At 65.2% G+C, this 114,476-nt stretch carries 99 protein-coding genes (1 of these 99 cut by a window edge); 46 read left to right on the top strand and 53 right to left on the bottom strand.

Annotation, left to right across the window (positions count from 1 at the left end; genetic code table 11):
* Positions 1-512 precede the first annotated feature (512 nt).
* Positions 513-1,469, bottom strand: a complete 957-nt coding sequence (locus tag Q9R31_RS11895; RefSeq protein WP_311262933.1) for an SMEK domain-containing protein — start codon at positions 1,467-1,469, stop codon at positions 513-515.
* A gap of 1,275 nt (positions 1,470-2,744) precedes the next feature.
* On the opposite strand from Q9R31_RS11895, the gene Q9R31_RS11890 reads away from it, so the two are divergent.
* Entirely contained in the window at positions 2,745-3,434 is a 690-nt protein-coding gene (locus Q9R31_RS11890; RefSeq protein WP_311262932.1) for a DUF6994 family protein, read from the top strand.
* Between the two features lie 280 nt (positions 3,435-3,714).
* Positions 3,715-10,179: a DUF3320 domain-containing protein gene (locus Q9R31_RS11885; RefSeq protein ID WP_311262931.1), complete on the top strand. Its 6,465-nt coding sequence runs from the start codon at positions 3,715-3,717 to the stop codon at positions 10,177-10,179.
* Positions 10,180-10,379: 200 nt separating this feature from the next.
* Here the strand turns inward: Q9R31_RS11885 and Q9R31_RS11880 are convergent, their stop codons facing one another.
* Both Q9R31_RS11880 and Q9R31_RS11875 read right to left on the bottom strand, forming a co-directional pair.
* Complete coding sequence (locus tag Q9R31_RS11880) at positions 10,380-10,607, bottom strand: hypothetical protein (protein WP_311262930.1); 228 nt, start codon at positions 10,605-10,607, stop codon at positions 10,380-10,382.
* An 80-nt stretch (positions 10,608-10,687) separates the two neighbouring features.
* Positions 10,688-11,947, bottom strand: a complete 1,260-nt coding sequence (locus Q9R31_RS11875; protein ID WP_311262929.1) for a hypothetical protein — start codon at positions 11,945-11,947, stop codon at positions 10,688-10,690.
* A gap of 234 nt (positions 11,948-12,181) precedes the next feature.
* Here Q9R31_RS11875 and Q9R31_RS11870 point away from each other — a divergent pair, with 234 nt between their 5' ends.
* The 5 genes from Q9R31_RS11870 to Q9R31_RS11850 all read left to right on the top strand — a co-directional run bounded on the left by Q9R31_RS11870 (position 12,182) and on the right by Q9R31_RS11850 (position 20,067).
* Positions 12,182-12,886 carry a DUF4230 domain-containing protein gene (locus tag Q9R31_RS11870; protein ID WP_311262928.1) on the top strand — a complete coding sequence of 235 codons (705 nt, stop codon included), beginning with the start codon at positions 12,182-12,184 and terminating at the stop codon, positions 12,884-12,886.
* A gap of 488 nt (positions 12,887-13,374) precedes the next feature.
* Entirely contained in the window at positions 13,375-14,835 is a 1,461-nt protein-coding gene (locus Q9R31_RS11865) for a DUF3375 domain-containing protein (RefSeq protein WP_311262927.1), read from the top strand.
* Entirely contained in the window at positions 14,832-15,506 is a 675-nt protein-coding gene (locus Q9R31_RS11860; RefSeq protein WP_311262926.1) for a DUF4194 domain-containing protein, read from the top strand. The genes Q9R31_RS11865 and Q9R31_RS11860 overlap by 4 nt, the downstream gene beginning before the upstream one ends.
* On the top strand, positions 15,503-18,937 hold the full coding sequence (locus tag Q9R31_RS11855; RefSeq protein WP_311262925.1) for an SbcC/MukB-like Walker B domain-containing protein: 3,435 nt from the start codon (positions 15,503-15,505) through the stop codon (positions 18,935-18,937). Before Q9R31_RS11860 ends, Q9R31_RS11855 begins: the two co-directional genes overlap by 4 nt.
* 11 nt (positions 18,938-18,948) lie before the next feature.
* A complete protein-coding gene (locus Q9R31_RS11850; protein WP_311263031.1) occupies positions 18,949-20,067 on the top strand; it encodes a Wadjet anti-phage system protein JetD domain-containing protein in 1,119 nt (372 codons plus the stop codon).
* Between the two features lie 139 nt (positions 20,068-20,206).
* Here the strand turns inward: Q9R31_RS11850 and Q9R31_RS11845 are convergent, their stop codons facing one another.
* Positions 20,207-20,392, bottom strand: coding sequence for a hypothetical protein (locus Q9R31_RS11845; RefSeq protein ID WP_311262924.1), 186 nt, complete (start codon positions 20,390-20,392; stop codon positions 20,207-20,209).
* A 641-nt stretch (positions 20,393-21,033) separates the two neighbouring features.
* Here Q9R31_RS11845 and Q9R31_RS11840 point away from each other — a divergent pair.
* Both Q9R31_RS11840 and Q9R31_RS11835 read left to right on the top strand, forming a co-directional pair.
* Complete coding sequence (locus Q9R31_RS11840; RefSeq protein ID WP_311262923.1) at positions 21,034-24,402, top strand: helicase-related protein; 3,369 nt, start codon at positions 21,034-21,036, stop codon at positions 24,400-24,402.
* Positions 24,399-26,333, top strand: a complete 1,935-nt coding sequence (locus Q9R31_RS11835; protein ID WP_311262922.1) for a UvrD-helicase domain-containing protein — start codon at positions 24,399-24,401, stop codon at positions 26,331-26,333. Before Q9R31_RS11840 ends, Q9R31_RS11835 begins: the two co-directional genes overlap by 4 nt.
* A gap of 306 nt (positions 26,334-26,639) precedes the next feature.
* On the opposite strand, the gene Q9R31_RS20175 is transcribed toward Q9R31_RS11835, so the two are convergent.
* The 6 genes from Q9R31_RS20175 to Q9R31_RS11810 all read right to left on the bottom strand — a co-directional run bounded on the left by Q9R31_RS20175 (position 26,640) and on the right by Q9R31_RS11810 (position 30,447).
* Complete coding sequence (locus Q9R31_RS20175) at positions 26,640-26,861, bottom strand: hypothetical protein (protein ID WP_397428238.1); 222 nt, start codon at positions 26,859-26,861, stop codon at positions 26,640-26,642.
* Between the two features lie 91 nt (positions 26,862-26,952).
* Positions 26,953-27,021: a hypothetical protein gene (locus Q9R31_RS20170; protein ID WP_397428240.1), complete on the bottom strand. Its 69-nt coding sequence runs from the start codon at positions 27,019-27,021 to the stop codon at positions 26,953-26,955.
* Positions 27,022-27,190: 169 nt separating this feature from the next.
* The gene (locus Q9R31_RS11825; RefSeq protein ID WP_311262921.1) at positions 27,191-27,508 is read right to left on the bottom strand and encodes a putative quinol monooxygenase; all 318 of its coding nucleotides are present in this window, start codon (positions 27,506-27,508) and stop codon (positions 27,191-27,193) included.
* Positions 27,509-27,557: 49 nt separating this feature from the next.
* Complete coding sequence (locus Q9R31_RS11820) at positions 27,558-28,592, bottom strand: NAD(P)-dependent alcohol dehydrogenase (protein WP_311262920.1); 1,035 nt, start codon at positions 28,590-28,592, stop codon at positions 27,558-27,560.
* Complete coding sequence (locus tag Q9R31_RS11815) at positions 28,589-29,368, bottom strand: iron-sulfur cluster assembly protein (RefSeq protein ID WP_311263030.1); 780 nt, start codon at positions 29,366-29,368, stop codon at positions 28,589-28,591. The genes Q9R31_RS11820 and Q9R31_RS11815 overlap by 4 nt, the downstream gene beginning before the upstream one ends.
* 32 nt (positions 29,369-29,400) lie before the next feature.
* Positions 29,401-30,447 carry an amidohydrolase family protein gene (locus Q9R31_RS11810; RefSeq protein ID WP_311262919.1) on the bottom strand — a complete coding sequence of 349 codons (1,047 nt, stop codon included), beginning with the start codon at positions 30,445-30,447 and terminating at the stop codon, positions 29,401-29,403.
* 161 nt (positions 30,448-30,608) lie between these two features.
* Here Q9R31_RS11810 and Q9R31_RS11805 point away from each other — a divergent pair, with 161 nt between their 5' ends.
* From Q9R31_RS11805 to Q9R31_RS11795, 3 genes are all read left to right on the top strand, one after another.
* On the top strand, positions 30,609-32,111 hold the full coding sequence (locus Q9R31_RS11805) for a GAF domain-containing protein (RefSeq protein ID WP_311262918.1): 1,503 nt from the start codon (positions 30,609-30,611) through the stop codon (positions 32,109-32,111).
* Positions 32,112-32,554: 443 nt separating this feature from the next.
* Positions 32,555-33,871, top strand: a complete 1,317-nt coding sequence (locus tag Q9R31_RS11800) for a beta-propeller fold lactonase family protein (RefSeq protein ID WP_311262917.1) — start codon at positions 32,555-32,557, stop codon at positions 33,869-33,871.
* Positions 33,872-33,873: 2 nt separating this feature from the next.
* Complete coding sequence (locus Q9R31_RS11795) at positions 33,874-34,743, top strand: class I SAM-dependent methyltransferase (protein ID WP_311262916.1); 870 nt, start codon at positions 33,874-33,876, stop codon at positions 34,741-34,743.
* Positions 34,744-34,752: 9 nt separating this feature from the next.
* Here Q9R31_RS11795 and Q9R31_RS11790 read toward each other — a convergent pair whose 3' ends face one another.
* The 6 genes from Q9R31_RS11790 to Q9R31_RS11765 form a co-directional block, all read right to left on the bottom strand.
* Positions 34,753-35,328, bottom strand: a complete 576-nt coding sequence (locus Q9R31_RS11790) for an HNH endonuclease (RefSeq protein ID WP_311262915.1) — start codon at positions 35,326-35,328, stop codon at positions 34,753-34,755.
* A 154-nt stretch (positions 35,329-35,482) separates the two neighbouring features.
* Complete coding sequence (locus Q9R31_RS11785) at positions 35,483-35,785, bottom strand: YciI-like protein (RefSeq protein ID WP_311262914.1); 303 nt, start codon at positions 35,783-35,785, stop codon at positions 35,483-35,485.
* Positions 35,786-35,844: 59 nt separating this feature from the next.
* On the bottom strand, positions 35,845-36,618 hold the full coding sequence (locus Q9R31_RS11780; RefSeq protein ID WP_311262913.1) for a DeoR/GlpR family DNA-binding transcription regulator: 774 nt from the start codon (positions 36,616-36,618) through the stop codon (positions 35,845-35,847).
* 213 nt (positions 36,619-36,831) lie between these two features.
* A complete protein-coding gene (pdxA, locus tag Q9R31_RS11775; protein WP_311262912.1) occupies positions 36,832-37,836 on the bottom strand; it encodes a 4-hydroxythreonine-4-phosphate dehydrogenase PdxA in 1,005 nt (334 codons plus the stop codon).
* On the bottom strand, positions 37,836-39,038 hold the full coding sequence (locus tag Q9R31_RS11770; RefSeq protein WP_311262911.1) for a four-carbon acid sugar kinase family protein: 1,203 nt from the start codon (positions 39,036-39,038) through the stop codon (positions 37,836-37,838). The genes pdxA and Q9R31_RS11770 overlap by 1 nt, the downstream gene beginning before the upstream one ends.
* Entirely contained in the window at positions 39,035-40,024 is a 990-nt protein-coding gene (locus tag Q9R31_RS11765) for a 2-keto-3-deoxygluconate permease (RefSeq protein WP_311262910.1), read from the bottom strand. Before Q9R31_RS11765 ends, Q9R31_RS11770 begins: the two co-directional genes overlap by 4 nt.
* A 171-nt stretch (positions 40,025-40,195) precedes the next feature.
* Between Q9R31_RS11765 and Q9R31_RS11760 the strand changes: the two genes are divergently transcribed.
* The 3 genes from Q9R31_RS11760 (at position 40,196) to Q9R31_RS11750 (ending at position 42,355) form a co-directional block, all read left to right on the top strand.
* Complete coding sequence (locus Q9R31_RS11760) at positions 40,196-40,696, top strand: SRPBCC family protein (protein WP_311262909.1); 501 nt, start codon at positions 40,196-40,198, stop codon at positions 40,694-40,696.
* Between the two features lie 147 nt (positions 40,697-40,843).
* Positions 40,844-41,263: a hypothetical protein gene (locus tag Q9R31_RS11755; RefSeq protein ID WP_311262908.1), complete on the top strand. Its 420-nt coding sequence runs from the start codon at positions 40,844-40,846 to the stop codon at positions 41,261-41,263.
* Positions 41,264-41,398: 135 nt separating this feature from the next.
* The gene (locus tag Q9R31_RS11750) at positions 41,399-42,355 is read left to right on the top strand and encodes a hypothetical protein (protein WP_311262907.1); all 957 of its coding nucleotides are present in this window, start codon (positions 41,399-41,401) and stop codon (positions 42,353-42,355) included.
* An 81-nt stretch (positions 42,356-42,436) separates the two neighbouring features.
* Here the strand turns inward: Q9R31_RS11750 and Q9R31_RS11745 are convergent, their stop codons facing one another.
* Positions 42,437-43,078 (bottom strand): helix-turn-helix domain-containing protein, encoded by a 642-nt coding sequence (locus tag Q9R31_RS11745; protein WP_311262906.1) that lies wholly within the window; start codon positions 43,076-43,078, stop codon positions 42,437-42,439.
* 51 nt (positions 43,079-43,129) lie between these two features.
* Between Q9R31_RS11745 and Q9R31_RS11740 the strand changes: the two genes are divergently transcribed.
* Both Q9R31_RS11740 and Q9R31_RS11735 read left to right on the top strand, forming a co-directional pair.
* Positions 43,130-43,576 carry a nuclear transport factor 2 family protein gene (locus tag Q9R31_RS11740; protein ID WP_311262905.1) on the top strand — a complete coding sequence of 149 codons (447 nt, stop codon included), beginning with the start codon at positions 43,130-43,132 and terminating at the stop codon, positions 43,574-43,576.
* Positions 43,577-43,588: 12 nt separating this feature from the next.
* Complete coding sequence (locus Q9R31_RS11735) at positions 43,589-44,023, top strand: nuclear transport factor 2 family protein (protein ID WP_311262904.1); 435 nt, start codon at positions 43,589-43,591, stop codon at positions 44,021-44,023.
* A gap of 45 nt (positions 44,024-44,068) precedes the next feature.
* Here Q9R31_RS11735 and Q9R31_RS11730 read toward each other — a convergent pair whose 3' ends face one another.
* Together Q9R31_RS11730 and Q9R31_RS11725 are read right to left on the bottom strand one after the other, a co-directional pair.
* Positions 44,069-44,563 (bottom strand): GNAT family N-acetyltransferase, encoded by a 495-nt coding sequence (locus Q9R31_RS11730; RefSeq protein WP_311262903.1) that lies wholly within the window; start codon positions 44,561-44,563, stop codon positions 44,069-44,071.
* Entirely contained in the window at positions 44,560-45,426 is an 867-nt protein-coding gene (locus Q9R31_RS11725) for a ribokinase (RefSeq protein ID WP_311262902.1), read from the bottom strand. The genes Q9R31_RS11730 and Q9R31_RS11725 overlap by 4 nt, the downstream gene beginning before the upstream one ends.
* A 157-nt stretch (positions 45,427-45,583) precedes the next feature.
* Between Q9R31_RS11725 and Q9R31_RS11720 the strand changes: the two genes are divergently transcribed.
* The 3 genes from Q9R31_RS11720 to Q9R31_RS11710 all read left to right on the top strand — a co-directional run bounded on the left by Q9R31_RS11720 (position 45,584) and on the right by Q9R31_RS11710 (position 49,443).
* Positions 45,584-47,026 (top strand): MFS transporter, encoded by a 1,443-nt coding sequence (locus Q9R31_RS11720; protein ID WP_311262901.1) that lies wholly within the window; start codon positions 45,584-45,586, stop codon positions 47,024-47,026.
* A 29-nt stretch (positions 47,027-47,055) separates the two neighbouring features.
* Positions 47,056-48,093 carry a nucleoside hydrolase gene (locus Q9R31_RS11715; protein ID WP_311262900.1) on the top strand — a complete coding sequence of 346 codons (1,038 nt, stop codon included), beginning with the start codon at positions 47,056-47,058 and terminating at the stop codon, positions 48,091-48,093.
* A gap of 69 nt (positions 48,094-48,162) precedes the next feature.
* On the top strand, positions 48,163-49,443 hold the full coding sequence (locus tag Q9R31_RS11710) for a S8 family serine peptidase (RefSeq protein WP_311262899.1): 1,281 nt from the start codon (positions 48,163-48,165) through the stop codon (positions 49,441-49,443).
* A gap of 12 nt (positions 49,444-49,455) precedes the next feature.
* Here Q9R31_RS11710 and Q9R31_RS11705 read toward each other — a convergent pair whose 3' ends face one another.
* The 3 genes from Q9R31_RS11705 to Q9R31_RS11695 form a co-directional block, all read right to left on the bottom strand.
* Positions 49,456-50,238: a GntR family transcriptional regulator gene (locus Q9R31_RS11705; RefSeq protein ID WP_311262898.1), complete on the bottom strand. Its 783-nt coding sequence runs from the start codon at positions 50,236-50,238 to the stop codon at positions 49,456-49,458.
* 91 nt (positions 50,239-50,329) lie between these two features.
* On the bottom strand, positions 50,330-51,055 hold the full coding sequence (locus tag Q9R31_RS11700) for a hemerythrin domain-containing protein (RefSeq protein WP_311262897.1): 726 nt from the start codon (positions 51,053-51,055) through the stop codon (positions 50,330-50,332).
* 134 nt (positions 51,056-51,189) lie between these two features.
* Positions 51,190-52,779 (bottom strand): alkaline phosphatase D family protein, encoded by a 1,590-nt coding sequence (locus Q9R31_RS11695; RefSeq protein ID WP_311262896.1) that lies wholly within the window; start codon positions 52,777-52,779, stop codon positions 51,190-51,192.
* Positions 52,780-52,976: 197 nt separating this feature from the next.
* Here Q9R31_RS11695 and Q9R31_RS11690 point away from each other — a divergent pair, with 197 nt between their 5' ends.
* The 5 genes from Q9R31_RS11690 to Q9R31_RS11670 all read left to right on the top strand — a co-directional run bounded on the left by Q9R31_RS11690 (position 52,977) and on the right by Q9R31_RS11670 (position 58,868).
* The gene (locus Q9R31_RS11690) at positions 52,977-53,687 is read left to right on the top strand and encodes a GerMN domain-containing protein (RefSeq protein ID WP_311262895.1); all 711 of its coding nucleotides are present in this window, start codon (positions 52,977-52,979) and stop codon (positions 53,685-53,687) included.
* A gap of 48 nt (positions 53,688-53,735) precedes the next feature.
* Positions 53,736-54,998 (top strand): S8 family serine peptidase, encoded by a 1,263-nt coding sequence (locus Q9R31_RS11685; protein WP_311262894.1) that lies wholly within the window; start codon positions 53,736-53,738, stop codon positions 54,996-54,998.
* Positions 54,999-55,360: 362 nt separating this feature from the next.
* Positions 55,361-56,209 carry an alpha/beta fold hydrolase gene (locus tag Q9R31_RS11680; RefSeq protein ID WP_311262893.1) on the top strand — a complete coding sequence of 283 codons (849 nt, stop codon included), beginning with the start codon at positions 55,361-55,363 and terminating at the stop codon, positions 56,207-56,209.
* A 105-nt stretch (positions 56,210-56,314) separates the two neighbouring features.
* On the top strand, positions 56,315-56,995 hold the full coding sequence (locus tag Q9R31_RS11675) for a class I SAM-dependent methyltransferase (RefSeq protein WP_311262892.1): 681 nt from the start codon (positions 56,315-56,317) through the stop codon (positions 56,993-56,995).
* 193 nt (positions 56,996-57,188) lie between these two features.
* Positions 57,189-58,868, top strand: a complete 1,680-nt coding sequence (locus Q9R31_RS11670) for a GAF domain-containing sensor histidine kinase (RefSeq protein ID WP_311262891.1) — start codon at positions 57,189-57,191, stop codon at positions 58,866-58,868.
* Between the two features lie 38 nt (positions 58,869-58,906).
* On the opposite strand, the gene Q9R31_RS11665 is transcribed toward Q9R31_RS11670, so the two are convergent.
* The 4 genes from Q9R31_RS11665 to Q9R31_RS11650 form a co-directional block, all read right to left on the bottom strand.
* Positions 58,907-59,593, bottom strand: coding sequence for a response regulator transcription factor (locus Q9R31_RS11665; protein WP_311262890.1), 687 nt, complete (start codon positions 59,591-59,593; stop codon positions 58,907-58,909).
* A gap of 137 nt (positions 59,594-59,730) precedes the next feature.
* On the bottom strand, positions 59,731-60,504 hold the full coding sequence (locus Q9R31_RS11660; RefSeq protein ID WP_311262889.1) for an alpha/beta hydrolase: 774 nt from the start codon (positions 60,502-60,504) through the stop codon (positions 59,731-59,733).
* 22 nt (positions 60,505-60,526) lie between these two features.
* Positions 60,527-61,810 carry an NAD(P)/FAD-dependent oxidoreductase gene (locus Q9R31_RS11655; RefSeq protein WP_311262888.1) on the bottom strand — a complete coding sequence of 428 codons (1,284 nt, stop codon included), beginning with the start codon at positions 61,808-61,810 and terminating at the stop codon, positions 60,527-60,529.
* Between the two features lie 2 nt (positions 61,811-61,812).
* Positions 61,813-62,214 carry a TfoX/Sxy family protein gene (locus Q9R31_RS11650; RefSeq protein WP_311262887.1) on the bottom strand — a complete coding sequence of 134 codons (402 nt, stop codon included), beginning with the start codon at positions 62,212-62,214 and terminating at the stop codon, positions 61,813-61,815.
* Between the two features lie 228 nt (positions 62,215-62,442).
* Between Q9R31_RS11650 and Q9R31_RS11645 the strand changes: the two genes are divergently transcribed.
* The 6 genes from Q9R31_RS11645 to Q9R31_RS11620 all read left to right on the top strand — a co-directional run bounded on the left by Q9R31_RS11645 (position 62,443) and on the right by Q9R31_RS11620 (position 66,718).
* On the top strand, positions 62,443-62,949 hold the full coding sequence (locus Q9R31_RS11645; RefSeq protein WP_311262886.1) for a hypothetical protein: 507 nt from the start codon (positions 62,443-62,445) through the stop codon (positions 62,947-62,949).
* Positions 62,946-64,172 carry an Nramp family divalent metal transporter gene (locus Q9R31_RS11640; protein ID WP_311262885.1) on the top strand — a complete coding sequence of 409 codons (1,227 nt, stop codon included), beginning with the start codon at positions 62,946-62,948 and terminating at the stop codon, positions 64,170-64,172. Before Q9R31_RS11645 ends, Q9R31_RS11640 begins: the two co-directional genes overlap by 4 nt.
* Positions 64,169-64,579: a hypothetical protein gene (locus tag Q9R31_RS11635; protein WP_311262884.1), complete on the top strand. Its 411-nt coding sequence runs from the start codon at positions 64,169-64,171 to the stop codon at positions 64,577-64,579. The genes Q9R31_RS11640 and Q9R31_RS11635 overlap by 4 nt, the downstream gene beginning before the upstream one ends.
* Positions 64,566-64,913 (top strand): PRC-barrel domain containing protein, encoded by a 348-nt coding sequence (locus Q9R31_RS11630; protein WP_311262883.1) that lies wholly within the window; start codon positions 64,566-64,568, stop codon positions 64,911-64,913. Before Q9R31_RS11635 ends, Q9R31_RS11630 begins: the two co-directional genes overlap by 14 nt.
* A 201-nt stretch (positions 64,914-65,114) precedes the next feature.
* Entirely contained in the window at positions 65,115-65,318 is a 204-nt protein-coding gene (locus tag Q9R31_RS11625) for a cold-shock protein (RefSeq protein WP_015936345.1), read from the top strand.
* A 446-nt stretch (positions 65,319-65,764) separates the two neighbouring features.
* Positions 65,765-66,718: a plastocyanin/azurin family copper-binding protein gene (locus tag Q9R31_RS11620; protein ID WP_311262882.1), complete on the top strand. Its 954-nt coding sequence runs from the start codon at positions 65,765-65,767 to the stop codon at positions 66,716-66,718.
* Between the two features lie 66 nt (positions 66,719-66,784).
* Here Q9R31_RS11620 and Q9R31_RS11615 read toward each other — a convergent pair whose 3' ends face one another.
* Complete coding sequence (locus Q9R31_RS11615) at positions 66,785-67,519, bottom strand: FCD domain-containing protein (protein WP_311262881.1); 735 nt, start codon at positions 67,517-67,519, stop codon at positions 66,785-66,787.
* Between the two features lie 191 nt (positions 67,520-67,710).
* Between Q9R31_RS11615 and Q9R31_RS11610 the strand changes: the two genes are divergently transcribed.
* The 3 genes from Q9R31_RS11610 to Q9R31_RS11600 all read left to right on the top strand — a co-directional run bounded on the left by Q9R31_RS11610 (position 67,711) and on the right by Q9R31_RS11600 (position 70,633).
* On the top strand, positions 67,711-68,256 hold the full coding sequence (locus Q9R31_RS11610) for a gluconokinase (RefSeq protein WP_311262880.1): 546 nt from the start codon (positions 67,711-67,713) through the stop codon (positions 68,254-68,256).
* A gap of 35 nt (positions 68,257-68,291) precedes the next feature.
* The gene (locus Q9R31_RS11605; protein ID WP_311262879.1) at positions 68,292-69,695 is read left to right on the top strand and encodes a GntP family permease; all 1,404 of its coding nucleotides are present in this window, start codon (positions 68,292-68,294) and stop codon (positions 69,693-69,695) included.
* Between the two features lie 113 nt (positions 69,696-69,808).
* The gene (locus Q9R31_RS11600; protein WP_311262878.1) at positions 69,809-70,633 is read left to right on the top strand and encodes an SDR family NAD(P)-dependent oxidoreductase; all 825 of its coding nucleotides are present in this window, start codon (positions 69,809-69,811) and stop codon (positions 70,631-70,633) included.
* Between the two features lie 14 nt (positions 70,634-70,647).
* On the opposite strand, the gene Q9R31_RS11595 is transcribed toward Q9R31_RS11600, so the two are convergent.
* Together Q9R31_RS11595 and Q9R31_RS11590 are read right to left on the bottom strand one after the other, a co-directional pair.
* On the bottom strand, positions 70,648-71,454 hold the full coding sequence (locus Q9R31_RS11595; protein ID WP_311262877.1) for a hypothetical protein: 807 nt from the start codon (positions 71,452-71,454) through the stop codon (positions 70,648-70,650).
* A gap of 131 nt (positions 71,455-71,585) precedes the next feature.
* Positions 71,586-72,995 (bottom strand): PLP-dependent aminotransferase family protein, encoded by a 1,410-nt coding sequence (locus tag Q9R31_RS11590; RefSeq protein ID WP_311262876.1) that lies wholly within the window; start codon positions 72,993-72,995, stop codon positions 71,586-71,588.
* Here Q9R31_RS11590 and Q9R31_RS11585 point away from each other — a divergent pair.
* Both Q9R31_RS11585 and Q9R31_RS11580 read left to right on the top strand, forming a co-directional pair.
* Positions 72,994-73,920, top strand: coding sequence for a DMT family transporter (locus Q9R31_RS11585; RefSeq protein WP_311262875.1), 927 nt, complete (start codon positions 72,994-72,996; stop codon positions 73,918-73,920). The two genes, Q9R31_RS11590 and Q9R31_RS11585, sit on opposite strands and share 2 nt — an antisense overlap.
* Before the next feature lie 19 nt (positions 73,921-73,939).
* The gene (locus Q9R31_RS11580; RefSeq protein ID WP_311262874.1) at positions 73,940-74,563 is read left to right on the top strand and encodes an FMN-binding negative transcriptional regulator; all 624 of its coding nucleotides are present in this window, start codon (positions 73,940-73,942) and stop codon (positions 74,561-74,563) included.
* A gap of 9 nt (positions 74,564-74,572) precedes the next feature.
* Here Q9R31_RS11580 and rlmC read toward each other — a convergent pair whose 3' ends face one another.
* Complete coding sequence (rlmC, locus tag Q9R31_RS11575; protein ID WP_311262873.1) at positions 74,573-75,700, bottom strand: 23S rRNA (uracil(747)-C(5))-methyltransferase RlmC; 1,128 nt, start codon at positions 75,698-75,700, stop codon at positions 74,573-74,575.
* 180 nt (positions 75,701-75,880) lie between these two features.
* On the opposite strand from rlmC, the gene mmuM reads away from it, so the two are divergent.
* Complete coding sequence (gene mmuM / locus Q9R31_RS11570) at positions 75,881-76,831, top strand: homocysteine S-methyltransferase (RefSeq protein WP_311262872.1); 951 nt, start codon at positions 75,881-75,883, stop codon at positions 76,829-76,831.
* A 72-nt stretch (positions 76,832-76,903) separates the two neighbouring features.
* Entirely contained in the window at positions 76,904-77,254 is a 351-nt protein-coding gene (locus tag Q9R31_RS11565; protein WP_311262871.1) for a hypothetical protein, read from the top strand.
* Positions 77,255-77,256: 2 nt separating this feature from the next.
* On the opposite strand, the gene Q9R31_RS11560 is transcribed toward Q9R31_RS11565, so the two are convergent.
* The gene (locus tag Q9R31_RS11560) at positions 77,257-77,808 is read right to left on the bottom strand and encodes a dihydrofolate reductase family protein (protein ID WP_311262870.1); all 552 of its coding nucleotides are present in this window, start codon (positions 77,806-77,808) and stop codon (positions 77,257-77,259) included.
* 225 nt (positions 77,809-78,033) lie between these two features.
* On the opposite strand from Q9R31_RS11560, the gene Q9R31_RS11555 reads away from it, so the two are divergent.
* Complete coding sequence (locus tag Q9R31_RS11555) at positions 78,034-78,465, top strand: hypothetical protein (RefSeq protein WP_311262869.1); 432 nt, start codon at positions 78,034-78,036, stop codon at positions 78,463-78,465.
* A gap of 3 nt (positions 78,466-78,468) precedes the next feature.
* On the opposite strand, the gene Q9R31_RS11550 is transcribed toward Q9R31_RS11555, so the two are convergent.
* The 4 genes from Q9R31_RS11550 to Q9R31_RS11535 form a co-directional block, all read right to left on the bottom strand.
* Positions 78,469-79,377 (bottom strand): diguanylate cyclase, encoded by a 909-nt coding sequence (locus Q9R31_RS11550; protein WP_311262868.1) that lies wholly within the window; start codon positions 79,375-79,377, stop codon positions 78,469-78,471.
* Positions 79,374-82,379 carry a response regulator gene (locus tag Q9R31_RS11545; protein ID WP_311262867.1) on the bottom strand — a complete coding sequence of 1,002 codons (3,006 nt, stop codon included), beginning with the start codon at positions 82,377-82,379 and terminating at the stop codon, positions 79,374-79,376. Before Q9R31_RS11545 ends, Q9R31_RS11550 begins: the two co-directional genes overlap by 4 nt.
* A gap of 133 nt (positions 82,380-82,512) precedes the next feature.
* Positions 82,513-84,651, bottom strand: coding sequence for a putative bifunctional diguanylate cyclase/phosphodiesterase (locus Q9R31_RS11540; RefSeq protein WP_397428236.1), 2,139 nt, complete (start codon positions 84,649-84,651; stop codon positions 82,513-82,515).
* A gap of 145 nt (positions 84,652-84,796) precedes the next feature.
* Positions 84,797-85,066: a GlsB/YeaQ/YmgE family stress response membrane protein gene (locus Q9R31_RS11535; protein ID WP_056332502.1), complete on the bottom strand. Its 270-nt coding sequence runs from the start codon at positions 85,064-85,066 to the stop codon at positions 84,797-84,799.
* 269 nt (positions 85,067-85,335) lie between these two features.
* On the opposite strand from Q9R31_RS11535, the gene Q9R31_RS11530 reads away from it, so the two are divergent.
* A complete protein-coding gene (locus tag Q9R31_RS11530; protein WP_311262866.1) occupies positions 85,336-86,199 on the top strand; it encodes an HAD family hydrolase in 864 nt (287 codons plus the stop codon).
* 30 nt (positions 86,200-86,229) lie between these two features.
* On the opposite strand, the gene Q9R31_RS11525 is transcribed toward Q9R31_RS11530, so the two are convergent.
* Both Q9R31_RS11525 and Q9R31_RS11520 read right to left on the bottom strand, forming a co-directional pair.
* Entirely contained in the window at positions 86,230-87,600 is a 1,371-nt protein-coding gene (locus Q9R31_RS11525) for a UDP-glucose/GDP-mannose dehydrogenase family protein (RefSeq protein WP_311262865.1), read from the bottom strand.
* Entirely contained in the window at positions 87,597-88,754 is a 1,158-nt protein-coding gene (locus Q9R31_RS11520) for a glycosyltransferase family 1 protein (protein WP_311262864.1), read from the bottom strand. The genes Q9R31_RS11525 and Q9R31_RS11520 overlap by 4 nt, the downstream gene beginning before the upstream one ends.
* A gap of 258 nt (positions 88,755-89,012) precedes the next feature.
* On the opposite strand from Q9R31_RS11520, the gene Q9R31_RS11515 reads away from it, so the two are divergent.
* On the top strand, positions 89,013-89,870 hold the full coding sequence (locus tag Q9R31_RS11515) for a PRC and DUF2382 domain-containing protein (RefSeq protein WP_311262863.1): 858 nt from the start codon (positions 89,013-89,015) through the stop codon (positions 89,868-89,870).
* A 434-nt stretch (positions 89,871-90,304) separates the two neighbouring features.
* Complete coding sequence (locus Q9R31_RS11510) at positions 90,305-91,621, top strand: DUF6350 family protein (RefSeq protein WP_311262862.1); 1,317 nt, start codon at positions 90,305-90,307, stop codon at positions 91,619-91,621.
* A 14-nt stretch (positions 91,622-91,635) separates the two neighbouring features.
* Here Q9R31_RS11510 and Q9R31_RS11505 read toward each other — a convergent pair whose 3' ends face one another.
* Complete coding sequence (locus Q9R31_RS11505; RefSeq protein ID WP_311262861.1) at positions 91,636-92,067, bottom strand: hypothetical protein; 432 nt, start codon at positions 92,065-92,067, stop codon at positions 91,636-91,638.
* A gap of 39 nt (positions 92,068-92,106) precedes the next feature.
* Here Q9R31_RS11505 and purN point away from each other — a divergent pair, with 39 nt between their 5' ends.
* A complete protein-coding gene (gene purN / locus Q9R31_RS11500) occupies positions 92,107-92,688 on the top strand; it encodes a phosphoribosylglycinamide formyltransferase (RefSeq protein WP_311262860.1) in 582 nt (193 codons plus the stop codon).
* Positions 92,689-92,740: 52 nt separating this feature from the next.
* Here purN and Q9R31_RS11495 read toward each other — a convergent pair whose 3' ends face one another.
* A complete protein-coding gene (locus Q9R31_RS11495) occupies positions 92,741-94,093 on the bottom strand; it encodes an MFS transporter (RefSeq protein ID WP_311262859.1) in 1,353 nt (450 codons plus the stop codon).
* Between the two features lie 144 nt (positions 94,094-94,237).
* Here Q9R31_RS11495 and purH point away from each other — a divergent pair, with 144 nt between their 5' ends.
* Positions 94,238-95,923 carry a bifunctional phosphoribosylaminoimidazolecarboxamide formyltransferase/IMP cyclohydrolase gene (purH, locus tag Q9R31_RS11490; RefSeq protein ID WP_311262858.1) on the top strand — a complete coding sequence of 562 codons (1,686 nt, stop codon included), beginning with the start codon at positions 94,238-94,240 and terminating at the stop codon, positions 95,921-95,923.
* A 60-nt stretch (positions 95,924-95,983) separates the two neighbouring features.
* Here the strand turns inward: purH and Q9R31_RS11485 are convergent, their stop codons facing one another.
* On the bottom strand, positions 95,984-96,157 hold the full coding sequence (locus Q9R31_RS11485; RefSeq protein WP_311262857.1) for a hypothetical protein: 174 nt from the start codon (positions 96,155-96,157) through the stop codon (positions 95,984-95,986).
* Positions 96,141-97,127 carry a hypothetical protein gene (locus tag Q9R31_RS11480; protein ID WP_311262856.1) on the bottom strand — a complete coding sequence of 329 codons (987 nt, stop codon included), beginning with the start codon at positions 97,125-97,127 and terminating at the stop codon, positions 96,141-96,143. The genes Q9R31_RS11485 and Q9R31_RS11480 overlap by 17 nt, the downstream gene beginning before the upstream one ends.
* A gap of 329 nt (positions 97,128-97,456) precedes the next feature.
* Here Q9R31_RS11480 and Q9R31_RS11475 point away from each other — a divergent pair, with 329 nt between their 5' ends.
* Entirely contained in the window at positions 97,457-99,676 is a 2,220-nt protein-coding gene (locus tag Q9R31_RS11475; protein ID WP_311262855.1) for an NADP-dependent isocitrate dehydrogenase, read from the top strand.
* A 91-nt stretch (positions 99,677-99,767) separates the two neighbouring features.
* Here the strand turns inward: Q9R31_RS11475 and Q9R31_RS11470 are convergent, their stop codons facing one another.
* The 11 genes from Q9R31_RS11470 to Q9R31_RS11420 form a co-directional block, all read right to left on the bottom strand.
* A complete protein-coding gene (locus Q9R31_RS11470) occupies positions 99,768-100,283 on the bottom strand; it encodes a hypothetical protein (RefSeq protein WP_311262854.1) in 516 nt (171 codons plus the stop codon).
* Positions 100,280-101,548: a protein kinase domain-containing protein gene (locus Q9R31_RS11465; RefSeq protein WP_311262853.1), complete on the bottom strand. Its 1,269-nt coding sequence runs from the start codon at positions 101,546-101,548 to the stop codon at positions 100,280-100,282. Before Q9R31_RS11465 ends, Q9R31_RS11470 begins: the two co-directional genes overlap by 4 nt.
* Before the next feature lie 285 nt (positions 101,549-101,833).
* Positions 101,834-103,102, bottom strand: coding sequence for a hypothetical protein (locus Q9R31_RS11460; protein ID WP_311262852.1), 1,269 nt, complete (start codon positions 103,100-103,102; stop codon positions 101,834-101,836).
* A gap of 91 nt (positions 103,103-103,193) precedes the next feature.
* Complete coding sequence (locus tag Q9R31_RS11455; protein WP_311262851.1) at positions 103,194-104,156, bottom strand: hypothetical protein; 963 nt, start codon at positions 104,154-104,156, stop codon at positions 103,194-103,196.
* 190 nt (positions 104,157-104,346) lie between these two features.
* Positions 104,347-105,435, bottom strand: coding sequence for a Gfo/Idh/MocA family oxidoreductase (locus Q9R31_RS11450; protein ID WP_311262850.1), 1,089 nt, complete (start codon positions 105,433-105,435; stop codon positions 104,347-104,349).
* 116 nt (positions 105,436-105,551) lie between these two features.
* Complete coding sequence (locus Q9R31_RS11445; protein ID WP_311262849.1) at positions 105,552-106,259, bottom strand: ABC transporter ATP-binding protein; 708 nt, start codon at positions 106,257-106,259, stop codon at positions 105,552-105,554.
* 2 nt (positions 106,260-106,261) lie between these two features.
* Entirely contained in the window at positions 106,262-107,710 is a 1,449-nt protein-coding gene (locus Q9R31_RS11440; RefSeq protein WP_311262848.1) for an FtsX-like permease family protein, read from the bottom strand.
* A gap of 198 nt (positions 107,711-107,908) precedes the next feature.
* Positions 107,909-109,006, bottom strand: a complete 1,098-nt coding sequence (locus Q9R31_RS11435; RefSeq protein ID WP_311262847.1) for a substrate-binding domain-containing protein — start codon at positions 109,004-109,006, stop codon at positions 107,909-107,911.
* A gap of 49 nt (positions 109,007-109,055) precedes the next feature.
* Positions 109,056-110,342, bottom strand: a complete 1,287-nt coding sequence (mmsB, locus tag Q9R31_RS11430; protein ID WP_311262846.1) for a multiple monosaccharide ABC transporter permease — start codon at positions 110,340-110,342, stop codon at positions 109,056-109,058.
* A gap of 45 nt (positions 110,343-110,387) precedes the next feature.
* Positions 110,388-111,947, bottom strand: a complete 1,560-nt coding sequence (gene mmsA / locus Q9R31_RS11425) for a multiple monosaccharide ABC transporter ATP-binding protein (protein WP_311262845.1) — start codon at positions 111,945-111,947, stop codon at positions 110,388-110,390.
* 132 nt (positions 111,948-112,079) lie between these two features.
* On the bottom strand, positions 112,080-113,270 hold the full coding sequence (locus Q9R31_RS11420) for an ROK family transcriptional regulator (protein WP_311262844.1): 1,191 nt from the start codon (positions 113,268-113,270) through the stop codon (positions 112,080-112,082).
* Positions 113,271-113,506: 236 nt separating this feature from the next.
* On the opposite strand from Q9R31_RS11420, the gene Q9R31_RS11415 reads away from it, so the two are divergent.
* Positions 113,507-114,376, top strand: coding sequence for a nitrilase-related carbon-nitrogen hydrolase (locus Q9R31_RS11415; RefSeq protein WP_311262843.1), 870 nt, complete (start codon positions 113,507-113,509; stop codon positions 114,374-114,376).
* A 22-nt stretch (positions 114,377-114,398) separates the two neighbouring features.
* Here the strand turns inward: Q9R31_RS11415 and Q9R31_RS11410 are convergent, their stop codons facing one another.
* Positions 114,399-114,476, bottom strand: partial view of a PucR family transcriptional regulator gene (locus Q9R31_RS11410; RefSeq protein ID WP_311263028.1) — the 3' portion only. The gene runs 1,530 nt beyond the window's last position; the window shows 78 of its 1,608 coding nt (coding positions 1,531-1,608); its start codon lies off the right edge, out of view; its stop codon occupies positions 114,399-114,401.

Genomic DNA, 114,476 nt, shown 5'->3' with positions numbered 1-114,476 from the left:
CCGGTCCTGGCTTTCTATTCGAGAGGCTGCGAATGCTTCGCGAATCGCAACGACCTGATGGTCTTGGATCGGCGGCTCAACTGCTCGGGTTGTCGCTTCAGGTGACTCGAGGTTGAAAAGAGCGTCATTCACAACGACGAGCGTACAGGCCCAGACTGAGTGAGTGGCGCCTTTCAGGACAAAACTCCCGGGTCGACGGCCGAAATCCGTCGATCAGAAGGACTTATGCACTGGGCTCCTAGAGGACCATGTTACCTCGCGCGAGTCGTCGCTCAATGCGGCAGGCTTTGCGGTTCCAATTACAGAGAGACCTCACTGCTAAAGGTCGCTCTTCTTCCATTCTGCATACGAGAAAGGGCCCGTTCGAGATGCAACTGGAAATGGCTCCGTTTCTGCATGCCATGATCGTCCGGAACATGGCGCGGGTTATGCTATTCGCGGCCGTGTGCGACTGGTCCTCACCCGTTTGGCCGGCCTGTTCTACCTCGAACGTGGGTGCTTACGTGATCTCGCTACCCAACAAATTGGGTCGGAGGAAAAGGCGGCGAAATTTTGTGCGTCTTGGCAAAATCATTTACCAACAATCGCAATTTGGATCGTTCGGAGTCAATCAGCTGTGATTGATTCTCATCGAGAATTGCAGCTTTAGGATCAGCTTTGCTTATGGCGACTTGAACGGCATTCAACTGCTTTAGAATATCCTTCAAATCCCGCCTGGTCGGCGGGTCAAAGCTTGGCAACGGTATAGTCCAACCCAGCACCGGTGGGATGCTTGCATCATCTTCGCGCTTCACGCCCGAGTTGATCAGCAGCGCTACAGCGTCCAGCGCGGACATGCACCTCGTCCAGCTGATCTCGTGGCGGGAGTACTGGTAGATCGCTGGGCGGTCCATGAACTCTACAATTCGCTCTAGACTTTCCCTTACGTCGGGCGCAGAAGTGATTTTGCATCCGGTAATTTCAAGCAGACTACGTTCAATTCGTTCAAGCCTTGCGGCATCTAAGTTCTCGAGCGTCAGGTGACTACGAAATGACCCGATGACGACGTCTGAGTCGACGTTTTTCCAAGTGGGGGGATCAGTTCGGGAACTCAGCCGAAGACCAAGGATCCATAACTCCCTGGTTCCCTCAAGTAAGCCGCCCTTTTTTGTCAGCTCGCGAAATTTTTTAATCGTTTTTTTCACTTTGGCCGCGTTTAGATCCAAGGTGATTTGAACTCCCAGACTGCGGTCGACCGTCAGCAGATCCACGGCTGGTGCGTTGGTATTAAAACAGTTCTCGTTTCTGAGATCCAAGCCTCGGGATACGTTGAACAAGCCGCAACCCAAGCGCTCGAGCTCGGACGAGACGTAGGCCGACTCCCTAGCTTGGGCGGACATCTGATCACCCGCGAGGCTAAGCAGCCGAAGAATAGAGCGGTGGTAGTCACCGGAAGTAGGGGCGCCGGAGGAAACGAGTTGTTGAGTCACGGCTTGAGAGTACGCGCACACCATCAGGAAAGCTGGCTCAACACGGCGGGACATTTCTGGTTGAGCAAATTTTGTGGCTAGTCGTATATGAGTAATGTTCTGCTGTCTCACTCTGTGGAGATTGTCTGGCCCATCTTCAAGCCAACTCGGAGCCGGTGACCATGGACCACCACGTCGTCCGGGGAGTAGCAGCGTCCTTCCGTAGGACGCCATGGCGCCGCCGTAGATGCGGGCCAGGCTCAAGCCCCGGAGGACGCCCGGAACGCCAAGTACCGCGGATCCCTGCTGCCGACGAAGCGGGGTGTTTCCACGGTCTCAACATCCCCGGCCACAATATCCGTGGACAGCCAGCGCGTGATCAACTTGGCCTCCCCGCTGGCGCGCGCGGCCGACCCAAAGCCAGGTCCAGCTGGTTCCGCAGCAGCTGCACGGCCAGTGCATTGGGGCTCAAGAAAATCCATGAGAAACAACTGTTTGAAGGAGTACGGAAGGACCGCGGGCCGCCACGATCTGCTGAAGCGGCGGTGGCTCACCTACGAGGTGGACCCGCAGTTGCAGTTCGACTATCCCGCGATGGCAGATACGTCCCTTCCGGCTACTTTGGCTATGCTCAGGGCCATGCGCGCCGCCGACCACGAGAGAACAGCAGGTAACCCGCGCGAGTACAAGCTCGCGGTGGACAGGTTTTTCCCAGGCTTTGGCGGCGGCGGAAGCAGCAGCGGGAGTGCCCTGACCCCGGGGCCGTATATGGGGTGTACCTGGCGAGCGGCGTGGGAGGCTAAGCGAGAAGTTTGCGGTGAACGCGCATCACGGGCCGGATCCCGCTGGAGGACCTAGTGGAGCAGGACTTCAACACCTTCATCAACTTTAGGGATACGGCGGTGAAGGTGCTGGTGCAGCCGTTGGTTCTAGTGTGCGGGCGTCAGGAAGGACGACGGCGGGACGCGAGTACCGCCGTCGCGTCTTCCGTGCCTGCGTGCTGGGGGAAATCAGTCCAAGGTTTACACGGGCCGGGTTACTTCTCAGCATTGGCGCAGGAAGACGGAAGCATTGGATCAAGACCGGTTTGCCGGTGGGTTCACGTGAGACGATTCACGCACTAGGCGCACAATGCACCATTTGGGGATCTCCAACAGTGAAGTACAAGAGGTTATTGCCGGCGCTTGCTCTCGCAGCGCCTACTGAAGTGGCCACCAGGCGCGCCTCGCAACCACGACACGCTCAGACTTGTGAAAGTCACAGCCGTGGAATCCGCATCAAACTCCAGGGACACTGATGAGCTTCGACTTCCACTCAGATACTCCGGCCGGCAAAGACCCTGACTCCTTCAGCCCTACTCTGCGGAAGTACCACCAGCTCCTGTGGAGCAAGGAGTTGCCCACCGGCCAGCAGTTCGACCTGGCTATGGAACCCCGTAGGTACCTCGTGCACCGATCCTCGTCCGGTGTTTTCTTCCTCGCCAGCGACACAATCACCACCAGGCTGCGCAAGAAGGCTTGGAACGTCGTCCGTAACATACCGGAGGACGACCTACCCGAGTACATCGGCTACACGGCCGGAAGCACGCTCGTGTTTCCAGGCAACAGGATCGGCCGAAAACCGACGATCAATGGTGCACGCGGGCTCCATCCCAGGATCGCCGATCGCTTCGATTTGACCCTGGAGTGCATCCGCCGCCACTATCTTGATGAGTCAAGCCCTCTCGCAGCGGTCCTGCTCAGGTATGCGGACTTCTTCGCACTGTTCGGGGATTTCGCGGGGTACGTCAAATTCTTCTTACTCGACGACCTTGTGGAGGAGGACGGCAAGACAATCCGGTTCTTCCACCCGTTCGCCGACTTCAGCACACCGGCTGTTCCGAAGAACTGCGATGAATACCTCGAGTACTTAAGACTCAGCAATGCTTTCATTTCCGCACGCAATCGAAGGATCGACGAAGAACTTCAAGGGCGGATCGCACGGTAAGCGTGAAATCCACAGCCCCACCGGCCCTGCGGAACGGCGTCGTCGGCGGTCAAAGCTCGCTGGGCAGTTCGCAAAGCTTCTTCGTGTCCTTAGCCTCGGCAGGGCCGACAGGGCCTCAACCGACGGGCTCAATTGGCCCCAGCCGTAACTTACCGGTCTTCCGGATCGCTGAGCGGCGTCAGAACCAGCAGACACGCAATATTGTCAGCGCCGGATGCCATGATTGGTTGCATTGATTGAATAACGGTACTGATGCCGGTGCCGTAGATGGGGGAATTTGATGAGTCTGTCCAACCGCGAGTATGTGGGCCGGGCCCTTGAGGCATTGGCGGTTGGCCTTGAGCCCTACATCGCAGCAGTGCTCTCTGAGGTAGCCCCCGGCGTGGCTTGGACCAAGATCATTCAGCACAAGGATGAGAACGCTGGCCGCGCTGCGCAATCCTACGCACCCACGGATCTCAGCCTGCAGCTGCGCATCATGACTGAATCCATGGGCTCACTTGGCTACCCTTTCAACCTCCCGCATGACGCACGCAGCCACACCTCCGAGCTGCGCCAGGCACGGAACCGCTGGGCCCACAATGAGACCTTCGACGACGCCGATACCTTCCGTGCCCTGGACACCGCAGGTCGGCTGGCCAAAGTGATCGGGCTGGACCAAACTCAGAGCGAGCTGGCTGCGCTTCTCACCGAGTACCAGAACCGGTCCTCGCCGAAGGAACAACTGGAAGAAGAAGACCAGCAGGCTCTGCCGGCCGCCGTCGCGCAGTCCGACCACCCGGAGGAAAGCCTTCCGGGTGAGCCCGCAGTCCACGGACCGGCTGCATCCGCTGCCCACGTTGTGGTCGAGGTGACAACAGCAGATGCCCTGAGCTACGCGATGGCGCACAACGGCTTCCGCTTCGTCAGGCAGGTCAAGATCACCAACAACGGCGCGGAAATCCGCGGTGCAGTGGTCCAGGTGGAGGCCTCCGCGCAGTCAGGCCGGATCTCCGGCGACTTCCAGCAGTACGTGGACCTGGCCGCGGGCCAGACCATCACGCTCGATGACCTCAACGTCCCAGTTCAGGCCGCCACCATGTATGAACTGGCTGACCGGCAGATGGGAAAGGTGCTGGTGACCGTGCAATCGGCGGGCGCCGATGCCACCGCGACGGAGCTGGGCCGCGCAGAAGCAGACCTGACGCTCCTGCCCGCCCAACTGTGGATCGCCGGACGGGGACTCGTCTCCTACGAGTTCCTTGCCGCGTACGTGCAACCGCACCATCCCAGCATTGCCAAGCTCATGTCCGAGGCCGCCGACATCCTCATGCAAACAACGGGCAGCGGCAGCTTCGACGGGTACCTGGAAGACGGGGACCGGGTTGACCAGATCGTGTTCGCCATCGCCCAGACCATGAGCGCCCGCGACATCCGCTACAGCATGCCACCGGCCAGCTGGGGACTGGAAGGCCAGCAGGTCCGCACGCCGGCGCAGGTCCTTGACGACCGTCTGGGCACGTGCCTCGACACCACGCTGGTCCTCGCCGCCGCATTGGAATTCTGCGGCATCCGGCCTTTGCTCTGGCTAGTGGACGGCCACGCCTTCCTCGGCTACTGGCGCGAGGAAGGCAGCCTCACCACTGCGGCATCCGACGACGTGCCCGAGCTGGTCAGCCTTGTCCAGCGAGGCTTCATTGGCCTCGTGGAAACCACACTCCTGACCGGCAGCCAGCCGATCTCGGCGGCCTCACTCCGCAACAGCCCGCTGAACCGCTATGTGGAAAGCGGCAACGACGAGATCAACGCGGTGACTGACATCAGGCGCGCCCGCCTCGATGGCATCTACCCGCTGCCTGCCCGCACCACCTCCGACGCCGGAACCCACACCGTGGTCAACTACGTCCCGGAAACCAAGACTGCGCCAGCGCTGCCAGAGAAGGCAGCTTCCACCGGAGGAACCGCCCGGACAGTATCCGACGTTCCACCCCGCGTGGTCCAGTGGAAGAACGCGCTGCTGGACCTGAGCCTGCGGAACAGGCTCATCAACTTCACCGATACGGCCCGGTTCCCACTTGCAGTGCCTACCGCCTGGATGGGCGCCTTCGAGGACCTCATCAGCAAAGGCACGTCTGTCAGCCTGCTTCCGTCCAACCAGATCAGCGCCATCCACCAGGAGCGCGGCGTCCGCTTCGGCAAGGACCTTCCCCAAGACGAACTCGCCGACCTGCTCAGCTCCAAAAAAGCCGTGTTCGCCGAGGTCAGCGAAGACGGCTACAACGCCAAGATGCGCGGGCTCGCCTACAAGGCGAAGACCCAGCTGGAGGAAACCGGAGCCAACAACCTCTACCTGGCCATTGGCAGCCTGATGTGGGAGCTGGACGGCCGGGCGCTTCGTTCGCCGCTGGTTCTGGTCCCGGTGAAGCTGACGTCTGCAGGGAAAAACGGTCTGTACCGCGTCACACTCGATGAGACCGGCCAGTCCACGCCGAACTATTGCCTCCTCGAGAAGCTGGCGCAGTCCCATGACTTGCGCATTCCGGGCCTGGCCGAGCCGGAGGAAGATGGATCCGGAATCGATCTGGACGCCGCGTTCGCTGCTGTCCGGGCCGCCATTTCGGCCAAGGGCCTGGCCTTCCGGGTGGAAAACACCGTGGACCTGTCCATGCTGCAGTTCGCCAAGTTCCGCTTATGGAAGGACCTTGATGAGAACTGGAAGGAATTCACCGCCAACAGCCTGGTCAATCACCTGATCAGCACCCCCACGGAACTGTATTCAGACAGCGTTCCCGTCACCCCCGACGTCGACCTGGACGCCCTGGCGGCACAATGTCCAATACCAGCGGACTCGTCGCAGCTGGAAGCAGTCGCGTCCGCGGTCGCCGGCCAGACGTTTGTCCTGGAAGGCCCTCCGGGCACCGGCAAGTCACAGACCATCACCAACCTCCTGACCCGGGCCATTGTCGACGGCAAACGGGTCCTGTTCGTCGCCGAGAAGCGGGCAGCGCTCGACGTTGTCCAGAAGCGGCTCGACGACGTCGGGATGGGGCCGTTCTCCCTGGACCTGCACGACAAGGGCAGTAAGCCGGCAGTGGTGCGGGCGCAGATCAAACATGCCCTGGAACTGAGCCTGTCTGCGAACCAGCAGCAGCTTGAGACTGCCTCCACTGATCTTGCCTCAGCCCGGCGTGGACTGGTCCGCTACGCCACCAACGTCCATGAGGAGAATGGCGCGCAGCTGTCCCTCTACAGCGCGCGGACCAAGGCGTTGACCTATGAACCTGACCATGCCACGGTTCCACTCACCCCGGAGCTGACCGCGTCCTTGAATAATTCCGCCTTGGAGTCGATCCGGCAGGTGTTCCGGGAACTTCCTGAGTTCACGGACCCCGTCCGTCCTGGACCTGATCACGCATGGCGGTTTGTCTCTGCCGCCGGTGGCGAGCAGCAGGAGCAGCAACTGCTGGCTCTGGGACGTCGCCTCAACGAGGCGCTGAACGCGTTGCGGCCAACGCCCGGACTGCCGCCTGTTCTGGACGCAGCGCAGACGCCCGCCGACGTCGCAACGCTCGCCACACTGCTGCAGGACCGGGACGTCCCGTTGGGGACCCTGGATGTGGTCCGCTCCAGCGACTGGTCGGTTAATGCAGAACAGCTGGAGAAAGTGGTTACGGCCTTTGCGTCCGTCCAGCATCCGGGCCTTGAACAGGTAGCGCCCACGGCTATGGACCTTCCCCTGCCAGAAATCCTCGGCCGCGCACAGCAGGCAGCAGCTTCCGGCTTCTGGGGACGCAAAAAGCGGTTGTTGGCAGTAGCGGCCGAACTGTCCTCAGTGCTTGTTCCTGGAGCTGAGATCCGCCACAAGGAGCTGGTACCGCTGCTGGAGAAATTGGTGGCCGTCCAGTACGAGGTCTCCGGCCTGCGGGCAACGCGGGGCTCTTTGCCTGGGCTGCCTGTAAACCAGCAATGGAACCCTCTGACGCCGGAGGCGCAAGCCGACCTGCGACACCGCATTTCCTGGCTGCGCTGGGCCGCGCAGGCGGTGCAGCCGGCTTCGGAGCCCGCCGTTGCGAGCTTCCAGAGCGAGCTCCGTACGTTCCTGAAGGATGCCCCGGACGTCCACCAGAACGTTGTCGGCTGGCTGCGGGAGCTGTCCCATGCCTGGGAAGAATTCCTGAAGATCCAAGGTGTGGGTAGCGCTGACCTGCATGCGTGGACTGGTGAGCGGGGCTTCCTGGCCCGATGGTGGGAGACGTCCTTGGCGCGGCGACTGGACGCGGCGGGGTCGGTACCGCTGACGCGGTGGCTTGAGCTGATCCGTCATGTCGAACCGCTGCGTGCCGCAGGGCTGGTGGATGCCCGTATTGCCATCCTCGACGGCGAGCTGGAAGCCGATGACGCCGCAGCAGCCTTTGAACGGGGCTTGGCTGAAGGGTCGCTGGCCGAACGCCGCATCGCTACCGGGTTGGCCGACTTTGATCCCACAGTGCACGAGCGCACCATCGAGCGGTTCACCACGCGCGCAGAAACCGTACGCGAGCTGCTCAAAACCAGCCTCGCCGCCGGGGTTCTGCGCTCCCGGACGGTCTCCTCGTCGTCGACCTCCGGGCGCATGGGAGAGCTGCAACGGCAGCTCACCAGGCAACGAGGTGGCTTCTCCGTCCGAAAACTGATGGAACACTATGCAGACCTCATCACCGGGATCATGCCCTGCACACTGGTCAGCCCGGATTCGGTGGCGCGGTTTTTCCCTGCCAAGGCCGGTCTTTTTGACATCGTGGTGTTCGATGAAGCCTCACAGATCCGGGTTGCCGACGCTGTGGGTGCCATGGGCCGCGGCGCGTCTGTAGTGGTGGTGGGTGACAGCAAGCAGATGCCGCCCACGTCGTTCGCCGAGACTTCCTCCGACGCTGGCAGCGAGGGTGACGCCGAGATCTCCGTCGTGGAGGATATGGAGTCGATCCTGTCCGAATGCGTGGAAGCGCGGGTGCCGCGGCAGTGGCTGTCCTGGCACTACCGGAGCCAGGACGAATCGTTGATTGCTTTCAGTAACCAGCAGTACTACGACAGCAAGCTTTCCTCGTTCCCTGGCCCGTCCCACGGCGCTGCGAATGCGGGTGTCCGCGGGCACGGGGTGAACTTTGTCCGTGTTGATGGCCAGTTCCACCGCTCGGGACCGTCCAAGGTCCTTCGCACGAACCCTATGGAGGCTGCTGCAGTGGTGGCCGAGATCCGCAAAAGGTTTGATGCTGATCCAGCGGGGACTCCCTCCATAGGTGTGGTGACCTTCAACCTGCAGCAACGTGCCCTGATCGAAGGGCTGCTGCGCGACACCGAGGATCCGCGTATTGTCGCTGCCCTCGACGAGGATTCAGAGGGGCTTTTCGTCAAGAACCTCGAGAACGTGCAGGGCGATGAGCGGGACGTCATCCTGTTCTCCACGGGCTTCAGCAAGAATGACAAGGGATACCTGCCGCTGAACTTTGGTCCCTTGAACCGGTCTGGTGGGGAACGGCGCCTCAACGTTGCCGTCACCCGTGCACGTCGGCAAGTTATTGTCTTCTCCAGCTTCAACCCGTCCGATCTTCGCTCCGAGGAAACTAGCTCCGTTGGCATCAAGCACCTGCGGTCCTACCTTGATCTGGCCGAGCAGGGGACCGGTGCGCTGCCTTATGACGGGCGCCGCGCCGCCAGCGTTGACCTGCACCGGGAAGAGATAGCCGACGCGCTGCGGGACCGCGGATTCGTAGTTTCTTCAGATGTGGGGTTGTCCGATTTCAAGGTCGACCTGAGTGTTGCATTGGCCGAAGATCCTTCCCGCCAGCTTATGGCCGTTCTGTTGGACGGTCCTGCTTGGGCAGCACGCCGGACAGCGGGGGACCGGGATGGACTGCCCCGGGATGTCCTGACACGGATGATGCGCTGGCCCTCAGTGGAGCGTGTATGGCTGCCGGCATGGCTTTCAGACAGTGAAGCCGTACTCGATCGGCTGGAACTGTCTCTCCGGGAAGCTGCCGATGGCGTTTCGGTAGAGGCTGTCGCTGAGCGTGACACGCGGATGATCGCCGGCCCGGGAATCCTTGACGAATCTCATTCCGCTGAGCCGAATGAAAGCTTCACGGACATCTCCGGGACATTGCCACTTTTCGAGGAGATCCGGAAACCCGTTGCCTCGCTGTCGTCCGAACGTGTTGGCGCCGGAGTTCAGACTTACGAGCCGTGGACTGTCCAGAAATTGGGAGGTACCGACATCCTCGACAGCCTGCACTCACGCCGTTCCGTTGCTGCCGTCCGGGATGCCATCGGTGTTGTTGTCGCGGCTGAGGGCCCCGTGCACAAGGATCGTCTGGCCAAACTTGTCTGTGCTGCCTTTGGCCTCAACAAGGTCAACGGTTCCCGTGCGGACTCCGTGCTTCGTCTGGTCGAACCGTCGGTTCACGTTATTGACGACGATGGCTTTGTCTGGGATGTCGCGGTGGATCGGCGCGCTTGGAAGGTTTTCCGGCCGAACGGCGCTGAGATCATCCGCAAACCGGAGCACATCAGCGTTGTGGAGTTACGGAATGCCATGGTGAACATCGTGAGTGCGACTGGGGGCATTGCGGTTGATGAGCTGCATCGAGAAACGATTCAGACGTTCGGCGGGAAGCGCAGGACTGCTGGCATTACGGCTCGACTGAATGAGGGGCTGCAGCACGGAGTAGAGACGGGGCATCTGGAACTGCGCGGTGACACAGTGCGGCTGGCCGCATGGTTTCAACCCTAGATAAGAGGCTCTGACCCCTTTCCATCCGCACTACGCCGCACTGAAACGGCGGAGGCCGTGCTAAGGGGTCTCAGCCAGCCCTAACCATGCTTATTTGCGAAGAGCCGCTTTTCTGGATCAACCATGCCAAGGACCTCTTCGAAGTGCTGGCCCAGCGCGACGCCATCGGCTTGGTGACCTGGCGGAAATCCAGCCCTCGGCTATTTCTTCCGCATCTTGTTTATTACTTCCGCTGCCTTGCGGTAGACCTCTTTGGCTTCGGGGCTTGTTGCTGCACGATACATCTTCTTGCCGTCCTCGAGCAGTTTCCCTGCCTTGGCCTGCGTCCCGGGGTCCTTTGCGAGAGCGTAAAGCTTGGCAGCGGCAATTTTTGCCTTCTGCCCGCCGTCCTTCATAACAGCAGCGGCTTTGTCTGCTTTTCCGGCCATGGTTGCTCCGTTAAATCGTAGGCGGGTTGTCTTAGCGAGCTGCGTCAGATGGTAGTAAGCGCTTTGCCCACCCGAGTTGATTAGGCTGCGACTCCAGGGAATACGAGGAGGGATCCGTCACGCTTTCGTTCAATCTCAATTGCAACGTCATCCCGGTGGCCAGCTACCTGTAGACCGTCTCCCAAAGCACGAAGACGGTATGCGGCTTGCAGCAGATGGTCTACTTCGCCCGGGGTGAACGCGGGAAGGCGGAAACCGCCGTCGCGCTTCACTTCGAGAGCGGACAGCCGAATTAGAACCTGGTTGATGCCTGACTCCAACTCGTCGGTGCTGCGCCCATCGTCGTGGAGCGTCCCGATAAAACTCTTGAAGGAATTGCTAGTGTCCTGCTGGGCATGCTCGACTGCCTGAAGGACGAGCACCCGCCTTTTGAGAGCAATGGCCAGTCGTGCAATCTCCAGGTGCGCCCGAAAGGTTCCGCCTTCTTCTGTGATGCCGGGAAACGGCTTTTTCAATTCGCTTACTTCGACGGCGCCGTCGGGCAGCGCATCCAGCGCCGCTTCCCACTTCTTCAGCCGCCGCCGGGTGGCAGCGATAGCGGTGTTGATGCCGTGCACGGATGAATCCAGGCCGAGCGAGAAGCCGATCCGCCCCTGGTCCAAGAGGATGGACGTCGCCTTGTCGATCGCTTCACGGCAACCGTCAAGCTCGTTGCGTTCCTTATCGAGACTGTCCTCGTGCAACTGCTCCAAAAGGTCAGTGATCCGCTCAATTGCTTCCTGACGCTGGTGCTCCGCATACGCGCTGACGCTGACGGCTACGGCCATCAGCACAAGTGGCGCGGCCACTGTCAAAGCTCCAGCGCTGGCAACCGCAACGCCAGCTGTAGCTGCTGAACCAGTTGCAGCGCCGGCAGTGCCCGCAGCTGCGGCTCCACCAGCGACAGGTACGAACTTGGCCTGCCCGACAATTCCGGTCGAGTTCCTCAGTGCGCCATAGATAGCTCCTGAATGTCCTTTGACTGCCATGGGCCTGACAAGTCCTTCGCCCACTTGGGCGGCGACCTTGGAGGGTACCACCATCCGGTACAGCACGTCGCCCGCGTCGGCCACGTTCAGCTGCGGGGGAGCGGACTTCGAAGTCTGGGTCACGAGCTGCGCCAATTGCTTTGCCAGCGGGCTTGCTGCGTCAAGCGGAAGCCCGCCCTTGCGATCTCGAGTCGATGGCATGGAATGCATTTCGAGTGTTGCTATGGGGGAATCGGCAAGTGCCGCCAGAACCGTTCTAAGCTCTGCAAGACGAGCTGGCGTGAGACCCTCGGTGCCCAGCACGTCAGACACACTTACCGCCTCTGTGGCTAGTGTCCATACCGGCACGAGTGCCTTGCTGTCTATGGTCACCTTTTGTCCCCCTCATGAAAGTGAATCCCGCCTTGCGCGGTGATGCGGCGCCGCTCGAGGACCCGAGGATGTAGTCCTTGCTCAATTGTCACCGGTGGTTATCGTCCCACATTGAGGTCAGGATTCATGAAAGTGTCGCCAGCATACCGTTGAACGAGTCCCGCTACACTGATCGTGAATCAGCCGGACAGCAGTTTCTGGAAGGCAACCAACAGGAACGGAACCCAAGCCGTTTCAAGGCAAAAGGGGCCAGTGTCCGAAGCTAAATCATTCAAGCCCGTCGCGCTCATTGCATCTGCGGTGGCGGTGTTACTGGCCGCACTGCTCGTAGCGTCCATGCTGGGGTTTGGCCCGTTTTCGAGCAAGAGCCAGCGGAACCAAACCGTTCTTCTGAAGTCCGTCAAGAACGTAAGCCAGTATCACGCTGCGGTCGGTAATTTTGAGCTTTTGTTGGACGAGAAAGAAAGCACCGGGGGGCTTCCCGATTTCATAGCAGGACGACGGACGCTCTTTGTGGCCGCTGGCACCGTCAATGCCTATGTCGACCTTGCAGGTCTCGCCCAAGAGGACCTTACAGTGTCAGCGGACGGCAAATCGGTGACGCTGCGGCTTCCCGAGCCGCAGCTCGACAAGCCCAATATCGACCATGACCGGTCCTATGTGTACAGCCAGGATCGGGGTATCGCTGACCGAGTCGTAGATGCGTTCACGGCGCCTCAGCAGGCCGAGCTCTACCTCCTCGCCGAATCCGACATGGCGGAAGCTGCTGAGAACTCCGAGCTGCGGCAGCGGGCGGGTGAAAATACCAAGAGCATGCTGACTAGTCTGCTCGGGTCGCTTGGATACGAGGTTACCTTTGACGGCGGCGCATCTAGTTAGGTAATGCTGATCGACCAGACGGGTTCAGGCTTCGGCGCAATCAGCTACTTCATATTATTGAGCAGGACGCCCGAGTGGCCTCCATAATTCAGACCCTACAAAGGACGGCGGTACGGGCACCCCGGGAGGGCCGGATGGGCAATCATTCTTCCAGTAGGCCCCGGTGTGTTGAAACGACTGTCTCAAGTCGCAGCCACCGGAGTTGCCTGGATGTGGCTGCCCCTGGTCCCGCAGACCCTAGCCACCTCAACAGCAGCCCCCGCATCCGGAACTTCTGCACCTGATCGCGGTCGGCGCCGGCGTCCGCATCTGGGCCCACGGCAGTGCCAGCCGTGCCCAGGTGTGGAAGGGCCGCAGCCCAAGCTTGAACGAGTCGGCCAGCACTCAGATTGCCGGCCTGGATGCCCTCCGCATCGACGCTTACCCTTGAGGACTTCGAGCTACCGGACAAGGAATCATTGTCAGCGCCATTGGCTAGTGTGAGACCCATGACTGTTCTCCGCGCCGCACTCACGGCTTCTCGCTTGTTGAGCGAGGACCCAGCGTGGCGTCTGCTCCGGACAAATAATGCAGCGATTGCAGTAGCTGTGCTGAGCAAGCATCTAGGCGGCGAGCAACGCCGGTTGGCGGCGCCGGCGCTCTTTGAGCACGTTGAGGAGGATCTGGAGGAGCTGCGGGGCAACGGGTTCGATCTGCCGCAGACGGCTCAGGCCTATTGCACAGCGTGGCGCAATGAGGGCGTCCTGATCCGTCGCACTGCAGAGGGATCCCGCGAGGAGACCTTTGAATTGTCACTGGGAGCCTTGCAGGCCATTCGCTTTGTCACCGAGCTGTCCCAGCCGCGGCAGGCCGTTACCGAATCGCGTCTTGCCACCATCCTGGACAGGGTGCGCGTGCTGGCCCGCGAAACAGACCCGGACAGTACGTCGCGGCTGCGGGCTCTCCATGAGGAACGCGCCCGCATCGATGCCCAGATCGAGCGGGCCGCTGGCGGGGACGTCGACGTGCTGTCCGCCGAGCAGGCCGCTGAACGGCTGCGCGACGTACTATCGCTCATCGAAGAAATACCCAGTGATTTTGCCCGGGTCCGGTCCGAGCTTGAGCAACTCAACAGGGACCTGCGGGAACGGCTGATCGAACAGGATGGGCCGCGCGGCAGCGTCTTGGATGACATCTTCCGCGGTGTTGATCTCTTGGCGGAGTCCGAGGCTGGACGGAGCTTTTCCGGCTTCTATGCTCTACTGCTTGACCCGGAACAAGGACGTGATTTCGAGGACAGCATCGACACCATCATGGACAGGCAATTCACGTCCCGGCTCTCCGCGGCGCAAGTGAGGATTCTGCGCCGGATTCTGCCCACGCTCCAAGACCGTAGCTCCGAAATCCATGCCGTCATGACTGCGTTCAGCCGCAGCCTGCGCCGCTTCGTCCAGTCCCAGGAACTCGAACAGGACCGGTTGATCAACCAGCGGCTGCGTTCTGCATTACGGCAAGCTTTAGAGACCTCGCAGTCGGTGAAGCCCTATGCTAAGACGGAATTGTCACTGGACCTGACCAGTGTTCCGCTCAATTCAGTGGCCGCTCTTAATCTGCACAATCCGGCCGACTTCGAAGCCGCTGGCGAGATCACGGAGCATGCCGCTGAGACAGTGGACATTGAGGAACTCCGGGCTCTGGCCCGCGCCTCCGAGATCGACATGATCGAATTGACCGGCAATATAAATGCCGTGCTGAGCCGTCAAAGCTCTGCAACCATTGCCGACGTTTTGGCTGATCGTCCGGCCACCCAAGGTGTGGCGAGCGTCGTGGGACTCCTAGTTCTAGCCGAAGAGCACGCCATCGCGCTGAGCGGCCGTGAAGACGTCACCTGGCGGCCCCCCGGAGGCTCCGGCACCACGCGCCGCGGCACTGTGGGCCGCTATCTCTTCACCGAAAGGATTCACCCGTGAGCGAATCAGGCGTACCCGGACCGGTCGGAGGCGAGGGGCCGTTGTCCGACGTCGCGCTGTGGGAGGGCGACACGGGCACCCTGCGGGAGCCCTCCCGCCGGGTCCTCGTCCAGCTTCTACGCGGCCCCTATCTCTCCGCCTCCCGGCACGGCAATCTATGGACGGCTCTCTTGTCCGACGAGGACGCCGTCCGGTCCAGCTTGGCAGACCTGTTCCTGGACCTAGTCACCGATCACGCCGCACAGGTCGCCTTCGTCCGCAACACCTCCGCGGACGTTGACGCGCCAAAGGTGATGCGCACTGCCACATTGACGTTCCTGGACACGGCGCTGCTGCTCCACCTGCGGCAGACGCTACTGCAGGAAAGTGGCGGTCGGAAAACCATCGTTGGCGCGGACGAGGTGGCCGATCAACTGCAGGTTTACCGAGGGAAAGACAATGCCGACATCGCGGGATTCTCCAAACGCATCAACTCGTCCTGGCAAAAAATGGTCAAATACGGGCTGTTGGCTGCAACCAGCACGGAGGGCCGCTTCGAGGTTTCGCCCGTCTTGAGGCTCGTCTTCGGTGCGGAGGAGATTGCAGCCGTGCAGGCGGAGTACCGGCGGCTGGCTGCGGAGGTAGAGCGCGGCTCCGCAGAACTGCCCGACACCGATGAGGAGACAGTATGAGCATGACGATGGCGGCCACGGCACCAGGCACCCGGACCGGTCAGTGGCGGCTGGAACGGGTAGAGCTGCTCAACTGGGGGACGTTTCAAGGCCACCACGGCCTGGACATTGCACGAAAGGGCTTCCTGTTGACTGGACATTCCGGCTCGGGAAAGTCCTCGCTGGTCGACGCCATCTCAGCCGTGCTGACGCCTCGCGGAAAGCTGCATTTCAACGCGGCCGCCCAGGACACCTCCGCCCGGGGGGAAGACCGGACGATTGTGAGCTACATCCGCGGCGCGTGGCGGCGCAGCGCCGATGACGAAACGGGCGAAGTGCGTGCGGAATATCTGCGTACCGGCGCCACGTTTAGCGGCATCCTGCTGCGCTACAACGACAACACAGGGGCTAAGCCCGTGCTGTTGCTCAAGCTGTACCACCTGCGCCGAGGCTCCAACACGCCCGCTGAAGTCAGCGAATTGAGTATCCTCCTGCAGGAGAATACGACGCTCACCGATTTTGTCGACTACCTTCGCAACGGCATCGAGACCCGGCGCATCAAGAGCACTTGGCCGGCCGCATACGTCACCGACAAGCATTCGGCCTTTGCCAGCCGCTTCTGCCGCCTGATGGGCATCTCCGGCGAGAATGCCGTCCTTTTGCTGCACAAGACGCAATCGGCCAAGTCGCTGGGCAGCCTTGATGACCTATTCCGCCAATTCATGCTGGACAAGCCGAAGACGTTCGACATCGCCACTACCGCAGTGGCGCAGTTTGGCGAATTGTCCGAGGCCCACCGGCTGGTGGTGGAGGCGCGCGAGCAGGTGGAACACCTGCGGAGTATGGAGGAACCGGCCCGCAGCTTTAGGCTCAGCAGTGCCCGTGCGGCCGAGGCCGCCGCACTTGCCGTGGCGCTGCCAAGCTTCAAAGATGAATGGAAGCTCAAGCTGGCCATGGACGCCAAAACGGCGGCCGAGTCCGCTGCGCTGACCGCACAGTACGACGTCGATATGACGACCTCCACCACAGCAGAATTGGACCAGGCTCACTCGGCCGCCCGGCGACTGGTGGACGACCATGGCGGCCAGGCCCTGCGCGACCAACAGGGTCAGTTGGACCTCGCGCAGGAACGCAATCGCGTTGTCCTGGGGCGGCGGGCCGAGCTGGCCTCGAAGCTTGAGGCGGTGGGTATCACCTTCCCCGCCAGCTTTGAAGAGTATGAGGAACTTCGGGCTGCGGCCCGCACTGAACGCAGCGCCTTCCATGACGCCCAACTGGCCAGCCGACGGGCGATCAATGAGCTCCATGAGGCCCGCGCCGCCGCCAAAGCCGAAGTCCGGGACCTGGAACGAGAGCTTCAATCCCTTCGCGGTCGACGGTCCAATCTTGGCGACAGGCTCGTCAGCGCGAGGTCCGTCGTAGCCGAGGTAGCCGGCATGCCAGCGTCAGCCTTTCCATTCGCTGGTGAGCTGTTGGAGGTCCGGAAGGAATTCGCCGACTGGACCGGAGCCATCGAGCGGGTGCTGCGCCCCCTGGCCACCGTCATGCTCGTCCCGGAGACGCACATTGACCGAGTGCGCGACGCCGTCGACGGGCTATTTCTGGGTACGCGGCTTGTCTTTGAATCAGTCCCGAGCCGGGCGGAACCGCCGCGGCCAGCAAGGACCGAGCGGTCCCTAGTCTCGCGGGTGCAAGTGGCGGACGGTCCTATGGCCGGGTGGCTGCACTCGGTCTTGTCCGTCAACTATGACTACGAATGCGTGGATGCACCCGCGGAGCTTGGCGGCGCGGAGAAAGCCGTAACCCGTGCCGGGCAGGTCAAACGTTCCCGCACCCGTCATGAAAAAGACGATCGGTCACGAGTGGATGATCGCTCTACATGGGTGCTTGGATTCGACAACGTTGACAAACTGGAGCACCTGAGTTCGCTCCTCCAGGCCGCCCGCGTCAAGGCTGACCAACTGGCCGCCGAAGTCGACGCTGCGGAGAATCGCCGTGAGACCGAACGCCTGCGCGCTGAGGCACTGGCACTGACTGAAACCCACAACTGGGACCAACTGGATTCTGCCCGGGCCAGCAGCAGGGTGGAGCGCCACAAGGAACGGCTGGAAGAGATCCTGGCGGCAAGCGGCGACCTTCGAGCAGCGGAAGCTGCCGCGATGGAGGCGGGGGCACGATGGGAGGCCGCGCAGAAGGCCCAGCAAGCCGCCATGGAGACACTGGCTGAAGTGAAAACCCAACTAGCGGGATTAAACCGTATTGTCTTGGGGCTTGAGCCTCGCGTTGCCGGGGCAACAGAGGTGCCTGAGGAGCTTGGCAACCTTCTCCGGGAACGGTTCCTGGGGCAGCGCCGCAGCATCGTCCACGAGGTGATCGACGAAGTCGCACTGACAGTGGCCACTGGGTTGGGCGCGGAGGAAAAGCTGGCCACGTCACAGGCCGCAGCCGCCCGAACTGCCTTCGCCTCGCTGGCGGGAGAGTTCCGGCGTCTTTGGGCCGCCAAAGCCGGGGACTTGACCGACCAGGTGGAGGATGCTGGCGGATATCTTGCTCTGTTGGAGCAGCTTGTCGCGGACCGCCTGCCGGACTTTGAGACCCGGTTCTTCGAACTCATGGAACGCCAGTCGCAGCAAAATGTGGCGACATTGGCCAATGAGATCCGCCGCGCGCCGTTGGAAGTGCGCGACAGGGTGGCCCCCATCAACGGCTCCCTTAAACGGTCTGCCTTCGACGCCGGGCGGTTCCTGAAGATCGTCGTCAAGGAGAACCGGGGCGAGCTGGGTAGGAAGTTCCTTAGCGACCTGCAGGACATCAGTACGGGATCATGGGTCGCCCAGAACCGCGACGAGGCCGAAGCCAAGTTCGAAGTCATGCGGCGCCTCATGGAGAGACTCGCCTCGAGCGAACCCGGCGATACCTCCTGGCGGAACCAATGCCTGGACACCCGACTGCACGTGCGCTTCACCGCCACGGAGGTGGACTTCGCTGGCAGGCAGCTCAATGTATACGATTCCAGCGCGGGTCTCTCGGGCGGTCAGCGGCAAAAGCTTGTCACGTTTTGCCTGGCCGCGGCCCTGCGCTACCAGCTGGCCGGCGATGACGAGGACGTGCCGCGCTACGGAACTGTCATCATGGACGAGGCGTTCGATAAGGCGGATAGCAACTTCACCCGCATCGCCATGGATGTCTTCACTGAATTCGGTTTCCACATGGTGCTCGCAACCCCGCTGAAACTCCTGCAAACGCTGGAGGACTACATCGGGGGCATGGCCGTGGTCACCTGCCGGGAGTTCCAGGACTCCCGCATCGGGGCCCTGTCCATGGACGACGACGGCAGTCCACACTCTACGCCACCGGCTGCCGCGGTGCCGGGCCGCGAGCGGTCAGCCGGTGCAGGAGTGTTGGCAACCGGGGACGCTGAAGAACCGGCGGAGACGGGTGCGCTGTTTTGAGCCCCACGCCTGTGACACCTGCCGGGGCGGCCGCGCAGGCGCTCAAGAAATATAGCCGCCACGTTGGCTCGTGGTCCGTGGGCGATGGCGCGTCTCTTCCCTTGAGGATTCCCTTGCATTCGCCCACAGAAGCGCAAGCATTAGCCTCCGTGCCGGCCGCCGTCGCGTGGGCCAAGTCATGGGAAGGGACAGCAGACGTGTTGTGGACGGAACGCCGCTGGGCCAGCCTGGGCCAGCAGAGGATTCCCGACCGTGTGCAACTCGATACCCCCGCGGCTGTCGCGGCATTTGCCGGCAAAACCACCCACTGGCAGCGGGCGTCCCTCAGGGCCCAGACGCTGCTCGACTCGGTGCCTCTTCCTCACCGGGATGGGTTTGCGACCGCGGTGGGCCGCAGCGCCGTCGAACTTGCCGCTTTGGCGCCCGAAGACTTCACCCGGCTTGGCGGGGTCCTGGAATGGATCAGGGATCACCCGGCATCGGGACTGTACATCCGCCAATTGCCCATCCGCGGGGTCGACACCAAATGGGTCCAGAAGTACAGATCCCTCGTCACGCGGCTGCATGAAGCGGCCACCGGTAGAAGTGGGTTGGGACTGGCGGATAAACCCGACCTGGTCCGCCTGCGTTTCCTGGACCCCGCTCTGGCGCCGGGCGGCCTGTCGGATCTGGCTGCAGCGGTCACTGAGTTGGCCGCCATGGACCTAGCCCCTCAGGTGGTCTACGTGTTTGAGAATTTGGAGTCTGTATTGGCCATGCCGCCTCTGAAGGGTGCTGTGGTGGTCCATGGCTCCGGCTACGCCGTGGACCGGTTGGCTCGCATCCCCTGGATCCGCGAACTTGGCGTGGTCTACTGGGGCGACCTGGACAGCCACGGTTTTGGCATTTTAAACCGGTTGCGGGCCCAAGGCGTTCCTGTGAGTACTGTTTTGATGGACCTGTACACATTGGAGGCGTTCAAAGACCTTTGGGGGCACGAGCCCAAGCCGGCAGTTGGGACCATGCAGCATCTTATGCCGGAGGAGCTTGCCGTGGTGGAGCAGCTTGCGGTACTCGGCAACGTACGGCTGGAACAGGAACGGATCGACTGGGTGACCGCCATGGCTGAGCTCATTTCGAAACGGCGCTGATCGACTGCGCTTGGTCTACTTCCCTTAAGTGGTCCCGGCCATCCTTTGCGCGGCCAGCTGCATCGAGTCGCCGTCGGCGCGGACTGGGTGGCCTCAATCAGGGGCCTCAACCCCGGTCTAGAGCTGCCCGCTGCACGGATTAGGGCCGCGGACCAGCGGGCAATGGTGTGATTCTGTTTGAACGTCGCTGCCGCAGCCACGCTTCGAGGTGGGAGCCGAGGGGCATGTCGCTGCCGTAGGTGCGGGCCAGGACGCGACGGAGGGTGGACGCTGTCACCTCGAACCGGGCCGACAGCTCCGCCTTGGGCGCCAGGGCGGTTGTCACGGCAAGGTGGTGAATCTGCTCGCATCGAGTAGCGCGGTCGACAACCGCGGAGCCGACATCTGGTGTCCAGATGGAACCTAAAGGGCCGGCTCATACTTAACGCGGAGTTCCAATTGCCCCCCTTATGTTCGCCGCTAAACGGTCGCGGAGTGAACGCGAGTTTTCGTTTCCTTGACCTGCAAAAGACCTATCCAAGTAGTTACAGTGAATGTGCCAGCCACAATTAGAGTACCGGTACTTATGGCATCCCGCACTGCGGACCTGCAAAGCTCTGCATAAAGAATGTGACTGCAACATTTTTCTGAGGGAGCAGAATGGAACCAAATGAATCGCGAGCATGGCTAAATGACCCTAATGCCGTAGGTGCCAGGGTAGCCCATTGAGTGCTGTGCAGCTCCGTGCCGAACGTGGACTGGAGGGAAGGGCATTTACTTGCGAAGTCCGTGGCACGAGGGTGGCTACCAACTTTGCGCTGCCTAATGCTGTCGTAGTACCGCTCTCTATAGGGTCGGCTAGGAGTTGTGAAGTCCTATTCTTCGGAGTTCGCCCCATCAGTCGCTGCACTTCGCCATCCCACGTCCAAGCTTCGATCCGAACGAATGTTCGGCTGGGCTGGGAATGGCAGGACGAGGACGCCAAGCATGACTAACGTGCAGAATTTGAACGAGCTTCGGGAGCAGTTTTTCGGCTATCACCCGGACTATGAAAACGTACACGTCGCACTCCACCACGGAACATTCGCTCGGGCATTGGTGATTGAGACGCCCGTGAAGTCACTTGTCGACGGTGCGGCGAACTGCAGGATCCTCTGGAACCCAGAGGTGGCGCTGCCTGAGGGATTGTACTGGTTCTGTGGCATCCCCGAAGGCCCGATGCTGCTTCAGGTCGGGCTAGGCGATGCGCCGGCCGATGCGATGTTGACCCCGGTCGACACTCTCACGGACGACCATCCATTGATGAACGCCTGGAGATGGGCGGAGATCTTGTGGGAGTCAGCAATCCACGTGCCACACCCTCAGTTCGCCGTCCAGGAAAGCGTCTTGACGCGGCAGACCGGCATGGACGCCGTGGTACGCGATCGGAAGTTCGCCGGCAATCGCTGGTCGTACACCGTGTGGGTTGACGGACGGGTCCAGGATGTCGTTGAGACCGGCCTCGTGCATCGCCCGGAACAAGACGGACCGCGCTCTTGGGTCGCAACCGAGCCAACACCTGCCGCGCGGTTCAGCGCGACGCTAACGCGAGCGAAGCTCAAGGGGAAATTTTCTAATACCCTATTCTCATTTCGGGCGACTAGGACTACCTTCCGCCCGTATCAATTCAAACCCGTCCTGAAGTTGCTGCAGACGGGTAAAGCACACCTTCTCATAGCCGATGAGGTCGGCCTGGGAAAGACGATCGAAGCTGGCCTTATATGGACAGAATTAGAGGCTCGACATGAAGCTAACAGCGTGCTCATTGTTTGCCCCTCCAGCTTAGTCGGCAAGTGGAAGGAGGAGATGGAAGATCGTTTTGAATTCAGCCTCACTGAGTTGGATGGGACAGAGCTGCAAAAGTTTCTCGAGCGACACCGCGCTAATCGTCTCCCCGAACGGCATGCGTACATCTGCAGCCTAGAGAGACTGCGTGCGTGGCCGGGTATTGACGCCCTAAAGGACTCTCCACCAACTTTCGACCTTGTCATCGTCGATGAAGCTCATTCGATGAGAAATTCGGACACTAAGAGCTACGCCCTTGGTACGGAAGTCACGGGATGGGCCGACAGTGTTGTCTTCCTCACGGCGACTCCAATGAATTTGAGGCAGGAAGATCTCCTCAATTTGCTCGAGCTGCTGGCTCCAGGCGACTTCGGTGACATCAATGACCTTGAACTCCGACTTGAACCCAACAAGGTGATAAATGCCGTCGGACGACACCTGATTGAAAATGGCACTGCTCCAGCCGATCTATTGAAAAGCCTCCAAGGGCTACGGTCGAGCCGGATCGGTGCAACACTGATGGACCGTCCGGAGTTCGCGTTACTAACCGACACGCTCTCCAAGGATGTGCTTAGCCCGCGCGACGTGGTCGACGCCAAGAGGTACTTGGCGGACCTGAATACCCTGTCGACGGTCATTACACGGACAAAAAAGGTCGAAGTTGACGACCGGAAAGCAAAACGAACGGAAGAGCGGCGACAAGTTCACTGGACCCATCCTGAACAAACCTTTTACAAAGAGTACCTGGCATGGTGCCGACAACGAGCAGCCGAGGTAGGGCGTCCCCTGCACTTCGCCATGCAGATGCCATTGCGCCTGGCGAGCGCGTGCCTCCCAATGGCACGCCGGGCAGTGTTAGATCCATACTCTTTCGGGGCATTCACTGATGCAGATTCTGGCGAATCTCTCCTGCGTGTGGAACCTCATGACGAGCTTATCGATGCCGCTCTTCAGCTTCCGGAGGGACTGGACACCAAGTTAGATCAGCTCCGCGCGGTTCTATATTCACTCCATCAACAGAAGCGACAAGCGCTTCTGTTCACCCACTCTCGTCCGACTCTGGCATATCTGTCGTCCAAGCTGTCTGATGACTACCGGATCGCCCTTTTGCACGGAGATGTCCCGCGCAAGAGACGACGGGAGATCATGGCTGAGTTTAGGAACGGAAACTTCGATTTTGTCTTTGCTAACAGGGTGGCCAGCGAGGGTCTGGATTTTGAGTTTTGCTCTGCAGTCATTAACTATGACCTTCCCTGGAACCCGATGGAGATCGAGCAACGTATAGGTCGCATAGACCGCATAGGCCAGAAAGAAGAAGCGATTCTCGTCGTAAATTTCGTCAACGAGGAGACGATAGACGAACGAATAATCTCACGCCTTCTGGACCGTATTGAAATTTTTGAATCCTCGATTGGGCCGCTCGAACCCATCATTGCGGCCAATGCGCCCAGAGCGCTGAAAGCCGGGTTTGATTTCACTCTTTCTGCCAAGCAGAGGGAGCAAAAAATTATAGAGGTTCTCACGGCACTGGAGGAACAGAAGGCTGGGCTCCAAGATGTCGCTGACTCGTCGAGCTCCTTGCTGATCAGCAACGACGTGGACGTTGCAGGCCTGGAAGACGAGCTGGTCCGGACTGGCCGATACATCGGTCAGCGGGAACTTGCACTTCTCCTTGCTGATTGGACTCAGATCGATCAAGCGCCCGTCATCAAGATATCGCCCGACGGCCAATCCCTCGAACTCCGAGGTAATGCTCGCATGGCCTCGCGCGTGGATGCCCTGAATCAAAGCGCTCGAAGGACGCGGGCTGAAACGGGCAGCCTTTCCGCGCAACTTCGGAGCGAGCTGCCCATCCATCTCGTTCTGGATCAGGAGCTGGCGCGCACGGGTGGCGGCGCACTCCTGACGGCTACAAGCCCTCTGGTAATGGCCGCCGTAAATGTTCCAGGCCACCAACAGGCCCGGTTCGCATCGCTTCAGTTGCTCACTGCTGATCCTGGGGTCGAATCGGGGACCTATGTGATTGTGCTCGCCAAAGCCGTCTCGGCGTCACGTGGAGGTGACGAGATATGGGGAGCAGCTGTATCAGACACTGGTCGTCACGGCGGGGACGGGCCTGTGAATGCAGTGCTGGCCGCACTTGCAGACGGGACGCTCGAAGATGCTCCTCTTCCGGATATCGAAAGGCTTCCTCAACTTGCGGACCGGGCTCTCAATGAGCTGCATCGACGCCACGACCGCGAACAGGACAGGCGAGACCGGGAATTTAGTGCCTTGCAAGAAACGCGCCTTGTGACTCAGTCGGAACAGCACAAACGACGGCTAGTCGCCATTCGCAAACGCGTGGCGACCGCTGAAGCGAGGGGCCGTGACCCTCGGATGATCGCTCTCTTCCAAAGCCAAATCACAAAGGCTGAGGAACGCTTCTCGCACCTCTCCCAGCAAATTGCAGATGAGACTCAGCCTGAAATCCGGCTTGAAGCGCTTGCTGCCTGCGTCATAACTATCGCTCGTCCGAAGGAGGAGAAATGAGGACACGTCGAGAACTTGAACTGGAGAATGAACGCGCTGCCCAAAAACGGTACGCGCAGAAACTCGAAGAGGGGCGCCAGTATTTCAGCAGCGTTTCGGGGCCGCGCAACAGTCTATGGACCGGGACTGGTGTTCGTCCCCAGCCTCCAGTCTTTGACGGTCAGTTGGTTGGACGTATCGCCCTGGCACAGCCAAACCAGATAATCGACGGCAACTCCGAGTTTTACATTGGTGAGCGTCATTGCAGCGACCTAAATGGGGTGGAGGTTTTCGGTTGGGCTGCACCCGTGGCTTGCACTTTCTTCCGCGGAAGGGAGCACCACGCATTGTGCGATGAGGTCGCAGTGGTGAGAGCTTTTGTGCATCGCATAGGCGAAATCGTGGACTTCGACGACGAAAAGCTCCGCGACGACGCTCCCGCTGAACCATTCCTTATACGTGGGCTGTCCGTGCCGCTCGCGCCAAAGAGGCCAGGTTCCGAACACTCCGAACTTTCCGTCAGCAACTTGCCAGCCCCTTCCAGTCTCACCACAGCTCCGGTGATGCGGGGGGAACTAGATGCGGAAGGCCGTGACAGGAACAGCAGGGGTATCCGAGTCGAGTCCCTCCTCATGGGACAGCTTCATTCTCCTCGTACTGAGCGCCTTGTTCCCGTACTCAGTACGCTGCAACCGGACCAATACGAACTTGTAAGCCTTGCTGCCGGAGAGAACACCATCGTGGAGGGGAAGCCGGGAACAGGCAAGACAATTATCGCTTCACACCGGGCCGCCTATTTGGTCAATGAAGAGACCCCACCGGGTAGCGCGCTTGACGACGACGTCCTCATCGTCGGACCAACACGGGAGTACAGCAACCATGTAAGAGAAGCCATTCATCGTTTGTCGAGAAACTCTTCCCGTATAAAGATCCTCTCCATGCCTGAGCTGACGCAGCACATCCTCGGGTTACGGCAGGACCTTCAAGGACGGGTGTCGCGTACCTGGCACGAAGTGGATAAGCAACTGGCTAAGTATGCCTGGTCTGCAATTGATCAGCTGATCGGAGACGCAGGAGGTCAGCCTACGGTGCAGGACGTCTATGAGCACCTTCGCATGAACGGGACACCGAAGAAAAGGATCACTCACGATGAAGAGTGGTCTTCTTATCTAAAATCGATTCCTGCCTATAGCGAGGCGATCAAATACCGGGCACAGAATGCGTTGCTGGCCTATATTCAGTGGAAACTCCACGCGGCCAAGGACTTGGTCAACATCCGGCACATCATCGTGGACGAAGCCCAGGATGTCACCCCGCTCGAGTGGTATTTGCTTGCTGCGATAAATAGCCACGGCTCCTGGACCATCATGGGAGACCTTAATCAGAGGAGGTCCGACCACACTTGGTCGAGCTGGAATCAAGTCATCGACGTGATCGAAAAAGACCCCAGCGAAGTCCCGGTACGAACCCTTGACCGCGGCTACCGCAGCACGAGACCAATCCTCGCCTTCGCTAATCGTCTCTTGCCACGATCCGACCGAACGCTGCTCGTACTTCAGCAGGAAGGCCCACTACCGTCACTGCACAAAGTACGTGCTGGAGATATCGGCATGTCGTGCATTGCCGAATGCGAGCAGCTGCTTGCCGATCATCCTCATGGAACGGTCGCTGTTATCGACTGCGACCCGAGGCGCGTGCCGGATGGTTTCAGAAAGGCAGGGTGGGTACTGTCCCGGAAAAGCCCTTGCGTCTGGGAATTCGGTGAGAGACGCGTTACCGTCCTCCAGCCCGACGCCAGTCGGGGCCTCGAATTCGACGGCGTCGTAGTCGTCGAACCCGCCGACTTTCCCGAGAATTTTGGCCGGCATGGGCTCCTTTATACCGCGCTCACACGGGCAAACCGAGCACTTAGCGTGGTGCATACCAAACCGCTACCTCGCCCTCTTCGTTGAAGCCCGACCAATCACGGTGTGCGCGACTCAGAAGCGACGGCAGCCGCCTCGACATCACTCCCCGCGTCCCGGACTTCTGCACCTGCTCGGGGTCGGCGCCGTCGTCCGTCACAAGAGTCCAGGGGGTGCCAAGCGCGCCCAGGCATGGAATGGCCGGAGGCCGGGATTGGAGGAATCGGCCAGCACGTAGACCTCCCGGCCGCGCCGGGCCCGTCAGCTCTTTGAGCCGGGTCTGCGCGTGGTCGGCTTCGCCGATGGCGTCCTTGGCGGTGACGGCATCGGCGCCGAGGAACCCCCGGTCCAAGCTCATCCGCTCCAGCCGCGCCTCAGCCAGCGGCCCCACGAAACTCTGTGCAGCCGGCCTCCCAGGGAATCCACCTCGATGCCCTCAAACTCTGTGAGTTCCGGCAAGGTGTTGATGCCCGGCATAGTCACGGACAGCTTCTCGAACCCGCGCAGCTCATGCGCCAGGGCACCGACTGTGGAGCCAGCGTCGAGCAGCCGGTTCGGATCACGGACGCTGCCCACCGGGCAATTGCGTGTTTCTGCTCGAACGCCTCGCCCGTGCGCTGCTTGCAGCGACGCCTCCGGGTGCGCGCCCAAAGCCATCGCCCCGCCATTAGGTGCGTGGCAACCGGCCCTGCCCGTTTAGCAGCGCCAGGTCGCGCCTGATGGTGGACGCGGTCACCTCGAAGCGGGCGGACAGTTCCTCCACGGACGCCAGATGGTCACAGCAAGATGGTAGATGTCCTCGCGTAGTGCGAGGTAAGCCGCACGGCTGGAAGGACGACGGCGCGAGGCAAGCGCCGCCGTCGTCCTTCCAGCCCAGCAACCTGAACCGCCGACGGGGCAACCTCTTATTCCACCGCGAGCTCCCCGAGCTTTGACCACCCCTCCACCTTGACGTTGACGATGTCCGGAGTCCGGGCCAGGTACGCCGGCAGTTCGGCCGTCGCCTTCTTGAAGTGGTCCGACTGCACGTGCTCGCCGCCGGCGTCGTCATCGCGGAAAGCCTCGATCAGGATGTAGGTGTTGGGGTCGGCCAGGGAGCGGGCCCACTCGAAGAACAGGCAGCCCTCCTCGGCGTTCGTTTTCTCGGTGAACTCCCGTGCAATCTCCGGCCACGCGTCGGCGTGCTCCGGCTTCACCGGGAATTTTGCGGTAATGAAGATCATCGGTTTTCCTTCACATCAAACATATTGCTGCCAGGGTCATGCCTGGGCATCAGGGAACCAGGATGGCGCGGCCGCGGACCTTGCCGGCGTCGAGGTCGCTGATGGCCTGCTGGAAATCGTCGAGCGCGTACTTCTGGGTGTGCAGCGTGACGGCCCCGCGGGCAGCGAGTGCCATGAGGTCCTGCAGGTCGTTGTAGGACCCGACGAGGTTGCCGATGATGTTGATCTCGGAGGAAACGATGTCGATGGTGGGCACGCTGATGTCCTCGCCGTAGCCCACCACGAAGTAGTCGCCGGCCTGCCGCAGCATCGCAATGCCTTCAGACGTCGCCCCGCCTTCGCCCACGAAGTCGATCAACACCTCGGCGCCCCTGCCTTCGGTCAGTTCCCGCACCTGCTCCACCTGTGTGCCGTCCGCGAGGACCCCTTCATCGGCCCCGATCGACTTCGCCAACTCAAGCGCAGCCGGGTTGCGGTCCACCACGATGATCCGGCTCGGAGTGAGGGCCTTCAGCACCTGGATCCCGATGTGGCCCAGCCCTCCCGCGCCGATCACCACGCAGGTGTCCCGCGGGGTCAGCCTCTTGGCCGCCTTCGCTGCGGCGTGGTAGGCCGTCAGACCGGCGTCAGCCAGGGCCGCCACGTCCGCAGGTTCCAAAGAGTCGTCGATCTTCACCACGGACCGGGCGGAGGTGAGGAGGTATTCGGCGTACCCGCCGTGGGTGTCGATGCCTGGAAACCTGCTGGTCTCGCAGTGCACGTCGTCGCCGGAGCGGCAGGCGCGGCACAGGCCGCAGGTGATCAGCGGGTGCAGGATCACCTTGTCGCCCTCCTTGACGTTGGTGACGGCGCTGCCGACGGCGTGCACCCACCCCGCGTTCTCATGCCCGATCGTGTAGGGCAGGTCCACCTGGGACTTTTCCGCCCACTGGCCCTCGAGGATGTGCAGGTCCGTCCGGCACACGCCGGCTCCGCCGATCTTGACCACGACGTCCCAGGCCCCGGCCACTTCCGGAATGGGCGCCTCGGTCATCTTCAGGCCTTCGTGGTAGCCGACCACCTGGACGGCTCGCATGGTGTTCATGGGTGGATCTCCTTGACTGTGAACGGAAGCAGATGGTGATGGTCGGCAGGCTCGGCTCCCTCGGGCCGGTCTATCTGGTCCGCGTCCGAGCCCGCGTAGCGGGTACGCAGCAGGCCGCGGCAGAAGTGGGCATTGCCGTCAATGGAAATGCGGGTGGAACGGGCCCGCCGAAGCGCCATCGGCACTTGCTCGGGCGGGTAGGGGTGGCCGTCATGGTCAACGAGGACGACGGCGGCAGGTTCCGCAGGCAGCCCCAGCGCCATCCGCCGTCGTACTAAAGCGTCTTTGGTCCGGCCGCCCGGCAGGTCACCCAGCCGCACTGTCCCGACGCTTTCTTCCGCCCGCGCGGGGTCCGCCCGCAGCAGTTCGGTCAGGCAGCGCTCCATCGCGGCGGTGTGCGCTTTGCGGCGGAACGTCCACCGCAGCTCCTCCAGGCTGTCCTCGGCTTCGTGCCGGAAGGTGCCCCGGTAACCGGCGTCCTCCGCGAGGCCGGCGTTGATCAAGGCGGAGTCGTGGTGGTCATCGAGCTCCACCACCACCTTCGCCACCCCGGGCAGTGCCGAGACGGCGTCCTTGCTGTCCGACGCCATCAGGTAGGCGAAGTTCGGCGAGCAGAATGACGTGGGCAGCCGCAGGTGCAGCACCACTTCCGCGCCGGCCGGTGAGTTGCTGACCTCGAGGGAGCGGACGAAGCCCAGATCCGTGATGGGCTCGTCCAGCTCGGGATCCAGCACGGCCCCCAATGCCTGGCGGACGTCCTCTGCTGTCACCTTCATTTCCTGGGCGGTGCGCTCCGTCAATGCCGCCGTCATACCGCACCCGCCAGGTCCGCCCGTTCCGGCTGGCGGGGACCGGTGGCCGTTTCACCCGCGTCCGGAAGTTGGAGCTCTGCCGGCACCGGGATGCCGTACATCTTCGCCGCGTTGAGTCCGAGGATCTTTTTCTTCTGGTCCACGGTGAGCGGGGCGTACTCGGTCATGTCTTCCGGGATCTGGAAGTCCACGAACCGCTCGATCAGCCAGCGCGGCGTCCAGAGGGCGTAGTCGCTGGAGAACTGGATGCGGTCCTCGCCGATCCAGTAGATGAGCTCCCCGATGATCTGGGCAAAGTAGCGCGGCCGGGTGTGCATAAAGGGCATGGCGACGGCGAGGCCGCCGTGGACGTTGGGTTCCTGGGTGGCGATCCAGCAGAAATCCTCAAGCCGCGGCAGGCCGACGTGCTCGACGACGAAGTTCAGGTCGGTGAAGTCGGAGGCGGCGTGGTCCACGTCGGACACATCGAAGGCGTCCCGGTCCAGGGGCCGGATGGTGGGGCCCTTGTGGATGTGGATGTTCTTAATCCCGAGCTTCCGGCACTCCTCGAAGTACCGGTAGGTCCAGGGATCCGAGAGCTTGTAGCCGCGGGACTCTCCATGCCATTCAGCCGTGTAGAGCTTCACCCCCTGGAACTGCATCTTCTCGTGGTCGGCGCGGAGCCGGTCCAGGCCCGCCTCACCCTGCCGCGGATCAAAGTAGTGGTTGTAGGTGAGCTTGTCCGGGTGCGCGGCTGCAAGGCCGAACGCCTCCTCGACCTGCGCGAAGCCGTTTTTGTAGAACTCCCCGAGGTAGGCCGGCTGGAAAATCGCGTGGTCCACGTAGCCGTCAACGAACAGATCCTTCATGAGGCGCTCGCCGCCCTGGTAGAGGTATTCCTCGTAGGTCCACAGCTCCTCTTCGGGGGAGAGGTTGCGGTGGTAGTCGTAGAAGCAATCGATGAACTGCTTGCCATGGACGTTGCGCTGGTTCTCCGGCCGGGCGTCCCACAATGCGATGTGGGCGTCGACGATGAAGTAGTTCTCGCCGTCTTTGCTGTACATATCGTTCTCCTCTCCGCGACTGCCGTAGTCGCGACAGAGATGACGTTAGGGCGAAAAGGTACCTGTCAACCTGTGACCGGTGTCTCATTTTGAGACACGATGGCATCGCCTTTGGGCGCACGGCGCCGTAATCTCGAATGACCAGGACAAGGAAGGCGGCGATGGTGCCGAATCAGAACGTTCCCGTCCCGCGGCCACAGGGCGGCGGGCAGGAAGGCATGCTGACAACTGTCTCCAGACGCCTTCTTGCCTCATGGCAGCGCAGTGAAGAGTATGGCGTCTCGGCCGAGATCATCGACCCCGTGTGGGCCGGCTCGGTGGCAGGGGACTCGCTGTTTTACCAGTGCGGGCAGGAGGTGCTCACGGGCCTGCACCAGACGCTGGCCAACGAGCCACTCAGCCTGATGCTCACCGACGCCGACGGGCTGGTCCTCAACCGCTTCAGCGGTGATACGTCACTGCTCCGGGCACTCGACAAGGTCCATCTGGCCCCCGGTTTTGCCTTTTCCGAGCGGGAAGCGGGAACCAACGGGTTGGGTATGGCGCTGGCCGACCGGACGCCGAGCCTGGTTCGTGCCGAGGAGCACTACAGCGCAAGCCTCCGGACGTACACCTGCGCTGCCGTCCCGGTGGTGGATCCCCTCAGCGGACGCCTCGAGGGCAGCGTGAACATCACCACCTGGTCCAAGTCTTCACCGGAGCTGCTGCTGGCACTGGCCCAATCAGCCGCGAGCAACACGGCCACCCTCATGCTCGCCAAGTCGGGCGGCCACAGGGCGAAAGCGGGACCCAAGGGCGGTGTCTTCCGGGTGCAGCGGGGCCGGCTTGAGCCGGGAGCGGGAACGCTGCGCGCCATGTCCCCGGCCTGGACAGAGGCCCTGGACCGCGCGGCCCTGGCGCTTGCCGCCAACCGGGTGGTGGCCGCCGTCGGAGAACCTGGCACCGGGCGCGCCACCCTGGTGGGCCAGGCAATCCGCCAGGCCCGCCCCGGAAGCCGCATTCTGTGCGCAGCAGCTCCGGCGCCCGAGGACGTGGAGGCGTGGCTGTCGCTCTGGACCCCCGAGTTGTCCAAGCCCGATACCGCTGTGATCGTGGAAAACGTTGACCTCCTGCCCGCTTGGGCGGCGCAGGAGTTAAAAGCCCGGGCTGCCGCCGCGGTTCAATCGTTGCCGGTATCCGGCGGCAGCCCTCCCACGATCACCTGGGCCATGACGGCGGAGGAGCTGGCCGCCATCCCGCAGCCACTGGCCGCCATGGTCGAGACCGTGGTGCCGGTGCCTGCCTTGCGTGAGCGCGCCGCTGATGTGATGCCCTTGGCGAGGTACGCCGCACGCCAGACCCGTATGCGTGAAGTGGATTTCACGGCTGCCGCCGAACATGCACTAACCGGTTATGGGTGGCCGGGCAATGTGGACGAACTTTTCAGCCTGGTCCATGACGCGGCCCTGCGCACGGAAATCATCGATGTGCGGCATCTGCCCTCCCGGCTGGTGGGACGCGCCGGGCCGCATCTCACCAGAATCGAGGCTATGGAGAGGGACGAGATCATCCGGTGCCTTTCCCGGCCGGGCATCACTGTTGCGGCGGCCGCCACTGAACTGGGAATGAGCAGGGCCACGATTTACCGCCGGATGGCGCGGCTGGGAATTACCGCGCCGAAGTAAGCCTCCTGCCGGGCATGGCCTGTCGGCGGAGGCTTCCCGCAGGTGCCCCCGGTAAAGGTGCTGGTGCACCCGTAGGGTCCGGTGGGCGGACGCGCGGCAGCGAAGGAAGGACGACGGCGGGACGCCCGTGCCGTCGTCGTGCCGCCTACCCTGCCTGCTGGCCACTGCCCGGGTAGCCGGAAATTTATCAAGGGATATTTCCCCCTATCTGGCCGGGCCTCGTCTGCGGAAGATTACCCCCATGAAAATGCTGGTGCTCGCCAGTCCCGCCGCAATTCAAAACAGGTAGTGCCGGTCCAAAAGACAGGTACGGGCCAACGGTGACCCTCGTTTTACCTGATTTATAGACTCCGCTCACGCCGTATTTTCGGCCAGCCTTCAGAGGGTGGCTTCCGAAGTCCGCACGCTCCACAACAGAATTCGCTCTTCAAGCAGGGGGAAACATGATGCAGCTACTCAGTACAGGGTCCGGGCGCTACCAAGGTCCACGTTCGTCAGCTGTCCGCCCTCGCGGCCGGCGCGCGGGCATCCTGGGTACGATCCTGGCGGGCCTCATGCTGGTGGGCAATATCCCTGCAACCGCTGCAGCCACGGTGACGTCCACGATCCCGGTCGGTGCAAGCCCCAGGAATGTTGCGTTCACCCCGGACGGGTCGAAAGCCTACGTCACCAACTGGGAATCCAGCACAGTGTCCGTCATCGACGTAGCCTCGGGCACGGTGGCGTCCACGATCCGGGTCGGAGCTGGTCCGCTCGGAGTGGCATTCGCTCCGAATGGGTTGAAGGCCTACGTCACCAGCGCCGGGCCCAACACGGTGTCGGTTATTGATGTGGCGTCCGGCACGGTGACTTCCACGATCCCCGCAGGGGAGACGCCGATGGCCGTTGCGTTCGCCCCGGACGGGTTGAAGGCCTACGTCACCAGCGGCGGCAGCAATTCTGGCACGGTATCGGTCATCAATGTCGCGTCCGGCGCGGTGACCTCCACGATCCCGGTCGGGCCGCTTCCGAACGCCGTGGCGTTCGCGCCGGACGGGGCGAAGGCCTACGTCACCAACGGGCAGGATTCCAACCAGGTGTCTGTCATCGATGTGGCCTTGGGCAGGATGACTTCCACGATCCCGGTCGGGTCGTCGCCGACGGGCGTTGCGTTCACCCCGGATGGGTCAGCGGCCTACGTCGCCAACAACGAGGGCGACACGGTGTCGGTCATCGATGTGGCCTCGGGTACGGTGACCTCCACCATCCCGGTCGGGTGGGCCCCGGACAGTGTTGCGATCGCCCCGGACGGGTCGACAGCGTACGTCACCAACTCCGGTGCCGACACGGTGTCAGTCATCGATGTGGCGTCGGGCGCCGTGACCTCCACGATCCCGGTCGGGACGCCTCCGACCGGTGTTGCGGTCGCCCCCGACGGGTCGACTGTCTACGTCGTCAACACCTCTTCCAACACCGTGTCGGTCATCACCGTGGACGCAGCACCGCTGGTGTTCACCGCAGCCACACCGCCCACAAAGGCGAACACGCGTGCAGCCTACAACTACACGTTCGCCGCCACGGGCGCCCCGGCCCCCACCTTCCGTGTTTCCTCCGGTGCACTGCCCGCAGGCCTCAACCTGGACGGCGCCACGGGCGTCCTGTCCGGAACGCCCACCAAGGCCGGCAAGTTCACGTTCAAGGTGACCGCCGCCAACGGAGTCAGCCCCCACGCGGTCACGGACCGCATCACCATCACCGTGACCAAGGCGAAGGTCCGCTGAGCGTGATCGTCCCCGATATATCCCAGACTGCCGTGGCGGTAGCGGATCATTACGACGAGCTCGATCCCATCTACCGCCGGGTGTGGGGCGAGCATGTCCATCACGGGCTGTGGGAGACGGGCCGCGAGACACCCGGCGAGGCCGTCGAGGCGCTGGTGGACACGGTCGGGGACAGGCTGGGCCTCTTGCCAGGCGAGGCGTGCATCGACATCGGCTGCGGCTACGGCTCCACCGCACGGCGGCTCGCGGTGAGGCGCAGGGTCCGTGTCACCGGCTTCACGCTTTCGGCTGAGCAGGCCCGCTACGCCGCCGAGCATCGCGTAGCTGGCGTGGACATCCAGGTCCGCGACTGGCTCGACAACGGGCTGGCCGAAGCATCAGCCGATGCCGCCTGGGCGCTTGAGTCGAGTGAGCACATGGTGGATAAGCCCAGGTTCTTCGCCGAAGCGCACCGCGTGTTGGCGCCCGGCGGCCGCTTCGTCATCTGCGCGTGGCTCGCCGAGACCGGTGCCAGCGGCTGGAAGGTTTGCCACCTGCTCGAGCCGATCTGCCGCGAAGGGCGCCTGCCCTCGCTGGGAACGCGCGAGGAATACGAGGCGATGGCTGCGGCGGTCGGCTTCACAATCACCGGTTATGAAGATGTCAGCCGCCGCGTATGGCGCACATGGCCCATCTGCGCCGGACGGCTCCTGAAGGCCCTGCTCGTCGACCGCGAGACCCGCCGCCTCGCGGTTGGCGCGCGCAGTCGAAACTCCTTTTTGAGCATTCCCCGCATGATTCTGGCGTACCGCACTGGTGCCATGCGCTACGGGATATTCACGCTCACAAAGGGTGGAGCGGACGGGCCGGTCTGGTCGGAAGCACCCGCTTGACGCACTGCCTCAGGGCAGCGGCTGCCGTTCGCCGACGCTGACGGAGGCCGACGGCGGAAGGTAGTCACGCCGTCGTCGTTCCATCCGTTGCTGCTTGCCGGGAGACGGGATGTTGGCGCGCTTGGCGCGGTTGCACCTGGCGCAGGCCGCGACGAAGTTCTGCAGGCTGGTGGATCCGCCCTTGGACCAGGGGTAGAAGTGGTCGCCGTGCTCGGCGGGGCGGCCACAGCGCCGCCCGAAGCCGGCTTCCAATTCGCACAAGCCGCCGGCGCGGGCCATCCCTTCGCGGCGCTGCTGGCGGGTGAAGCGTCGCACCGGATCCCGGCGCCGGACATCCCGGCTGGTGATGACGGCGGCGACAATGCCCAGCACGACCACGAACACAACGGGGAGCGCAGCTGAGGAGACGACGCGGTCGATCATGCCCCGCAACACTTCAGCCGCGACGGATGGCCCCGAACCGGAAACCGGTGTTCCCTTCGCCATGAGAGCCGTCATCACCGAGGCGGCGAGCCAAAACAGCACCGCCGAGTACGCCAAACGAAGGCCTTGTCGGGTCCAGTAGATGCGGCCGAGTTCCGGCATTGATTCCCCCATTTTTTGTTCGCCGAGCGTCCGTGGTCCGGGATGCCCAGGAAATCCTATAGTCCGGGCGCAGGCCGCTGTCCCAGATTTAGCTCAGTTTTGGCTGAGGTTCTGGGCCCACTGATAGCCGGGTGCGGCTGTGGGATTGCGGGACTTAGGGGCGAACGGGTGTGGCCGCTTCTTTTCCCAGCACCGTGGTCCATGGGCTGGCAGTCCACGACGTCACGACGCCATTGATGACGTAGGGGTCTGCGGCGGCAAAAGTTTTGGCGGCCTCGAGTGCGTTCTCGCCCGTGAAGATCAGCAACCCTTTGAAGGGGACTTCGCCGACAGCCCCGCCCAGCAGAAGCTCGCCACGTTCAACTGCCTCCCACCCTGCCCGGAGGTGGTCTGCACGGTAATTCTCACGGGTTTCAAGGTAGTTGTCCTCGTAGGTGTATTCGAGCACGGCGTGCATGAGTGTCTCCGATTCGTTCAGGGTTTCAATCGTTGTAGCAGCAGCGTACCCACCGGGACTTAGGCGGAAACAGCAGCCACCTCAACCTGTACCCCCGCGTCTCGGAACTTCTGCACCTGGGCGGGGTCGGCGCCGTCGTCCGTCACCAGGGTCCAGGGGAGGGCCAGCCGTGCCCAGGCGTGGAACGGCCGCAGGCCGAGCTTGGACGAATCGGCCAGGACGTAGACCTCCCGCCCGCGGCGGGCCATGAGCTCCTTGAGCCTGGTCTGGGCGTGGTCGGCTTCGCAGATGCCGTCCTCAGCGGTGACGGCGTCGGCGCCTAGGAACACCCGGTCGAAGCTCATCCGCTCCAGGGCCGCCTCGGCGAGCGGCCCCACGAAACTCTGCGAAACGGTGCGCAGCCGGCCGCCCAGGCAGTCCACCTCGATGCCCTCGGACTCGGCGAGTTCCTGCATGGTGTTGATGCCCGGCGTCGTCACGGACAGCTTCTCGAACCCGCGCAGTTCGTGGGCCAGGGCACCGACGGTGGAGCCGGCGTCGAGCAGGATGTTCTCCCCGGGCCGGATCACTCCCGCCGCCCAGCGCGCGATGGCGTGCTTCTGCTCGAACGCCTCACCCGTGCGCTGCCGCAGCGACGCCTCCGGGTGCGCGCCCAGCGCCATGGCGCCGCCGTAGGTGCGGGCCAGCCGGCCCTGCCCGTTCAGGAGTGCCAGGTCGCGGCGGATGGTGGACGCGGTCACCTCGAACCGGGCGGAGAGTTCCTCCACGGAGGCCAGGCCGGTGGTCACGGCAAGGTGGTAGATCTCCTCGCGCCTCGCGTTTGCGCTCAGCATTCCCGGTCTCCTTCCCGTGGGCATGGCGGTGGCAGTGGTACCCATGCTAGTTCCGGCCCAGGTTTCGCTCCCCACCCGCCCCCTAACCTCGCAAGCTCGGCCAGGGAACCCTGCGGGCGTGGGCCCAGGTTTCGACAGGCTCAACCACCGGCCCGGAGCCAGCAAAACGGCCGGTCAGCAATCCTACGCTGACCGGCCGTTTCTTCTGTGAGGCTAGAGAGCCTCGTCGCGTGCCGGCGCCAGGTCCACTGCCTGCCGCAGTGCCTCCAGCAGCGACTCGTGGTCCGCGATGTTCTTGCCGGCGATGTCGAACGCGGTGCCGTGGTCAACGGAGGTGCGCACCACGGGCAGGCCCACGGTGATGTTCACGCCGTTCTCCAGGCCCAGGACCTTCACCGGGCCGTGGCCCTGGTCGTGGTACTGGGCCACCACCAGGTCGAAGTCGCCGCGGCCTGCCAGGAAGAACAGGGTGTCCGCCGGGAGCGGGCCAAAGGCGTCAATGCCGTCCGCCTGGGCCTTTTCGATGCCCGGCTGGATCTTCTCCGCCTCCTCGCCATAGCCGAACAGGCCGTTCTCGCCCGCGTGCGGGTTGATGGCGCACACGGCGATCCGCGGGTTCCCGATGCCGGAGGCACGCAGCAGCTCATAGCCGCGCTTGATGGTCCGGTACACCAAGTCCCCGTTGATCTTGGCGATCGCATCGATCAGGCCGATGTGGGTGGTCACGTGGATGACGCGCATCTTCGGCGCGGTCAGCATCATGGACACTTCCTCGGTGCCGGTCAGCTCGGCCAGGAGCTCCGTGTGGCCGGGGTACTTGTGGCCGGCGGCGTGCAGGGCGGCCTTGTTCAGCGGTCCGGTGCAGATGGCGTCCACCTGCTTGTCCATGGCCAGCTGGACGGCCTTCTCGATGAAGAGGTAGGAGCCGTGGCCGGCTGCGGCGGAGAGCTCGCCCCAGGCGAGGTCCTCCGGGATGCAGTCGATGTCCAGCACGTCGATGGTGCCCTCGTCGAACAGGGCCTCCGACGGTGCCGAGACCTTGCGCAACGTCAGCGGGCTGGCGACGATGTCCGCGGCGAGCTGCAGCCGGCGGAGGTCGCCGATGACCAGCATGCGTGCCTTTGACCGGAGTTCGTTGTCGGCCAGGGCCTTGACGATGATCTCCGGGCCAATGCCGGCCGCATCGCCCATGGTGATGGCAACTATCGGGCGTCCCATTATTTGATACTCATTTCAGTCGTGGTTCCAGTAAGAAATCGTGTGGTGCGGGCCAGCGTGCCCGCGTCCCCGAACGCGCCGGCCTTGGTGACCAGCAGGGGGAGGGGCTCGGGCAGCAGGCTCACGACCACGCCGGGTTCAATCTCCCCGAGGACCGTGAAGCTGCCGGCGCCGAGGGCTTTCAGGACAGCAGTTGCCGTCTCACCTCCCGTCATGACGAGGGCGTCGCAGTGGCCGATGCCCGCGGCGGTGGCGCGGGCCAGTGCCTCCGCTACCACAAGCGCCTGCGACTTGTCGATGGTTCCCATCGGATCGGGCGTCAGCACCACATCGTTCCGGGTCATCGCCTCGGCCACCTTGCGGGCAACCGCGGGATCCTCCAGGGCGTCGTGGTCCAGCGTGATGTGCTCCGCGCCGGCGGCGACAAGCGCCTCGGTTTGCTGGCGGGCCAGGCTGGAGTAGCTGCCGATCACCGTCAGGGTCCTGCTGACGCGCCGCACCTGCGCATTCCGCGCAGCTTTTTCGTTTTCACGTGCAGCGATGTGCCCTGCGAGGCCGCCGGATCCGACCAAGAGCGCCGGAAAGTCGAGCAGTTCAGCGGCAGCCGCGATGCGCTCAAGGTCAGCGTCGGAAACGGCGTCCAGGACGACGGCGTCAATCCCGCGGTCCTGCACGTCCCGCAGGTGCCGGGCCAGTTCCTCAGGGGTGCGTCCGCTGGTTCCGGCCACTTCGGCGGTGAGGCCGCCGGCGGCAAGCGCCGCCGCGACGTCGCCGTCGTAGTTTCCTTTGGAGTGGGGAGCACCGTTGACGTGCACGATGCCGCCGAGGGTGGTCCGTCCCGTGCCCGGGAACGCCGGAGCCACCACCGCCAGGCCCTTGCTGCGGCCCTGCGTCAGCCGCGCCAAGGTTGCCGCGACTTCCGCGCCTACGTTGCCTCGCAGCAGCGAATCAATCTTCTTGAAGACCCGCCGGTGCTGACCCAGGGCCCGGTCGGCCGCCGTCGTGACGGCCCTGGCTGCTTCCGCGGGCGCCAGGTAGCGGCTCTCCGTGTTGATCGAAAGGATCTCCGCGTCGGGCCACGTGCTGTCGACGTCGAGGATGACGGAACTGCTGTGCGTGGGCCCGTAGGCTGCGGCCGCATCCGCCGCTCCCGTCAGGTCATCGGCGATGATCGCCCAGCGCATGGCTGCGTTGGTGTTCATACTGCTCGGGACACCTCAGGAGTTTCCACGGTCTGCTTGGCTTTCAGGCGCTTAGCGTACCAAGCAACCATGAGGGGGCAGCCGATGGCGGTGACCACCACGGACGCGGCGACCAGCACGGTGGCCGGGCCGGCTGCGGGGGCGTAGGCCGGGTTGGCTGCCGCCACCAGCATGGGAACGGTGGCTGCGTTGCCGGCGGTGGTGGCTGCCGCCAGGCCGGCAATGCCGGAGCCTCCGGTCAGCTTGTCGGCGAAGAAGAGCACGGCGCCGCCGGCGATCAGCACGAACAGGCCAAGTCCCACTCCGAGCAGGCCGGCGTTGACGACCTGTCCCAGGTTCAGGCCGAAGCCAAGCGCGAGAGCGAAGAACGGAATCAGGACGGGGGCCGCGGAGGACAGGAACTTGCGCATGGCCGGATCCAGGGCGCCCAGGATGGCTCCAAGGAGCAGGGGGATGATGGCGCCCACCAGGGCCTGCCACGGGAAGGCGGACAGGCCGGCGACGCCGAGGGTCACCATGGTCAGGAAGGGGCCGGATTCCAGCGTCATGACGGAGTAGGCCGCCACGTCCTTCGGCTTGCCGTACTGGCCCATGAGGGCCATGTACATGCCGCCGTTGGTGTCATTCAGGGCCGCCAGGATGGCCAGGACGGAGAGGCCCGACAGGATTCCGCCGTCAATGGGAAGTTCGCCCAGGAACCGGCCGGCGACGACGCCGATGATGATCGCGAACAGAACCTTGCTGCCGAAGAGGACACCGCCCTTTTTCAGGATGTACGGGGTGGCCTTGATATCAATGCTCGCGCCCATGCAGACGTAGAAGACCGCGAGGATCGTGGTGCCGCCGGTGAAGAGTGCGCCGGTAAAGGAGCCGAAGAACTTGGCGGAATCCGGTGCGAAGGTGCCGAGAATGGCGCCGATGAGCAGGGGGATGAGCATCATGCCGCCGGGAACTTTTTCCATGGTGGCCTTGATGGGGACAGACATGTTGCAACCTCATTGTTGTTGGGGGAGAGGGGCCGAGCGCTTGGCTCGAAGCATGATGTAGATCATATCCGGAACTGCGCGTTTGGCGCAACCCTTCTTGCGCGAAGTGCGCATGCCGAATTTGTCGCAGGGCCGGCGGCAGAAGAAGTGACGGTCTGTAAGGATGGACCAATGAACCAGGTCAGCATCCGCCAGTACCAGGAATCCGTCACCGTCCAGGCATCAGCCGAGACACTCTATGACCTGGTCTCCGGCATCACCCGCACCGGTGAATGGAGCCCGGTGTGCACGTCGTGTTGGTGGGACGACGAGGATGGCGCCGGCCAAGTCGGCGCCTGGTTCACCGGGCGCAACGAGCTCCCGCACAGGACCTGGGAAACCCGGTCCCAGGTGGTGGCGGCCGAGCGCGGCCGCGAGTTCGCCTGGGTGGTGGGCGGCAAGTTTGTCCGCTGGGGCTTCACCCTCACCCCGTCAGGCTCGGGCACCATCCTCAGCGAGTCCTGGGCATTCCTGCCGCACGGAATCGCCATGTTCGGGGAGAAATACGGTGCTGAGGCGGACGCGCAGATCGCCGACCGCACCCAGCAGGCGCTCGACGGCATCCCGAAAACGCTCGCCGCGATCAAGAGGATTGCCGAGTCCGTCGATGCAAATCAGGAAGCCAGGTCCTAAGACTGTGTCATACCCTTCCCGCGAGTAGCATTGCTGCCACTTGACCAGCGTCGGAAGGAAGCAGCGCCATGCAGTACGTCGTCATGCAGGTGATCCTCAAGGAGAAACTGTGGGGAATCGGCTGCCACCCCTGAACCGGCCGCCGCAATGAGTCAGTATGCCGTCCTGGAGGCCCGCCGACGATGGACAAGAACCATCGCCTGGATCCTGCTCGTCGTCGCGTCGATGGTCCTGATCGGCTATGGGATCGTGCGCGCCGATTTCTTTATCTGGCTGCCCACTCCGGCTGAGCAGGAAGAGTCCGTGATCGGGAGCCGCTACATCTACGCCGGCTGCCTGCTGTCCGTCGCGGCAGCCATCTGGTCGCATGCTCGGGGCAACCCCGTCTGGGTGACCGTTTGCGTGGGGCTGCCGGGAGTCCTCGTAGGCTGGGCGGCACTGGTGAATCCCTACAACCTGATGCGCTTCCTGGCCGCCGTCGTTGCGTTCCCGCTGGCCCTGAGCGGGGTCGCTGAGGTTATCTGGGCCCGGGGCCGCCGGCAAAGATTCACAGCGCCCGGCCCTTGACAGCCGGTCCGGCCCGTAAGGAGGATCAAGGTGCCGGTGCGCGTGACTGTGTCACGCACGCCGGCCTGCGGTTCGCTGCTGGAAAGGGGGTATGGGATGCGGCCAGCACTCCCTCGTGAAAAACCCTTCCGGCGCGTGGCCGCAGTTTCCGCAGCCCTGCTGGTGCTCCTTGCCACGGCCTGCACGCCCAAACCGCCGGAGCCCCCTCCGAACGTGCCGGATGTACATATCGCCGCCGTGGGGGACATGAACCCCGCCGACAACCTTGACCCCGACAGTCCGTCCGGCCGCAACGGCGCGGCGATTGCCAAGCTCGTGGAGAACAACGAGATTGACGCGTTCCTGGGGCTGGGGGATTTTCAGTACGAAACCGGCTACTGCGACGGCTACGTGAACACGTGGACGAAGTTGTGGGGCGGCACCATTCCCAAGCTGTACTGGGTGTCCGGCCCCAACCACGACTGGGAGCCGGGCCGCAACGAAGACCTGGCGAAGTTCATGAACGGCCAATGCAAAGGCTCGACGGAGAAAGCTGCGATCAACCAGGAGCGTGGGTCCATCGGGAACGGGGAACCGTATTCGAAGGACTTCGGAAACTGGCACTTCGCGTTCCTGTCGTCCGCGCTGTGGCGGTACGACCAAAAGAAGGCCTCGGATGCCACCAAGTGGCTGGACAAGGACCTCGCCGCTGCCCAGAAGGCCGGCAAGCACCTGGCCGTCGTCTACCACGAGCCGTACTTCACATCGGACACCGACGAGCACGGGCGGGCTGGAGACCAGAAGCCGTGGATCGACGTAATGTGGAAGTACCGGGTCCGCCTCACGCTGTCCGGGTCGCAGCACAACTACGAACGGTCCTGCCCGGTGAACAACGCGGACAAGTGCGTCAAAGACGGAATGACGGCGTTCCAGGTATCCACGGGTGGCATTGATTTGCGCCCGTTCACCAGCAAGCCGCGCTACATCGAGAAGCGGTTCAGCGACACCCGCGGGTTCCTCCGGCTGACCTTGCACGGCAACGGGTCCTTCGACTGGAACTTCGTTCCCACCACGGGGTCCAGCACGGACTCGGGCACACGCTCCGCGAATTAGCCCAGCGCGATCCCTGTCGCAGCAATGAAACGACGACGGCGAACACGGCTTGGGAGCGTCACCGCCTGGAAACGCGGTCCGCTACCTCCTACGGACGAGAGCGCCGATCCAGGTGGCGGCGAGCCAGTCCGAGAACCTCTCGTCGCTCCAGCCCCGTTGCCCCACGAGCTGGGCCCACAGGGTGCCGTCCATGGTCGCGTACATGACGTCCCTGCATTCCTCTTCGCTGACGGCGAGCTGGCCGGTCCCGGCAGCTGCGTGGGCGTAGCGGGTGGCCACGTCCAGCCGCCGGTCCGCCCACTCGGCCAGCATCGCGGCGGCGTCGGGCTCGCTTGCAGCGGCTCCAGCGAGGGCATCGAGGAGCGGATAGATACGGCGGTTGCTCGCCGTCACGAACACGGCGTGCCGGCGGATCCTGTTCGGCAGGTCCGGCTCGGCCAGGATCGACTGCATCTCCGCACGGTCATACAGGGTTACGTCCGCATCATCACCACGGAAGTCCACATACCAAACGTGCCTCAGCAGCCCCGCTTTGGTGCGGAACGCGGAGTACACGGTCTCCGCGGCGACTCCGGCCCGCTCGGCCACCTGCTTGATGGTGGTCTGGCCGTACCCCTGTGCAATGAAGAGCTCGTTCGCCGCAGCGATGATGGTCCGCCGTGTTTCTGCAGCCTGCTCCTGGCGGCGGCGGGAGTCATACTGCCTCTTGATTTTCCGTTCCATTGGATGCATTATAACTGTATTCAAAACAGTCTGACTGTAATGGAGTTGATCATGTCAACTGAAACGGATGCATTCCTGGCCGAAATGATTCCCAAGCAGCGAGCGGCGGACGGTGCAATCCACGATGGCGACGTAGCTCCCCGCCTCGCGCTGTGGTCGCGGAACGATCCTGTGACCCTCTTCGGCGCGCAGCTCAGCGGCTCCGGTTGGCCCGAGCTGGAGCCGATGTTCCAGAGCGTGGCCTCGTGGTTCACTCATTCCGATTCCTTCGACCTCGAGATCATCTCTGCCGGCGCAAGCGGAGACCTCGCCTACACCGTGGGCTACGAGCACACTTCCGCCAACGTCGAGGGGACACCGCGCCGGTATACCTTGCGCGTGACCCACGTCTACCGCCGCGAAGACGGTAAGTGGCGGATTGTGCATCGTCACGCGGATTTCCCGCCGGGGGAGGCCTCTGTCCCGTTGCCCGGCGTACCGACGGGCGTGAGTGGTTGAGGGTGGGCGGCCATGCAAGAGGAGACAGCAGCCTTCCTGGCTGAGATCCTGCCGCAGCAGCGGGACATGACCTTGGCGCTGCATAAGGGCGACGTGGCACCCCGCATAGCCCTGTGGTCGCACCGGGACCCCGTGACGTTGTTCGGAGCGCATATTTCCGGCGCGGGCTGGGCGGGCCTTGAGCCCAAGTTCCGCCAGGAGGCTCTCCGGTTCACGGGCTCGGACGGGTTTGAGTTCGAGGTTGTCGCGGCAGGTGCCAGCGGCAGCCTTGCCTACACGGCCGGATTAGAGCACAGCAGCGCGGTTGTCGATGGCCTTCCGGCCGTCTATACGATGCGCACAACACACCTCTATCGCCGAGAAGAGGGCATCTGGCGGATCATCCACCGGCACTCCGATCTCCTCGCAGACCAGGGCCTCGGGGGCCGAACCCCCGGATCGCGCTGAGAATCGTCCGGAAGAATGGGCAAAGTGTGGGCAGCGGCCAAGGCGTTAGAGCTCCAGCCGGAACACCCACAGCAGCACATCCTCGCCCGGAACATACCAGTCCCGCTCCGGCGCGCGGCGGAACCCCAGTGATCGGTACAGGGCGTGCGCCCGCTCCATGAACGTGGCACTGGTGATGCTGATCGCCCCGATCCCGGGCAGTTGCCGGGCGTGCTCCACAATCGCGCGCACGACCGCCCGGCCCACACCGCCGCCCTGGTGGGACGGATCCACCGCCAGCATCCGGAACTCCAGCTCCCCGTCCCGGGCGATCTCGCTGTACGGCTGGCCGGCGAACGTCAGCGTCACCGCCGCCACCACCGTCCCGGCGGCCTCCGCCACCCACACCTCCGCATTGGCGGCGCGGTGCTCCACGTCCTCCAGCACGCTCATGTAGGGATGATCGGCAGCGAAGTGCCCGGCGCGCAGGTAGGCGTCCCGGGTGATGCGCCCGACCTCGGGAAAGTCCGACGGCGCCGCCCGCCGCAGTGCCACGCTCACCGGAGGTCCAGGGCCGGGGCAGTCCGCTCCACGTAGTGTCCCAGCCGTGCCAAATCGGGCTGGGAGGAAGGATCGCCGACGGCAGCGCCACCCACGGCATTGGCAACAGCAAGCGCCGAGGCGGAGTCCATCCCCGTCCGCAGTGCCAGGACCAGGGCGGCGCAGAACGCGTCACCCGCGCCGATGGTGTTCACCACACTGACGGCAGGCGCCGATACCTCCGCCACCTTCCGGCCGTGCTCGAAGAGGGCGGAGCCCTCGCCGCCATACGTCACCGCCACGAGCTTGGCGGATGCGAGGGCCGGGATCAGGGCGTACTCGCTCTCGTTGACGATGACCAGGTCGCAGCGCTCCAGCAGTTCCGCCGGCAAGTCCATGGCCGGCGCCGCGTTCACGACAAAGAAGCCCTGCGCCTTCCGGGCGGCTTCCAGCACCACGGGCAGGCCCACCTCCAGCTGGCACAGCACCGTCTCGTCCGGGCCGAACACCACCCCGTCGAGGGAAAGGCGTGAGTTGGCACCCGGGCACACCACGATCTGGTTCTCGCCCTCGGCGTCCACCACGATCAGCGCCGTCCCGGTGGCCTCCGGCAGCACCGCGACGTCGGCAGTATCGACGCCGGCCGAAGCCAGGGCGTCCAGCATCCCCTGGCCGTGCGCGTCGCTGCCCACCGCCCCCACCATGCGGACCCGGCCGCCCAGCCGCGCCGCGGCCGCAGCCTGGTTGGCACCTTTTCCGCCCGGCTGCCGCGACAGGAGGGCGCCGCCGATGGTTTCGCCGGCGGTGGGAAGCCGCTCTGCGGTGGCGATCAGGTCCAGATTGATGCTGCCGACCACGGTGACGGCAGGAAGTCGATTGCTCATGGGAAGACTCTCTGAAGGGGGAGGCCCGGAAGCGGCCGGGATTGGGAAATAGTGTAACTCATGGTTGTACTTGTGAGTCATACATGGTTGTATAACAACTCGAATCGCCGTTCCGAAGACCGGGATTCCCCACCCTGCTCGAACAAAGGAGTTTGATGTGAACGCCCCAACCCCCGCCACGGCCGCACCTCCCACCCAAGGCGGTGCCGGCGTCGTCCTCGCTGACGACGCCGCCAAGCTCTCCGGCAGCCGCGCCGCCCTGCTGATTTCCACGCTGCTGCTGGGTGTGCTGTCCTTCCAGCTCAACGCCAGCATGGTCACCCCGGCGCTGCCGCAGATCGCGGCCGACTTCGGCCGCGGCGCCGAAAGCACGGCCCCCGTCCAGTCCATGTTCTTCCTGGCCGGCGCCATCGCCGGGCCCGTGATCGGCCGGTGGAGCGACTTCATTGGCCGCCGCGCCGCCCTGCTGCTGGTCCTGGGCATCATGGGCGCCGGCACCATCCTCTGCATCACCGCACCCACGCTGGAACTGCTCATCGCCGGCCGGTTCCTGCAGGGCGTCTCCAGCGCGGTCTTCGCGCTCGCCTACATCGTCCTCAGCGAGAACCTTCAGGCCAAGGTGTTCGGCACCTCCGTGGGCATCATCGCCGCCATCAACGGCGGCATCGGGGGAGTGGATGGCTGGGTGGGCGGACTTATGGCCGAGACCCGGGGCTTCCGGTCCATCTTCGTGGCGGTACTCGTCCTGACCGTGGTCGCTGCCGGCTGCATCCTCCGCATTGTGCCCGCCGGACGGCCCCAGGGAGTCCGCGGCGCCATGGACTGGTGGGGTGCCGGCTCCCTCTCGCTGTTCCTGGTCTTCATCACCTACTTCGTCTCCGACGGATCCGCCGCCGGCTGGACCTCGCCCACCGCCCTGGCCCTGCTGGCCGGCACCATCGCCTCTTTCACCGCGTTCTGGCTGATCGAGAAGCGGCGCAGCCACCCGCTCATCGCCGTGCACCACCTCCGCTCCCGCCAGGTGTGGCCGGTCATCGCCACCACCGTCCTCACGCTCGCCGGCATCTTCGCCATCATCAACTTCACCGTGGTGCTGCTCAGCCAGGACCACGACGGCGGCTTCGGGCTTTCCGCGTCCGTCTCGGCGTTGCTGTTCCTTACCCCCGCCGCGCTCATTGGCGTCTTTGCCGCACCTCTGGCGGGCTGGCTGGCCGACCGCCGGGGCTGGATCAAGACCCTCCGCGCCGGCACCGGCATGAGCCTGGCCTGCGCCATCGCCGCCGCCTCGTTCTCCACCAGCCAGCTTGCCGTGCTGATCGCCGTCGCGGCGCTGGGCATCTTCTACAACGGCCTGTTCCTCACCGCCATCAACGGGCTCTCGGTGCTGCTGTCACCGAAGGAAGCTCCGGCTGCCCTGCCCGGCATCAACGGCGCCTCCTTCGGCATCGGGGCGAGCCTCGGCGTCGTCCTCGTGGCGCCCTTCGCCGCCCAGGCCACCGCCGCCGGCTACGCCACGGCCCTTTGGATCTCCGTGGGCATCACCGCCGCCGCGTTCATCGTCAGCCTCTTCGTCGCCGCCCCCAAGGGCGAGACCCTCTAACCCCTTCCCCCAACGAAAGAAGCACCGCCATGACCACGCCCTCCCCGATCTACCTGGACTGCGACACCGGGATCGACGACGCCCTCGCCCTGGCCTACCTGCTGGCCGCCCCCGCCGCCGACGTGGTGGGAATCGGGACCGTCAGTGGCAACGTCAGTGCCGCCGTCGGCGCCCGCAACACCCTGGACCTGCTGGAACTTGCCGGCTCCGCACACATTCCCGTGGCGCTGGGGGCGCACCATCCGCTGGCGGGTTCCTTTGGCGGCGGGGCGCCGTGGGTGCACGGCGAGAACGGGATCGGCGAAGTTTCCCTCGCCCCCGCTGCGGCGTCACTGGCCGGGGAGTCCGCGGCGGAGATGCTGGTGCGGCTCGCGCGGCTGTACCCGGGGACGCTGCGCGTGGTGGCCATCGGGCCACTGACCAACATCGCGGAGGCGCTCCGGCTGGAGCCGGCACTGCCGTCCCTGGTGGACACCGTCACCGTGATGGGCGGGGCGGCACTGGCACCCGGCAACATCACGCCGGTGGCGGAGGCCAACATCCACAACGACCCCGAGGCCGCCGCCCTGGTGCTGGCCGCGGACTGGGATGTGACCCTGGTGCCGCTGGACGTGACCATGGCTTCGGTACTGGAGGAGCACCACCGGCAGGAGTTGCTGGCGTCCTCCTCGCCGGTGGCGCAGGCGCTGGGGGAGATGCTGGGCTATTACTTCCGCTTCTACGAGGGCATCTACGGCCGGCCGTGCTCCGCGATGCACGATCCCCTGGCCGCGGCGCTCGCCGTGGGTGCCGTGGCGCCCGCCGTCGCGCCGGTGGTGCGTGCCGCCGTCGACACCTCCGACGGCCCGGGCCGCGGGCAGACGGTGTGCGATATGCGCGGGCGGTACGCGGGCTACCCGCCCGTGAAGGGTGCCCGGTGCCGCGTGGTGCTGTCGCTGGAACAGGACTTCGCCCCGCACCTGGTGGAGACGCTGCTCGCCTTCTTTGAAGGCGCGGGTTCAACGGAAGGCGCCGGTTCCTTGGAACGCACGACGGCGGCACTCGCCTCAGCGGGTTCGCCCGCCTGACGCCCGTGTCATTCGGATACTGCCTTTGGCCCCTATTCAAGTGTTACTGGTGGGGCGCAAGATAACGCCATGAAAAGAACACTTCTGGCGGGTCTCGCATCGGTCGTGATGGCGCTTGGCGCCATCACGATCGTCGTTCCAGGCAACGCTGCCGCACCGTCCTCGCCCGCAGGTTCGTCTCCGGTATCCGGACAGATTATGGTCAAATTCCGGGACAACGGTGCGGCCCCCGCTGTCCTCGGCCAACATGACCTTCGGGAAGGCCCTGCCATCGGCAGCACCGGAGCGCACCTGATCACAGTGCCAGCCGGCCAGGAGCGCCAGCTCATTGAGGCGTTGAGCCGCAATCCGGCGGTGGAGTACGCCGAACCGGACGAACTGGTTACGGCTACCTCAAATGACGAGTTCTTCCCCCGCCAATACGCCCTGCAGAACGTGGGCCAGGAATTTATGAACACCGCTGGCACCAAAACTGTGGCCGGAGGCGCCAAGGACGCTGACGTGGACGCCGTCGAAGCCTGGACCGTGACCACCGGCGCCGGGAAACGGGTTGCCATCATCGATTCCGGCGTCGCCATCAACCACCCGGACATCTCGTCGAAGGTTGTTGAACGGGCCAACTTCAGCGATAAGACCATCGTTGGCGATGAGGACTACGACAAGTACGGCCACGGCACCCACGTGGCAGGCATCGTAGCCGCCACCCGGGACAATGCGATGGGCGTTGCAGGTGTATGCCCGGACTGCGCCATCCTGGACGCCAAAGTGCTCAACGACAGCGGGTCCGGCTCCAGCTCGGGCATTGCCAAGGGCATCGACTGGGCGGCGAGCCACGGCGCCAAGGTCATCAACATGAGCCTGGGGCAGCGCGTTTCGTCACGGACACTCGAAGCTGCCGTCAACAACGCCTGGAATGCGGGGGTGGTCATCGTAGCCGCTGCCGGCAACGCCGGTACGCAGGCCCAGGTCTATCCCGGCGCATACCCCAACGTCATTGCCGTCGCCGCCACTGACAACAGGGACGTGAAGGCATCCTTCTCCACCTACGGCAAGTGGGTGGATGTCGCTGCCCCAGGCGTCAGTGTCTACTCGACCTTTCCCACCTACCCGTCCACCCTGGGTGTCCAGAACGGCCGGTCGGTGGGCTACGACATAGAGAGCGGTACTTCGATGGCATCACCGATCGTCGCCGCGACCGCCGCGCTTGTGTGGAGCACGGCGGCCGGGACGTCCAACACAGCCGTCCGCGCGAAGGTCGAATCCACCGCAAAGGCAGTCAACGGCACGGGTACCTACTGGAAGTACGGCCGGGTGGACGCCTGCAAGGCGGTGGGGTGCACCAAGCCCTAGGCCCGCCCTCACCTAGGACTGCAGGGACTGCATCACGGACAGGTGCCCGGCGCGGGCCGAGACCAGGCACTTTGCCAGGTAGAACGGCCGGTTGGTATGCCGGACGAACTGCGTCAGCACTAGGACCGGGTCCGACGGGCGCAGATCCAGCAGCTTCGCGCGGCTGGGACCCACCTGGCTGAGGCTGATCTGGCACTCGCCCGGCCCAGCTAACCTGCCCAGCTGGTTGTTGAGCGTGGCAAGCAGGGTGGCGCCGCCGTCGTCCTTGATCTCAAGGGGCGCGGCGGCGCCCTTGCCGATGCTGACCGGCTGGGCGCTGACGTTTTCCTGCAGGTGGGCGATGGCCTCGCCGTCACGGATCAGGACGGATTCCCACAGCCAGCAGTCGCTGCCCGGCTCGATGCCGATGCCCGGGGCGACGAACTCGGAGGCGGCCTGCCGCACCACCTGGGTGCGCTTGACCTCCAGCGTCTGGCCGGGGCCACCGAGCACCTCTTCGAAGGGGCGGATCCGTTCGATGCCGATGCGGGGGAGCGTGTCCGAGACGAACCGCCCCACGCCGCGCCGCGCCCGGATGAGCCCGTCTTCCTCAAGGAGCATGAGGGCTTCACGGACCACGGTGCGGCTGACCTTCATGTCGGCACCGAGCTCGGTCTCGGTGGGGATCATGGAGCCGGGCGTCAGGAGGCCGTTGCGGATGGCCGCTGCGATCCGGGAGTACACGGCCACCCGCAATGGCGAGCCGGGCTGGGCGGCCACCGGCTGGGACAGGAACCGGGCGGCGTCCTGGTGCACGTTATGCCTCGCTCTATGGTTGGTCTCTCGGGGATTCCAGCCTAGAACAAGTTGCACGCGTTTGTTGGACAAGCAGCCTCTAATTGATTCCCTACAACGTCTCGGGAATCGGGCGTCCCGGGAAGAGCGCTGCGTACTGTTTCCGGTACATCCGCCGCCCCACCAGGCGATAGGCGAGCCGGACCGGGGGAGGGATCTCCTTGAACATCTCCTTCCGGTCCGCCGGGGGATTCGTAGCCAGCACCATGCCGAGGTACCCCACCAGGAACTTCTTGTCGAGCTCCTGGATCCCGTGCTGTCCGGCCGCCTTCATCTCCTTCTCCGTCATCACCCTGTCCGCAACCGGCATCATCTCTGTGACCTCGCGGCGCAGATGGGTGCTGAGGACACGGGACAGGTCTTCGTAGCGGGCAGCAAGTTCGGCCGCCGACTCTTCGTCCCCCGTCCGCATCCAGCGCAGCCGGACCGGTTCGATGGCCTCGAGCCTGGAGGTGACCTGCCGGTGCTGTTCGAGCATCTGCCCTATGTGCAGGGCGCACGCCGGTGCCCGCTCGGTCAGCTGCGGGTACATCAGCAGGTCCTCGCCTTCGTGGTGGATGTGGAGCACCTTGTCGAAGTTCCCCAGCACTTCCCCCACGTAGGCGGCGCGGGCGGTGTCACCCGCCGCGGCGGAGCGCACCAGTCCCGGCGCTTCCCCGTAGGCCCAGAGGAAGAAGCGGTGGATGCGCCGCATGCCCGCCGTCCCACCGCACAGGATGGGTCCTGCCGGCAGGGGAGGGGCAGTCTCGCCGGGCTGCATGGTGAAGAAGTCGGTCATTGCCTGGCCCCTGTCGTCAATCAGTGAGACGAAGGCCCTCTCCCCGCGAGCATCGTAGCCCCGGGCCCGGAGGCGCACAATGCCCGGGAGGAAGGTCGACGGCGGGACCCGCCGTCGACCTTCATCCGGAAGTATCAGGCCCGCGGCTGCAGCCCCGGCACGCCGTCACGGATCTCGAAGGAGGCCTTCGTTGCCACCGGTGCGCCCGGCGTCGTGACGTGGTCCAGCACCCGGAAGTCCGCGGTCATGGCGTCCCTGGTGATGCGGGTGTTCACGTAGCCGCGGTTGTCGTTGTAGAACTTCAGGTGCGGGTTCCAGGCCATGGTGGCGTCCGTGGTGGAGCCCGTGCCGTCGCCGGTGGAGGTGATGGACGTGCACACCAGCTCCGAGCCCACCACGGGGGAGGCGGTGTCCTTGTAGTCCACCTTCACGTCGTTGGCCCAGTGCCGGTGCACATCGCCGGTGAGGACGACGGCGTTGCGCACCTTCGCGTCGATCCACCCCTGGGTGATGCGGCGGCGGGATGCCGCGTACCCGTCCCAGCCGTCCATGGAGACGTCGTCGATCTCCGGCGCCTGGTCCCGGTCGCGCTCCGCGAAGAACACCTGCTGGCCCAGGATGTCCCACCGCTGGGTGGAGTTCCGGAACCCGTCCAGCAGCCACTTCTCCTGCTCGGCGCCCGTGATGGTCCGGTCCTCCGCGAGCCGCCCGGCCACGTTCTTCCTCCAGCCGTCGCCCGCGAGCTGGTCGTCGCGGTACTGCCGCGTATCCATCATGTGGAAGTTGGCCAGCTGGCCCCACTGGATCCTCCGGTAGATCTTCATGTCGGGGCCGGCAGGCAGGGACGACGGCCGCAGCGGCATGTTCTCGTAGTACGCCTGGAACGCGGCTGCCCGGCGCCGCCGGAAGTGCTCCACGCTGTCGTTCAACTGCCCGGCGTCGTTGTTCTCCGGCACGTCGTCCGCCCAGTTGTTGTCCACCTCGTGGTCATCCCAGACCACCGCCCAGGGTGCGATCGCATGCGCAGCCTGCAGGTCGCCGTCGGCCTTGTACTGCGCGTGCCGCTGCCGGTAGGTCTCCAGCGTGACGGTCTCGGGACCCTCGTGGTCGCGCGGGTTGCCGCCGCCGATCACGTAGCTGCCCTTCTTGTACTCGTAGAGGTAGTCGCCCAGATGCAGCACCAGGTCCGGGTGGTCCTCCGCCAGGCGCCGGTAGGCGGTGAAGTAGCCGTGCTCGTACTGCGCGCAGCTGGCGAATGCCATGGCCAGTACGGCCGGCGTCTCGTGCAGCGCCGGGCTGGTGAGGGTGCGGCCCACCGGGCTGACGTACTTTCCGGTGCGGAACCGGTAGAAGTACTCACGGCCCGGCTTCAGCCCGCGCAACTCCACGTGCACCGAGTGCGCGGTCTCGGTCCGCGCCTGCTCCACACCACGCGCCACCACCGTCCGCATGCCGTCATCCTCGGCCACCTCCCACTGCACGGCCACCGGGCGCGACGGCATGCCGCCCAGCCCGTCCTCGGCCACCGGGTTTACGGCCAGGCGGGTCCAGAGGACGAAACCGTCCGGCCACGGCTCGCCCGACGCGATGCCGAGCATGAAGGGATCGGTGCGGAGACCGGCGTCGTCAGCGGTGGAAACGGCGACGGCGGTACCCGGTAATGCGGCGACGATGCCGGCTCCGAGGCCGGCGGAGATGAGGGTTCTGCGGGAGATGTTGTCCATGGCGCCCACGCTATTTCCAGCTCTTGTACAGCTTTCGAGGAGGATATGAACGGCCGGTTAACGGCATGACAAGAACTGTTGATTGATGCACCCCTGCCGGTGCTCGGACCCGGACTTTAGTCCCTGTTCTGGACTAACCCTCAGGCGTAACGTGAAAGCGGATTCCGCAACCGCGGGACCGCATCCAAGGGGGCATCATGAGCGGGCCCAGGCTTTCGGCGTTCAGCGTTCTCGGGCTCAGCAGCCTGCTGGTCCTCACGGGATGTTTCGGCCCGCCCGCACCGGCCCCCTCCAGCAGTTCCGCGGCCCCGGCCCCCACCACCAGCGCGTCCCCCGGCAGCGCCAGCCCAAGCACGACAGCGGCCCCCACCACATCGGCGAACCCCACCACGACGCCCGGCAGCTCAGCCGCGCCCACCACCTCGGCCGCCGCGCCGCCGTCGTCCGCTCCTGCCAGCCCGCCGCCCACGATGGAACCAACGCCCACCGGCCTGCCCGAACAGGTGGCGCCGCTGACCGTCTACTACGTGGCCGTCGGTGACAACGGCGGGTCAGGTCCCGCGATCGGCTGCGGCGACAGCCTGGTGGCCACCACCACAGCCCCCGTCCGCTTCACCGACCAGGTGCGGCCCAGTATCGAGGCTTTGCTTGCAAATAAGAGCCGCGACGTCGGCCAGTCCGGGCTCATCAACGTCCTCTACCAGTCGACCCTGACGTATCTGGGCGGCGAACTGAACGGCAGCACCATCACCATCTCGCTCTCCGGGCAGTTCATGCTTGGTGGCGTCTGTGACGTCCCCCGCGCCAAGGGGCAGCTGGAATACACGGCCATGGCGGCGTCCGGGGCCACGAGCGCGCAGGTGTTCGTCAACGGCCGCCCCATCGACGAGGTGCTGAGCCTTAAGTAGGGACTTTGCCCCTATCCGGTGCTGTGTGCGGTGCCGCACCATAACCCCATGAAGAAAGTCGTCATCGCCGGCCTCACCGCGGCTGTCCTCTCGTTCGGGGCACTCACCGCCGCACCCGCCGTCAGCGCGGCGCAGCCCACGTTCCCGGCCGCAGTCGGGCACATCCTGGTCAAAACGTACGACGACGGCGCGGCCTCCGGCGTGCTGCACCAGTACGGTCTTTCGGCCGGCTCCGCCGTGGGCGGCACGGGTGCGCGCCTGGTCCAGGTGCCCTCCGGCCAGGAACCCCGGCTGATCGAGGCCCTCAGCCGGAACCCGTCCGTTGAATACGCCGAGCCGGACGAACCCGCCCGCCCGGCAACCAGCGACACGTACTTCCCCCGCCAATACGCCCTGCAGAACACCGGGCAGTCCTTCACCAACACGCGCGGCGACATCAAGGTACCCGCAGGCACGGCAGACGCCGACGTCGACGCCGTCGAAGCCTGGAACGCAACCACTGGCACCGGCATCAAGGTGGCCGTCCTGGACTCGGGCGTGGCCAGCGACAACCCGGACATCGCCCCCAAGGTGGTGGCACGCGCCAACTTCAGTGACGCGGCCACCAAAACCGGCGACCCAGTGGCGGAGGACTATTACGGCCACGGAACCCATGTGGCCGGCATCGTCGCCGCCACCGCGAACAACTCGGCCGGCGTGGCCGGCGTATGCCCGGGCTGCACCATCCTGGCCGGGAAAGTCCTGAACGACAGCGGGGTAGGGTCCAGCTCAAGTGTTGCCGACGGCATCAACTGGGCCGTCAGCAACGGCGCCAAGGTAATCAACATGAGCATCGGAGTGCGCGCCTCGCGGACCCTCGAGGCTGCCGTCAACAACGCGTGGACCAAGGGAGCGGTGCTGGTGGCGGCCGCCGGAAACGGTGGAAACCAGACCAAGATCTACCCCGGTTCCTACCCAAACGTCATCGCGGTGGCCGCCACGGACAACAACGACCTCAAAGCATCCTTCTCCACCTACGGCGCCAGCTGGGTGGACGTGGCGGCACCCGGCGTCAACGTCTACTCCACGTTCCCGAACCACGACTTTGCCCTGGAAGTTCCCAACAACCGCTCCAAAGGCTACGACGTGGGCAACGGCAGCTCCATGTCCTCGGCCATCGTGGCCGCCACCGCCGCGCTCGCCTGGAGTTCCCACCCCGGCGCCACCAACGCCTCGGTCCGGGCCACCGTGGAATCCACCGCGGACAGGATCTCAGGAACCGGCACCTACTGGGCGTACGGCCGGGTGAACGCCGCGAACGCCGTCAAATAGAACATCGTCAATAGAAGCGGTCCCACGGAGCCGGAGCCCGGCCAGCAGTTTTCTGCACGTTTGTGCAGTGCAGTTGGGATTCTTCTCCGGGTGCTCATTCTGATGCCCGCGGGCCCTCGCCCATCCGAACAAGCTACCCACCAGTAACAATGAATCGCTCCGCGCCCTGCTGCCTGCCGGACGGACGCCGGCAAAACGCGGTTCCGTTCCCCGCACATTCGTGCAGGAGGGGTCACCTCGCGGGCCAGGCTGCCTAGCATTTTTAGGACCGCAGCCCGGCTCCTGGTTGGCACAACGTGGCCCACCGCCGCCAGCAGCCCCGGCCGCGGCACCATTGCTGACACGCGAACAAAGAGGTTTATATGTCACTGCTGAAACGTGCCCTGTCCGCCGCCGCAGCCGCCGTCCTGGCCGGCTCGCTCTCCGTGGTTCCAGCCCAGGCCGACACCCTGGACATCGCCCCTCCGGGCGCCAACGACTGGTCCTGCAAGCCTTCGGCACAACACCCGTACCCGGTGGTCCTGGTACCCGGAACGTTCGAAAGCATGGCGAAGAACTGGTCCACCCTGTCGCCCTACCTCAAGAGCGCCGGCTATTGCGTCTTCGCCCTTAACTACGGCGAGACCAACGGCGTCTACGCAACCGCCCCGGTGGCCGACTCCGCGAAGGAACTCGCCCCGTTCGTTGACGCCGTCCGTGCCGCCACCGGTGCTGCGAAAGTGGACCTGGTGGGCCACAGCCAGGGCGGCATGATGCCCCGCTACTACATGCACCTGCTGGGCGGGGCGAAGTACGTCCACCACCTGGTCGGCATCGCGCCATCCAACCACGGCACCCAGGGCCTGATCGTGCCGCCGCCGGACGCCGTCCCCGACCCCGCCTACACCACGCTGGGCTGCGCGGCGTGCGCGGACCAGCAGGCCGGATCCGCCTTCCTGCAGGAACTCAACGCCAAGGGCGACACCATCGCCGGGCCCTCCTACACCGTGATCTCCACCGTCCACGACGAAGTGGTGATCCCCTTTAACAGCCAGTTCCTGGTGGGCCCGTCCAGGCAGGTCACCAACATCACCATCCAGGACAAGTGCCCGGCCGATGTCTTCGAACACGACCAGGCCCCCAACGATCCTGTGGTTCACCAGTTCGTGGCGAACGCGCTGGGCCAGGCGTCCGGCCCCGCAGACCCCGCATACCAGCCCAGCTGCCTGTAACCCCGGGGGCTTAACCAGCAGCGCCCGGCCCCACCCTTAAGCCGGCCCCGGCCCCAGCACTCCGTGCCATGATGAAAGCCAGACCAGTCCCAAGGAGGTTTCCTGATGGACCGCGTACCTGGCGGCACGGAGGGCGGGGTGGGGCCGGGCCCGCGGCAGCACCCATTTTTCGCCCGGGCGTTTGCCCGTGCCGTGGGCGCGATGGACCGCCGCGGGGCCGCCGGGCATCGCCGCCGGATCCTTGCCGGGCTGCAGGGCTCAGTCATCGAAATCGGGGCCGGGGCGGGCTCCTGCTTCCCGCTCTACCCTCCCGCCGTCACCCACGTCCTGGCATTGGAACCCGATGATTACCTCCGGGGCGTGGCGCAGACACAGGCGGCAACGGCCAGCGTCCCGGTAACGCTGGTTGCCGCAGCCGCAGAGAACATACCCGCCGAAACCGGCAGCGCCGACGCTGTGGTGGCCAGCCTTGTCCTATGCAGCGTCAAGGACCCGGCCGCCGTGCTCGCGGAGATCCGCCGCGTCCTGCGCCCCGGCGGAACCCTTGCCTATTACGAGCACGTCCGGTCCGGACACCCGGTCCTGGCCAGGGCAGAAGACCTGCTGACTCCGGTATGGGGGCGTTTCATGGGCGGGTGCCACCTCAACCGGGACACCCTGGCCGCCATCACCGCAGCAGGGTTCACGGTCCAGGACAACCAGCGCTTCGGCTTCGCCGTGCAGCGGCTGAATCCTCCGCTCGCCCACATTCTGGGCGCTGCCACCAGCCCGGGCCCGCCCGGCTGAAGCGCCCGCCGCGGGGGCGAGGTCCCGCCGTCGTACCTTTTGGCGGCAGGCAGCCAGGACGTAACCGTTAAGCCGCTGGACCACCAGGGTTGTTAGCATGGTGGTGAGAGACACTGGGGGCTGTCACAAATCGGATCCACGGGCGATGCAGCCCGCCGTGGGTGATGCTCCTTTATGACTGAGGTGTTTTCTTATGTGGCGTGAACCAATCAGACGGCGGACCAGGGAACTCCTGCGTGAGTTCGTGGACCGGGCAGATGAACTGGTCCGCACCCAGGAACATGTGGAGGGCCTGCTCGGCGCCGTCGTTTCCCTGACAGAAGACCTAAGCCTCGAAGCGGTACTGGACCGTGTGGTGCAATCAGCGTGCGAGCTCGTCGGCGCGCGGTACGGGGCTTTGGGCGTCATCGGAGACGACCTGCAGCTCAGTCATTTCATCACCGTCGGCATCGATGACGACGGCGCCCGGCTCATCGGTGACCTTCCAACCGGCCACGGCGTCCTGGGGCACCTGATCCGCGAACCCAGTCCGGTGCGCCTCCAGGACCTTGGCGAACACCCCATAGCGGTGGGTTTCCCGTCCGAGCACCCTCCCATGAAGACCTTCCTGGGCGTCCCGGTCCGGGTCCGGGACGAGGTTTTCGGCAACCTCTACCTGACGGAAAAGATCGACGGCCAGGACTTCACGGCCGAAGACGAAGACCTCGCCGTTGCCCTCGCCTCTGCCGCCGGCGTGGCAATCCAGAACGCGCGGTTGTTCGAGGACACCAAGAGCCGGCAGCGGTGGCTGGAAGCGGGTATGGACGTCAGCGACCGGCTGAAGGCCAATCCGCGGTCCGACACGAACAACCTGGACATGATCGCGGAGCGTGCATTGCACGCCTCGGCCTCGGCGTTGTCCGTTATCGCTTCAGTGGCGGGAGACGGGAGTTTGCGGTGCCGGACCTCGCTTGGCGTCCAATCCATACCTGCCGGGCAGGAGCTGCCGGTGGGCGAGGGCGTGGCCCAGGTGCTGGCCACGGGGGAGTCCAGGATCGTCAAGGACCCTCTCACGGTGTTTGAGGGCGCGTCCGACGAAAAGCTGGGCCCGGTCCTGCTGGCTGCGCTGGGCAACAACATCGACGGCCACCGGGACACCGTGTTGATCCTGGCCAGGCCTTCCGGCGGAGCGCGGTATACCGATGTTGATGTTGAACAGAGCGCTGTCTTCGCCTCCCGGATCGGCCTGACGCTGGACCTGCTGCGGGCCAACCAGTTGCGCGAAGAACACGCGCTCTTCATTGACCGGGAACGGATCGCCAGGGACCTGCACGACCTGGTCATCCAGCGGCTGTTCGCGGCCGGGTTGAGCATCCAGGGGCTGCGCCGCTACACCGGGGATCCCCTTGCACATGAGCGGCGCGTCGCCGGAATCACCACCGAACTGGACGATTGCATCCACCAGCTTCGCGACACCATCTACGCCCTCCAGGCCCGGGAACAGGACGGGGAGCTTCTGAGCGGGCGCGTCCTGCGGGCGGTCCAGGAAGCTGCCAACGCTGCCGGATTCCTCCCGAGGATCCAGCTCTCGGGCCCCGTCGACGATGTGGTGGGCGACGAGGTGGCCGAACACTTGTTGCCGGTGCTGTCCGAAAGCGTCAGCAACGCCGTCCGGCATTCCGGCTCTGAGGACATCTACGTCCACCTGTCCGTGCAGGAGGGCGAGGTGGTACTCACCGTCCGCGACCATGGCTGCGGCTTCGCAAGCCCTGGCCGGATCAGCGGACTGAACAACATGAAGACCCGGGCGTCCCGCCTCGGCGGGACGTGCATCATTGACAGCGCCCCCGGCAAGGGCACCAGCGTGACCTGGACGGCGCCCCTCCCGAAATGACCGGCGGCTCCCGGGTCCCGGGGGTGTCATCTGGGGTGTCAGTGCAGCAGTTCCCAGGCGCGCGGGATTGGAACCGGGATCAGCTGGCTGCGGCGCCGGAAGCCCAGCTTCTGCAGGACAGAGGACACGCAGGCAGCCACTACCTCATCGGCCACCATCAGGTCCTGCCCGATCTGCTGGTTGGTCAGGCCGCGGGCCATGAACGCAAGCACGTTCCGCTCCCTCTCCGTCAGGCTGTCCAACCAGGAGGCAGAGGACGCTGCGTACAGGCTTTCGGCAATCCTTTCCCTGACCCCTGGCCGTAACAGTGAACTGCCTGCTGCGGCGCTGCGGATTCCGTCCAGCAGTTCACTGTTGTCGCTCACCTGCTTCAGCACGTACCCGGAAGCGCCCGCCAGAACCGCCGCCCGCACAGCATGCTGTTCATCCCAGCCCGTCAGGATCAGGCACCTGACACCCGGGGCAGATGCGCGCAGGTCACGGCAGACCTCGATTCCTGTTCCGTCGGGCAGCCTGTCGTCCAATACGGCGAGGTCCGGTTCCAGGATGGGGATTAGGTGCCTGGCTTCGGCGGCCGAACCGCTTTCGCCGGCGATGACGAACCCATCGTTTTCGAGCAGGTCCCTCAGCCCCCGACGCACCGGTTCATGGTCATTGAGGATGAAGATCCGGGCGGCCCAGGCCGGAGACCGAAGTGAATCCCGGGGTGCTGCGGGTGTATCCATGAAGAAGCTCTCATCGGGTCGATGGCCTCCCCGGCCGCCGTGTCACCGCGGCCGCCCCGTCCGGAAGGATCCTCGCTCAATCATGTCGCGTCCCGGCACCGCAGCAGCAGGGCCAAAGGTCCGGTCCTGCCTGCTGCTTATTGTTCCGGTGCGCCGCTCTCGGCCCTCGCCCAGTGCTCGCGGAGCAGTGCGGCAACCCGCTGCGGTTCGATCCGGTGCGGTGGATCAAAATGGTGCCGGTCTGGAAACACCTCAAGCCGGAAATCAGGGAAGACCCTGCCCAGGCGCCCGGCGTTGTCGGCATAGTCATCAGGATTGCTTTTGCCGCCCAGGATGAACAGCACCGGCCGGGCGAAGGCGGCCAGGCGGTCCCGGTCCAGCTTGTACGACTTGAACGTCCTGATGAAGGCGCCGATCCCGGCCGGCCGCTTGGCCATCCAGGGCGGCGGGGGGCCGGGCGGCGGAGGCGGCAGGACGACGTCGTCCCTCACTCCCAGCCGCATGAAGGCGGGCATGAATTCCTCCGGCGGGAGGCCCTCCAACTGGTCATACTTTCTCCACAGCTCCCTGTGTTCAGGGCTCCAGTCCCAGGTGCCCGCCCACGCCGGCTCGAGCAGTGCCAGGCTGCGGAGCCTTTCCGGATGGGCTGCGGTCAGCGCCAGGGTGGCTGAGCCGCCGCCGGAGTACCCCACGAGATGGAACGTGTCCCAGCCGCGGCGGTCGGCCTCGCGGAGCACGCCGTCCGCTTCGGTGTCCAGGCTCCAGTCCGGCGGTGGTGCATCGCCGCCGTAGAGCTCCAGGTCCTTGGCGACGCTGTCCACCCCAGGTCCAAGTGCCTCCAGCAGGCCGCCGTAGGCAGGGCCGGCCGGAAGGACGCTCCCCGGCAGCAGGATCACGCGGATCGGTTCCATGGCCAATCACTTTCGCTGGCTGTTATGTCCGGGTCGCTGTTCGCTCCCGCGCCGCCAGGTGTTCCGTCACGTACTCGGCGTCCGGGCCCACGCCCACCAGGGTGGCGGAGATGTGGCGCGTGAGCCAGGGGAGCCCGACGGCGTAGAGGCCCGGCTGCTCCGTCACGCCTTTCACATGGCGGGGGTAGTTCCACTCATCCAGGAGCGGAAGGTCCAGGATGCTGAAGTCCAGTGCGTAACCCGTACACCAGATGACGGAGGTGATCCCTTCTGCCGCAAGATCCAGGCGGGCGCCGGACTCTGCCGGCAGCCAGTGATCCGCCTCCGGCTTCTCGGCTTCGGGGGCGTCGATCCCGGCTGCCCTGATGTACGCGTCGGCCAGCAGCTTGAGCCGCTGCCCGAATCCCGCCTCCACCAGCCCAAGGCGCTGGGGGAGGTCATCCGTGAAGACGAGGTCGTCGTCGTGCAGGCCCTCAAACCGGCCGTGCAGCCGGACGCCGCGCCGGCCCAGCCCGCGGAGGTGCACGCTGTGGCCACCGCCGTTGCCGGACAGCAGCGGGTTGCACATGAAGCGTCCGGCGGGGGAGGGCAGCTGGTCCACCAGTAGCGCGTTGATCCCGTACCCGGGACCGTGGACGTTCACCGCCACGATCCAGTGGAAGATGTCCTGGCCCCGGTACCGGCGCGGCGCTTCGGGGCAACTGGACACGGACAGGTGCACGGTGCGCCCGGCGTCGAGCAGGTCCTCGGTGATCTGGCCGCCGGACTGTCCGGTGCCCACCACCAGCACCGCGCCCTCCGGGAGCTGCCCGGGCTTGCGGTACTCATGGCTGTGCAGCTGCAGGACGTCCGGGGACAGGCCGACGGCGGCCCGCGGGATCCGCGGGCGCTGGAACGCGCCGCTGGCCAGCACCACGTTCCGGGCGGCCCAGGTGCCCCGGCCCGTTTCGAGTGTGAACCCGGTGCCGGCCGGGGTGATCCGGGTGACATCCGTGTCCAGCTCCACCGGGGCGTGGATGTCCTGTGCGTAGCTGCGGAAGAAGTCGACGGTGGCGTCGCGGGGGATGAATGCGTCCGGTTCCGGCCCGTCATAGGAGGTGCCCGGCAGGGCCAGCGAAAAGTTGGGCGTATTCAGGTAGAAGGATTCCCAGCGGTCCAGCCACGCGCCGCCCAGGGCTGGCCGCCGCTCCAGGAGCCGGTGCTCCACGCCGCGCTGGGCCAGCCAATAGCTTGTGGCCAGCCCGGCCTGCCCGGCGCCCACCACCACCGTGTTGGTCTCTTCACGGGACACTGCGGGGGCGGACATGGCTACTGGGCCGCCCGGGACGTCCTGGCGGCCCTTGCTTTGGGCTCTTTGGGCTCTTTGGGCGGCAGGGACGCGGCGTAAGCCAACGCCTTTTCGGCCCAGGCCCGCGCCCGGGTGTCATCGCCGTCGCCCTCTTCATTCCAGACCTCCGGCAGCCCGGTGTAGCCGCCCATGGGCCGCTCCGCCGGCCCGAACGGCACGGTCCGCTCGGATGACTCCAGCATCTCCTTGTCCTCGGGCGAGAGCTTCACGCCGATGGTGGACCCGAACAGCCCGGCGAACATGTTGCCGTTGACGAACGCGCCGAGGTTGCCGAACATCGGCTTCACCACCACCCCCGGATGGTCGGGAACCACGCGCCGGAACCGCTGTTTGTCTTCCTCGGTTGCCTTGGGCATCTCCATGGCTGCATCTCCCGGTGTTTGGGGTATCTCCGCAGGATCTGGATGCAGGATATGCCCATTCGCAGACGCGGTCGAGGGTCCGCGGATGCTTGGGTCCGGAAGGCAAGAAATCCCGGCCTGAACAGGTCAAACTTCCCGGCGGAGTGCTATATATAGCTCAAGGCAACCATTTTTTGGCTGCCCGCCAGGTCGCATGGATCCGGGAGTTTCCGGGGGCTGGAGGCCACGGTGCTGAACACGCCGTCCTCCGCCCCGGCCCGAAGGATTCCCGCGCAGGCCACCACGTTCCCGGCCAGGCCAGCCCACAGGCTCACGCTCCTGGCCCTCGCCGCGCTCGCCCTCCTCACCGGCTGCGGCGGCACCACCGCCGAGTCGGTGTCCACAGCCGTGAAGGACAGCTTCTCCGCCGTCGCCACCGCTCGGATCGCGCTCCGGCAGGACATGGACGGCAAGCTCACCAAAGCGGCCCTGTCCACCGCCGTGGACGACGAACTCAAGGAAGTCCAAAGCAGCAGGAGCACGGTCCTCAACCTCTCGCCGGCCACGCAGGAGGACCGCGCTACGCAGCAGCAGGCACTGGACGTGCTGGACCAGTGCGCCACGGCGTTCGCCACGGCGCGCGCCGCGCTGGCAGCGAACGACGGCGGCGCCCCCTCCCTTCCGGACGGTGACAAGGCGCTCGCGGACGCGCAGGACGCCCTGAAGCAGCTCGAAGGCAAGGTGGGGTCAAAGTGAAACGCCTCCTCGGCGTCGCGCTCGGGGTCCTCACCGCCATCGGCGGGTTCGTGGACATCGGGGATCTGGTGACCAACGCCGTCGTCGGGTCCCGCTTCGGCCTGTCCATGGTCTGGGTGGTGGCTGTCGGCGTGGTGGGCATCTGCCTGTTCGCCAACATGTCCGGCCGGGTGGCTGTCGTGTCCGGCCGCGCCACGTTCGAAGTGATCCGCGAACGCCTCGGCGCGCGGGCCGGCCTGGCCAACCTTTCGGCGTCGTTCCTGATCAACCTGATGACCGTCACCGCCGAAATCGGCGGCATTGCCCTGGCCCTGCAACTGGCCAGCAGCGTGTACTACCTGCTGTGGATTCCCGTGGCGGCGGTGGCCGTGTGGCTGGTGATCTGGCGGGTGCGGTTCGCCATCATGGAAAACGTCACGGGCCTGCTGGGGCTGACGCTGATTGTCTTTGCGGTGGCGCTGTTCCTCCTCAAACCGGACTGGGGAGCACTCGCCGGGCAGTTGGCGCCGGCGGTGCCGGAGCAGGAGACGGTGTGGACGTACAGCTACTACGCCATTGCCTTGTTCGGTGCGGCCATGACCCCCTATGAGGTTTTCTTCTTTTCCTCCGGCGCTGTGGAGGAAGGCTGGACCGTGAAGGACCTGCTGCAGGAGCGCATCAACGTCCTGGTCGGTTTTCCGCTGGGCGGCCTGCTGTCCGTGGCCATCGCCGGGTGTGCCGCCGTGGTGCTCCTGCCCGCCGGTATTTCGGTGACGTCCTTGTCCCAGGTGATCCTGCCCGTGGCGGAGGGGGCCGGGAAGCTGGGGCTGGCGTTCGTGCTGGTGGGCATCGTGGCCGCAACATTCGGCGCCGCCCTGGAAACCACGCTCTCGTCCGGGTACACCCTGGCCCAGTTCTTCGGCTGGTCCTGGGGAAAGTTCCGCCGCCCGGCAGAGGCCGCCCGCTTCCACCTGGCCATGATTGTCTGCCTCGTGATCGGCATGGCCGTCCTGGCCACCGGCGTGGACCCGGTTCAGGTGACCGAATACTCCGTGGTGTTCTCCGCCATCGCCCTGCCGCTGACGTACCTGCCCGTCCTCATCGTGGCCAACGACCCCCAGTACATGCACGAGCACGTGAACGGGCGGGTGGTGAACGTGCTGGGGATGGTCTACCTGGTGATCATCCTGGTGGCCTCCCTTGCCGCCATCCCGCTCATGATTGTGACAGGAGCCGGCTCATGACACCGCCGTCCAGTCCGCTGCCGCCGGCCCCCCGTGTGGCCGGCCGCATCCTGGACGCGCAGCTGCACCTCCTGGACCGGCAGGTCCTGGACCACGACGGCGTCCCGGTCACCACCGTGGACGACCTCGAGGTGAGCGGGCCTGCTATGGACGTGGAGATTCCGCAGGGGGCGGCGCCCCCGGTCATCACCGCCCTGCTGACCGGGCCGGTGCTGGGGACACGGATCTTTGGCGGCAGGCCGCCGTCGTCCCGTCTGATCCGCATCCCGTGGAAGGACGTGGCGGAGGTGGGCGTGGTGGTGCGCCTTGGCGTGGGCGGCGAGCCGCTGGACGCCAGCTGGGTGGAACGCTGGGTGCGGGACAAGATCATCGCGCGGATACCGGGAGGCCGCCATGATCCTCGGTGATCTGCTAAGTACCCCTGTCCACGACGCCGACGGCGGACGGCTGGGCCGCGTGGCCGACGCCCGGTTTGTGCTGGACGGGGCACCGCACCAGCTGATGGCGGAGCCGCGGCTGCTCGGGCTGGTGGTCAGCCCACACAGTGTTGCCTCATTCCTGGGATACGAGCGGAACGGCCTCACCCGGCCCTGGCTGCTGGCCCGGATACTCCGCTGGCGGCACCGCGGCTCGTTCCTGGTGCTGTGGGAGGACATTGCGATGGTGGGCCCGCGCTCGGTCCGGCTCCGCCCCGGGTTCACCCGCTACAGCACGGTTCTGGAGGAGGACGGGCAGGGTTAATGGCGCTGAACAGGCGCGGAATTAGGTGTGGGCGGAATCTCCTGTAGTGTTGAGCCTGTTGTTGTGTTTATGCAGTTGGTAGTTCAGGCAGTACGCACGGTCGAAAGTCCGTGTTCTTCTGAAGTAGCGGTTTTTGAACACCCCACGCCGGAGGGCCCGAAAGTCGGGATTTTCCCTCCACCTTCACGAAGGACAAAAATAATGGCTACTGGTACCGTCAAATGGTTTAACGCTGAAAAGGGCTTCGGCTTCATCTCCCCGGACGACTCCTCGCAGGACGTTTTCGCGCACTACTCCGCGATCAACTCCTCCGGCTTCCGCTCCCTCGAAGAGAACCAGAAGGTTTCCTTCGACACCGAGCAGGGCCCCAAGGGTCCCCAGGCCACCAACATCCAGGCTCTCTAATTTTCTAGGGTTCCGGGACCGTTAGGTTTCCAAGCAGGGCTTGCCGTTCATCGGCAGGCCCTGCTTTTGCTTAACCCAATTGTGTCAATTTGTTGATTTCGCAAGCCCGTCAATGGCCCTGCGGCTTGAGCAGCATTTTCCTTAGCCTTGCCGTCTCGACAAGCTCCAACGGCAGGAGCACTCTTGAAGTGCACGCGCCTTTAGCATGCAATCCAGCGCCGTGGGCGGCGTCTGGAAAATAGGTTAAAACCTGCGCGGCACCAGTTGGGGTGGTGCATGTCCGGCGCGAAAGCGGCCGGCACTGGCTGCCCGCGCTCCCCGGCATCGGCAGCCGGCACCTGCACTCCGAAAAAACAGTGGCCGGTTCGGCCAGGCATGCGCATAGGTTGGATCGGCTACAGCTGCATATCGGCATCTATCAGTTCGCCGTTTGAGAAAGCATTGCTATGAAGCACTATCGGGGAATCACACCGAGATCGAAGAAACTGGCATTTATTGTCGCATTCGTTGTTGCGCTGTTCGCCTCGCTGGCCGCAGCCGGTCCCGCATCCGCCGACGGACGGGGCCACCGTAACTGGCAGGTCCAAGTGGGCTCTGAGTCCTGGGACCAGGAGATCCAAGGCATGGCGTTCCTCCCGTCAGAGATCTTTATCAATGAGGGAGACACCATTCATTGGCGGGCAAACTCCGCCGAAATCCATACCGTCACGTTCCTGGCGTCGGGCCAGTCGCTGCAACCATTCGATCCGTTCAACGACGATGAGCTGCAACAGCGCGGAAAGAATCACTATGACGGAAAGTCCTACTACAACTCGGGCATCATGGCCAACGTGGACGTGCCCGGCTTCCCGACTGTCAAGGACTACAGCCTGACGTTCCCCTGGAAAGGTGACTTCACCTACTACTGCCTGGTCCACGGCATGGTGATGAAGGGTGCCGTCCATGTGCGGGATCGTGGGACGGACTACCCCTACAGCCAAGCGGACTACGATCGCAGATCAGCGGCGCAGGAGCATTCCATCATTCGCGACGGCGAACGGCTCGACGAATCCCTGGCGCACCAGGCCACCAACCATATGGTCATCGCCGGCGGTGACGACGGCGTTGCGATGGTCATGCGCTTCGTCCAGCCGACTGTCACGGTGCACCGTGGCGACTGGGTGACCTTTGCGAATACAGGCATGGGCGCTCCCCATACCGTCACCTTTGGTACCGAGCCGGCGGACATTTTCGCCCCATCGGGCACGCCTGGGAATTTCACCGGCGGTGACCTTAACTCTGGATTCATGCCTGCCGGGGCGGTCTTCAAGGTGAAGTTCCAGACCGAGGGAACGTTCAGGTACATCTGCGCGCTCCATGACTACATGGGCATGGTGGGCAAGGTGAGGGTCGTCGACTGACGCCGACCACATTCGCGGTCCGGCTGGGGCGCTTGCCCCGGCCGGACCGTTTGCTTTTAACAGGAGTCAGTGCAGCCCCATCGCCTCCCGCACCTCATCGAGAATGTGCTGCATGGCCTGTTCAGCCGCCGCGGTATCGCCACCGGCCACGGCCGACGCAACCTCCTCGTGCGCCTGCAGCGCCTCGCTCCTCGGCTTGAACGGCATGAGCCCCTGCCGCGTCCGGCTGGTCAGGACCTCCGCAATCATCCCTTCGAGCGCACGGAACATTTCGTTCCCGCAACTGCGCAGCAGCAGCTGATGGAACGCGATATCGGCGGCCAGGAAGGCCTGGAGGTCACCGGCCTCGCCCAGGCGGCGGAGGTCAGCGGCCAGGGAGACGAGCCGGGCACGCTCCGCGGCGCTGGCCCGGCGTGCCGCGCCCGCCGCAGCGATGGGTTCGACGGCGATGCGTAGCTCGGTAAGGCTGCTGTACTGCAGCTCCCGGCGGTCCGAGGCCAGCCGCCAGCGCACCAGGTTCGGGTCGAAAACGTTCCACAGTGATGGCTCCTGCACCACGATGCCGACGCGCCGCCGCGAGTAGACCAGGTTCATCGACTCCAGGACCTTCATGGTGTCCCGGGCAACGGTCCGCGAAATCCCATACTCGTGCTGGAGCCCTTCGAGGGTGAGGCGGCTGCCCGGGGCGAGTTCCCCGGAGGCTATGGCTACCCCTACCGCCTCAATGACCCGGCCCTGCGCAGCGGGGGAGGGCCCGCCGTCGTGCACTTCATCGCTGTCCTGAACTGTCGCCGTCGACATTCTTTTCCCCGTTCCGTTACGCGCCGCTGCGCCTCTCAAGGATAGCCGGAATAGGGCTAAAGGTATGACTTGTGACACTAATAGATAGCATCTTTGGTCAAGAAAGGTGATACCTTATCGCTTGGCCCGATAAACGCCGGGCCGCAGCGAGCTTCTTCGAAAGCCAAAGACGTCTTCTCCGGAGGTATGACATGCAGTATCCAGCCACGCACCTGGTGGTCATGGGCGTTGCCGGTTCCGGCAAATCCACCCTGGCGGCCGCCCTGTCCCAGCAGCTGGGATGGGCCTGCGCCGAAGCCGATGAATTCCACCCCGAAGCGAACATCACCAAGATGAGCCAGGGGATTCCACTCCAGGACGAGGACCGCTGGCCCTGGCTCGAGGAGATCCGCAGCTGGATGACCGCGCAGGCCGCCGCCGGCAAGAGCACTGTCCTCACCTGCTCCGCGCTCAAGCGTGACTACCGAGAGCTGCTCGCCGGCGCCGAAGGCCGCGTTATCTTCCTCCACCTCGACGGCGGCGCGGACCTCATCAGCCAGCGGATGCAGGGGCGGGTGGGCCACTTCATGCCGCCCACCCTGCTGCCCAGCCAGCTGGCAACCCTTGAGCCGCTCAGCCAGGAAGAGCTGGACGCGGGCAGCGTCCGCCTCGACATCTCGCGCTCACCCGAAGAGCTGGTCGCCGCCGTCGTCCAGGCCCTCAACCTCCCCTCCGGCCAGGCGCCCCAAGCGTCCTGACCCCCAGTCCCCAAACCCTGTTTCAAAGGAGAACCATGACCATCGAAGGATGGACCCAGACGATGGGCGCAGCCCCCCTGCTGCTCATCGCCGCGGCGGCAATTCTTGTGCTGCTGTTCCTGATCATCCGGCTGCGGATGCACGCCCTGATCGCCCTGATCCTCATCAGCCTCGCCACCGCCTTCGCCACCGGCATCCCCGCCAACCAGGTGGTCCCGGTGCTGGTCAACGGCTTCGGCACCACCCTGGGGACGGTGGCACTGCTGGTGGGCCTGGGCGCGATGCTGGGCCGGATCGTGGAAACCAGCGGCGGCGCCAAGGTGCTGGCCGACTACCTGATCGGCGTCTTTGGTGAAAAGCGCGCGCCGTTCGCCCTGGGCCTGGCCTCGCTGATCTTTGGCTTCCCCATCTTCTTCGACGCCGGCCTGGTGGTCATGCTGCCGGTGGTCTTCGCCGTCGCCCACCGGCTGGGCGGGGGAGTGCTGCGGTACGGCCTTCCCGCCGCCGGCGCCTTCTCGGTGATGCACATTTTCCTGCCGCCGCACCCCGGTCCGGTCTCCGCGGCCGCCTTCTTCGACGCGAACATCGGCCTGGTGCTGATTGCCGGCCTCATCACCGCCATCCCCACCTGGTACGTCACCGCCTACCTGTACGGCCTGTACACCGGCCGGAAGCTGGTCCTCCCGGTTCCCGAAATCCTGGGCCACGCCAGTGCCGACGCCGAGGCGCACCCGCCGAGGTTCCGCACCATCATCGGGCTGCTGCTCTTGCCACTCGGGCTGATCTTCCTCAACACCGGGCTTAACACCCTGGCCTCCGCAGGTGCACTGGATGAAGCCGTTAAGAAGGAACAGTGGTTCCAGATCCTGCGGACGATCGGTGAGACCCCGGTGGCGCTGCTGATTGCCGTGCTCGCGGCGCTGTTCGTGCTCGGCACCCGCCGCGGCCGGGACGCCGGGGCGCTGGAGAAGCTGCTCGAATCCTCCCTGGGACCGGTCTGCTCCGTCATCCTGATCACCGGTGCCGGCGGTATGTTCGGCGGCGTCCTGCGCACCTCCGGCATCGGCAAGGCGCTGGCGGATGTCCTGGGCAACCTGGGGATCCCGCTGATCCTGGCAGGGTTCCTGATCTCCGCCATCCTGCGCATCGCCCAGGGCTCGGCCACTGTCGCCCTGACCACCACTGCGGGCCTCATTGCCCCCGCTGTGGCAGCGGGCGGACTGAACGGCATGCAGATCGCCGCCATGGTGATCGCGGTGGCCGCCGGATCCGTGGTGGTTTCCCACGTCAACGACTCGGGCTTCTGGCTGGTCGGGCGGTTCTTCGGCATGGACGTCAAGACCACCCTGAAGACCTGGACCGTGATGGAAACCCTCATCGGCGTGATGGGCTTCGCCGTCGCTGCGGCCATCTTCCTGGTGGCAGGCGTGGCGGGCTGACCCCTCGCAAGCTGTGGCGGCGGGGCGGCCGGTGGGAACACCGGCCGCCCCGCCGTCGTTGTTCCCCATGGTGTGCTTTCCATGTGCGCCACCCGCCGACCAAAGGACACCCCTTGACTCCTCGCACCATCGTGATTACCGGCGCCAGCGACGGCATCGGCGCGGCAGCCGCACGGACGCTGGCCAAGGCAGGGGAGCAAGTGGTCGTCGTCGGCCGTTCAGCAGTAAAAACCCGCGCCCTTGCCGGGGAGATCGGCGCAGACTTTTACCTCGCCGACTTCGCCGACCTGGCCCAGGTGCGCGAACTCGCCGCCACGCTCCAGGAAAAGTACCCCCGCATAGACGTCCTGGCCAACAACGCCGGGGGCATCATGGGCAAACGCACGCTCACCGTGGACGGCAACGAATCCACGTTCCAGGTCAACCACCTGGCGCCGTTCCTGCTGACCACGCTCCTCATGGACACGCTCACCGCCAGCAACGCCAAAGTGATCAACACCTCCAGCGGCGCCAACAACTTCGGCAAGCTGGACCTGTTCGACCTCAGCGCCGAGCAGGGCTACAGCACCAACCGCGCCTACGGCACCGGCAAGCTCGCCAACATCCTCTTTACCTCCGAGCTGCACCGCCGCTTCCATGACCAGGGAATCACGACGGCGGCATTCCACCCCGGCGTGGTCCGCACCAACTTCGCGGCCGAGTCCGGGAGCCCGTGGCGGCACGCGTACACCACCTTGCTGAACCGCTTCATGCTCAGCCCGGACCAGGGTGCCGACACCATGCTCTGGCTCATCAACGGCACCGCCGGCACGGACTGGATTTCCGGCGCCTACTACGCCAAGCGTGCACTGGCCAAGGCCAACGCGCAGGCCTACGACGCCGAGCTGGCGCGCGGCCTGTGGGAGAAGAGCGAAGAGCTGGTCAAGGCCTTCGTCTAGTCCTGCCGTTCGTCCTACCGTTCGCAGGCGACGCCGTCGTGGTCCGCGTCCAGCCCGTAGATGTCGCTGCCAATAACCTGGATGGGACCGCGCACGTAGGCAGGCCCGTTGCCGCTGCCGCCGGCGCAGTCCACGTCGGAGGCAATGGGAACGCAACCTGAATAGTTCGGGTCGCAGCCCGGATTGGTGCCCGGAACGGCAGGCGCAACTGGAGCCGGAGGCGCAGGGGCCCTTGCGGCCGCATCTGCCGCTGCCTTGGCTGCGGCTGCCTGTGCTGCCGCAGCCTCCTGGGCCGCTTTCGCTTCGGCGGCTTGCCGGGCAGCAGCCTCTGCGGCGGCTGCGTCAGCGGCTGCCTTGTCTGCCGCGGCTTTGTCAGCTGCCGCTTTATCGGCGGCGGCCTGATCTGCAGCCGCTTTGTCCGCGGCGGCTTTGTCTGCCGCTGCCTTTTCCGCGGCTGCGGCTGCCAGCTTCTCGGTGACCCGCTTGGACTGCGCGGCGTCCAGCCACACCAGTCTGCCGGCTTCGTCCTTGGTGCACACGTAGGTTGTGCCGGCAGAAACCTGCTGCCCGTTCTCGGAGGTGCATGGTGTATCGGCAATGGGTTTTGCCGTGGGCGTTGTGGTGGCGGATTCGCTGGCGGGGCCGGCAGCGGCGGTCAGCGAGGCCTGGGGTGCGCCGCAGCCGGCCAGCAGAAGCACGACGGCGGCAGCGGCCCCCGCGGCCAGCCCTTTGTTTGAGCCCTTCCGCCGGTCCACGTGTGCGGCCAGCGTGTCGTGCTGACGACAGGTACGAGGCGTGAAAAGGCTGTGGTTGGCAGGCATGGTTCCCCCAAATGCGTGTGCTGGATATGGATTGCACGGCCAGCGTAGCTACGCTCACTTGGGCGGAACGGGTTAAGCGCAAATCTTGATGTATTCCTGCGCCCCCCTTGCAATTTCGGGCTCTGTTGCCCTTATCCCTGCCTGGCCAGGGCCTCGCCGATCACGCGCGCACCTTCCTGGTAGGCGCCCGGGTTCGGGCCCGAGTAGTTGAGCCGGATGAAGGCGCCGGCGGGCTCGGCCGGGAACCACTCAGTGCCGGCGGCGATGATCACCCCGGCGTCCTCGCAGTCCCGCACCAGGCGCGGGAGATCAGTGGCATCGGGCAGGCGGAGCCACAGGTTCAGTCCACCCTTGGGCAGGGTGTCGATGTGGGCCTGGGGGACGTGTTCGCGGATGCTGGTGGCCAGAAGATCGCGGCGTGACTGCAGCTGCTGGCGGAGGCTTCGCAGGTGCGTCTGCCACCCGGGCTGCGTCACCACGTCCAGCGCGGCGGCCTGCAGGAGCCCGCTCACGTACATCGATTCAGCGGCGCGCTGGCCGAGGATGCGTTCCCGTGCCGGTCCACGGACAACCACCGCAGCGATCCGGATGGCGGTGGAAACACTCTTGGTCAGGGACCTGATGTACACCACGTGTCCGGAATCGTCGCGGGTGGCCAGCGGAACGGGATCCGAGGTGATGCCGAAATCGTGGGCCCAGTCGTCCTCCACCAGGAACGCGCCATGCCGGCGGGCCACGTCCAGGATCTCGTCACCCCGGCCTGCCGCCCACTGCGCCCCGGTGGGATTCGAATAGTTGGGCTGCACGTAGAACGCGCGGGCCCCGGTCTCGGCAAAGGCGCGGTCCACCTCCGCAGGGTCCGGCCCGTCCGGACCGGTGGGCACCGGAACAAGCCGGACCCCGGTCTGCGCGGCGGCAAGGATTGCGCCCCAGTACGACGGCGACTCAATAAGCAACGGCTGTCCCGCGCCCACCAGCGCACGGAAGATGGAGCTGAGCCCGCTCTGGCTTCCCGGCAGCACCACCACATCGTTCGGGGTGGGAGGCGTGATCCCTACCGGCGTGGCGGATCCCAGTTCCTGGGCGAACCATTGCTGCAGCTCGGGCATGCCGGCGGCCGGCGGACGTGACAGTGCTGCGTCGCCACGGGCAGCACGCGCGAGGGCGGCGCGGACCAGCCGTTCCGGCAGCAGCTCGCGGTCTGGGTAGCCGGAATGGAACCAGATGGCGTCCCCGGGAACGTTGCGCATGGTGCCCGACGACGACGGCAGCGGGGACGACGGCGACCGCAGGGCAGCGGTCTGCCAGCCGTAGTCCGAGGGGCGTGCGGTGCGCACGGCACGGACGAACGTCCCTACGCCGGGCCGGCTTTCGATCAGCCCCTGGGAGGTCAACGCCTGCAGCGCCTTCTGCACCGTCACCGGGCTGGCCTGGTACTCGGCCACGAGCTGCCGGGTGGGCGGCAGCCGCGCCCCCGGGGCCGCATGGGCAATCCATTCGCGGAGCGCCGCAACGATCCGCGAACTGCTATCGTTATTCATGAAAGAACATAGTAGCGCTACTGTCCCGAATCCCCCAGTGATACTGCCGCGAAAAGCCACCGGAATCTGGTGGGGCCTGCTCGGTGTGGCGGCCTTCTCCTTCACCGTTCCGTTTACCCGCGTGGCCGTCGCCGGCATCCCGCCGCTGTTCATCGGTTCCGGCCGTTCAGTTGTGGCCGCTGTCTTTGCCGCTGCCGCACTGGCCGTCACCCGGCAGCGGCTGCCGCAACCCCGCATGTGGCTGCGCCTGGCGCTCGTGGCCGGCGGCGTCGTCGTCGGCTTTCCGCTGTTGACGTCCTACGCACTTACGGCCGTACCGGCAGGGCACGGGGCCGTGGTCATCGCCCTCCTGCCGGCCGCCACGGCAACAGTGGCGGTCCTGCGCACCGGCGAGCGGCCCCCGGCCGCGTTCTGGGCAGTGATGGCGCTGGGCTCGCTGGCCGCGATCTCCTTCGCCTTCCTGCAGTCCGGGGGAGCCGGGCACCTGCACTGGGCCGACCTCCTGCTGCTCGGCGCCGTGGCCTGCGCCGCGGTGGGGTACGCGGAAGGCGGCCTGCTGGCGCGCCAACTTGGCTCATGGCAGACCATCGCCTGGGCGCTGGTCCTTGCCGCCCCGGCCATGCTGGTCCTTGCCGTACTCTCCGTCCTGGACCAGCCGCCGTCGGCCACGCCGGTGCAGTGGGCGGCGTTCGCGTACCTCGCCGTGGTCAGCATGTTCCTGGGCTTCTTCGCCTGGTACCGTGGCCTGGCCATCGGCCCCATGGCGCAGGTGAGCCAGATCCAGCTGCTCCAGCCCGTCCTCAGTATCGGCTGGGCTGCGCTCCTGCTGGGGGAGGCGCTCACCTGGACCACCGTCATCGCCGCCCTCGCCGTCATCCTCTGTGCCGCCGCGGCCGTCCGCGTCCGGCTCAAACCAGCCCTCTAACCTTCTGGAAGGAATTCCCATGTACATTCCCGCCCATTTCGCTGCCAGCCCGAACGCCGTCCAGGACCTCCTCGCGGCTCCCGGTGCGGCCAACCTGGTCACCATGACGGACCAGGGCCTGCTGGCAACGCTGCTGCCCTTTGCCTTCAACCCGGCCGTGGGGGAGTACGGCGCGCTGCAGGCCCACATGGCGCGGAACAACCCGCAGTGGTCCACGGAGCCATCCGGCGAGGCCCTGGCCATCATCCAGAGCCCGGACGACTACATCTCGCCGTCGTGGTATGCCTCCAAGGCCGAGCACGGCCGCGTGGTCCCCACCTGGAACTACAGCACCGCTCATGTGTACGGCCAGCTGGTAATCCATGACGACGTCGGCTGGCTGGCCAGGCACGTCCGGCACCTGACGGGCCTGCACGAGAACGGCCGGAAGGAGCCCTGGGCCGTGGACGATGCGCCGGAGAAGTTCATTGCCGGGCAGCTGCGGGCGATTGTCGGCGTGGAACTGGTGATCACCCGGATCGAGGCGAAGGAAAAACTGAGCCAGAACCGCTCCGACGCCGACGCCGAGGGCGTGGCGGCGGGCCTTCGGGCCGGCGGGCGTGAAGCCGCCGCGGCCGCCGTCGAACGCGTGCGCAGCAGGTGAGCCGGGGACCTAAGCGGCCCGTTCCAGCAGCACCATCACCTCGTAGTGCGTGGTCTGCGGGAACATGTCCAGGACGCGGGCGCGCCGGGCGGTGAAGGAGGGGAGCGCGGCCAGGTCGCGGGCCAGGGACTGGGCGTTGCAGCTGGAGTACACCACGTGCTGCACGTCCGACGATTCCAGCCAGCCGCACAGCTCCTTGCCAATGCCGCGCCGGGGCGGGTTCACGATCACCAGGTCCGGGGACTGTTTGCTGGTGAGGGCAAACGCGGTGGCGTCGCCGGCCTGGAAGTCCATCCCCTTCAGGCCGGCTTCGTCACTGCTGATCCGGGCGGACACGATCGCTTCGCTGCTGGTTTCGATGCCCGTGACCGTCCGGTGCGGGGCGGCGCTGTGCAGGGCGAAGCCGCCCACACCGCAGTATAGGTCCCACACCGAGGCCGGTGCCAGTTCGTTGACCCACTCGCGCCCCTGGCGGTACAGGGCGGCTGCCATTTCGGTGTTGGTCTGGAAGAAGCTTTGCGGGCGGAGGTGCAGGTTGATGTCGTTGACCCGCATGTTAAGGGTGGACTGCCCGGTCAGCAGGATCTCCCGGTCGCCTTCCAGCACCGCTTTGTGTTCCGGGTGCAGGTTGACCGAGACCACCTTCACCTGCGGCAGGGCTTCCAGGAGTTCGGGAAGGTGCTTCCGTATCCGCGGCACCACCTGGTCCGAGCGCAGGACCAGCCGGAGCATGACCTCGCCGTCCGGCGACTCAGTGATGATGACGTGCTTGAGCTCGCCGGTCCGGCGCGGAACGTCGTAGGGCGTCAGGCGGACCCGGCGGATGAAGTTTGCCAGCACCGGAAAACAGGCCCGCAGGCCGGGGGAGCAGACGCCGCACTTGCGCAGGTCCACGCCGTGGCCCTCGGCATCGAGGATCCCAATGGTGGGATTCTGCGCGGTCCCGCCAATCACCATTTTGGCCTTGTTGCGGAAGCCGGATTCCTGGCTCGCCACCGGCGGCAGCCATTCGAGCCCGGTGTGGCCGGACAGGAGTGTCTGGCAATGCAGCTGTTTGCCGGCCAGTTGCTCACCGTAGGGCATGCCCATGTGGGTGCAGGAACGGCAGGTGCCGGCATCAAAGTAGGAACAGCGCATGACCGGACAAGTTTACCCGGTGCGCCATCCCGGCCACGACGTGGAGGTACGACGGCGGCACCTGGCCAGGTGCCGTCGTCGCCCTTTCCATGTCCGCTGGAACGATGCGGGACGCTTATCCGTCGGACTGCCTGAGTCGTTCCAACCACCTCGGCGGGGGCCGATGCCTATAGTGATCACGTGCCTCCCACTTCACAGCTGTCCGCAATACTGGAATCGGGCGCGTCCTTGGTTTCCGACGGCGCCCTGGCGACGGAACTTGAGGCCCGTGGCTGCAACCTGGACGACCCCCTGTGGTCGGCCAAAGTGCTGCTGGAACAGCCAGGCCTCATCAGGGACGTCCACCGCGACTACTTTGCGGCCGGCGCCAACATCGCCACCACCGCCAGCTACCAGGCCACGCCCCAAGGCTTTGCCGCGCGGGGGATCTCCGAACAGGAAGCCCTGGACCTCGTTGCCCTGTCCGTCCAGCTGGCGGCGGAAGCGCGGCAGGAGCACCTGGCCCAGCATCCCGGCGCCGGGCCGCTGCTGGTTGCCGGCTCTGTGGGCCCCTATGGCGCCTACCTCGCCGATGGTTCCGAATACCGCGGAGGCTATGTGCTCAGCGGCGCGGAGTTCAGGGAGTTCCATGCTCCCCGGATCACCCCGCTGGTCAACGCCGGCGTGGACCTCCTGGCCTTCGAAACGCTCCCTTCCTTCGCCGAAGCCGAAACCCTGCTGGCCCTCAGCCGGGAACACGGCGTCGACACCTGGTTTTCCTTTTCACTGCGCGACGGCGGGCATATCAGCGACGGAACTCCGCTCGCCGATGTGGCCCGGCTCCTTGACGGGCAGCCCCACGTCGCCGCTGTGGGCGTGAACTGTGTCCCGCTCCACCTGGTCACCCCGGCGCTCGCGGCACTGCGCCTGCACACGGACAAGCCGTTGGTGGCCTACCCCAATTCGGGGGAGACCTACGATCCCGGGACGAAGACCTGGAGCCAGGACCTGGCGGGAGTAGCTGGCGCCCCCGCCAGCCTTGGCTCAGGCGGCCCTGAGTGGCGGACGCTTGGCGCGCGCATCGTGGGTGGCTGCTGCCGGACCACGCCACGCGACATTGCCGGATTGGCCGGGCCGGCAGGCAACGCGTAGCCCCCTGCAAGTGCGCCGGTCCGGGGAACACTGCCGACTCCACAGGTGTTAAACCCTATGGAGAAACGAACGATGGACAACAGAACTTACACGGCACTTGTCGTACCGGCCGGCAATTCCGACCCCATCCGCATCGAGCAGGTGGCAGCGGACCTGCAGGTCCTGGAAGCCCTGGTGGGCGGCCCGCTGGAATCAGTGATCCGCGGTGACTGGCATGTCTACCTGAACGCCGAAAGCGTCATTATGCTCCTGCCGGTGAACTTCCGCGCCGGGCAGCTGATGCACGAATGCGGCCTGGACCTTGACGGGATCCGCGGCACGGCGGTGTTCCTTGGCCGCGGCGAACACGGGGGCGAAGCAGACATCCCGGACCACCTGGCCCGGCTCGCGGAGGAGCTTTTCGGGGCGCCGCTGGCCGCGTGACCCTAGTCCCCGCGGACCCCATAGGTACTCAGCACGTTGCCCTTGCTGGTGGTGGACTGGTCCTGCAACTCCAGCCGGGTCAGCGGGTCGCCGTCCTGGAACAGCCTGCGGCCGCTGCCGGCGATGACCGGGTGCGTCATCAACTGCAGCGAGTCCAGCAGCCCGGCGAACAGCAGCTGCCGCACCACGGAGATGCTCCCGCACACGGCGATCTCGCCGCCGTCGCGCTCCTTCAACCCGGTCACGAACTCCTCGAGCGGTGCGTCCATCAGCTGCGAATTCTGCCACTCCAGCGGACCGGTGAGGGTGCGCGAGGCAACGAACTTCTCCGTCGGGTTAATGAACGCGGCGAAGTCCTGGTCTGCCGAGGCATTCGGCCAGTAGCCAGCCCACTCCTCGTAGCTGACGCGGCCCAGGACCACGGTGTCCACGGTGTTCATCATCCTGGTCAGGCCCGCACCGAGTTCCTCGTCGAAGCTGTCGAACTGGAACTTGAAAGGTTCGGACACCACCCCGTCCACGGAGTGGAACAGGCCGGCAGTGACTTTGCGCATGGAAACCTCCAGTTTTCGAGCGGACAGGCTTTACGGTATTCGCCCAATGCCCTTCCGGGAAGGGTGCAGGGCCCCCCGTTCTTGGCCCGGCAATACGTACGACGGCGGGTGGTCGCGTTAGCTTGATCACTCGCCGTGTTGTCTTGCGCAGTTTCCTGCCTGCCGGACCCCATACTTGTTTTTGAACGGCTTTCGCCGTCCCCCCGGCCAGGCAGGAGGAAGTGCATGGAAACCCTGAAAAAAGTCGTGACCAACCAGTATTTTCCTGCCGGCGCCGTATTGACGGCCGTGGTGCTGTTCTGGGTTGTTGGCCTGCTCGGCGGACTGTCCCTGCTCAACAACAACCAGCCGCCCCTGACCACCCTGACCTGGATGCTGTTCGTCTACGGTGCCGCTGTGCTGACTCCGCTCGCAGGGCTGCTTGCCGCCGTCGACCTGGTCCGCCGTTGGCGCCGCAACCGCGCCGCCGGGTCCGCACCCGTTGCACACACTGATCCTGCAGCAGCTGATGCCGCTGACGCCACGGCCTCGACGCCGCATCCTGCCGGGCCGGCCGAGACAGTGGACCAGGCGTCCAATGCGCCAGCCAGTGCTGAGCAGCGGCAGCCCGGCCAGAAGTCCCCGCAGAAGAAGTCCGGCGGAAAAAAGGCCGCATAGCACCTACCGGGCCAGCATCACCCGGTTGCGTCCGGCAGCCTTCGCCGCGTACAGCGCCGCGTCGGCTTCCCTTAACAACGTTTCGGCACTGACAACATGCCCGGCTGAGAACGCCGAAATTCCGGCGCTGAGCCGCAACTGCCCCGACGGATCGCCGGCATGGGGTATTGCCAGGTCCCGTACCGCACTGAAGGCCCGTTCCATGAGGGCCTTGGCCCCGTTTACCCCCTGGCGGGGAAGCACCAGCAGGAATTCCTCGCCCCCGAACCGGTAGACACCGTCAGTCCGGCGCGCCTGTGCCCCCAAGGCCGATGCCACGGCCCGCAATGCGAGGTCGCCGGCCTGGTGACCGTAGAGGTCGTTGTAGCTCTTGAAGTTGTCAACGTCGCACATCGCCAGGCTGTACTCCTCGCCATGGCGGGTGCTGCGGGCGTGCAGTTGCTCCAGGTCCTCGGAGAGCTTCAACCGGTTATGCAGTCCGGTCAGGGGATCGGTTCGCGCCTGCTCCGAGAGGACTTTCCGGTAGTGGGCGAGGTCCGCGTGAAGAGTGGTAACCCGCAACGCCACCAAGAGCCGGGCATGCAGGACGAAGGGGTCCAACGGCTTGGTGACGTAGTCGTCAGCGCCCGCCTCAAGCCCGGACAGGATGTCGTCGCGCGATCCCTGCGAGGTCAACAGCACGATGTAGGTGTACAGCTCGGCTTCCTCTGCGCGTATGGCACGGCAGAGCTCCAATCCGTCCATCCGGGGCATCATCCGGTCGGTGACCACCACGTCCGGCCGGTGTGCCTGGAACAGGGTCCACGCCTCGCCGCCGTCCGCAGCTGCCACACATTGATGTCCGGAGCGTTCGACGGCGGCCCTGGCTACCAGAAGCGACCCCGGATCGTCGTCCGCCACCAGTACTTTCATTGGTCCCCCTTCACCGCAACCTCCAATTCGGCGTCCAGTCGCCGCAGCTCAGCCTCGAGCCGGCTGACCAGTCCGGCGCCGTTGCCGGGGCGCCCGCTGCGGCCCAGTTCTTCGAGCTCGGCACAGACGGCAACCACGCCGCCGGCTCCGATGTTTGCCGCGGATCCCTTCAGGGCGTGGGCGGCCTGCATCAGAACCTGGCTGTCGCCGGGCACCGCTGCGCGCAGCGCCGCCACGCGCACCAGGCTATCCCGCTGGAAAGCCTTCACCGTTGCCCGCAGCAACGCCCCTCCGTCGTCCTGGCCCAGCTCCCGAAGGACGGCGAGGCGGTTCTGGTCCAGTGCGGGCCCCTGGCCCGCGGGGGCGGCGGGTCCTCCGGTGACAGCCAGAGGCTGCGGGAGCTGCCCGGGAACCCAGCGGGCCAAGGCAGCTTCCAGGGCAGCCCCGTCCACGGGTTTGGACAGATAATCATCCATGCCGGCGGCGAGGCAGCGTTCCCGGTCTCCGTCGAGGGCCCCTGCGGTCATGGCAATGATGGGCAGCCGGGTTGCACCGGGCCGGCGGCGGATCTCGCGGGTTGCCTCGAAGCCGTCCATCACCGGCATGTGGCAATCCATGAGGACGGCTGCGTATCTTGTCGCCGCCGTCGCCGCGACCGCTTCGGCGCCGTTGGACACCACGTCCACCGCGTAGCCGAACTTTTCGACTGTAGCGCGTGCCACCAGCTGGTTCACTTCATTGTCCTCCACCACCAGGATCTGCCCGCGGTGCGGTCCGCGGCCCTGCGTCTGCGCAGGTTGGGGCGGCCCTGCGTTGCTCCAGGATTGCGGCATCCCCTCCCGGGTCGAGATCAGGCGGACCAGCCGGTTGTAGAATTCCGAGCTGCGCACAGGTTTCATCAGCCACTCGCGGACGCCGGCGGCCGCAATCTCTACCGGGTCCACCTGCATGGTCGAGGTCAGCATGATCAGCTCCATGCTGGCAAGTGCCGGGTCGGCCTTGATGCGCCGGGCCAGCTCCAGGCCATCGGTGTCGGGCATGCAATAATCCAGGACGGCGAGGTGGAAAGGTGCTCCGGCCTGCCCCGCGGCACGGGCCAGTTCCAACGCAGCCGTTGCATCCGGGACGGATTGCGGTTGAAGGCGCCAGCCCCGGAGCTGTGATTCGAGGACCAGGCGGTTTGTGGCGTTGTCATCCACCACCAGGACGCGGAGGCCGTTGAGGAAGCCGGCGGCCGGCACAGGATCAGTGGACGGGGGTGCTATCGGCAGCGGCAGCCGGAACCAGAATGTGCTGCCCTGGCCCGGGGCACTGTCCAGCCCGATGGCACCGTCCATCACAGTGGTCAGGCGCCTGCAGATGGCCAGGCCGAGACCCGTACCGCCGTAGCGGCGGGTGGTGGAAGCATCCGCCTGGGAGAAGGATTCGAACAATTTCCCCTGATGTTCCGCGCTGATGCCAATGCCGGTGTCGCGGACCTCGAAGTGAATCGTTGCGGTGCTTCCGGGGCCGGCGCCGGGGTCCTGCGTCGTGACCCGGATGGAGACCTCACCGGTCGTGGTGAACTTCACGGCATTCGAGGCAAGGTTGAGCAGTATTTGCCGGATCCTGCCGGAGTCGCCCTGCAAACGGGCAGGAACGTCAGGCTCGCAGTAGGCGATCAGCTCCAGGTTCTTGGCCAGTGCCGGTTCGGCCAGCAGGGCGGCCACCTCCTCCACGAGGACCCTGGGGTCGAAGGGGCGGATGTCCAGGTCCACCTTTCCGGCCTCAAGCTTCGAGAAGTCGAGGATGTCGTTGATAAGGGCAAGCAAGGATTCTCCCGCACCCTTGACCCCTTGCGCGTACTGACGCTGCGTCTCATCCAGCCCGGTTTCCAGAAGCAGCGCGGTCAGCCCGACTACGCCGTTCATCGGAGTACGGATTTCGTGGCTCATGGTTGCCAGGAATTCGGATTTGAGCCGGCTGGATTCCATCGCCGCCTCCCGCGCCGCCTCAAGTTCCACGGTGCGGGCTGCCACTTCATTCTCAAGTCCGCCAGTCAGGCTGATGTTTTCGAAGACGATCAGCACCTGCCGGACCAGCACGGAGGCAAGCACTGCGGTTCCCACCACGATAAGGAACGGATCGAGCTCGTGCAGGTGCGGCCCGGCGAACAGGAGTACCGCGAGGAGGAGGGGAACGTATGGAAGCAGTTCCAGCGCCAGGGTGTATCCCTTGCGGTCCGGGCCGGTGTTCTCCACGTACGGTGCGGCAGGCGCCAAGGCGATGAGGAGGAAGGCTGCTATCCAGCCCAAGGCAAGCGGTGACCCGGTGGTTCCCGTCACGCCGTCGAATGTCATCCGCACGTAGATGCTGTCCGTCACGGCCAACACCACCAACCCGCCGCCGAAGCACAGCCAGGGCAGGCGCTCACCCGGCTGCCGCCGCATGGCCAGGACCAGAACCAGGGACGTGATCACCAGATCCACCACGGGGTAGGCCATGCCCGTCAGTCGCGTCAGTGGATCCCCGACGGAGTTGAACGCGGGGCCAAGAGCCGTGTACCAGCTGACCACCAGCACCGAACCGGCAACGACACCGGCGTCCATGACCGCCCGAAACAGCACCACGGGAGTGCCGGCGCGCCGTTTGAACGAGAACAGTGCCATGACAGCGGGCACCGAGTAACCCAGGAACAGGGCGTCTGCGAGCGAGGGAAAGGGGTAAACGTGGTCGTTCAAAAGACCGTAAAACGCGTAGACCGCCATACCGGCTGCCCACACGAAGGAAGCGGCAGCCATGAAAGTCCAGGCCTTGGCGTTGGGGCCCCCGCGTGCACCGGCGCGCGCGCAACTCGCCCCGGCCACCAGGGACGCGGCCAAAATGAGGAAGTCGCCGGAAACGAGGGCGGCCGGTGTGCCCCTGAAGGCTGCCAAAAATATTCCGAGTCCGGCAAGCACCAGCGCTGCCGGCACGAGCCGGCGCCACAGCTGCAGCGCGCCGCTGCCAGGACGGTGTTCCAAGAGACCAGAATGAGACACGGAGACCCCTTCCCCAGATTGCGCCCGAAGCCCAAAAACTGGGATGGACCCGCCGGAGACCTCGGCGGAGACGCACCCTCATGTTATCCCGGACACGTCAAGAAAGGGCCGGAAATCAGCGCCCCTTCAAAGCGTTGAGGGCCTCTTCCGCGTGATACAGCGCCTGCTCAAGCCGGTCGCCAGGCTCCGGTAACGAGAACAGGTAGCCCTGCAGCGAATCGCACTCCAAGGCCGTCAGGTAATCAGCCTGCGCCGCGGTCTCGATTCCTTCAGCAGTGACGGTCAACCCCAGGCTGTGGGCCATGTTGATCATGGAGCTGAGAATGGGCAGGCGCTCGTTGCCGGTCCGCACCATGGACACGAACGACCTATCGATCTTGACGGTGTCCACAGGCAGGTCCTGCAGCCGCCCCAGCGAGGAGTAGCCGGTGCCGAAATCATCCAGGGCCACCCTGGTCCCGGCGTCCCGCAGCATGCTGAGCTGCCGGATCAGGCTGCAGTCGGCGTCGAAAAACACGCTCTCGGTAACTTCCATGACCAGCTGGTAAGGGGCCACACCGCTGGCTTTTGCCATCCTCAACACGGTCTCGGCAAAGTCCGGTTCCTGCAGCTGGACGCCGGAAACGTTGACGGCCAGGGACCGCGACGGGTCCTCGCTGAGCCACCGCGCCAGCTGCACCATTCCGGAGGCCATCACTTCGGCTCCGATCTCGCTGATCAGCCCGGTGCGCTCGGCAAGCGGGATGAAGATCGACGGCGGCACCCGCTCGCCGCCGCGGTCCCACCTGGCCAGGGCCTCCAGTTGGACCACCTGCCCCATGCGGTGCGACACGATCGGCTGGAAGTCCACGGTGATTTCGCCGCGCGGAACGGCCAGCCGCAGCCCGCTCTCCATGTGCGTGCGCTGCACCAGTGCCTGCATCATGTCCGGGTGGAAGCGCAGGAACCGGTTCTTGCCGGCCGCCTTGGCCGCATACATCGCGATGTCGGCGTGCCGCAGCAGTTCCGACGGCCCGACGCTGTCCTGCCCCAGGGAGGCCAGGCCCAGGCTCAGGCTCGGCCGGAGGACGGTGCCGCCGATGGTGACCGGAACGTGCAGGCAGCGCACGATGCACGCTGCGATGGCGTCGGCGTCCGGGCAGGCAGTCAACAGCACCACGAACTCGTCACCGCCCAGCCGTGCAACAACGTCAGCTGTAGGGACGCAGCCGCGGAGGCGGCGTGCCACTTCCATGAGCATGTCATCGCCCGCCTGGTGACCCAGGATGTCGTTGACCTCCTTGAAGTCGTCCAGGTCAAGAAGCAGGACATCCACCGTCTTCAGCCGCGGTTCCAGAAGTGCTTCGGCCAGGGCGTCATTGAACACCGCTCTGTTCGCAAGCCCGGTCAGCGGGTCCTGGAACGCCATCGCCCGCAGCTTTTCAGCCTGGACGGCCAGGTCCATCATGGCCCGGTGTGCCTGCTCCTGCGCTTTCCGCCGGGGCGTGACATCGCGGAAGCTCCACACCCGGCCCACGATTTTTTCCCCCACCCGCTGGGGGCGGGAATACCGTTCATAGGTACGCCCGTCCCTGAACTCAACAACGTCATGGCTTTCCGCGGCCGGGTCCTGATGAAGTTCCCCCAGCCGGGCGGTGAAGGCCACAGGGTCTGCCACCTGCTCCACGACGAGCTGCATGGCCGGTTCATCGCTGTCGGCTTCCATCAGCTCGGGCGGGATGCCCCACATGGTGAGGAATTGTTCATTGAATCCGGCCACCCTGCCGTCATTGCCCATGACAAGGATGCCGTCGGCAGTGGATTCAAGAGTGGCTGTCAGCAAGGACATGGCCTCGCGCAAATCCTCGCCCGGGGCTTTGCGGTGTGCCGTGCCGCGGGCGGAAAGCAGCAGCCGGGCTCCGGCTTGCCCTGCGGTTGGCTGGGGGAGGAGTGCGGCTGCCACCTCGATGGGAAATTCGGTGCCGTCGCCGCGCAGTCCCCTGATCTCACGGGGAGGTGGATGCCCATCCGGCTGTGCAAGGAGCTGGTGGAACAACTGGCCCACCTCGTCGCGGAAGCCCTCTGCTATCAGTGGGCGGTGGTCCCGGCCGGTAAAAGCCTCCTGCGGTAGGTCGAAGAGCCTCGCCGCTGCCGGGTTGGCGGCAAGAATAATGCCGTCTGCGTTCAATGCCAGCAGTGCGTCCGGGCTCGCGTCCATGACCACGCCAAAAGTTTGTAATGCCACAGCGTTGCCACGGCCCATAAAACTGGTCATTTAAACACCCCTTGGCCATCATAAAGGCCATGCGCCGGAATTGGGCGGGTACGAGGGGCAGCAAATTGGACCGCGCTGGACGTAGAAAGCGCCGTCCTCCTTTTGGGGAGTCCGGCGCTTCTTGCTCAATTATTATGTAGCGCGGCTACACCCGGCGGCCGCTGCGGTTGGTGACTGCTCCGTAGATCAGGAGAACGATGATGGAGCCGAGGATGGCCAGCAGCCAGGTCCTGAGGTCGAAGAATTCGGCCAGTCCGCCGCCAAAGATCAGCGATCCAATCCAGCCGCCCAAAATGGCTCCGACGACGCCGAGGACCAGGGTTACTACCCAGCCGCCGCCCTGGCGACCCGGCAGGATGGCCTTCGCAATGGCTCCAGCAATCAGGCCCAAAATGAGAAATCCGATAATGCCCATGTTGCCACTCCTTGTCAGTAAGTTGTGCCGGGCCCCCATTTCCGGTTCCATCATTCAATCAGCATGCTTACTACTGTGCAAGGCCTTCAATATCACAGGATGACTGTCAGTTTCTTTGCGGGAATGTAGTTCTTTTATCCAAGAGGGCGTCGTGGGCTGGCAATGGCCGGCGCGCGGGCGCCGCGTCCGCTCAAGCCGCATCCGGGCCACTGAGGCACCGCCTCCGCCGATAGGATGGCAAGTCCCGGATCAGACCAAGGAGCGCAGGCATGCCCAGCCAGACCGCCAGGCCCCGTGCCATCTTTCTCGACATCGACGGAACGTATGCCGACCACGGACTTGCTCCGGCAGCGCATGTGGACGCCGTGCGGACCGCACGGAAACTCGGCCACCTGGTCTTTGTCTGTACCGGCCGGCCGCTGTCCATGGTCCCTACCCACATCCTGGACGCCGGGTTTGACGGCACCATTACGGGTGCCGGTGCCCGGGTGGAGGTCAACGGCGAGGTCCTCAAGGACGCCCGTTTTGACCCGGCCCTGGCGGCACGCATTGTGGAGGCCCTGGATGCCCACAACGCCGCCTACATCCTGGAAGCGCCGGAGGCCCTGTACGGCCGCACCGGTGTGGACCGGCGGCTGAGGGAAGTGCTGGGCCCCATCTTCGCCGGGCGTGCACAGCACGACGGAGTCCTCAGCACCGACGTGGATCCGGTCGAGGACATCCTGGGACCGATGCAGTACGGCGATGACCTCCGCGCCACCTCCTACGCCAAGATCTCCTGCTTCGATTCCCGGGTGCCGTTGACCAGCCTGATGGAATCCTTCGGCCCGGAAGTGGGGCTGATCCCGAGCTCCCTGTCAGCGCTGGGTGACCGGGCGGGGGAGATCTACATGGCCGGCACGCACAAGGCAGTGGGCATCCAGGTGGTGGAAGCGCGGCTGGGTTTGGACAGGGCGGACATCATTGCCATCGGCGACAGCGCCAACGATATTGAAATGCTTGAGTACGCAGCTGTCGGCATTGCCGTGGAGGGCGGCCATCCCGCGGTTCTTGCCGTGGCGGACAGGATCACCGCCCCGCCGGCCGGCAACGGTGTTGCGCTGGCCTTCGCTGAACTCGGGCTTCTGGGCTAGGGCCTCCTGGCAGGAGCCCCCTTTGAGGCGTCAGCCCGCGGCGGGCACCCTGACCGGCGCCCCGGCGGAGGTGCCAAGACCACGCACTATCCACCCTTCTTCCTGCCATGCTGCTGCATCCAGCACATTCCGCGCATCCAGGACCACCCGCCGTCGTACCAGCTGGCCGGCGACGGCGGGACACAGCCGCCGGTACTCGTTCCATTCGGTGAGGAGCAGCACCAGTTCGGCGCCCAGGAGCGCCCGTCCGGTGGACGCCTCGAAGCGGAGGCGCGGGTAGCGGCGCCAGGCCAGATTCACCGCTTTGGGGTCCGTGACGGTGACGTGGGCTCCGGCCGCGGCCAGCCGGTCCGCCACGTCCAGGGCGGGGGAATCGCGGATGTCGTCGGTATCGGGTTTGAAGGAAGCGCCCAGGACGGTGACCGGGCGCCCGATCAACGATCCGCCGCACAGCTCCGTGGCGAGGCTGACCGTGCGCTCCCGCTGGCCGAGGTTCACCCCATCCACCAGGCGCATCCAGTCCTCCACCGCGGGCACTCCCAGGGTGGCCGCCTGTACGCGGAAGCTGCGGATGTCCTTGGGCAGGCAGCCGCCGCCGAAGCCGAGCCCCGCGTGCAGGTACCTGCTGCCGATCCTCGGATCCAGCCCCATCGCCTCACTGAGCTCCGTCACGTCCGCGCCGGCAGCATCGCACAGCCCAGCCATCGCGTTGATGAAGCTGACCTTGGTGGCCAGGTACGCGTTCGCGGCCGATTTGATCAGTTCTGCGGTGGCAAAGCTGCAGGCCAGGCGGGGAATCCCTGCCGCCAGCAGCGGCTCATAAACCGCATCCAGTGCTGCCGCGACCCCCACCGACGCACCTGTAGCCGGGCTGAAGGCAGCGGACCGGCCGCCCTCCACGCCATAAACCAGCCGGTCCGGCACCAGCGAGTCCTTGACGGCGGTGCCCTGCCGCAGGAACTCGGGGTTCCAGCCGAGCAGCACGTCGGGCCGTGCCGCCAGGATGCCGCGGAGCATATCCACCGTGCCAACGGGCACCGTGGATTTACCGACGACGACGGCGCCCGCGGCCAGGTGCGGCAGCAGGGTTTCCAGGGCGGAGACCAGGAAGGTGAGGTCGGCGGCGTCGGACGTCCTGTGCTGCGGCGTCCCGACGCACAGGAAATGCACCTGCGCATCCCTGGCCGCCGCTGGGTCGGTGGCAAACCTCAGCCTCCCCGTGGCGCGGCCGTCCTGGAGCAGCTCGTTAAGCCCGGGCTCGTGAAATGGCGCCACCCCCTTTGCCAGGTGCTGCACCTTGCCGGGATCCACGTCGATGCCCACCACGGTGTGGCCCATTGAAGCAAGGGTTGCCGCGTGGACGGCGCCCAGGTAGCCGCAGCCAATGACTGAAATCCTCATGATGGTGCTCCTGCCTTTGATGTCCGCTGCGGGGGTGCTGGGACCGCTGCGATGGCGTCTTTGTAGTGCTGCACCAGTTCGGTGCACAACGCCGGCCAGGTCCTGTCCTGGACCGAGGCGTGTGCTGCGGCCGCAAATGCACGGCGCTTGGCGTCGTCGCCCATCAGGTCCATGACGCGGGCCCGCATGGCTGACAGGTCGCCGGGTTCGTAGAGCCAGCCGGTCCGGGAGTTCTCCACCAGGTCCAGGGGGCCGCCGCGGCCTGTGGCCACCACCGGTACGCCCGACGCCATGGCCTCCTGGATGGTCTGGCAAAAGGTTTCGAACTCGCCGGGATGGACGAACAGATCGAAGGAGGCGACCGCCCGGGCCAGGTCATCGCCGCCCAGGAACCCGGTGAACACCGCGCCCGGAAGCGCTGTCTCCAGGGCTGTGCGCTGCGGTCCGTCGCCGACAATCACCAGCGTGGTGTTGGGCACACCGGCCAGGGCGGCCAGGTCCTCCACCTGCTTCTCCACGGCGAGCCTGCCCACATAGCCGATGATCCGTTCACCCTTGGGGGCCACGGCGGCCCGCCACCCGTCGTCGCGCTTTTCCGGGGAAAAGCGCGCAGTGTCCACGCCGCGGCGCCACATCCGCACCCGCGGAATGCCCCGGCCGCGCAACTGGTTCAGCGCGAACGTGGAGGGCACCAGGGTGCGTGTGGCCAGCAAGTGGATGTTCTCCACCCGGTTCCAGGCCCAGTTCTCCAGGAAGGGCACACCGTACCGGGCTGCATAGCTGGGGACCTCGGTCTGGTATATCGCCACGGTGGGAATGCCCAGCTGGTTGGCAGCCTGGGCGGCGCGCCAGCCCAGCACGAACGGCGAGGCAAGATGAACCACGTCGGGCGCGTACTCGGCAAGGATTCGCTTGACCCGGTACACACCTCCCACGGCCACCCGGACGTTCGTGTAGCCTGCCAGCGGAACTGCAGGAAGCCTGTGGACCTCAGCGCCCTTGACCTGGACCGCCGCCTCCCCCTCGTGTGCGGACGGGGCGATGACCAGGACGTCGTCGCCCCGCTCCTGGAGATGGTCCAGGACCCGCAGGACTGAGTGGGTGACACCGTTCATCAACGGCAAAAATGATTCGGCCACGATTGCGATCCTCACCCCTCAACGGTCGGCGCCTTCCTTGAAATGGCGGGGGAGAAAGCGTTACCCGAAGGAAAAGGGCCGGTGAACAACTGGTCCCGGGATTCAAAAAATTTAGTAAGCAGGCTTGGCATCTGATGCTAAGCATGCTTACGGTAGGGGGGCAGTCAGCGCATAGCCTCAAGCAGCCGGGGCGGAAGCCGGACGTTGGGGACAACCCGCGCCAGGACATCCATTGCTGGCAGACCCAGTGCAAAGACACATCCAAGGAGAGTCATGCTCAACAGGGAAAATCTTGAAAACCTGCTCACCAAGGGCGGCAACGTCGTCGGTTCCGACGGCACGAAGATCGGTTCGATCGGACAGCTGTATGCAGATGATGACACGGGTGAGCCCACATGGGTCACGGTCAAGACCGGCCTCTTCGGTACTTCCGAATCCTTCGTGCCGGTTGAGGGCGCACACAACCAGGGCGAAGACCTGGTGGTTCCCTACAGCAAGGAGCACGTCAAGGACGCGCCCCGCGTGGACGCCGACGGCCACCTCACTCCCGAGGAAGAGGACCGGCTCTACACGTACTACGAACGTGGCGCACGGACCTACACCGAGGCGCGCAGCGGAACGGCCGGGGACGTTGACCTGCAGGGCGACGCCGACCTGAACGCCGGCACCCCCACCGCAGGCATCGCCGGGGGCCGCGACACCGCGGACCGGGACACCAGCGCACGCGGAGCGGTTGGCCACGACACCTCCGGCCCCACCACGGATGACGCCATGACGCGGTCCGAGGAACAGCTGCATGTGGGCACGGAACGTGAAGCCACCGGCCGGGCACGGCTGCGCAAGTACGTCACCACAGAGAACGTCACCAAGACCATCCCGGTGGAGCGCGAAGAAGTCCGGATTGAGCGTGAACCCATCACCGACGCAAACCGCGGTTCGGCCCTGAGCGGACCCGACATCAGCGAGGAAGAGCACGAAGTGATCCTCCACGAGGAGCGCCCGGTTGTGGAGAAGGAAGCCGTCCCGGTGGAGCGCGTCCGGCTGGACAAGGACGTTGTCCGCGACGATGTCACGGTCAACGAGGAAGTCCGCAAGGAGAACATCGAAACAGACGGCGACACCCGTCGCTGACAGGCGCGGGGGCTTCGGCCCCCGTTCCGGGGGCACTGACTGAATCAGCAGCCCCGACGGTGAACGGCGCCGGGAGCTACCTTGGGGGCTCCCGGCGCCGCAGTCGTTAAAAACGCTGGTGCAGCCGCGCTGAGAGCGGCGGCTGCACCAGCCAGTAGGACGAATATCTTCAGAACTTACGGTTCATCTTTCATTCGCGGCTCCTGTTTTCCCGGTTTACGGAGTCCGGGTCCTTGGCTGGCGCGGGGGCAAAGGCGGCGGCCAGCAGAAATCGCAGTACGCCCTCGGCGGGGCAACGGGTGTTGGTTTCTACCAATTTTACGGCGGGGCACCGGAAAAAGCGCCGGCCTGCCGGTCATTTGATTGTTCATCCGTGCCCCGTGGAGCCTGTCGTTCGCGGGCGGAGCGCACCCGGCGTGACACCATGGAACACGATGAAACTGCGCGCTGACCAGACCGGAGACCGTGGCCTTCCCATGCCTTTGTGGCTGCAGGGGGCCCTTGAAACGGCGCAGGCGGCCATCATTTCCGCGCTGGTGGTGGTGGTGCCGATCGTAGCCGTCTGGGCCACCGCCGGTTTCCAGAATGGCCAGTTCGAGGTCCTGGCGCGCCTGGCAGGCCAATCCTGGCTCCTGGTCCACGGCGTGCCCCTGGAACTGGCGGGACCCGGACACGGGGCAGCCACGAACGGCGGAACCGGCGTCCTGAGCCTGATTCCCCTGGGCCTGACCCTCATTCCCTTCCTTCTGGCCTGGCGGGCGGGCCGCCGGTTGGCCCGTGCCTCCTACACAGACCAACTGTGGCAGGCGCTGCTGGGATCGTGGGTGGTTTACGGGGCGTTCGGCGCTGCCACGGGATTCGTCTGCCGCAACGCCGACGTCGTCATCAACCTCTGGTACGCCATGCTGGTTCCTCTGGTTCCGTACGGGCTCGGCATGGTGATCGGCGCGCGCAGGGAAGCAGGCTCCTGGAGCCGGCTCATCGGCGTCGATGCCGTGGACTGGATCTCGCGGACCAGCCAGCATTCCCGCTGGGCCGGTTCATACTTCGCATCCGCGGCGAAGGCAGGATTCGTGGCCGTGCTGTCCGCGCTTGCTTTGGCCGCAGCGCTGCTGGCAGTCGATCTGTTCATCCACTGGAACCTGGTGGTATCCGTCTATGAAGCGCTCGACGCCGGGCCGGTGGGAGGTGCCGCGCTCACCATCGCGCAGCTCGGCTTCCTGCCCAACCTTGTGGTTTTCGCCCTCGCCTGGACATCCGGCGCCGGCGTCGCCATGGGTGTCGGCTCCCAGGTGGGTCCGCTGGGCACCGCCGTGGGGCCGCTTCCGTCCATCCCCGTCCTGGCGGCCATCCCGTCGGGGCCGCTGGACTACGCCTTCGTGGCCATGATCGTTCCGGTGCTGGCCGGCGCCATGGCAGGGTGGTGGTTCCTCCGCGAGGGCGAAAACCATTTTGACGAGTGGCTGGCCATCAAGGTCCACGCCCGCTGGTTCACGGCCACGGTCTCCACCTTGGTGCTCGGCGTGTTGGCCGGGCTGGCCGCGGGACTGCTGACCGTGTGCTTGGCCTGGGTTGCCAGGGGCTCGGCCGGGGTGGGCCGCCTGACCGCCATCGGACCTGACCCTTTGTGGACGGGACTGTGGGTGGCTGCCGAGGTGGCTGCCGGCGTCGTGATTGGCTATGCCGCCGGACCGTGGCTGGAAGGCGAGAAAACCACGGCCGTGGAACAGGACGCGGAACTGGTCCACTAGGACCCAGCGCGGGCTCAGCGCACCTTGGTGGGCAGGACGTCCTGGAACTGCACCATGCAGGTGTGGGTGGCCCGGTCCGTGAGTGCGCGGCCAAGGCAGGCCTGGTACTCGCGGACCTGGTCAAAAAGGACCATGGTGGTGACAATCAGCAGCACCATGACAGCCGCAACCACCATGCCGGAAATGGTGCCGAAGAGAACCAGTTTGGATTCCTTCAGCCGCACTGCCCGCACCAGCAGGACAATTCCCAGGACCAGGCTCGCGGCGGTAAGGACCGTGGTCAGCCACAGGTAGCCCACATCCAGCTGGTACACGAAGAACGCGCCGAGCACCGAGACCACGAACATCCGGAACAGCGTGTGGGTCTTGGCGAGGGACGCTTTCGCCGCCTCGCTAAGCGGGCGCCTGACCTGCTGCTGCCCGCTCCGGCCCGGTTCACTGTTCATGTTTTCCAGCGTACGCGAGCCTGCACCTAAGCTGGACCAATGCGTATCGTCGTCCTCGTTTCCGGAACAGGGTCCAATCTCCAGGCAGTCATCGACGCCGTGAAGGCGGGCGAACTTCCCGTGGAGATCGCCGCGGTGGGCGCCGACCGCGAAGGAACGTACGGCGTCGAACGCTCAGCTGCGGCCGGCATCCCCACGTTCGTGGTGGACTTCAACACCTACCCGGACCGTGCCGATTGGAATGCGGCGCTGACCGAAGCCGTGGCGGCCTACAATCCGGACGTGGTGGTGTCCTCGGGTTTCATGCGGATCGTCAGCCCGCGTTTCATCGACGCGTTCAACGGCCGGTACCTGAACACGCACCCGGCGCTGCTGCCGGCATTCCCCGGTGCTCACGGCGTGCGGGATGCGATGGCCTACGGGGTGAAGGTAACGGGCTGCACGGTCCACTGGGCGGACGCCGGCGTGGACACCGGGCCCATCATTGCCCAGGAAGCCGTGACCATCGAGGACTCCGACACGGAGGAAACCCTGCACGAGCGCATCAAGGTGGTGGAGCGCCGCCTCCTGGTTTCCACGCTGGCCGCCCTGGCCGCCGACCCCTCGTTCTCCGCCTCCTAACCCCTCGGACGTCCCGCCCCTCCCAACTAGGTAGGGAAGGGAAGGGAGGGGGTCAGTCGAGGCGGCGCTGGCGGGTTTCGGGGGAGAAGAATGCCATCCACAGCACGGACGCCAGCACCAGGGCTCCCGCCAGCGCAAACGACGTGGCCAGCCCGAGCTCCGGCCAGAAGTAGTTCGCGAAGATCAGTGGGCCAAAGCCTGCGCCGAGGCGCGAGAACGTGGACGCCCAGCCGAAGCCGGTGCCCCGGAGCTCGGTGGGGTACAGCTCGGATACGTACGCGTACAGCACGGGGATTGCTACCTGCACCACGAACCCGAACACCAGCAGCCAGAACACCGCGGCCGTGGGGATGTCCACCACGAATGCCACGATCACCAGGGTCAGCGCGGACAGCGGACCGGTGATGGCAAGGATCCATTTCCGGCCCACGCGCTCCACCAGCAAGGCTGCCACCACCACGCCAAGGAATCCGACGGCGGCCATTGAGGCTGTGGTGACGAACGCCTTGTACTCCGCAAACCCAGCGCCAATGAGGATGCGCGGCATCCAGGTCAGGGACAGGTAGTACACCAGCAGGATGCTGAAGAACAGGGACCAGGCCGCGGCGGTGATCTTCCAGTTGAATTGCCATACGGACCGCAGCTGCGTCCATGCGCTGCCGGCCGACAGCCGCGGGACGTCCCTGGCGTCCGGAAGGCTGTAGGCCCGTGCTTCTGCCCCTGTGGCCTCCACCAGTCCGTCGATGATCCGGGCCGCTTCCTCCCGCCGGCCTTTCCGGATCAGGAACAGCGGGGACTCCGGCACGCTGCGCCGGACCCAGAAAACCAGCAGGGCGGGCAGGACCATTACCAGCATGGTCAGGCGCCAGTCGCCGGAGAGGGCCACAAGCCCGGCGGAGACAAACCCTGCCAGGGCCGCTCCGATGGGCCACCAACCATCCATTGCCGTCAGCACTTTGCCGCGCTGCTTCCGCGGGGTGAACTCACCCACCAGGGCATAGTCCACCGGAATGCAGCCGCCCAGGCCAAACCCTGCCATGAACCGGAAGACGCAGAACCACGCGAAGTCCGGGGCGAACGCGCCGAATACCGTGAAGACGGAGAACAGCAGCAGGGTGGCCGTGAAAGCCTTCCTGCGTCCCACGGTATCCGCGATGGTTCCCCAGACGAAGGCGCCCAGGGCCATGCCAATCAGGTTGGCCGTCCCCACCCAGGCCGCCTCCCCGGCGGAGAGTGACCAATGCTTTGACAGTAGTGGAATCAGGATGCCGTTCAGGGTCACATCCCACGCATCGAACATGAAGCCGAGGCCTCCGATCAGGAAGATCCTGCCCTGGACTTTCCATCGCCAGGGCAGTTCCTGGACCACCTGTTCGCCGCTGGGCACAGTGGTGTAAGTATTCATCGCCGCCTCCTGTCCAAAACTCTAGCCCGGCCCCCACCCCGTTCACACTCCGGCCGGCACGCCGGGCAACCGCGCCCTTCGCGATAAACTGGCCCTATCCCCACCAACCGCGGCCTTGTACCGCGAGATAAGACGGAGACATTTGTGAGCTTCACGCAGCATGAGCGCGTATCCATTGACCGTGTACCCATCCGCCGGGCCCTGATCTCGGTTTACGACAAAACCGGTCTGGAGGAGCTCGCCCAGGGCCTGCACGCAGCGGGCGTGAAGCTGGTCTCCACCGGGTCCACGGCCAAGAAGATCGCCGCCGCGGGCATTCCCGTGCAGGAGGTGGAAGAGGTCACCGGTTCACCTGAGATGCTCGACGGCCGGGTCAAAACGCTGCACCCGCGCGTGCACGGCGGCATCCTGGCGGACCGGCGTGTCCCCGCCCACATGGAAACCCTTGCCAGCATGGACATCGAAGCCTTCGACCTGGTAGTGGTGAACCTTTACCCGTTCGTCGAGACCGTCAAGTCCGGGGCCGCGCAGGACGACGTCGTGGAACAGATCGACATTGGAGGCCCCGCCATGGTGCGCTCGGCCGCCAAGAACCATGCCGCCGTCGCCATTGTGGTGGACCCGTCCTTCTACGGCCAGGTGGTGGAGGCTGCCGCCGCCGGTGGCTTCGACCTGAAGACCCGCCGCCGCCTTGCCGCCAAGGCCTTCGCGCACACCGCTTCCTACGACAATGCGGTGGCCACCTGGACCGCCAGCCAGTTCCTGGATGAGGACGGTGACGGCGTCATTGACTGGCCCGCCTATGCCGGCCTGTCCCTGGAACGCTCGGAAGTCCTGCGCTACGGCGAGAACCCGCACCAGCAGGCTGCACTGTACGTGGACAAGGCCGCGCCGGTCGGTATCGCACAGGCGGACCAGCTGCACGGCAAGGCCATGAGCTACAACAACTTTGTTGACGCCGACGCCGCCCTCCGCGCCGCCTACGACTTCGCCGAACCGGCGGTGGCCATCATCAAGCACGCCAACCCCTGCGGCGTGGCCGTCGGCTCCGAGGACGCGGCGGACCCCATCGCCGACGCCCACGCCAAGGCCCACGCCTGCGACCCGGTTTCCGCGTTCGGTGGCGTCATCGCGGCCAACCGAACCGTGACCGCGGGCATGGCCAACACCGTCAAGGACATCTTCACCGAAGTTGTCATCGCGCCGGGCTTTGAGCCCGAGGCCGTGGAGATCCTGTCGAAGAAGAAGAACATCCGCCTGCTCGCCCTCCCCGATGGCTATGGCCGCTATCCCACCGAGTTCCGCCAGGTTTCCGGCGGCATGCTGGTCCAGGTGGCTGACAAGGTGGACGCCGACGGCGACAACCCAGCCCACTGGACCCTGGCCGCCGGTGAAGCGGCGGACGAGAAGACCCTTGCGGATCTTGCTTTCGCGTGGACCGCCTGCCGGGCCGCCAAGTCCAACGCCATCCTCCTCGCCCAGGACGGCGCGGCGGTGGGCATCGGCATGGGGCAGGTCAACCGGCTTGATTCCTGCCGCCTGGCCGTGGAGCGGGCCAACACGCTGGGTGTCACGGTGGCATCCGACGTCGAAGGTGCCGGCGGTGCCTCCAACGCCAGCGGTGCCGGCGCACCGCAGCGGGCACGCGACGCCGTAGCCGCCTCCGACGCGTTCTTCCCGTTCGCCGACGGCCTGCAGATCCTGATCGACGCCGGCGTCCGCGCCGTCGTGCAGCCCGGCGGATCCGTCCGAGACGACGAGGTGATCGCGGCAGCCAACGCGGCCGGCATCACCATGTACTTCACCGGCGCCCGCCACTTCTTCCACTGATTCAACGACGACGGCGCCCGCCCCTGCGAAAGGGGCGGGCGCCGTCGTCGTTGTGCCGGCTTAGTCCTGGTCGCCTGGACGGGGGCCGGGCTCCGGAAGTTGGATCTCCCGGGGCTTGGCCTCTGCCATCCGCTGCTTGGTCCAGTACTCGAGGACTTCCTCGTGTGACTGGGTCAGGTCAACGTGGCTGACAGGATCCTCGTCGGGGCTGGGTTCCTTAGGAGGCTGCTGCACTGTTGTATGTGGCCTGGATGACGGAGCCCCAGTATGGGCCGTACATCACGGCCGATCCGTTGTAGCCGTAGCTGTTGATGGAGTTCTGCAGTCCGCCAGCCCCGGGCGAGGAGCTCGTCTGGATGAACCACGGGCCGCCCGAAGAGCCGCCGGTCATGTCGCAGGGAATGCCCTGGGTGCCAAACTGCGGGTTGTTGGGGTCCTTGGTCGCCTTCCCTGTGCAACTCCACAGGGACATCCCATTGAAAGGTGCCGCCGCAGGGTAGCCGAAGGACTTGTAGGTGAGGCCGTAGGCCTGATTGAACGCCACTCCCGAGCCGCCGACGACCGCCGTCAGGTTCTTGCCGTTCAGGGGACTGACAACGGCGAAGCCGGTGTCGTACGTCATGTCACCGTTCGAAACCCACTGGCTGGGGGCGTAGAGGGAGCGGGCAGTCCATTTGCCGTACGGTGCCGCGCCGTTGTCGTAGGCGGGCACGAAGACGAAGTTCGTGGCGTATGCGCCGGGACCCTCGTTCACGCAGTGGCCGGCCGTGGAGACCGTGCTGCCGTTCGGGGAGGAGACGGCGTTGCCGGAGCATACGTAGTTGGTTCCACCCAGGGTGAAGAACACCTTGCCGATGTGCTTGACCGGAGTTTCACTCTTGGCGAGGGTGGTCGTGGTCTTTGGGGCCTTGGTTGAGCCGGTGGTGGACGGCTTGCCCTTTTCGACCAGGGCTGCGTTGGAGCGGTTGCCGCGTTCCAGTGCCTTGCCGGCCAGGACGTCACCGGTAACCGCGCTTTGCATCCTCTCAGGAGTCCAGTAGTCAGCCGCGCCGGCGGCGTCGAGGACAGCACTGGTCACGGACGGGTTCTTGTTGTCGTCCGGTGCTGCGGGCACCGCGGCGGCAGCACCTGCGCCGGTGAGAGCCAGAACGGTGGCGGCGGAAAGGCTCAGGAGGGCGGAAGCCAGAGACCTGGTGCTTGTCATTGTTGTCCTGTCTGAACGGGGAAAGGCCTGGGAAAGCCAAGTGTTACCCTGTGAATTTATCCCTTTCATGACAGGTTTGTAAATAGTAGTGACGTATCATGTATGGTCTGCGTCGCCAGGGGGAGCAGCCCTGCCGCACGGGCGGCGGGGTGACCCGAGCGCCTTGGTTCCTGCCGCCGTCGTCCGTTCTCCATCGCTGTAATCCTGCCGTCCGCAGCGGTAACGCTGGGGCTCCGGTACGGTTCAAACCGGTGTCCTCGGGTAAGTTGTACATGGTGAAATAGACCGAATTTTCACAACCAAGCCGACCCACAGGGAGACGCCCGCGCATGTCCAAGATTATCTACACCCACACCGACGAAGCGCCGATGCTGGCTACCTATTCGTTCCTGCCGATCATCGAGGCGTTCGCTTCGACAGCAGGTGTGGAGGTGGAGACCCGCGACATTTCGCTCGCCGGCCGCATCATCGCCGTGTTCGGTGATTACCTCACCCCGGAGCAGCAGATCGGTGACGCCCTTGCTGAACTCGGTGAGCTGGCGAAGACGCCGGAAGCCAACATCATCAAGCTGCCCAACATCAGCGCCTCCATCCCGCAGCTGAAGGCCGCGATCGCCGAGCTCCAGGGCCAGGGCTACGCGCTGCCGGACTACCCGGACAACCCCTCCTCCGATGAGGAAACCGCCGTCCGTTCGCGCTACGACAAGATCAAGGGTTCGGCCGTGAACCCGGTCCTGCGCGAAGGCAACTCTGACCGCCGGGCCCCGCTGTCCGTCAAGAACTACGCCCGCCAGAACCCGCACTCCATGGGCGCGTGGACCCCTGACTCCAAGACCAACGTGGCCACCATGGGCCAGGACGACTTCCGTTCCAACGAGAAGTCCGTGGTCATCGGGTCCGAGGGCACCATCGCCATCCAGCTGGTCCGCGAAGACGGGTCGGTAAAGGTCCTGAAGAAGGCCTTCCCGGTCCTGGCCGGCGAGGTCATCGACGGCACCGTGATGCGCGCCGCCGCCCTGGACGAATTCCTCAAGGCCCAGGTTGCCCGCGCCAAGGAAGAGGGCGTGCTGTTCTCCGCCCACCTGAAGGCCACCATGATGAAGGTTTCGGACCCCATCATCTTCGGCCACGTGGTCAAGGCCTACTTCTCTGAACTGTTTGAGACCTACGGCAAGCAGCTCGCCGCCGCCGGCATCAGCCCGAACAACGGCCTGGCCGCCATCCTGAGCAGCCTCGAGGACCTTCCCGGGGACGTGCGCGACGGCGTGCAGAACTTGATCAAGAAGGGCCTGGAAGACGGGCCCGCCCTGGCCATGGTGGACTCGGACAAGGGCATCACCACCCTGAACGTCCCCAGCGACGTGATCGTTGACGCCTCCATGCCTGCCATGATCCGCAGCTCAGGCCACATGTGGGGTCCGGACGGCAAGGAAGCGGACACCCTGGCCGTCCTGCCGGACAGCTCCTACGCCGGCATCTACCAGGTGGTCATCGATGACTGCCGCGCCAACGGCGCCTACGACCCCACCACCATGGGCACCGTCCCGAACGTTGGCCTCATGGCCCAGGCAGCCGAGGAATACGGCAGCCACGACAAGACCTTCGAGATCCAGGAAGCCGGAAAGGTTCAGATCGTCGATGGCGCAGGCAACGTCCTGCTCGAACACGAGGTCTCCGAGGGTGACATCTGGCGCGCCTGCCAGACCAAGGACGCCCCCATCCGCGACTGGGTCAAGCTGGCCGTCACCCGCGCCCGCGCCTCCCAGACCCCGGCCGTGTTCTGGCTGGACGAGGAACGCGCCCACGATGCCAACCTCATCGCCAAGGTCAACGAGTACCTGAAGGAGCACGACACCGACGGCCTGGACATCCAGATCATGTCCCCGGTCAAGGCCATCGCCTTCACCCTGGAGCGCATCCGCAAGGGCGAGGACACCATCTCCGTCACGGGCAACGTGCTCCGCGACTACCTCACTGACCTGTTCCCCATCCTGGAACTGGGCACCAGCGCCAAGATGCTCTCTGTTGTTCCGCTGATGAACGGCGGTGGACTCTTCGAGACCGGCGCCGGCGGTTCCGCACCGAAGCACGTCCAGCAGCTGCTCAAGGAAAACCACCTCCGCTGGGACAGCCTGGGCGAGTTCCTGGCGCTGGCCGTCAGCTTCGAGCACCTGGCCACCACCACGGGCAACGCCCGCGCCCAGGTCCTGGCCGACACCCTGGACCGTGCCACCGGCACGTTCCTGCTGGAGAACAAGTCCCCGAGCCGCCGCGTGGGCGAGCTGGACAACCGTGGCAGCCACTACTTCCTGGCCCGCTACTGGGCCGAAGAGCTGGCCAAGCAAACGGACGACGCCGACCTGGCCGCCGCGTTCAGTTCCGTCGCCAACGAGCTTTCCTCCAAGGAGGAAACGATTGTGGGCGAGCTGGCCGAGGTCCAGGGCTCACCCGTGGACATCGGCGGCTACTACCGCCCGGACGACGCAAAGGCTTCCGCCGTGATGCGTCCTTCCGCCACCCTTAATGAGGTCATCGCCAGCCTGGCCTAGCACCGGCCGCTGTTGCAGCAGCTGACGCAGAGAGGCGGTGCTCCGGATTGCTCCGGAGCACCGCCTCTTTTTTGTGCTCTTTGTGCCCGGGCTAGTTTTTGCCCTTGCCTTTGTCGCCATTGCTGTTCTTGCCGGCGTCGGCGCCTCCCGCGTTGCCTTGGGCCGGTGCCGGCGCGGGAGCCGGCTGGGGTGCCGGTGCCTCGGCGGTGGGGGAGGGGCTTTGAGCTGCCTGGCCGGCAGCGACCCTGGCTTCCTCGGCGGCCCTCGCTGCCGCCGCCTGCTGTTGTGCGGCGACCACCTCCTTGAGGTCTGCCCGGACAGCGGTGGCCACCGTAGTGATGCTGCGGCGCCGATCCTCGGAGACCTTGCCCTTTGCCTGAAGTGCCGAGAGGTCCGCTTCAAGTCCCTCCAGCGCCTTCAGTGCCGAGTTTGGATCATTTTGGGACGACGCCTGGGTCACTTCCAGCACCCGCGCCTGAAGCTGGGCCGCGGCCTCGCGCTGAAGCCCGTTTTCCGTCGCCGCGCATGCGCTGAGGAAGCCTGCCGCCAGGAGAGCCGCCGAGCAGGCAAGGACAACCCGGCCGGGAATTGCCTGCGGCAGCGTCACGGTTCAACACTCTTTTGCAGTTCCTGCAGATGGTCGCCCAGGACGCCGGTCACCGTGGGATAAGGGACGACGTCGGCAGGCCGGGCTGAGAGGCTCATCATCACCGCAGCGGCGGCTCCAGTAAGCAACAGGACACCGAGCACCACGGCCAGCCATATGCGCTGGATCCGGGCCAGGCGGGGCTGGCGGCGGGCCTTGCCGGCGGATGTGCTGGCTGCCGCTCCGGACGTTGCCACTTCAGAACCAGATCGCGGGACAGCAAGCCGGGCGCCGGTCGCAGGCGCATCAGCCTCCATGGACGCCGCGGCTTCCCGCACCTCTTCCACAGATTCTTCGGCAGTAATGGAGGGCGGGTGGAAAGGCATGGCGGGAAGCACCCGCGTGGTTTCCGGCGCCAGTTCTCCGGGCGTTGAGGCCGGCGAAACCAGTGCCTGTCGCAGCGCCGTCTCAATGTCAGCGGCCGCCGGACGTTCCAGCGGCTCGATGGCAGTCATGGAACGGATGAGGTCCGCCCATTCGGCGGGAACGTCGTCGGGGATCTCCGGGGCGCGGTGGAGCCGGGCAACGGCGGATTCCACGGCGCTGCCGGGGTACTCCACGGTGCCCTTGATGCACTCCAGCAGCACCAAACCCAGCGAATAGATGTCAGTGGCGGACGACAGGGGTTTGCCCAGGGCCTGCTCCGGGCTGAGGTAGGCAGCCGTGCCTACCATGGTGCCCGTGGCAGTGAGCCGGGTGGAATCCACGATCCTGGCGATGCCGAAGTCCGTGAGCTTGGGACGCAGCGGCTCGCCGGGGCGGATCTGGACCAGGAGGATGTTGCCCGGTTTGATGTCGCGGTGGATGATGCCCAGGCCATGCACGTATGCCAGTGCGTCGGCGATGCCGGCTCCGATGACGGACAGCTCTTCCAGCGGCACCCTGCTGTGCCGGATGCGGCTTCGCAGGTCCTGGCCCTCGACGAGTTCCATAGTGAGGAAGGGCCGGGGCTCATCCGGAATACGGTCATCGATTCCGGCGTCGAAGAGCGTCACCAGGCCGGGGTGGTTCAGGGTGGCAAGGAGCTGGATTTCGGCTTCCTGCCGCTTAAGCTCTTCCGCGTCCGGAGCCTGCGGGGCGAAGAGTTTCAACGCCACGTCACGGCCCAGTTTTTCATCCCGCGCGCAATACACCGATGACATTCCACCGCGGCCTATAACTTCGCCCAAACGGTAGCGACCGCCGACAACTTCATTCTTGATGGAGCTAGGCGATTCCGCCACCATGACCGTTCCTCCCGGTGCGCTGCGGCACTGTCGTACCTCAAATTATACGGGCGGTCCGGCGGAACCTGCGATTGACCCGGGCTTTCCCGTTGCGGCACGCCGACGGCCCGGCGGCGATTCAAACGCCTTCGCCGCCGGACCATTGGCTACAAGGACATGTGTGCTGAGGACATGTTTTGTACTGTCGCTTGGTTGTTTGCCGGGTGGTTGGCCTCCTTTCGTCAGCCCGCTGGGTGCTGCCGCTTCAGGCGCGTGTGCGGGCGGTTTCCGTTACAGCCTGGGACTTCAGGACACCTTGCGCTTGCGGAGCATCAGGAGTCCGCCTGCCAGGAGCAGCAGGGCAAGGGGAACCAACGATCCATCCCAGCCTGTGTTGGCCAGGCCGGTGTGGGCGGAGCCCGTGTTGGCAAGGGCAGAGTTGCCGGCCGTGGTGGTGCGGGGAGTGGTCACCGTAGTGATAGCCCCGCTTACCGCGGTGGATCCTGCCGGTCCTGCGATGAAGTTGCCGCCGCCGGTTGTGCCGTTGCCGTTTGTGGAGTCATCGCCGGCGGTAGTGCCGCCGTTGCCGGCCGGTTTATCCGAACCTGGCGTGCCGGTGCCCGGAGCAGTGGTTCCCGGATCAAGGGTGCCGGTGTCTCCGCTGGTGCCGTCCCCCGGGTTAGTGGTTCCCGGGTCAGTGTTGCCGGGTGTGTTCGTGCCCGGGGTGCCGGTGCTGCTGTCACCGCCAAGTCCAATGCCCAGCTCAATGCCAAGGTCGACAGCAGCATCGAGGCCCCCGGTGCCTACAGTTCCGGTGTCCAAACCAGCTCCAAGGTCAACACCTGCATCGACTCCACCCGCGGTACCACCGTTGGTGACCCCGCCGATTCCGAGGTCTACGGCTGCGTCGACGGTGGTGCCAAGTCCGCTGGTATCACCGGTGGTGATGCCGCCGAGCCCGAGGTCTACGGCTGCGTCGACGGCGAGGTCTGCCGTGGTGCCGTCGGTGGTCCCCGTGCCGGTCCCGGTGTTGCCGAGTCCGAGGTTGACGTCTGCTGCCGCTGCCAGGTCGGTGGTGCCGGTGGTTGCGGGGTCGGTGGTGATGCCGCCGAGGCCGAGGTTGACGGCTGCGTCGACGGCGAGGTCCGTCGTGGTGCCGTCGGTGGTCCCCGTGCCGGTCCCGGTGTTGCCGAGTCCGAGGTTGACGTCTGCTGCCGCTGCCAGGTCGGTGGTGCCGGTGGTTGCGGGGTCGGTGGTGATGCCGCCGATTCCGAGGTCTACGGCAGCGTCGACGGCGAGGTCCGCCGTGGTGCCGTCGGTGGTCCCCGTGGCGGTGTTGCCGAGGCCGAGGTTGACGTCCACTGCGGCGGCGACACCTGTTGAGCCGGCCGGCGTTGGGTCACCCAGCAGGCCCAACGACGTCGAGTCAGCGGGTGCCGCCGCCGAGATGAGGGCGGAAGCGGAAAGATCCGTCCCGCTGGTGGTGTCCGCTGCATTCGCGGCAGCGCAACCGAAAGCCAGAAGGCCGCCGGCAAAGAGGGTGCTAAGCAGCCCCCTGCGAAGGGTGCAGTTCATGATGGATACTCCTGAAAAGTTGAGGTTGTCCGGGTGCTGATCAGCTGCCCGTAAAGCCACGTGCTGCCCGGTAAAGGGCAGGTGGCATCAACTAGTCAGGAGAAGAACCGGGGTCGAATGACACCGGTGCAGGGGCATGCTCAGAGGCCTCACCGGCGAGGACAGCGCCGGGACGTTCAAAACCAAAGCCGAAGGGGCTAAGCCACGCGGCAGCACCGGACGGGCCGCCGGATGATCCACCGCTGCCCGCTCCGGATGCCGGGGCTGCAGGCGCCTGGACAGGCAGTGGCGACGGGTCAACGGGAAGGGGCTGGTCATAAGCCGGGTCAGCGGGCACAGATACTGCAGTCCGCGGGCCGGAAGTGTCCGCCAGGAATACAGCGCCGGCCGTTTCCGATTCCGAATTGCTGCCGGCGAGCGGCCCGGCGGGCGAGGACCCGGTAGCCAGATCCTGTTCCGGTGCCATTTTGGGTGCGTCCGGCAGCACTTCCACGGCTGCGGGCTGAGCTGCTGCGGAATCCGGGATTACCCCGGCAGGAAGATCTGCGGGTACGCCGTCAACGGGCGAAGCGGGAAGCGGAAGGGGCAGCGGGACGGTGCCGGTCAGAAGATCAGCAACGGGTTGGAGTACCGGTTCCAGTACCGGGACGGCCTCGGCCGCAGGGGCTGCAACAACCTGCGCCACCCCGGCCGTCACGCCGTCGGCGACGGCGGCAAGGGGAGCGGCGACTACGGAAATTGTTCCCGACGGAACCACCTGGTCCACTACGGGAACGGCGGAGATGATGTTGTCCGCCAGGCCGGACACCTGGGTTACCACTGGCTGAACCAATCCGGGACCCGCGGCAGCTCCGGCGGGGGAGGCTGGAGGAGCAGGTGCAACCGTATTGGAAAGGGATGAAACCGAACTGGTGACGCTGCCGAGCAGGGACGAGGAGTCAGGTCCGGAGTCGGCGGAGGCTGCGGTTGACGAAAGCGTCAGCCAGGTAATTGCGGCTGCTCCGGCAAGGAGCGCCGGGCGCATGGCACGCCACGGAGAGCTCAGTCGAGCCATGCGTACCACCCCCCAGTGACCGGTGCAATCGATGCTGTCTAAAGCCTAAGACCGCTTATTGCCGGAAGTCCAGACTTCGCTAAAGGGATTTTACAAAAGGCGGGAACGATCACGGAAAGTGTCAAGGGCGAAAGCAGGAAGTCACATGCATGACCTTTGGCGCGAAGTCAGCCTTGGCGCCGTCGTGCTTCTATCCAGCTCCTCCCGCTGATGGCTTGTCGTTAGGGTAGCTGACACCGAGCTGGGCACGAACGCCGTCGAAAAGGCGCATCGTGTTCAGCGTGTCTTCAAGCGGCATCACCGGACTCTCGGTCAGTCCCTGCTGGACACACCGCATGACTTCGCGCAGCTCATACGTGTAGCCCTTGCCCACAACGTCGAAGGTTTCCGACCGGCGCTCTTCCCACCCCTTGGTGATGATGAGTTCCCGGGGGTTGTTGATGGAACCGACGCTCTGCAGGAAGCCCAGGCTCCCCGAGACGGTAGCCGTGCGCGGACCGTGGGCCAGGAGCGAGGAGGTGAGCTGGACCTGGGCCGCGTGGCCATAGCCAAGGGTCATGGCGTTCTGTGCATCCACGCCGTCGTCGTTGACGAAGCCCGTTGCGCTGACCGTTTGAGGAAAACCAAGGGTGCCGAGCGCCCACAGGAGCGGGTATACGGACAAGTCCAGCAAGGCACCTCCGCCGTCATTCCGCGCCCACAGCCTGGCCGTGGGGGAGTACGGCGCCGGGAAGCCGAGGTCCGCGGTGATCCAGTGGATGTCTCCCAGTTCACCCGAGGCTGCGATCTGGAACGCGCGCTGCATCGAGGGCAGGAACCGGCTCCAGACCGCCTCCATGAGGAACAGGCGGCGGCTGCGGGCAACGTCGATAAGCTCCGATGCTTCCCGGGCGTTGATGGTGAAAGCCTTCTCGCAGAGGACATGCTTGCCGGCGTTCAGGGCGGCGAGGACAATCTCGTGGTGCTGTGCGTGCGGCGTGGCGACGTAGACAACGTCCACGGCGTCATCGGCGAGCAGCCGCTGGTAGCCGGGCACACCGCCGTCGTCCCCGTAGGCCTTTGCAAAGTCATAGGCCACGGCAAAAGCGTCCGCGGTGTCCTGTGCCCGGGAGCTGACCGCATACAGCTCGGCGTCTTCAAGCAGCGCGAGATCCTGCGAGACGGCGCGGGCGATGCTGCCCGTTGCAATGATTCCCCAGCGCAGCGGAGCCCCGGTAGCAGAACGGGGATCCTGGTCAGGCTGGCCGGAAAGCCATGGCGTGGCGATGGGAGCAGTCATAGCTGCAATCCTGTCACAGCGGTGCGCGGGTGCCCGGGAAGTCCTGGCTGGAGGCAGGAGGGAAAAGGGACCAAAGGCGGGACGGGACGTGCCCACCTTTGGCCCCGTGACGCCCGTCAGGCGGAGGCTGCGACGGCGGTCCGGCCACGGACCGGCTCTTCCGTCAGCTTGCCCTGCTGGAGACGGAAGCGGCGGTCGGTCTTGTTGGCGAGGGCCCGGTCGTGGGTGACCACCAGGATGGTGGTGTTGTGGTCCCGGCTCAGCGAGCTGAGGAGCTCGATGATGTGGTCGCCGGTCTGCTCGTCCAGGTTGCCCGTCGGCTCATCGGCGAGGATCAGCGTGGGCTCGTTGGCCAGTGCCCGTGCAATGGCCACGCGCTGCTGCTCGCCGCCGGAGAGCCGGTTGATGCGCCGCTCGTGCTTGGACGGGTCCAGCTGGACCTGCTCCAGCAGCTCCTTGGCGCGCTGCAGCCTTGCCGTCTTGCGCATCCCGGCGAACTCCATGGGCAGCATCACGTTGTCCAGCCCGGACAGGTTGGGAATCAGGTTGAACTGTTGGAATACGAAGCCGATGTCACGGCGGCGGTATTCGGTGAGCTTGGCATCGGGCATGCTGGCCAGGCTGACACCATTGACGACGACGTCCCCGCTGGTGGGTTTGTCCAGTGCACCCAGAAGGGACAACAGGGTGCTTTTGCCGCTGCCGCTCTTGCCCACGATCGAGGCCAGGGTGCCCTGCTCCAGGACGAAGCTGACGTCGTTGACCGGCTTGATGGTGCGGTCACCGGATTTGAAGGTGCGGACCAGGTTCTTGACTTCAATCATGGCTATTCTCCTCGCAGGACTTCGATGGGACGGATGCGCGCCGTGAGCAGCGCGGGAACCAGGGCGCCGATGATGGCGACGCCGAATACGGCAGCGATGCCACCGGCGATAACTTCCGGTGACGCGCTGGCGGTTACGGAGTTCAACAGCTGGGAAGCCCCGCCGAAGGGTCCGCCCTGGCCGCCCGGGAAGCCTGCCCCACCTGCCCCGGCCGGGAAGCCGCGGCCCGTGGTGGCAGCGGTTGTGGTGGTGTTGCTGCTGATCAGGGCGGAGGCGATGCCGCCGCTTGCGAACGATGCAATGGCGGCACCTATCGCGCTGCCCAGGGCCGCGAGGACCAGTGCTTCGAGGACGAACTGCAGGCCGATGGTGCGGCTGGGTGCGCCGATGGCCTTTAGGACGCCGATCTCGCGGCGGCGCTCGCGGACCAGCATCACCATGATGAGCAGGATGATGAGTCCCGCCGTGCCCAGGGCGGCGATGAAGGCGATGAAGGAAATGTTCTTGACGCTGTCCAGGGAGCTGACCGCGGTCTGCAGGTTCTGGCCTTGCGTAACGTCAGCCTTGTCGGTGCCCAATGCGGTTTGCAGTGCCGTCTTGGTGGCGGAGACGTTGTCCATGGAATTGACGGTGACGATCATGCTGGACAGCTCACCCGGTGTGCCGGCGAGGGCCTGGGCGGTGGGAAGGGTTACATACACGGCGTTGTTGCCAAAGGCGGTGCCGGCGTCGAACAATCCGGAGACCGTGTAGGTCTGGCCGTTGATGGTGAAGGTGGATCCGACAGTGAGGTTGTTCTTCTCCGCCAGGGTGGTGCCCAGCAGTGCACTGGTGGATGCCGCCGTGTAGTCGCCGAGCCCGGAGCCCTGCGTGATGTTCAGAGCCTTGCCTGTGGTGTCTACCCCGGCACCGATACCGGTGGCGGTGATCGGCAGGGACCGGACGGGCTGCTGGGTGGTTCCGGTGGCGCCCGTGGTCCCGTTGGCCTGCTGGTTGCGGTTGCCAAGGGTGCCTGCGTTCACCGCGGCCGTCAGGCTGGTGGTCAAGGTGGCCGCCGCCTGGCCCCCGGGGCCGCCCTGCCCGGCTTGACCGCCGGGGCCGGTCTGGCCGGACTGTCCGGCAGCGGTCTGTGCGGCGGCGTCGGTGGCGTTGCGCAGCCGCAGCGTTGAGGTCCCGACGACGGCACTGACGTTGGGCACGCCGGCAGCCATGGCTGCCTGGTCGGTGGTGAGCGGTTCACCGCCGCCTTCGAAGCCCTGCCCGCCGGCGGGGTTGACGGTCAGGACGGTTCCGACGGAGGCATTGAGCTCCTGCACTTTCGCTCCGACCGCCTGGTTTGCCACCAGCATGGCCAGGGCGAGGCCAATGGCGACGGCCAGCACCGCGACAACAGCTGCGGTGCGGACCTTGTTTCTGAAGGCATTGCCTACGCTTCGGGCAAGGACGCTCACGTTACTCCTATGACTCAGTGCCGGCGCGGAGGGCCGGCTTCGCTTCAACCCTCGCCGGGCATCCTGTGCAGGAATCCGGCCCAACCTGTGCCTGGGCTGTGAGGGAAGGCGGCTGGCGTCAGGATGCAGGAATGCCCGGCCCCCTGGCGGGGACCGGGCATTCCGGTTGCCGGTTTTACGCGGCTGCTTCTAAAGGTGTTACTTGGTGATCGGGCCGAGTACCGGATCGTCCTTGTAGGCCGTCTTCACGTTGGCCGAAGTCACGATGACCGGCTCCAGCAAGTATGCCGGAACGGTCTTGACCTTGTTGTTGTAGGACTTGTCATCGTTGACCTCAGGCTTCTTGCCGGCCTGGAGGTCCTTGACCATGGTGATGGCGTGCTCAACGAGCTTGCGGGTGTCCTTGTTGATGGTGGAGTACTGCTCGCCGGCAAGGATGGACTTGACGGACTCGACCTCGGAGTCCTGGCCGGTGATGACCGGAGTCGGCTTTCCGGCTGCCTTGACCGAGGTCAGGACGGCGCGGGCCAGGGTGTCGTTGGGGGAGAGGACGCCGTCCAGGCTTGCGCTGCCGTAGCTGCCCGTGAGGAGCGTGTCAGCGCGGCGCTGGGCGTTCTCTGCCTTCCAGCCCTGGGTCACAGCCTGCTCGAAGCCAGTCTGGCCGGACAGGACCTTGAGGGTGCCGTCGTCGATCTTCGGCTTCAGGACGCTCATGGCGCCGTCGAAGAAGACCTTTGCGTTGGCGTCATCGGGGGAACCGGCGAACAGCTCGATGTTGTACGGGCCCGACGGCTTCTTGGCCTTCATGCCTTCCAGCAGGGCCTGGCCCTGGAGGACACCGACCTTGAAGTTGTCGTAGGCCACGTAGTAGTCCACGTTCTCGGTGTTCAGCAGCAGACGGTCATAGGCGATGATGGTGGCGCCGCTGTCCTTGGCCTGCTTCAGCTGGGTTCCCAGCTGGGAGCCGTCGATGGCACCTACGATGATGACCTTGGCACCCTTGGTGACCATGGCGCTGATTTGGTTCTGCTGCTCCGACACGCCGCCGTTGGCGAACTGGACGTCAGCTTTGAAACCGGCACCGTTGAGGCCGTCGTTGAACAGCTTCTCGGCCAGGACCCAGTTCTCACTGGTCTTCTGCGGGAGTGCAACGCCGATGGAGGAGTTCTGGTCGAATCCTCCTGCGCCTCCGCTGGCTCCGCCCGAGGGGGACTCCGAGCGGCCGCAGCCCGTCAGCGCCAGTGCTGCGATAGCAGCAACCGCTGCGGCCTTTCCTGCTTTACCAAACATTCGCATTGTTGGTTCTCTCTCTGTGTTGTGTATAACTCGGTCAGGTCGCGGGTGCTCAGGCTTCCCTGGCGATCGCTTCCTTGGTGGAGGTGGTTTCGTCGGGCTGGAGCGGGTTGCTCGGGCCACCGCCGGAGGGGCGGTTGAAGTTCCTGGTCAGCATGCCGATGATCGACGTCTTGCCCTGGCTCTTGTTGTAAACGTCGAAGGCGACGGCGATCAGGAGGACCAGGCCCTTGATGATCTGGGTCAGGTCTGCACCGACGCCGAGGAGCTGGAGGCCATTGTTCAGGACGGCCATCACCAGGCCACCGATGATGGACCCGATCACGGTGCCCACGCCGCCGGTAACGGCCGCGCCGCCGATGAAGACAGCGGCGATGGCGTCCAGTTCCCAGCCGACGCCGTCGAACGGACCTGATGCGGTGGACCGGCCGACGAAGATCATGCCGGCCAGGCCCGCCAGGATGGACATGTTCATCATCACCAGGAAGTTGACCTTCTTGGACTGGACGCCGGACAGCTCTGCTGCATGCCGGTTGCCACCCACGGCGTAAATGTGGCGGCCGATGACAGTGCGGGAGGAGATGAAGCCGTAGATCAGGACAAGGACGGCCAGGATGAGGCCGGGGATGGGGAAGGAGGTGCCCGGACGGCCCGTGGCGAACAGGTAGGTGGCGTAGAGAATGGCCGCGCAGATGAGGACCAGCTTCAGGACGGTGACCCACATTTCGGGAACTTCAGCACCAAGTGCCTTGGCCCTGGCGCGGGACCGGAGCTCGCTGACAACCACGAAAGCGGCAGCGGCAAGGCCGAGCAGCAGGGTCAGGTTGTTGTAACCCAGGTTCGGTCCTACTTCGGGCAGGTAGCCGGAGCCCAGGTACTGGAAGTCGGAGGGGACCGGGATGGTGTTGGACTTGCCCACGAACTGGTTGAAGCCGCGGAAGAGCAGCATGCCGGCCAGCGTCACGATGAACGCCGGAATTCCGACATACGCTGTCCACCAGCCCTGCCAGGCGCCGATCAGGGCACCGAGGAGCAGGCCAAGGAGCACCCCGGCGTACCAGGGGATACCCCAGTCGCGGATAGCCAGCGCCACTGTGACGCCCACGAAGGCCGCGACGGAGCCGACGGAAAGGTCGATGTGTCCTGCAATGATCACCAGCACCATGCCAATTGCCAGGATGAGGATGTAGGAGTTGCCGTTGAAGAGGTTGATGACGTTGCCGGAGGTAAGCGTCCGGCCTTGGGTGGCGATCTGGAAGAAGATGATCAGCGCCACCAGGGCGAAGATCATGCCGAATTGACGGGTATTCCCGCCAAAAAGCTTCTTGAGGGCGTTCATGGTTTCAGTCCTTGTGTCCGGAAGGTTCTGGAATGGGCCAGAGGTTCAGGCGGCTTTTCGGGTGGCGGAGGTCATCAGCTTCATCAGGCTTTCCTGAGTGGCCTCGTCCTTGTTCAGGACGCCGGTGATGGCGCCTTCGAAGATCGTGTAGATACGGTCGGACAGGCCCAGGAGCTCGGGGAGCTCCGAGGAGATGACGATGACTCCCTTGCCCTGGTTGGCCAACTGCTGGATGATGCCGTAGATCTCGTACTTTGCCCCCACGTCGATGCCGCGGGTGGGCTCGTCCAGGATCAGGAGGTCGGGGTCGGTGAACATCCACTTGGCCAACACAACCTTCTGCTGGTTGCCGCCGGAAAGTTTGGCCACGCCTTCCTCCACGGAGGGCGTCTTGGTGCGCAGGGATTTGCGGTACTCCTCCGCCACCGTGAATTCCTGGTTGGCGTCCACCACGTAGTTGTGGCTGACTTTCCTCAGGTTGGCCGCCACGGTGGTGGTCTTGATGTCGTCCAGCAGGTTCAGGCCCAGGGATTTGCGGTCCTCGGTGACGTAGCCCAGTCCGGCGTCGATGGCCTGGCGGACATTCTTAAGGGTGACCTCGCGGCCGTTCTTGTAGATATGGCCGCTGATGAACTTTCCGTAGGACCGTCCGAACACCGAGCGGGCCAGCTCGGTCCGCCCTGCGCCCATGAGGCCGGCGAATCCGACGATCTCGCCGCGCCGGACAAAGAAGTTGGAACCCTTGCACACGAGGCGGTCCTGGATGGCCGGGTGGCCCACCGTCCAGTCCTTGACCTCGAAGAACACTTCGCCAATTTTTGGCGTGTGGTCCGGGAACCGGGATTCCAGTGTCCGGCCCACCATGCCCTTGATGATCCGGTCCTCGTCAACGCCGTCAGCCTTGACGTCAAGGGTCTCAATGGACTTGCCGTCACGGATGATGGTGATGGAATCGGCGATCTGCTCAATCTCGTTGAGTTTGTGCGAAATGATGATCGACGTGATGCCTTTGGCTTTCAGGCCAAGCATCAGGTCCAGCAGGTGCTGGGAGTCGGACTCGTTGAGTGCGGCCGTGGGCTCGTCCAAAATCAGGATCTTGACGGACTTGTTCAGGGCCTTGGCGATCTCCACGAGCTGCTGTTTGCCGACACCGATTTCCTTGATGGGGGTATCCGGATCATCGCGCAGTCCCACGCGGGCCAGCAGGTCCAGGGAACGCAGCCGGGCTTCGGCCCAATCGATGACGCCGCGCTTGGTGGGCTCGTTGCCCAGGAAGATGTTCTCCATGATGGAGAGCTCCGGGATCAGCGCCAGTTCCTGGTGGATGATCACAATGCCGGCGTGTTCGCTGGCCCGGATATCCCTGAACTGCTGGACCTGCCCCTGGTAGACGATGTCGCCGTCGTAACTGCCGTAGGGGTAGACACCCGAGAGAACCTTCATCAGGGTGGACTTGCCGGCGCCGTTCTCGCCGCAGATGGCGTGGATCTCGCCGGCCTTTACCCGGAGGCTTACGTTATCCAACGCTTTAACGCCCGGGAATTCCTTGGTGATGGACCGCATCTCGAGGATGATCGGGTCCGTCTGCGTGGTCTGGGACGTCATATTGCCCTAACCCTCCAATGCAATGACTTCTTTGTCCGGCCGGCAAAGCGCAGGGCCGTCTGAACCAAAAGTAAACTGGATCACAGCTATTGTCGTCAAGTCTTTAACGCAATTGCTGGATAACGAAATGGTCTAGGTCTTCCGGATCCCGGCATGCTGGAAGACCAGGGCGGCGGCACCGAGCGCCTCTGCGCGGTCTCCCAGGGAGGACATGGTGAGGGTGGTGGTCTCTCCGATGACCGGCACCGCATGCCGGATGAGTCCCCGCCGGATAGGGTCCAGCAGGATGTCCCCAAGACCCGCCAGCGGACCGCCCACCACGATTACCTCGGGGTTGATCAGGTTGGCCACGTTGCCCAGCGCCCGGCCCACCGCAAGGCCCGCGTCGTCCACTACGCGCAGGGTGGCGGAGTCCCGGTTGCGGGCCTTCCGGATAATGTCCGATGGCGTCAGGGGCCGGTCCTCGCCCCGGCTGAGGAGCTCGATCATGGTGGTGGTGGAGGCTATGGTCTCCAGGCATCCGCGGTTGCCGCAGCGGCATACCAAGCCCTGCTCATGGATGGTGGCATGACCTATCTCGCCAGTGATTCCCACGTTGCCGTAGTAGGGCGAACCGTTCAGGATCAGGCCGGCGCCAATGCCGGAACCGATCTTCAGGAACAGGAGGTTGTTGACCCCCGAATGCTGCCCCCAGGTTACTTCGGACCACGCCCCCAGATTCGCGTCGTTGTCAACAAAGACGGGAATTCTCAAGGTTTCCTCAAGATGCTGAAGGATGTTGATCCCCACCCATTCGGGCAGGATTGCACCCTGCGCGACGGTCCCGGTCCGCCGGTCAATGGGGCCAGGAATGCCGACGCCGGCACCCACCACCGAAGTGCGTTCCACCCCGCTTTCCCGGAGCAGCTTCTCCAGCAGTTCCACCGCCGCCCGGATGCCCTCCTCCGCCTGGTGGCCCAAAGGGAGGAGTACTGATTCTTCGGCGATGACGTGGTAGCTGAGCGAAGCCAGGACCACCCGCAGGTGCCGCCGGCCGAAGTCGATCCCCACCGCCACCGCCCCGTTGCTGTTCAGCCGCACGTTCAGCGCCCGGCGGCCGGAACTGGTGATGGGTTCTGTGGACGCCAGGCCGGAATCCAGCATGATTTTGACGATGTTGGAGACGGTGGCAGTGGAGAGTCCTGTCTGCCGGGCGAGCTCCGCCTGCGTGGACGGGCCGCCCATGAGGGCCTCGATAATCCGCTGCTGGTTCAGTTGCCGCAGGGCGGACTGCGAACCGGGGTTCTTGGGCTTGCTCCTCGTTGAGCGCGTGGTTGCGGACATGCTAAGAAGATTGCCCTATCGCTGCTCTTGTAGTCAAGAAGTTAACGCATGCATGCGCGAGTCTGTACACAACCCGCCGTCACGCGCGCACTCGCCCGTTTCCGTGCATTCCGTCCCGGCCCCGTGCCGGCCGGGTCCAAACGACCCGCCGTCCCGGTGCGCAGCTGGCTAGGCTGGAACTGAGATCAATCCTGCCCATCCATTCCGTAGGGACAGGGGAACAGAAGGTGGTAACGATGCTGCTGTCCGTCCTGCAGGCGAACGCCGTGGTCCTGGACGTTGAGGCCAATCTTCGGACCATTGACGAGGCCGCAAACCGGGCGGCCCACGCCGGCGCCCACCTGCTCCTGACGCCGGAACTGTTCCCCGTGGGCTACGCCCCCCTGCGGGTGCGCGCCGAACTTGATCCGGCAAGCCTTCCCGGCATCCGCGAACGGCTGGCCGACATCGCCCGCCGGAACAGGATCGCGCTTGTCTACAGCCTTCCCGCCGAAACGGCCGGCGGCGGCGGCGCGGATCCGGAGCCAGCCCAGACCCCCGAGTGGCACATTTCTGCCACCCTGGTCGATGCCACCGGCGCAGAACTACTCAGGTACGCCAAGGTGCACCTCTTCGGCAACGAGGAACGCAAGGCGTTCGTGGCTGCCGCGCAACCACCCGCCGTCGTGGACTTCAACGGCATCCGCACCTGCCTGTTGATCTGCTACGACATCGAGTTCCCCGAAGCCGCCCGGGCAGCCGCCGGCCGCGGCGCCGAACTGATCCTGGTCCCCACCGCGCTGTCGGCCGGTTACGAGGCCGTGCCCCAGGTGCTCATCCGGGCCCGTGCGCTGGAAAGCCAGCTGAACGTGGCATATGCCAACCACTGTGGCGCCGAGGACGCCTACATCTTCGGCGGCGGAAGCGTGGTGGCGGGACCCGATGGCGGACTCCTCGCCCAGGCAGGCGAAATGCCCGCACTGCTCTTCGCCGAGGTGGGCCCGGACGCGGTCCGCGCTGCGAGGGACGAAGTGCCGTACCTGCGGGAGCGCCGGCCCCAGCTGTACCGGGAATGGGAGGCCGGCCTGCCGCGGGAAACAGGCCGGCCGGGGGACAGCACGCCCTAGCCGCCGCCCCTGCTCCTGGCCATTAGCCCGTCCCGGCGGTCAGCCCTTCGGTGTACTGCAGGGCTATCCAAAGCTCTGACCGGACCTGTGCCTGGTTCAG

Origin of the sequence: Pseudarthrobacter sp. BRE9 (assembly GCF_031844305.1) — a bacterium.
Taxonomy (GTDB): domain Bacteria; phylum Actinomycetota; class Actinomycetes; order Actinomycetales; family Micrococcaceae; genus Arthrobacter.
Note: the sequence above shows the minus strand (reverse complement) of the source record. Positions and strands in the feature narration are given on the sequence as shown.

What these genes read in the sequence shown, in the direction of transcription:
- Q9R31_RS11890 (WP_311262932.1), top strand. Translation starts at nt 2,745, where the DNA reads ATGAGCTTCGACTTCCACTCAGATACTCCGGCCGGCAAAGACCCTGAC.
- Q9R31_RS11885 (WP_311262931.1), top strand. Translation starts at nt 3,715, where the DNA reads ATGAGTCTGTCCAACCGCGAGTATGTGGGCCGGGCCCTTGAGGCATTG.
- Q9R31_RS11880 (WP_311262930.1), bottom strand. Translation starts at nt 10,607, where the DNA reads ATGGCCGGAAAAGCAGACAAAGCCGCTGCTGTTATGAAGGACGGCGGG.
- Q9R31_RS11865 (WP_311262927.1), top strand. Translation starts at nt 13,375, where the DNA reads ATGACTGTTCTCCGCGCCGCACTCACGGCTTCTCGCTTGTTGAGCGAG.
- Q9R31_RS11855 (WP_311262925.1), top strand. Translation starts at nt 15,503, where the DNA reads ATGAGCATGACGATGGCGGCCACGGCACCAGGCACCCGGACCGGTCAG.
- Q9R31_RS11840 (WP_311262923.1), top strand. Translation starts at nt 21,034, where the DNA reads ATGACTAACGTGCAGAATTTGAACGAGCTTCGGGAGCAGTTTTTCGGC.
- Q9R31_RS11835 (WP_311262922.1), top strand. Translation starts at nt 24,399, where the DNA reads ATGAGGACACGTCGAGAACTTGAACTGGAGAATGAACGCGCTGCCCAA.
- Q9R31_RS11825 (WP_311262921.1), bottom strand. Translation starts at nt 27,508, where the DNA reads ATGATCTTCATTACCGCAAAATTCCCGGTGAAGCCGGAGCACGCCGAC.
- Q9R31_RS11820 (WP_311262920.1), bottom strand. Translation starts at nt 28,592, where the DNA reads ATGAACACCATGCGAGCCGTCCAGGTGGTCGGCTACCACGAAGGCCTG.
- Q9R31_RS11815 (WP_311263030.1), bottom strand. Translation starts at nt 29,368, where the DNA reads ATGAAGGTGACAGCAGAGGACGTCCGCCAGGCATTGGGGGCCGTGCTG.
- Q9R31_RS11810 (WP_311262919.1), bottom strand. Translation starts at nt 30,447, where the DNA reads ATGTACAGCAAAGACGGCGAGAACTACTTCATCGTCGACGCCCACATC.
- Q9R31_RS11805 (WP_311262918.1), top strand. Translation starts at nt 30,609, where the DNA reads ATGGTGCCGAATCAGAACGTTCCCGTCCCGCGGCCACAGGGCGGCGGG.
- Q9R31_RS11800 (WP_311262917.1), top strand. Translation starts at nt 32,555, where the DNA reads ATGATGCAGCTACTCAGTACAGGGTCCGGGCGCTACCAAGGTCCACGT.
- Q9R31_RS11790 (WP_311262915.1), bottom strand. Translation starts at nt 35,328, where the DNA reads ATGCCGGAACTCGGCCGCATCTACTGGACCCGACAAGGCCTTCGTTTG.
- Q9R31_RS11785 (WP_311262914.1), bottom strand. Translation starts at nt 35,785, where the DNA reads ATGCACGCCGTGCTCGAATACACCTACGAGGACAACTACCTTGAAACC.
- Q9R31_RS11780 (WP_311262913.1), bottom strand. Translation starts at nt 36,618, where the DNA reads ATGCTGAGCGCAAACGCGAGGCGCGAGGAGATCTACCACCTTGCCGTG.
- pdxA (WP_311262912.1), bottom strand. Translation starts at nt 37,836, where the DNA reads ATGGGACGCCCGATAGTTGCCATCACCATGGGCGATGCGGCCGGCATT.
- Q9R31_RS11770 (WP_311262911.1), bottom strand. Translation starts at nt 39,038, where the DNA reads ATGAACACCAACGCAGCCATGCGCTGGGCGATCATCGCCGATGACCTG.
- Q9R31_RS11765 (WP_311262910.1), bottom strand. Translation starts at nt 40,024, where the DNA reads ATGTCTGTCCCCATCAAGGCCACCATGGAAAAAGTTCCCGGCGGCATG.
- Q9R31_RS11760 (WP_311262909.1), top strand. Translation starts at nt 40,196, where the DNA reads ATGAACCAGGTCAGCATCCGCCAGTACCAGGAATCCGTCACCGTCCAG.
- Q9R31_RS11755 (WP_311262908.1), top strand. Translation starts at nt 40,844, where the DNA reads ATGAGTCAGTATGCCGTCCTGGAGGCCCGCCGACGATGGACAAGAACC.
- Q9R31_RS11745 (WP_311262906.1), bottom strand. Translation starts at nt 43,078, where the DNA reads ATGGAACGGAAAATCAAGAGGCAGTATGACTCCCGCCGCCGCCAGGAG.
- Q9R31_RS11740 (WP_311262905.1), top strand. Translation starts at nt 43,130, where the DNA reads ATGTCAACTGAAACGGATGCATTCCTGGCCGAAATGATTCCCAAGCAG.
- Q9R31_RS11735 (WP_311262904.1), top strand. Translation starts at nt 43,589, where the DNA reads ATGCAAGAGGAGACAGCAGCCTTCCTGGCTGAGATCCTGCCGCAGCAG.
- Q9R31_RS11725 (WP_311262902.1), bottom strand. Translation starts at nt 45,426, where the DNA reads ATGAGCAATCGACTTCCTGCCGTCACCGTGGTCGGCAGCATCAATCTG.
- Q9R31_RS11715 (WP_311262900.1), top strand. Translation starts at nt 47,056, where the DNA reads ATGACCACGCCCTCCCCGATCTACCTGGACTGCGACACCGGGATCGAC.
- Q9R31_RS11710 (WP_311262899.1), top strand. Translation starts at nt 48,163, where the DNA reads ATGAAAAGAACACTTCTGGCGGGTCTCGCATCGGTCGTGATGGCGCTT.
- Q9R31_RS11700 (WP_311262897.1), bottom strand. Translation starts at nt 51,055, where the DNA reads ATGACCGACTTCTTCACCATGCAGCCCGGCGAGACTGCCCCTCCCCTG.
- Q9R31_RS11695 (WP_311262896.1), bottom strand. Translation starts at nt 52,779, where the DNA reads ATGGACAACATCTCCCGCAGAACCCTCATCTCCGCCGGCCTCGGAGCC.
- Q9R31_RS11690 (WP_311262895.1), top strand. Translation starts at nt 52,977, where the DNA reads ATGAGCGGGCCCAGGCTTTCGGCGTTCAGCGTTCTCGGGCTCAGCAGC.
- Q9R31_RS11685 (WP_311262894.1), top strand. Translation starts at nt 53,736, where the DNA reads ATGAAGAAAGTCGTCATCGCCGGCCTCACCGCGGCTGTCCTCTCGTTC.
- Q9R31_RS11680 (WP_311262893.1), top strand. Translation starts at nt 55,361, where the DNA reads ATGTCACTGCTGAAACGTGCCCTGTCCGCCGCCGCAGCCGCCGTCCTG.
- Q9R31_RS11675 (WP_311262892.1), top strand. Translation starts at nt 56,315, where the DNA reads ATGGACCGCGTACCTGGCGGCACGGAGGGCGGGGTGGGGCCGGGCCCG.
- Q9R31_RS11670 (WP_311262891.1), top strand. Translation starts at nt 57,189, where the DNA reads ATGTGGCGTGAACCAATCAGACGGCGGACCAGGGAACTCCTGCGTGAG.
- Q9R31_RS11665 (WP_311262890.1), bottom strand. Translation starts at nt 59,593, where the DNA reads ATGGATACACCCGCAGCACCCCGGGATTCACTTCGGTCTCCGGCCTGG.
- Q9R31_RS11660 (WP_311262889.1), bottom strand. Translation starts at nt 60,504, where the DNA reads ATGGAACCGATCCGCGTGATCCTGCTGCCGGGGAGCGTCCTTCCGGCC.
- Q9R31_RS11655 (WP_311262888.1), bottom strand. Translation starts at nt 61,810, where the DNA reads ATGTCCGCCCCCGCAGTGTCCCGTGAAGAGACCAACACGGTGGTGGTG.
- Q9R31_RS11650 (WP_311262887.1), bottom strand. Translation starts at nt 62,214, where the DNA reads ATGGAGATGCCCAAGGCAACCGAGGAAGACAAACAGCGGTTCCGGCGC.
- Q9R31_RS11635 (WP_311262884.1), top strand. Translation starts at nt 64,169, where the DNA reads ATGACACCGCCGTCCAGTCCGCTGCCGCCGGCCCCCCGTGTGGCCGGC.
- Q9R31_RS11630 (WP_311262883.1), top strand. Translation starts at nt 64,566, where the DNA reads ATGATCCTCGGTGATCTGCTAAGTACCCCTGTCCACGACGCCGACGGC.
- Q9R31_RS11625 (WP_015936345.1), top strand. Translation starts at nt 65,115, where the DNA reads ATGGCTACTGGTACCGTCAAATGGTTTAACGCTGAAAAGGGCTTCGGC.
- Q9R31_RS11620 (WP_311262882.1), top strand. Translation starts at nt 65,765, where the DNA reads ATGAAGCACTATCGGGGAATCACACCGAGATCGAAGAAACTGGCATTT.
- Q9R31_RS11615 (WP_311262881.1), bottom strand. Translation starts at nt 67,519, where the DNA reads ATGTCGACGGCGACAGTTCAGGACAGCGATGAAGTGCACGACGGCGGG.
- Q9R31_RS11610 (WP_311262880.1), top strand. Translation starts at nt 67,711, where the DNA reads ATGCAGTATCCAGCCACGCACCTGGTGGTCATGGGCGTTGCCGGTTCC.
- Q9R31_RS11605 (WP_311262879.1), top strand. Translation starts at nt 68,292, where the DNA reads ATGACCATCGAAGGATGGACCCAGACGATGGGCGCAGCCCCCCTGCTG.
- Q9R31_RS11595 (WP_311262877.1), bottom strand. Translation starts at nt 71,454, where the DNA reads ATGCCTGCCAACCACAGCCTTTTCACGCCTCGTACCTGTCGTCAGCAC.
- Q9R31_RS11585 (WP_311262875.1), top strand. Translation starts at nt 72,994, where the DNA reads ATGAAAGAACATAGTAGCGCTACTGTCCCGAATCCCCCAGTGATACTG.
- Q9R31_RS11590 (WP_311262876.1), bottom strand. Translation starts at nt 72,995, where the DNA reads ATGAATAACGATAGCAGTTCGCGGATCGTTGCGGCGCTCCGCGAATGG.
- Q9R31_RS11580 (WP_311262874.1), top strand. Translation starts at nt 73,940, where the DNA reads ATGTACATTCCCGCCCATTTCGCTGCCAGCCCGAACGCCGTCCAGGAC.
- rlmC (WP_311262873.1), bottom strand. Translation starts at nt 75,700, where the DNA reads ATGCGCTGTTCCTACTTTGATGCCGGCACCTGCCGTTCCTGCACCCAC.
- Q9R31_RS11565 (WP_311262871.1), top strand. Translation starts at nt 76,904, where the DNA reads ATGGACAACAGAACTTACACGGCACTTGTCGTACCGGCCGGCAATTCC.
- Q9R31_RS11560 (WP_311262870.1), bottom strand. Translation starts at nt 77,808, where the DNA reads ATGCGCAAAGTCACTGCCGGCCTGTTCCACTCCGTGGACGGGGTGGTG.
- Q9R31_RS11555 (WP_311262869.1), top strand. Translation starts at nt 78,034, where the DNA reads ATGGAAACCCTGAAAAAAGTCGTGACCAACCAGTATTTTCCTGCCGGC.
- Q9R31_RS11550 (WP_311262868.1), bottom strand. Translation starts at nt 79,377, where the DNA reads ATGAAAGTACTGGTGGCGGACGACGATCCGGGGTCGCTTCTGGTAGCC.
- Q9R31_RS11540 (WP_397428236.1), bottom strand. Translation starts at nt 84,651, where the DNA reads ATGACCAGTTTTATGGGCCGTGGCAACGCTGTGGCATTACAAACTTTT.
- Q9R31_RS11535 (WP_056332502.1), bottom strand. Translation starts at nt 85,066, where the DNA reads ATGGGCATTATCGGATTTCTCATTTTGGGCCTGATTGCTGGAGCCATT.
- Q9R31_RS11530 (WP_311262866.1), top strand. Translation starts at nt 85,336, where the DNA reads ATGCCCAGCCAGACCGCCAGGCCCCGTGCCATCTTTCTCGACATCGAC.
- Q9R31_RS11525 (WP_311262865.1), bottom strand. Translation starts at nt 87,600, where the DNA reads ATGAGGATTTCAGTCATTGGCTGCGGCTACCTGGGCGCCGTCCACGCG.
- Q9R31_RS11515 (WP_311262863.1), top strand. Translation starts at nt 89,013, where the DNA reads ATGCTCAACAGGGAAAATCTTGAAAACCTGCTCACCAAGGGCGGCAAC.
- Q9R31_RS11510 (WP_311262862.1), top strand. Translation starts at nt 90,305, where the DNA reads ATGAAACTGCGCGCTGACCAGACCGGAGACCGTGGCCTTCCCATGCCT.
- Q9R31_RS11505 (WP_311262861.1), bottom strand. Translation starts at nt 92,067, where the DNA reads ATGAACAGTGAACCGGGCCGGAGCGGGCAGCAGCAGGTCAGGCGCCCG.
- purN (WP_311262860.1), top strand. Translation starts at nt 92,107, where the DNA reads ATGCGTATCGTCGTCCTCGTTTCCGGAACAGGGTCCAATCTCCAGGCA.
- Q9R31_RS11495 (WP_311262859.1), bottom strand. Translation starts at nt 94,093, where the DNA reads ATGAATACTTACACCACTGTGCCCAGCGGCGAACAGGTGGTCCAGGAA.
- Q9R31_RS11480 (WP_311262856.1), bottom strand. Translation starts at nt 97,127, where the DNA reads ATGACAAGCACCAGGTCTCTGGCTTCCGCCCTCCTGAGCCTTTCCGCC.
- Q9R31_RS11475 (WP_311262855.1), top strand. Translation starts at nt 97,457, where the DNA reads ATGTCCAAGATTATCTACACCCACACCGACGAAGCGCCGATGCTGGCT.
- Q9R31_RS11465 (WP_311262853.1), bottom strand. Translation starts at nt 101,548, where the DNA reads ATGGTGGCGGAATCGCCTAGCTCCATCAAGAATGAAGTTGTCGGCGGT.
- Q9R31_RS11460 (WP_311262852.1), bottom strand. Translation starts at nt 103,102, where the DNA reads ATGAACTGCACCCTTCGCAGGGGGCTGCTTAGCACCCTCTTTGCCGGC.
- Q9R31_RS11455 (WP_311262851.1), bottom strand. Translation starts at nt 104,156, where the DNA reads ATGGCTCGACTGAGCTCTCCGTGGCGTGCCATGCGCCCGGCGCTCCTT.
- Q9R31_RS11450 (WP_311262850.1), bottom strand. Translation starts at nt 105,435, where the DNA reads ATGACTGCTCCCATCGCCACGCCATGGCTTTCCGGCCAGCCTGACCAG.
- Q9R31_RS11445 (WP_311262849.1), bottom strand. Translation starts at nt 106,259, where the DNA reads ATGATTGAAGTCAAGAACCTGGTCCGCACCTTCAAATCCGGTGACCGC.
- Q9R31_RS11435 (WP_311262847.1), bottom strand. Translation starts at nt 109,006, where the DNA reads ATGCGAATGTTTGGTAAAGCAGGAAAGGCCGCAGCGGTTGCTGCTATC.
- mmsB (WP_311262846.1), bottom strand. Translation starts at nt 110,342, where the DNA reads ATGAACGCCCTCAAGAAGCTTTTTGGCGGGAATACCCGTCAATTCGGC.
- mmsA (WP_311262845.1), bottom strand. Translation starts at nt 111,947, where the DNA reads ATGACGTCCCAGACCACGCAGACGGACCCGATCATCCTCGAGATGCGG.
- Q9R31_RS11420 (WP_311262844.1), bottom strand. Translation starts at nt 113,270, where the DNA reads ATGTCCGCAACCACGCGCTCAACGAGGAGCAAGCCCAAGAACCCCGGT.
- Q9R31_RS11415 (WP_311262843.1), top strand. Translation starts at nt 113,507, where the DNA reads ATGCTGCTGTCCGTCCTGCAGGCGAACGCCGTGGTCCTGGACGTTGAG.